Source organism: Spirosoma terrae, assembly GCF_010435915.1.
GTDB lineage: Bacteria > Bacteroidota > Bacteroidia > Cytophagales > Spirosomataceae > Spirosoma > Spirosoma terrae.
Window position 1 is genome coordinate 57,672 of sequence record NZ_JAAFZH010000002.1, and the last position, 115,343, is coordinate 173,014.

Sequence of the window (115,343 nt, forward strand, 5' to 3'; positions counted from 1 at the left end):
CTGACGGGCTTTTTCGTTTTAGGGTTATTTACGGCATCAGCACCGTATCAATAACATGGATAACACCATTTGACTGAAATACGTCGGGGATGGTAACGGTAGCCATGCCACCTTTTGCGTCAGTTAGCTCTATTTTTTTGCCTTTTTGCCTGGCGGTCAACGTACCACCAGCCACTGTTGTCAGCGTTGCTTTTCCACCACCATCTTTGATGGCTTTCATCAGGTCTTCTGCGCTCATCTTGCCTGCTACAACGTGATAAGTCAGAATGCCGGTTAACGTGGCTTTGTTTTCTGGCTTAACCAAGGTTTCTACAGTGCCCTTAGGTAGCTTGTCAAATGCTTTGTTTGTTGGCGCAAATACCGTAAAAGGACCTGGACCCGAAAGCGTTTCGACAAGTCCTGCTGCTTTAACAGCCGCCACGAGCGTCGTATGATCTTTTGAATTCACCGCATTCTCGATGATATTCTTAGATGGATACATGGGGGCACCACCTACGGTAACAGTTTTTTCCTGTGCAAAGGATAGCTGGCTAATTGCCAGAAAGGTAATCAGTGAAAAGAAAGTTCTGAACGTTTTCATGTCGATAAGTTCAATTAAAAAAAATGATTAAGAAATGAATGAACTGTGCGATCGATCGACGGACAGACTTACGCAATTCGACAGGTATCTGGATTTACCGAACAGATTTTATTTTTCTGATTGGTCGCAGTAAAGGTCTTTAGTGGCTGAAAAGAAGGCCTTTGAAGGGATAGAATAAAATAAAACGCCGGGCCTAAGCCCGGCGTAACGATCCTTTAGGTGTTGTATGGATATGCGGATAAATCAGCCACACAAATTTGGGCTGTTACCAACTAAATGCATAGAGTGAATCTACTTGAATCGTTTCGGGAAATAGACGGTATTTTGTACGGGAATTCTCCCGTATTTTGCAGGGGGTATCTTCTTTTTATTTTGTAAGTTACTTATAGTGAACAACTTGTATTTGGGCGGGCATGGTGTGACTATTTGGCTATTTTAATTTTATATACCTTTTGGTTTATATTGTTGTTCATAAATCAAATGTATGTTACTATGTTAGAGTTTACATTTAGAAAGGATGAACTAGCTACATTATTAGCAAATGATCCGGGCCCCAATGATACCAACGTAGTCATTCGATTAAGCTTTGTGCCGGAGGGGGACAAAGTATTCGCGGCAACGGTGGTCGCTTTTTGTGAAGATGCTAGCGGGCAGCCTGTAACTCCTGCAAAAGTGAAAGGGTGCCCAAGACCTCCTGGCTGTGATGAGTAAGTAAACGTCTTTATTTTGTCCTCTACGAAATGTGGCTACTACTTCGACGAGCCATCGACTATCTGGATACGGTTCCTCCTTTTCTGCTGATTATTCTGGCAATTACTACGTTACGTTGGAAAAGGAGGGACTTTATTCTCTATTATTTGTGCTCTCAGTTTCTCTTCAACGGGTATGCTAATTGGCTCAATGAGTTGAAACTGGATAATTTATATGCCTATTCGCTGAATTTTTCCTGGTCGCACTATATTCTTTCGCTTTACTTTTTTGACTTGTACAAAACTGCTAGCTGGAAGAAACTAATTGTCGGGGCGGTTGCTTTGTTTCAGTTTGTATCCGTTTTTTCCATTGAACCCGCTACGGCTCAGATCACCTTTGACAGTGTATCGTTTGGGTTGATCAGTCTGTTAATAACCTTATTGAGCCTGTATTATTACGCCAGTCAGCTCTCGGGGCAGCCCAGAGAGAATATTTTAAACGTTAGCGACTTCTGGTACGTGAATGGAATCTTTACGTACTATGCGAGTAATTTCTTCATCTTCCTTACATTTAACACCCTAATTAGTAAACAGTATGCCGATCTGGCTATAATTTGGCGCGTCCATAATATAGTGTTTCTGGTAATGTGTATATACTTCTTCATTGGGTTACAATGCAGGCGATCAGCGGGGATATTCAAATCGTAATTATTGCTACAGTATTTGTGCTGTTGGTGACGCTGGCTCCCATTTTGTTTGTACTCATGCATCAGCGCCAGTATCACCGTTATTTAAGCCGTACAGAAGAAATCAGGAATGCTTACCAGCGCGAATTGCTTCAATCACAACTTGAAATTCAGAATCAAACACTGCAGCAGGTAGGGCAGGATCTTCACGATAACATAGGGCAATTGTTGACCGTAACGCTTATGCGCCTGAATACCTTAGAGGAAGAAACGGCCGGTACGGAAGCGCAGCTGTCCGTCTATCAGACGCGGGATCTGGTGAAGACAATAATTGATGATGTACGAATTCTGGGTAAAACCCTCGATCATGATACGGTTCGCCGGTTTGGCCTACTCGACAGTCTCGCCCTTGAGCTGGAACGGATCCAGCGAGTTGCCCGTATTAAAACGCAACTGGATGTTCAGGGAGAACTTTATTCGCTGGATGAAAAAGCGGAAATAGTCTTACTACGTATGGCTCAGGAAGGACTCAATAACGCACTTAAACACGCCCGTGCGAAAACCCTGACTGTTCAGGTAGAATATAAAACGGATTCGGTCATCCTCACTATTGCTGACGACGGAAAAGGGTTTGATATGCAGGAAGCTAACGATCGGAAGCTTAGTCAGAAGGCCGGTGCTGGTTTAAGTAATCTGCGTCGTCGCGCTGAATTGCTGGGCGGGCGGTTTCTGATTACCAGCCAGATCGGCAGCGGTTCACGGATGGAAATAAATGTACCACGTCGCCAGCCTGACCCCCTTTAACGATACGTTTGTAAAAGTAACCTTCTCTTATTCTGCCAATAGTACTACATCCTCTTTATGACTCACCTACCCGTAAGGGAGCAATCTGCCAGACCCGTCGAATTAAAGACTAGTAAAAAGTTACACGGACTGGATCATTTACGAGCCTTTGCCATTGGGTTCGTCTTTTTGTTTCACTACTTTATTCTGAGCAATGGACAGCCCGGCTGGTTACCAGAGATTGCAGAGTTTGGCTGGACTGGAGTCGATCTGTTTTTTGTATTGAGTGGCTTCCTTATTTCTTCGCAACTGTTTGACACCATAAAACAGGGCCATGAAATCTCGTTTAGCCATTTTTTTCTTAAACGGTTTTTCAGAATCATACCCGCTTATTTAGTCACGGTAGGGCTTTATTTTTGTTTCCCTTTCTTTCGGGAAAAAGAAGCGTTACCACCCCTCTGGAAATTTCTAACCTTTACCCAGAACTTTGGCTTAAATCTAAAGGATTATGGGACGTTTTCTCACGCCTGGTCGCTTTGCGTTGAAGAGCACTTCTATCTGGTGCTACCAGCGACTTTAGTCTTATATCAATCGATAAACAGGTTTACTAACTCTGGATGGCTTTTGTTGGCTCTGTTCGCACTAGGTTTTGGCGCCCGACTTTATAGTTTCAACATATTATATGCTCCCCATATTGGGCATGACAATAGTTGGCTTTACTGGTACAAGTATATTTACTATCCAACGTATAATCGGTTAGATGGGTTGTTAGTTGGGGTATTTCTCGCGGGAATTTATACGTTTCGTCCTACTCTGTGGCACAGGGTCTCTAAACAGGGAAACTTACTGCTGGTAGGGGGGATTGGACTGCTGATACTTGCTTATTGGCTGTGCAAGGACCAACAAACCCTGATCGCTTCCGTTTTTGGTTTTCCGCTCTTATCAGTTGGTTATGGGTTTGTGGTAGCTGGAGCCGTTAGCCCATCAAGTTTTATGTATAGGTGGGAGTCAACCCTATCTACTTCTATCGCCACATTATCATTTGCCATTTATCTGACTCATAAAGTCATCATTAAAGTAACTCACAGATTGCTGGAAGGTGTGAACTGGGACAGCAATGTGGTGCTTTTAGTGTGTGTGATAACAAGCCTTCTTGCTGCGTTCTTACTGAATCGATTGGTTGAAAAACCATTCCTGAGACTTCGCCACAGAGTCGTTCATGATTAAAAGTTACCTGACATAACGATGCCATCGGAGATGGGTCAGCTAAGTCTACAGTGTAACTCACTAGCAGCTCAAAACTCCCTGTTTAGCTGGTCAAATTGCAACTGCATCAAGTATTAACCAATTATCCTATTTCCTTCCAACCGATATGTCTCTATTTTTCGAGGATAAATCAATACCGTAGTCGCCGAACGTATGCCAACTTCTGTTGCTATTGCCGATGACCACTATCTGCTCGCTCAGGCATTAGCCGATTTCATAGGGAAGTTTGAGAACTATGAAGTGCTCTATGTTGCTGAGCATGGTCTCGATTTGCTGGATAAATTAAAGGAGGGTATGCTGCCCGATATAGCCTTACTTGATCTCCATATGCCGGAGATGGATGGTTTTGAGACGGCCATTCAGCTACAGCAATTGTATCCGAGTGTACGCGTGCTGGCACTGTCTATGAATGATCAGGACGAGTACGTCATCCGAATGTTACGTCATGGAGCGAGAGGGTATCTGCTCAAAGGGTGCAAACCAGCCGAACTTCGGCAGGCATTAGACGACATAATGTCTAAAGGATTTTATTACTCTGATTTCATTGCATCCCATCTGATCCGAAACCTGAACAGCCCCGAAACAGGAGCCTTTAATCTGAACGATAGGGAGTACGAGTTTCTTAAACTGGCCTGTAGTGAGATGACGTACAATGAAATTGCTGCCCAGATGAAAGTCAGCTCACGTACAGTCGATGGATATCGGGAGGTAGTTTTTCAAAAACTAGGGGTTAAAACCAGAGTCGGTATGGTAATGGTAGCCATACGTAACAAACTTGTCGAGCTATAGAGGGGTTACGTTGACAATCGCAAACAAGATCGTATTAGCGGTTTGCCTCGACCAATCGGACAAACCGCTAATAACCATTATATAACTTAACGGATCGATACCTGCATTAACTGACGGCCAAGCGCACGAATCGACGCTTCGAGTCGTTCGGCTTGCTCAACAGAGGGGAATGTAGAGCCAGCCATAAACCGGCTGATTGATTCAATATCTATGCCTGCATTGCCTGCAATATGATTGGCTTTTACCTGTCTGAATAAATCCCATACGGCAGTTGTATCATAAACAGGCTCGAAAATAATGGATTCAAACAAAGAGCGGTAACATGTATTTTCGTCAGATGCGCAATTGATAAGTAGCGTTCGTAACGTATCAATAACTTCGTCGATGCTGCTGCCACGCGTGGCAGCCAATAAGCCAGCTACTTCAATACGTCCCCAGATAAATTTGCCATGCTTTTCCAGAACGACACTCAGTTCGTTAAGCTGGCGGATAGAACTTGTCCAGTGATGGTTTATTCCTGTTTTACCAGCTGATCGGAGTATGGCATTGAGCGTACCAATGGGGACTTGCTCAGTGCTACTAGCCGGAATAATGAAACAGGCTACCTGGCTTTTTACCGCATGCCCTAATGAGTAATGCGACTCGTGCTGCTGAATAATTTGCCATCCTTTTTCCCGTAGTAACTTATTTAACACCGAAATTTTCATAGGGATCGAGTAAGTTTTGTATCTGACTAGATAGACACGTAAATATAAGAATCTAATTGGTATTGAAAAGTCTTTTTAGTTGATTTTTTGTTTATTAAAAACAATAAAAGACTACATAAATTGTGTGTAAATTTTTAGTATATATTTTATTTATATTTATTGTTGAAATAAGATAACTTCTAATTGAAGCCGTAAAATATATTAGTTCGCTAATGCAGTATTTTTAGTTAAGTCTGACACAAAACGGTAAAAAACGGGTCTTAACGTCTGCCAATACAAATAAGTCATAGCCTGGAATGCGACAAATAGTATAGTAGTTCACTCTGGTAATGAGTGGATTATATCTTAATTTATAAAGTCGTGTGGAGAAGTTGATCGGTAGAGATAATGGCAAATCTAAAACACTTTCTGATACCGGAAATACTAGTAACAAAAATGAATTCCTCTAATTTATAGAAACCGTCGGGGATATTGTTGTTGTAATTTTTTGGTTACCAGCTGGTTAGTGGCTTGTTCGAAAGGGTTTAGAAATTTGGCAGAATCTCCTGAAAATTATCGTAGGGGACCACTTCGAATTATAAACAGACGACCGATTGATAGTACCAGCGAACAAAACGATTGATGCCTTCTTCAATCTGAACAGAAGGGAAGTAGCCGATTTTCGTTTTTGCATACGTAAGGTCGGCGCTGGTCAGGTATACATCGCCGGGTTGGTTAGGTTGCCAGTCGATAACCGCTTTACGACCAACTGCTTTCTCGAGTAAAACGACCAGTTCGCGTAAGCTAATAGGAGCCGAACCACCAATGTTGAGTAGCTCAAAGCCATTAAGGTGCTCAATGGCACGCGTTATACCCAGCACGGTATCATATATATAGGTATAATTGCGGGACGTAGTGCCATCGCCATACAACGTAATAGGCTGATCGCCATAAAGCTTTGCCGTAAATCGGCTAATAGCCATTTCTGGACGTTGGCGAGGTCCATACACAGTGAAAAAACGCAGACACGCTACGTTAAATCCATACAGGTGATGATACGTATGGGCTAATAGCTCTGCCGATCGTTTCGACATGGCGTAGGGCGATAGAGGGCGGTTTGCATCGTCATTTTCCTGAAAGGGAACAACGCTGGAGTTACCATAAACCGAGGACGATGAGGCCATCACTAGCCGCTTAAGACCTACTTTTTTCATGGCTTCGAGTAAGGATAAAGTCCCATTTACATTTACATCAATGCATACGGCTGGTTCATGGACCGAATCCCTAACCCCAGTTCTGGCCGCCAGGTGAACCACTGTATCGCAGGCATATCTTTTTAGTATACCCGCCAGCAACGTTTGGTCGCGTATATCACCTTCAATGAGGGTGAAGTTTGTATGCTGCTTAAATAAGCGTACATTGACTTGCTTTCGGCCCGGATCATACTGATTGTCGAAGTTATCTAAGCCAATAATGGTGTGGCCTGCTGACAGCAGATATTCGGTAAGATGAGAACCAATAAAACCAGCTGCGCCTGTTAGTAAGATTGTCATAGTTGGGAGTGATTATCAAATTGAACCGCTGGAATATTCTTATTGAAAAAACGTTTTAGGTATTGAAGCGTATTGTCTTCTACCTTTGTGATCTAGATTTTACGGTAGCTTTCTATGAAAAACCATAGTAGTTTTAAGCATTCAGCAAAATCAACGAGCATGGATATAGTTATACATTAATCGATTATGGGTTTCTGGCAAACGATCCGGCAAACGATGAATTTTCGTTCGACTCCTGCCGCTGAAGACATGGTTGACCCCTGTTTCTGGCGAGTCGATATGCATTCTCATTTAGTGCCGGGCATAGATGATGGTGTTAAAGATTCAGAACAGGCTGTTACGTGTTTGAAACAACTGGCAGACTGGGGAATCCAAAAAGTTATTACTACTCCGCACGTTAGTCGCGACTGGTATCCCAATGAGTCAGCTACCCTTCGCGCTAGTCAGGCTACTTTGCAGGCATTGGCTAACGACAACAATCTGGATGTACAGATCGAGATCGCAGCCGAATATTTACTGGACGAGTTTTTTCCCGCCCTTTTATCTGCTGATGACCTGCTGACTTTTGGTTCGGCCCGTTATCTGCTTTTTGAGGTTGGTTGGGCCGCTGCTCCTCGCCAGTTAGATGACTTGCTTTTCCGTATTCAGACTCGTGGCTATACGCCTGTTCTGGCTCATCCAGAGCGCTACTCATTTTACTATGAGGATCAGGACACATTGGCGCAGCTTCACGAAAAAGGGTGCCTGTTTCAGCTAAACTGGGCATCGCTTACCGGAAAATATGGCGAGCGTGCTCAAAATCAGGGACGATTTTTGCTCAAAAAGGGCTGGGTCGATTTTATCGGAAGTGACATGCACAGGCCCAACGATATTTCGGCATTGGGAGCCTTATTTACCTCCTCCGATTACGAGTTACTTCGTAAACAACCACTCCTGAACGAGACACTTCTCCAACCAAGTGCTCCTCAATCTGCTCCGTGAGGAGTGTCAACTCGTTAATAAACAGTTCATTGGTCTTATCATATACGTTGATAGTTTATCAATTTGCCTTATTGCAATACTAGGCAAATATATACGAATATGGAATAATGACAACTTTTGATTTGTTTAAGTGATTGAAAATGGTGTAATGTAAATAAGCGCAAAGGCCATATAGGCTAGCCTCGCTCCTGTAGGCCTATGGCAGTAGAGCCCCAAGAGCGGAGATAATAGCGCCCTACGACACTGTTGTTCAGCAACTAGCTTTCTGATACGTATCAAATTGATTAACTCTACTCGTTAATGTTCTGGTTTTGTATGGGGCGGGCGTCACAAAAACGTAGTATGATCGCTCGCGTAGTAATGTTGTTGTTAAGTACTACGCTCTTTGTTGAAGCACAATCGATCAGTGATGTAAAGGCATCTTCGAAGGCGGCAAAGGTTACCCCCGATTTATTAAATAATTTGTTGAACAATGGGGCGCCTGCGCCACCCGGACTGGGTAGAGGAGAAGACCTTCGTAATGAGTATACAATTAAGGAAAATCGGATAGCCATCGAGGCTATAGCTAACGATCAGAATGGTCAGGCTTTACTTGCCCAGCTCCAGGCATTGGGCCTGACAGAAGGAAACGCGTATCGAAGCACAGTTTTCGGTTTTTTGCCTATCGAAAAACTGGCTGACTTAAAGAATGTACCTGCTCTAAACTACGCCCGCCCTTACTATAAACCACTCACCAATACGGGCCTCGTTACATCCCAGGGCGACAAGGCATTAAAAGCTGATCTGGCCAGACAAACCTATAACGTAACGGGAGTCGGTTCTAAAATAGGAATACTTTCTGACAGTTATAATGCGCTTGGCGGAGCTTCGGCGGGCGTGGCGTCGGGCGATCTCCCTGCCAATGTTAGCATACTGGATGACTTCCCGACGGGGAGCGACGAAGGACGCGCCATGGCCGAAATTGTGCATGACGTAGCACCAGGAGCTGCCATTGCATTCAATACGGCCTATCGTGGTCAGGCTGGCTTTGCCAAAGGTATTATCGATCTGGCAAATGCTGGCTGTAATCTTATCGTTGATGATATTATTTACCTGACTGAACCGTTCTTTCAGGATGGAATCATTAGTCAGGCTATCGATCAGGTTGTCCTCAATAACAACGTAGCGTATTTCTCGGCAGCTGGTAATCTGGCCCGGTCATCCTATCAGACTACGTTTAAAAATTCGGGCATTAACTTATATGGTTACGGAATCGCGCATGATTTCGGTGGGGGGGATGTGTTTCAGAAAATCACGGTACCATCGGGCGGTACGCTCCGGCTTGTGCTTCAGTGGGATGATCCGTTTCGATCTGTGAGCGGAGGAGTCGGTGCCAGAACGGATCTGGATATTTTCTTCTTCAAAAATGGAATTCTGGTCGGCGGTAGCGCTATTGATAATATTGCGTATGGCGATCCGATTGAAGTGACTGGTACGTATGCCAATAACACATCGGCACCGGCGGATATTGACGTAGTGATCGTGAAAAATGCCGGACCCGATCCCGGCTATATCAAGTGGATCAATTTTGGTAGCTACACGATTACTACCGAATACGACACCCGTAGTGGATCATCGTTTGGCCATAGTGGCTCGGATCGGGCTATTGCCGTTGGAGCAGCTCCGTATTTTAGCACGCCCGCCTATAAACCGAGTCTATCAACCGCGATCATTGAGCCATTTTCGTCGGCGGGTGGAACGCCGATTTTCTTTGATGGGGCGGGACAGCGAATCAGTCAGGGCGGTGTTGTACGCCAGAAGCCAGACATAACTGCGGTCGATGGTGGGAACACGACGTTTTTTACAACCAACTATGAGCCCGACGGATTTCCTAATTTTTTCGGTACGTCGGCGGCTGCTCCCCATGCTGCAGCTGTAGCGGCCTTAATGCAGGAAAAAGCGAATAAAACCTTGTCGCCAATGGCTATTGCGTCGATTCTGAAGCAGACGGCCATCGATATGGACGATCCGGTAACCCCGTATTTTGACACGGGATTCGATTTTGGTACGGGCTATGGATTCATACAGGCCGATAAGGCTGTTCAGGCTGCGGGGCCGGGCGACCAATTGGCCATTACGAGTTTTACGTGCAACACCAGCAACTCTATCCTAACCAGTGTCGATTTTGTGGTCGGCTATTTGAATGGAACGTTCAGTCCGAGCGTTGCCCCGTTGTTTATCAATGGTGTAACAGGAGCGGGGCAGTTAGGCGTTAAGTACAATTATTCGTTCGATACGAATCAGAATACGCTCGCTATTCAGGATGCGGCCTCCCGGTCTACCTATTTTGTCTGGAAGTTTCGCGAAGCCTGTGCCACTACGTCGACACCTAATCGGCCGCCTGTTTTTACTGGTATTACGTCGCTGACGGGTGTGTTGGGAGTGGCCTTTCGGTATAACGTACCAGCCAATAGTTTTTCTGATCCCGAAGGATTACCCTTGACGTATGCCATTAATGGACTACCTGCTGGGCTTTCGTTTGATGCGGCCTCGAATGTAATTAGCGGCATCCCAACAGTAGCGGGCGTCAGTTCCGTAACCATTACGGCGACCGATGCTGGAGGGTTGACCGCTGTAGGTACTTTTTCAATTACCATCAATAAAACCATCGATCAGCCACAGCCTCTGGCATCGCTGACGATTACTAGTTTTAGGTGTCATACGGCAAGCGCTGGCATGTCGAGTGTGGATTTTGTGGTTGGCTATACCGACGGCAGTTTTACACCGTCGGTTCCGGCGTTGTTTATTAATGGCGTAACGGGGTCGGGGCAACTGGGCGTTCCGTATACGTATTATCATGACGCAAACCAGTATATCTTACCGATTCAGGATGCGGCTACGCGGTCTACCTATTTTGTCTGGAATTTTCGGGAGGCTTGCGGGAGTAGCCCGGTAGCCAACCGCCCACCTGTCTATAATGGAGGGCTATCCGATCAGACAGGTACAGTAGGATTGTCGTTCACATACACTATCCCTGCCACTGCATTTACCGATCCCGATGGACAAACATCGCTGATTTATACCGCTTCCAATCTACCTGCGGGACTGACGCTCGGCGCTACGTCCCGCACAATCAGTGGTACACCCATTGCCGCAGGTAGCCGGACGGTAACAATTAGGGCTACCGATGCATCCGGAGCGTTTGCTACCGCCACGTTTACCATAACTGTTGGCACCACACCGCCTGCTACGTTCGCCATCATTGGGGCAACTACGGTAGCTTGTGAGCGTATCACGTCAACAGAACGCCGGTTAACGTTTACACCACAATACAGTGGAACAAACGGTCAGACCATCACGTTTTCTGTCATTAATGAGAGTTTACCGACGAATTCGCCGGGACCGTATTCGCTACGTCTCTATACCGATAATCCGACCGTTACGTTACGGGCGGAGCAGGCTGGAATGGCCGGGGCCGTAACGTATCAGTACAACTGGCTGGCTGCCTGTAACGCCAATGCCCGACGGAGCGCAGAAGACCATCAAACCGATTTGGACGTTACGGTTCTGTCGAATCCGGTTCTCGATTCGCGTGTAGAGGTAGAGGTACGGGGTGTTTCCGGCGAATCGTTAACCTTGCAGGTTGCTGATGAACAAGGTCGAATTGTAAGCCGACACGTGGTTAGTCAGGCCGCCGATGTGGAGCGGCAATCACTCGCGCTGAACTACGCCCGAGGCATTTTTCTGTTAACCGTCAGTACACCTACTCAGATCAAGACGCTACGTATCGTTACGGGGCAATAGTGTTTTCGGAGATAACCACCGATTCGCAGATATAGGTAGGAATAATACCGGTACTACGAATTCTGATTTCGGCATCCTGGGCCTGGGTATTGCCGCTCAGGACCAGCACCGTGTCCAGCCCAAATTTGTTACCGCCCAGAATGTCGGTACGTAACGTATCGCCTACCATCAGAATGTCGCGTTTACTGATATGACCATCCTGCGGTGTCTCCAGACCCCGTGGCACTACGTTGTCGAGCCGTTCGTAGGCAAACATGAACAGTTGAGCGTCGGGTTTGCCAAATCGAATAAATTGTTTGCCGACAATGGTTTCGATCATTTCAGCTACGGCCCCGATGGCAATGGCAATTCGGGTTTTGGAAACAGGATAGGTTTCGTCGGTATTGGCGACAATGACCGGGATGTTCCGTTTCCGAAGCAAATTCACCGTTTTGTTCAGATCCGTATTCCAGTCAAAGCCTTCGTCGTCGAGCAGCACCAGGGCGTTGATGTCGGCTACGTCGGCAAGGTCTAACTGGCTAATGGGTAGGGTTTTCAGGCCGGTCGTTTCGAGGTAGTGGGCTGAACTTTCCGTGCCGAGATAAGCAACCGTTCCGTGATTGACTTTCAGGTCGAGGTATTCGCGGGCGAGCATACCCGAGGAAATAATACGGTCGGGTGTAATGTCGTAGAAACCTTGCCGATAATATGACTCGGCTAACTCCTGAGGGCTACGGGAGGCATCGTTGGTCAGTACGTAAAACTCCTTATTATTTTCTTTAAGCCAGCCAAATGTATTCTCGATTCCGGGAAGCAGACCTTCATAATTTTTTAGAACACCAAACGCATCGAAGAAAATGACTTTGTACTGAGAAGCTACGTCTTTGAAATCGGCAAGTTGCATAGAACGTACTGCGTAAAGTAGATGGTAAGAGCGAATAGCATAAAGCTGCTGAAATGCAGAAGAATATTTGTTTTTATCCTATTGCTGCGCGCAAAAATACGGTCTTAGCGAGAGTAAATAATTTTTTCCTGAAAAAAAGGTCAGTTTATCAGAAGCCATGATGCCACAAGCATCAGATAGTCAGCAAGTAAGCTCTGTGCTAATGGGTTAAATCTGAACGACCGCTTTGCCGATTACCTGCCGATCCACCAGAGCACGGAGGGCGGTAGCCGTTTCATCGAGCGAGTAAATCCGATGAATGTGCTGTTTTAATTGACCGCTTTCCACCCACGTTAAAATTTGCCGGAGATTGGCTTCACTGGCTTTTGGTTCGCGCTGGGCGAAAGCACCCCAAAATACGCCGACAATGGATGCGCCTTTCAGCAAAGCCAGATTGAGCGGAATGCTGGGAATTGATCCGGCGGCAAACCCGACAACCAGATACCGACCTCGCCAGGCTAGTGAGCGAATCCCCGGTTCGGCATAGCGGTCGCCCACGGGATCATAGACGACATCGGCACCGTTGCCATTGGTCAGTTCTTTAACTTGTTGCCGGAGGTCATCACGGGTGTAGTTGATGGTTTCATTAGCGCCTAGTTCTCGGCAAACCGCTAGCTTTTCATCGGTGGAGGCAGCGGCAATTACCCGGGCTCCCAGCAAACGGCCCAACTGAACAGCAGCCAGTCCGACCCCACCCGCTGCACCCAGCACAAGCAGGGTTTCGCCCGGTTTCAGGTTGGCACGATCGTTCAGCGCATGGTAAGACGTACCGTAGGTGTACATGGTTGAGGCTGCCGTTACGAAATCCATATCGGGGAGCATGGGCAGTGTGGATGAGGCCTTGCCAATTACTTCTTCAGCGAAACCGCCATGACCCGTCAGCGAAAAAACTCGATCGCCTGCCTTGAGATGCGTTACGTTGTCGCCTACAGCCGTCACGATCCCTGCCACTTCGCCACCCGGCGAGAAAGGGAAAGGCGGTTTAAACTGGTACTTTCCCTGAATCATCAGCGTATCAGGAAAGTTAACTCCGCAGGCTTTTACCTGGATAAGAACGTCATCTTTTCCGGGCAACGGCGCTGCTACGTCCTCAAAGGTAAGTGATTCAGGTAGCCCAAACTGGTTGCACAAAACGGCTTTCATAGAAGCAGAAAGGAGTGTTTGGACGAAAGTTACACTATTTACGTACTGAAGCAGAAATTGTTTAGCGTATATCAAGCTGGCGTTTCTGTCAGCATGACCAAATACAGCCCAATCTCTTTTCGATAACCTATTTCTCCAGGAAGCTTTCAGGGTTGTTCTTGTTGTGGGTAAAAGAGCTTGCGCCATTTTACCCACAACAAGAACAACCCTGAAAGCAAATCGCGCGAGTTGCGGATAGCTTATCGTGCCCGATTTTGTTCGTCTTCGACGCTGGATTGCCGTTGGCGTGCTGTTTTGAGGTTTCGATTTCCGAAATTGTAGGTAAAAGTCAGCCGGGCTACGCGGGTTTCCCAGCGATTAACAAACGTCAGGTCAGTAGACCCAAATTGAACCGTACCTCTATTGCGGGTAATGTCCAGGATGTCGCTAATGTTGAGACGTAACACGGCCGCTTTGTCCAGCATTGATTTCTGGAGGCCAATGTTAACCTGTCCCTGCCCGCCGAATCGAGCCTGCCCGTAAATCGAAGCCGTATTATACCAGCCTGAGATTTCAGCTGAAAAGCCTTTGGCAAGCGTTAAGCGATGGTTCATCGTGAAATTGGCCGACACACGACGATAGTCCAGTCGTTCTCCCAGATATTCTGCGTCGTATGCGTTGAAAAATACGTCGACTGTCTGACGTACCGACCACCAGGGCATTAACTTAATCGGAGTGCCGATACTCAAAATAACGTTGTTGAGGGCGGCCAGATTGACAGTTGTTGTTTTTAGAACCTGGTTCTGTTGCTCATTCACCCCGGTGATTACATCAGTTGTGTGATTGTATCCCAGGCTAATATTGGTTTCATTTTTGTAGATATACCCTATTTGAAAGGCATTGGTATATTGTGGACGAAGAAAGGGGTTCCCCTGCGCATAGGTATATGGGTCCATAACATAGATGAATGGATTTAAATCCTGGTAGCTGGGCCGATCGATCCGACGGCTGTATGAGCTTTGCCATTGATGATTATCGCTGGCTTTGTAGCTCAAAAAAACGCTTGGAAATGCATTCAGATAGCTTCGGTCTACTACTTTCTGGAGTGTTATCGAATTCCCGATTGAACGAGTATACTCGAAGCGTAAACCCGCCTGAACTGCCCATTTCGCCCAATTTTGGCTGCCATTCACATAGCCAGCCGCAATCGTTTCTTTATACAGAAAATGATTCGTTCGCTGTTGATCGGGGAGGTATCCTGATTCAGTCAATGTCCCAAATCGTATGTCGTTGTCCGACGTAACGTAACTGATTTTACCCCCTGTTTCCAGCTTAAGCCCATTGGCAAACGGATATACGTAATCGGCTTTTGCGGCTCGAATCAGAATCGTTGACGGGGTTTCATTGCGCTGGATTAAGGCAGGCTCGATTTCTTCCCGCTGGGCGTTCAGGTAATGTGTACGCATATTGTCGAGACCGCTGACGTGAACTTGTGCATAATCCAGATCGACGGTGAGTTCTCGTCCTGATGAATCGAAGGTATGTTTCAGATTAGCATTGGCCGCCAAACGCTGCATTGGCCGGGTCGACGTATTGATCATCGTAACCGTACGCTGAAGCTGGTTCTGCGCGTCGTAAATAAGGTTTCTATTATCAATTTCTGCGTTATTCTGGTTCAGTAATCCGTTGATCATAAGGCCAACCGTTGTCCTTTGGGTGAGTGTATAATCGGCCCCTGCTTTAAAGGTATGGGCATGATCGGTGCTTATCCGTGTCCCCAGGTTATTAACCGTGCTCGACGTATCGCCAGAGCCAAATCGACGCAGGGCATCAACTGAGCTGTAGCGTTGCCGGTAATCGTAATTGTAATTACCAAACAGATTCCAGTTACCTGACTTATGATTGAGGGATACGCCGACTGCGGCCTTGGGATAACGGCCATAGCCAGCCCCCAGCGTTGCGCTTCCGGCCGTACCGCCTGCCAGATTTCGACTTCCTCGTTTAAGCCGTATGTTGATAATACCGGCATTGCCTGCCGCGTCGTATTTCGAAGAGGGGTTGGTGATTAACTCAATCGTCTGGACACTGTTGCTGGGCGTATTACGTAACAAATTGACAACTTCCTGCATCGACAAATAAGTTGGTTTCCCATCAATCATGACCAGAACCCCGTCGCGGCCTTTAAAGCTGATCTTGTCGTTTTGATTGTCGATAACAACGCCCGGCGATTTTTCGAGCACATCCAGTGCTGTACCTCCTGCTGAAACAAGGCTATTCTCAACATTAATAATCGTTTTGTCGGGTAGTTGCTCAATAAAGGGTTTTTGGCCTGTTACGGTTACTTCACGTAATGTTTTTGTTGTTTGAGCAAGCTGCAGTGCCGGTACGACGACTTGAACCGTGTCGGAGGTTATGGTTAATGGACCAGAGGTTGTTTTCTGAAAACCGATGATCTGGGCCGATATCCGATACGTTCCGGGGAGGACCTTGTCAAAAATGTATCGACCGTCTCCGTCGCTAATCGCACCTTTTACCAGCGATGAATCGGTGTCTCTCAGGAGCATGAGTGTGGCAAATTCGAGCGGTTTCCCTGATGCGTCCAGCGTAACGCCCCTAAGGGTTGCCCGGCCTGGTACCTGACCAAAAGCTACTGATCCGAGCAGGGATAAGAGCAAACCAATAGATAGGATGAACCAGTAACAGGCGTATTGACTGGGAAGAAGTAGTGGTTGGCGTTTCATGGTAGCATTGTTGTTTAACGCTACAAAGGTGGCTGATTCGGCCACGCTCATCAATCGCACAAAGATGTGAAAAACGGGGTCGCCGGTGGGCTAAACCAGCCCTTCACGCATGGCTTTCAGAACGGCTTCTGTTTTGGAATTAACCTGTAGTTTGTCGTAAATGCTACGAATGTGGGACCGAACCGTATCGATACTGATACACAGATCGTCGGCAATAAGTTTATAACTGTAGCCAGCGACAAGTCCTTTTACAATATCCAGTTCGCGGGACGATAGTCGATAATCGTCGCTGGGGACAGCTTTCGGTTGCTGAAAATGCTGCAATACTTTACGGGCAATACTGGCTGTCATGGGAGAACCGCCCCGGTACAGATCAAAGATGGCCGCTACCAGCTCTGCCGGCGACGTGTGTTTTAGTAAGTAGCCGCTGGCTCCGTTCCGAATAGCCCGAAAGATTTTATCTTCATCGTCGAAAACAGTCAGCATCAATACCTGCGTCGTGGCCGAAATAGCTTTTACCATCGGAACGGCATCAATACCGCTGATACCGGGCAGATCAATGTCCATAAGCACGACTTCTGGACGTAACGAGCGGATTTCGTCGGGCAGATACTGGCAATTGCCAAATGCGCCCAGTAACGACAGGCCAGGTGTTGCCTGAATTAAAAATGAAATCCCTTCGCGCAATTCGCGATTGTCTTCATAATAAACAATTCCAATATCAGTCATAATCGTTTTACAAGATAGTAGCAGTCAGCTTTATGGTTGTGCCCACACCAGGCGAGGAGCTTATCTGAATTGTGCCCCCAATATCCTGTGCCCGCGTTTTTAGATTGGTCAGACCATTGCCCGACCGAATAAGCGTGGGCTCGAATCCTCGACCATTGTCGTCAATCTGAATAGATAATTGACGGCCTATAATGCTCAGGCTTACGGTCAATTCAGAGCAATCGGCGTACTTGACCGCGTTGTTAACGCTTTCTTTGAAAATCAGATACAAGTTGCGTCGTTGTTCGATGTTGAGCTTCATTGCCGGAAACGGTTCTGTTACGTTCATGCTGAAGCGGATACCTTTGGCTTCGGTCAGTCGCAGGCCAAACTCGCGCATTCGGCTCACTACGTCGCTAAGACCATCATGCTGTGCTTTTATTGTCCAGATAATATCCTGCATCGACTCGGCCAACGTGGCGGCATTGGTACTGATCCGTTGTAAGAGAGGGACCGCTTCTGGCTTCGTGTCGGCGATCTGAGTTTGTAAAACATCGCTGAAAATGCGGATACTGCTCAGCGTAGAACCCATATCGTCGTGGAGATCTTTCGCAATTCGATCACGAATTCGGGCCAGCTTTTGCTGTTGTAATTGTCGGTATCGATAGACACTCCAGAAGAGCCCTAAACCTATGGCCAGCATCAGGAATTTAAACCATATGGTTTGATGAAAAGCGGGGACAACATTGATCTGTACTGTGGTTCCGGTCAGGTTCCAGAGGCCGTCGTTGTTTGCGCCACGGATCCGTAGCTGATACTCACCAGGGGCTAGATTCGTATAGGTTACGGTACGGGCATTCGTCACAATCCAATCCTTGTCGAACCCAACCAGCCGATAAGCGTACGTATTCTTTTGCGACTGGCTATAATTGAGCGCAGCAAAAGAAACCGTTAAGGTAGTTTCGCCGGGCACCAACTGAATTGTCTGCCCTGGACCTGCTCTTCTTACTACGTTGTTGACCCGTATTTCTGTGATGGCAACTGGTGGTGGACGACGGTTCTGACGGAGTTGTTCTGGTTGAAAATAAGAAAACCCACCTTCGGTACCAATCAGCAATTCGCCTTGCCGATTCTCGGTAATTGGTTCGAAAAACGTATTCGTTAGAAGGCCACTCGCTTTACTGTAATAGTGAAAGTGTCCATTTCTAGGGTCTAGCTCATGCAATTGTTCATCGGTAGATAGCCAGATATGCCCACGTTGATCTTCCGCGATACCAAAAATATGGTCGGCCAGCAACCCGTTCGCCAGCGTGTAGGTTTGTTGAACTCGACCATTGGTGTCGGCCCGGACCAGAAAATCGATGCCTGATAGCCATAACTCGTCTTTTCGGCTGATCATAAACGTACTCTGCAATTGATCAGACGGCTGTACGGCAGGATTGGCTTTATGGATAGAAACGCGGCTACGTCGGCTACGATCGGCGCTAATACGTATCAGACCTTTCGTTGTGAGTACCCAGAGACGCCCCTGACTATCTTCCTGAATTCGGCTGATACCAGCAGGGAGCGGAATAAAGGGGGTAAGGGGCCAGGGGCGAAAGCGATCGGCTGCTGGATCGTACCAGAATAAGCCTTGCTTGCCAGCACCCACCCAGATACGGCCAGTATGATCCTCATATAGACTGCGAATACTAAGCCGATCGACTGTTGTCATTGGCCCCTTATTAGTAACCGATCGATTTAAGGTTTGTGAGCTATACTCCTGATACATCCGCCAGTGTTTTCTGGCAGGGTCATAAACACCAACTCCGTCCTGTAAACCAATCCAGATGTAGCCACGCTTATTCTGAATAAATGAGTGGGCCAAACGACCCTCCATAGCACCAGGAGTTGGAACAGGACGTAGTAATCGTGCCGCTTGATTCCACCGGAATAAGGTGCCCTGACCAGTTAGGCCCCAATAGAGCGAATCGGCTTTATAGTCCTGAGCTACCACCTGAACATTATCCGTCAATTGTCCATTCGTATTGGCATAGACCCGTTGGCTACCAAATTTTGTTCCTACCGGATCGATAGCGGCTAAGCCTCGTACTGTTCCTACCCAGATAATACCCGATAATGAGTCGGCCAGCAACTGAACGGTCATTCCACCGGGATAACTGCTGCCATCGTCTACGATTCGTTTAAAATGTGTATATCGATGCTGGGTTGGTTCGTAGCGGGTAAGTTGATCCGTTCCACCCAGCCAGAAGCTTGACTGTCCATCGGAATCGTTGCTTTCGGCTAGGGCTGTGATCAATTGAGGTTGGGAGAGGGAAGGCGTAAATCGTTTTCTTTCTCGATCGTAGCGTAATAGACCCTGTTGACTGGTCATGGCATATAGTTCGCCCGCTGCGGTCTCGTACAGACCACCGATATCAACTTGTGCGTTGGCATGTTGCTGGTCGCGTCCTAACAAATAGGTGTAGCGCTGGGTATTGGCATCGAACTGATACAGAGCGTCTTGTGCGTGAAGCCATAATTGGCCATTCCGATCTGCGAAAGGTTCGTCATACGTTCCTGCAACTGGGAATGGTAATGAAAAAGTTGTTAGTTCCAGCGTAATAGGATCTATTCGATACAAGTGTTCGATAGAGGAAAACCAACCCTTGCCCTCACGATCAAAATGCACTGGCGAGATGAAGTCATTGTCAGCCTGCTGGTCGTTTAATAAGGGCAGTGAAATGGTCTGGCCTTGTTCGCGAACGGGATCGAACCGGTATAGGCCACGGTTTGTCGAAATCCAGAGAAAACCGTTACGGTCAGGCTTTATGCCCCCATTAACAATGTAATTGCCGGGCAAATCGGCTGGTTTGCCCGTTCGCTTATAAATTTTAAACTCAATGCCATCAAATCGATTCAGGCCATTGAGCGTGCCAATCCAGATAAAACCTCGCTGATCGCGGGCAATTGCTGTAATGCCATCATTCGATAAGCCCTGATCTGTTGTATAACGCACAAAAGCTACGTCGGTTGATTGGGCATGAAGTTGGCTGGCCAACAGCCCCATCAGTAGCCAGCTGGCCCAACCTACTATGTATGCTCTGCCGTTCAAGAATATGTTGTTTTAGCCGTCGGCAAAGGTTTACAAGATCAGCCATAATGACAAATTCGGCGTATAGCATAAGCATGTTAATTATGGGCGGTTATTCCTTTACAGATTAATTTACGCATCAATAGGAAGAAAGAAAATAGTGATTAGTAAAGGGCGATACTCATTACAGCGTATAACTTTATAGGGCACAACGATACAAACAACCTGAAAGCTTATGCGCCCAATTTTTTTACTGACCCCTTTACTGGCGGCTACTCTGACTTTTGGCCAGTCGCCTATTGTGGCTCCCAGCGCTTCAACGCAACAGAAAACCTATCAGCCTCCTGTGTTTACGGATGCCGGACGGTTAGCCCGCATCCAGGCGCTACTGCCTGCCATCGACAAAATGTATCAGGAGTATGCTGCCAAAAATCACTATCCGGGTATTGCCTACGGATTAGTGGTGGATGGAAAGCTGGTTCATTCGGGCGGATTTGGCTATACCGACGTAGCACGGAAGGTTGCAGCAACGCCCAAATCGGTATTTCGGATTGCCTCGATGACCAAAAGTGTTACGTCGATGGCCGTCGTGAAACTCCGCGACGAAGGTAAACTCCAGCTCGATGACCCCGTCTCGAAATACATTCCCGAAGTTGCCCGACTAACTTACCTGACGGCCGATGCACCTGTGATAACGGTCCGTAATCTGATGACCCATTCCGCGGGTTTTCCCGAAGATAATCCGTGGGGCGACCGTCAACTGGCCGATACCGATGAGGAACTGCTTTCGCTGATCAGGAATGGTATATCTTTCTCGAACGTACCGGGCACTACGTATGAATATAGCAACCTGGCTTTTGCTATGCTGGGACGTATCATCACAACCGTATCCGGAAAACCGTATCAGCAGTATATCACCGAAACGATTCTGAAACCGCTGGGCATGACACATACGGAGTGGGAATACACGAAAGTACCGGCCGATCAGCTGGCGCATGGCTACCGTTGGTTGAACGAACAGTGGGTCGAAGAAGCGTTGTTGCATGATGGTAGCCACGGTGCGATGGGCGGCTTAATCACTTCGATCGATGATTTCAGTCGCTACGTAGCGTTTCACCTGTCGGCCTGGCCTGCCCGGAACGATGCTGAAGCAGGGCCGGTGAAGCGTAGTTCGGTTCGGGAAATGCACATGCCCCGGACCTTCCGCGACTTAAATCCGGCTTTTCGGTTTCCGAGTGGCCGAACCACGCCCATGATCAATCATTATGCCTACGGATTGACTTGGAGCCGGGATGGAGACGGGATTGAGTCGGTAGCGCATAGTGGCGGATTGCCCGGTTTTGGGAGCCAGTGGCGGATGCTGCCCGAATACGGAATCGGAATTATCGCCTATGGTAACCTGACCTATGCCAATCTGGGAACGATTAACTGGGCGGTGCTCGATACGTTGGTGTCAGCGGCCAAATTAAAACCTCGGCAGTTACCCGTATCGCCTATTTTAAGTCTGCGGAAAGCCGAATTAGTCCGTTTGCTGCCCGATTGGAAAGGGGCGGAGACGAGCGGGATTTTTGCTGAAAACTTCTTCCCTGATCACTCGCTGGAAAATCGGCGGAAAGCCACGCAGGCACTATTTTCGAAAATAGGTAAGGTTGTTCGGGTGAGTGACCTGATTCCGGAGAACCAGCTACGTGGTCATTTTCTGATAGAAGGCGAACAGGGGAACGTAGACGTATTCTTTACCCTGACGCCCGAAAGTCCAGCGCTGATTCAGCAACTGGATCTGCGGGAGGTAAGGAAGTAAACATCATTGATTGCTGGCTGGCGGTATAGTTGGTATGCCATATCTTGGAGATATGGCATACCAACTATACCGCCTTTCTTAATCTACAGCGCCTTCATGAACGCTACCAGAGCCTGCTTTTCGGTAGGTGTCAGATTGAGCTTGTCGGGCGGGAGCGTCTGATTCTCTAGTTTGATTCCCAGGCCGACACCTCCGCCTTTGTTATAAAACTCCACAACCTGATCCAGATTCTTGTAGACACCGTTATGCATGTAGGGGGCCGTTAGCGCTACTTTTCGAACCGTTGGCGTTTTGAAGGCTTTTTGGTGAATATTGATTTTTGTGGTTCGGTATCGCCCTTCATCGCTATCCAGTTGCCGCTCAGCCAACGTAGCAGGCGTGCCTAAGACTTCACTTTCGGTTTTGACATAAGCCGGTGGAATAGTGCCGTTAAACAGCGGGAAAAAATGGCAGGTCGCGCATTTTCCTTTCCCCATAAATACGTTAAATCCTGCTTTTTCCTGGGCCGTCAGCGTAACGGATTCGCCACGCAGATAACGATCCGGCCTGGCATTCAGACTGACCAGCGAACGAACGTAAGCGGTTAGCGCATTCTTCAGATTTAACTCCGTCAGGCCGTCAGCGTATGCATTCGTAAATTGACGCTGGTACGTCGAGTCACGTTTCAGGGTTTCCACCGCTTTGGCGATTGAGCCGCCCATTTCGTCTGAATTGTGAATAACATCAATGAGCTGATCTTCCAGCGAAAACGATCGGGAGTCCATAAACTGAAACGACTGAAATGCTACGTTAAAAAGCGTCGGGGTATTTCGGCCAATTCGTTTTTTAGACCGTAGTGCCATTGGCGACGATTCGCCATCCGTAAAGGCCCGATCAGGCTGGTGGCAACTGGCACAGGTACGTTGCCCATTCTCGGAAAGAACCGGATTGAAAAATAGTATTTTGCCCAGTTCGATACGGCCCGGAGTCGATTGCGGAAGGCCATAGGGCTGGAAAAAGGCGGGGTCAAAAGCGTTGGTGTCGGATAGCGTTCTGGCTGACTGACGTAGCATACGCTTGTCGGTCGCCAGCGGATAGCCGAGTAATTGCTGCGCATCCAGTAGCATCCGGCTGATCGGATACGCATGCTGCCGGATAAATGTGAGTCGATCAAACTGATTAAAGCGTTTGCCGCGTAACGCCTGAATCGCCCGGGCTAACGATTGATGAAGATTTTGAGCCAGTGCGGCATCTTTGGCCGCAATGGGATAGACCTGAATCGTTCGGTCGAGACTTTCGAGCGCAGCTATGGCTTCTGGAAGGGAGTGCAGTGCAACCGGCGAATCGAAACCCGTAATGCTTAACGTAATCAACCGAAATAACTCCAGACGCATGGCATCGAATACCTGACCATCCGTCATTTCATTATAGCCAGCTACGCGCTGGAGCTGACTGATCGTCGATTTAATGCCCCGAACGTAGTTGAGCCGTGCAGTACGTTGGGAAACATCCAGCGGAAAGATCATCTCTTCAATCACCTGAAAACCAGTCGGCTCAAGAACGATGCCAACGCCATCGTCAACTTCTCCTTCTGGCAGGGCTGGGCCGTTCAGGGCTTTGGCCGAGCCAGAAAAATAAAACTCCGTCAGAAATTCGACCCGTTTGTAGGCTAGCCGGGAACGTCGAAAAGCAGCCTGAATAAGAGGGGCAGATTGTTGTTTTTGAATAGCGTTTTGTAACAACGTAACGGATGAGTCAAGTCGGGCCAGATCGGCCAGATAATTGGCTTTGATTAGCTGGCGTGGCGATTCACTGCTAAATGGATGGATGAAACTGGTCACGAGAATGAGCAAGCCGATCGGTAAGAAAAAAAAAGAGCAGTGCTTCAATGTGACCATGAGCGATGTGGACCTATGCTGGTATTCAGACAAAATTAATCGAAATGACACAGTTAGCCAGATTGTTAATTTGTGAATAATGTATGTCGTTTGCCATCAGAGAGTTAAATAGTTAGCGATTGGTAATAGTACTTATGAAGTTATAAGTAGATTTGTTGTTGCCCGTTGATTGGGGTGCGATTCTTATGGAGAAATATTTACGGTTCTTTTTGTTGATAAACTTAATGGTAGGTTTTGCTTTGGCTAATGGTCAAGCACAAGTTAATTCTACTGTAGAAAGGATAAATACCAGTACTGGTCAGGCCAGAACGAACGAAGTCCTGGTTCGTGGCCCTTACCTACAAAAAGCAACACCAACCAGTATGACCTTCCGGTGGCGTACTGATCCAGCTTCGGTTGGCGTAGTTCGGTTTGGGGCATCGACCGATAAGCTAACGGGCATGGTTTCTGAGGCTGGTCCGGTAACTGATCATGAAGTGACCGTAACCGGTTTAAACCCCAATACCCAATATTTTTATTCTGTTGGTACGGCCGCTGGTACACTTCAGGGCGATGCGAACAACTATTTCATTACGTTCCCAGCCGAAGGAACCCCAAAAAAGACCCGCATCTGGTCGTTAGGTGATTTTGGTTACTATAATTCGGCCCGTCAGGCAAACGTAAAAAAGGCATTCAAAGACTACATGCGGAGCATTGGCGATCCTCATCTTGATCTGTGGCTCTGGCTGGGTGATAATGCATATAATGGCGGTCAGGATTCTGAATATCAGGCGCATGTGTTCAGTTCTGATGTTGGTTACGGTGGTGATCGCTATATGAAACAAACACCTTTTTTCGCTACGCCAGGTAACCATGATTATGCTGGTAATGGTGATCTGCGAATGAATCTGAATATACCGTACTACGGAGTCGTATCTCACCCAACCAAGGCCGAAGCGGGGGGCGTTCCGTCGGGCACTGAATCGTATTACTCATTCAATTACGGTAACATTCACTTTGTTAGCCTCGATTCGGATCGGTACGAAGACGTTTCGGACCTGGCATCCAATACGCGATTTCTGGATTCGAGACCACAAATCAATTGGTTGAAACAGGATCTGGCTGCGGCTCAGGCAAATCCAAATATCAAATGGATCATTGCGTACTGGCATCATCCGCCTTATACGAAAGGAACACATGACTCAGATACCGACAAACAGCTTCGCGATGTTCGGATGAATCTGTTGCCCGTTCTGGAACAATACAAAGTCGATCTGGTCATGTGCGGTCATAGCCACGTGTATGAACGCAGCCGGCTCATTAAAGGCCATTATGGTGATGCCCCAACCTTTGATCCGAACGTACATAACGTGGCGGAGGGAAGTAATGCCAGGAGCAATGGCCGCTTCGATGGATCGCCCAATTCGTGCTATTATTTTAAGAGTCGGTCGTCGGCAACCAACGAGGGCACCATCTACGTAGTGAATGGAACGGGTGGGGCGCCCGGCTGGCATATTACGTCAGGCACGGCGCAGTGGCCCCATAACGCTATGGAGGTTTCCTACGACAACGCAAATCTGGGTGGGTCGATGTACATTGAAATCGAGGGTGGAAAGCTCACGTCGAAGATGATTGCGGGCGATGGCTCGATTCAGGACCAGTTTACGATTATTAAAGATGCTGATAGCTTTGCTGTTCCGGCTACCGACGGCACCACCCGGAGTGCTACGTGCGAATGTACGGATGGAGCCGATGGCCGAACGTACTACACCGATGGCGGACTGAACAAGCTGCTATCGATTAAGAAAAACGGACAGGATATTGGGCGCGTTGGCGACGGTACGTTTGCTCTTCAGCTGAAGGGTAATGCGGGGGCTTCGTTAATTCCCAAAAATGGTCCGGCTGGTTATGTCAATGCGCCCTCGGGATGGTACGCGGCCAATCGCTATTTTACCCTCAAGACCACAAAAGACGCTACGAGTCCGCTGGCTCTTTCGTTTTTTTATACGCAGGCCGATCTGGAGGCTATCAATAAGGGCATAGGGCAGTCGCTTACGCCACAGCAGCTAAAAGTTTTTACGATCGGCGATGGCGCTACGTCTTTCAATCCTGATCCGGCGACCGGACACATCGGCATTCCCAAAGCGTCATCGCCGGGAGGGGGTGGGGCTACCATTCTGAATTATGGTGCCGAAACACCGTCAGCTACCACCTGGACCAACACAACGTTGAGTAATGGTACGTATCGGGCCGATTTTCTGGTAACTCGTACAGCCAGTGGCGGAATCGGTGGAGCAATGAATGGGGCTGACCCGACCGTAATCCCGTTATCGGTGACGCTGACGGCTTCTCCCACGCAGAGCCCCGGCCAAACCAGCCTCCTGGCTACAGCCATCGGTACGGCTCCATTAAGTTATTCTTTTAGTGGTCCCGGCTCCATTACGTCAACCTCTAATACGGCTAACGTAACGAGTTTGACCGTGGCTGGCCCTCAATTGTTTAGCGTTGTGGTGGCGGATGCGGCCGGTCAGAAAGCTACGGCGACTGTATCGGTTACGGTAACGAGTTCGGCTACGGTGTGCGAGAATTTTTATGTCGGCCCCGGAGCTGGTTTCTCCACGACTACAGGCTGCGAGAACGTAGCGTTAGGACCGAATGCTGCGTATGTGAATACAACGGGAACTCAGTCAACATTTGTGGGCAGCTGGGCAGGGTTTTATAGCAATGGTCAGGGTAATACGTTCCTGGGCTACCGGACAGGTCAGGCCCTGACAACCGGAAGCTTTAATACGTTTCTGGGTTATCAGGCCGATGCGGAATCACCCGGTTTGCAAAATGCTACGGCAATAGGTACCAATGCGAAAGTAGGCATCAGTAATGCAATCGTTTTGGGTAACAATGCGAACGTAGGAATCGGTACCAATGCCCCCCGGACCAAGCTGGAAGTGAATACGGGAGCAAGCGGCCAGTCGGGGGTTCGATTAACGCAACTGACATCGGCTCTATCGACAACGGCTACGGCGAGTAAATTTCTGACTGTTAACGAACAGGGCGATGTGTATCTGGCAAACTATGCCAGCGGAGCCCGTCAGTCGGCGGAGACTTCCGTAGAAGCCTTGTGGCAACGTAAAGGACAGTTTCTGCAAAGTGCCAAAGGAGAAGCCGTAATCATTGGCGAAGGCATCACAAAAACATCGGGCGATTATAATCTCTTTGTATCGAAAGGCATTCTGACCGAAAAGCTTAAAGTGTCGATCAAAAACACAGCCGACTGGAGCGATCATGTTTTTTCGAAAACGTATCAGCTGGCTCCCTTAGCCGACGTAGAACAATTTATTCGCAAGCATCAGCATTTGCCCGGCGTACCGTCGGCCAGCGAACTGACTAAAGAAGGGATGGACGTAGCAGCCATGAATGCGAAACTGCTGGAAAAAATAGAGGAGCTAACGCTATACGTTATCGACCTGAAAAAAGAAGTTGAAACGCTTCGAAAAGCAGCGAAGCCTGCGCCTAAGAAGCGTAAATAACACGTAGCGGGACTGGCTAAATCGTACAAAAGCCGGGCCCGTACTACGTATCAGCCGGGAATAAGTTCCTCGTATAGACCGCCAATACCCACATAGACGACGCGTTTGTTGACTCCCGTTAGTATGGCGCAGTAGAAGCGTACACCAGCCGTAGCCATGTCTTCCATAAACTGAGGGTAGTCGGTTTTTCCTTGCTGATTGTCCCGAATGGCTTTGATGGTCAGCTCCTGATCAAATGCCTCAGCGATAACTCTTGGCGAAATCGACTGGCTGTGAAGTTCGGTTTCTCCTTCAGCAAGCTGGTACAGGATAATGCTGGACGACACATCGACCGTATAGGACTGTACGCCCGCCTGAGCGAGTTTTTGGGCTAAATCGGGGTAATTTTGGGCCGTGGCATAGGCTTGCTGAATCGTGGCGGCTACGTTCATTTTTGTCGCTGTTTTGATTTATACTGACGCAAAAATGGATCAATTCGAAGTCCTATTCTTGTAAAAAATCGTTTTTGTGCTGATTGGCGAATTCGAGCGGAGTTGCACCTGTAAAGGCTTTGAATTCCTTGCTGAAATGAGCCTGATCGAAATAGCCCGTGTCGAGTCCGGTTTCAACGAGTGAGTGGGAGGAACGTAGCAGATGGATGGCGTGCTGAAGGCGGACAATGGAGGAGAACTTTTTGGGAGATGCGCCCACAACCTGTCTAAATCGCTTTTCCAGTGGACTCTGGCTGATGCACAACCGATTGGTCAGTTCGTTGATACGTAGTGTGCCTTTCGTTTGGTGGATATGGAAGAGAGCCGTATCGACCAACCGATCGGGTGTACGTTGCTGCCATTGAGATAACAAAAAATCTTCGATCAATTCGATTTTGGCCCGATCCGCTAACGTATCGGCCAGCCGCTCCTGAAGCCGGGATATAGCCGACGAGCGTATGAACGTATCGAGGGCGAGACTTTCCCGGAATAGCTCGTGAAGTGGCTCCCGAAAAAAAGTACTGGCCCCTGTTTCCGTAAAGACGACGAGAACCGAACCAATTCTATTGGAATTTCTGAAGATGCGGAACGTATCGGTGAGTCCGGTAATGCCTGCCGCCGATAGCGCAACCGACGTATCGTTTTGACGATAGGCTAACTGACCACTGTATTGAAACCCCATCACCAGCGACGTATCGGGCAGAATTTTATAATCCTGTTCGTTAGCCGTTTCGGAGATAACGAAATGCTTTACGTAGGGCATTAGCTGAGGGCGTGGCAAATAAACCTGGAATGTCATGCCGCTTTTTTTGCCTTTTTATCGGGCAATGTCTTTCTTCTCAACAACGAGTCGATTGTTTTGATGATTCGCTCAATTTTAACTTCGTCGCTGTAGGCCGAAAAAATCCAGTCAATATGCGCTTTCTGCTCGGTCTTCGGGCTTTTAAGAAAAGCCTTGAGCGCAGCAGGCTCATCGTCCAGACAGAGCATAAGCTCCTGCTCAACCATCTGTCGGCTGTTTTGGGTGTAAAGCACTACGTTCACCCAGTCGCCCTCCTGTTTGCCAATCTTTTTCCGGATTTCGGCCTTTACGGGCAGAAAAAGTGTGCCGTCGCCCATAGGCATTAGGTTATAATCGGTCAGCTCAAAATCATCAATAGAACCAGTCACTTTCGACCAGCCGGGCGGCATTAATTTTTCGTTTGAGTTGGGCGGGATGGCTACGTACGTCCAGCCGCCTTTGCCACTAAACTTCTGAAGCAGACAGGCCTGGTTGACGAATGGTTTTTCTGGATCGTTCATGTTGTTTACGGATAAAAATCTGATACTACGAAGATAAGGCAACCGTTTCGCCCACGCCAGTTCGAATAACCAAACGGTACGTTTCTTTCTGTTTTTCGTAATTGGTCAGTCGATTTTCGCACTTTGTCATCGACTAGGCGGGGCCTTTCCGAGACCTTTGTTCCATACTTTTTGATACCCAAAGTCATGGCAACTCCCACAAATACAACCGTTCCAAACACACTCGTTTTAGGCGCCACTGGTAGCATTGGTTACGCCGTAACAGTCAATTTACTGGCTCGCCAACTTCCCGTTACGATTCTTGTTCGTAGCCGGGCCAAGGCAGAAGCTCTTTTCCCGAATCAGTCAACGCTGACAATCGTGGAAGGCGACGCACAGGACGTAACGCTGCTCAATCAACTGGCGGCTGATAAAGACTTTATTTTCCACGGAATCAATTATCCGTACAACAAATGGTTCGGGAACATGGACGTAGTGACCCGGAAGATAATCAACGCAGCTGCTCAGCGCCGGTCGACCATTATTCTGCCGGGGAACGTCTATAATCTCGGTAATATGCACGAACCAATTCGGGAGGATAGTCGCCCCAATCCCTGCACGCGGAAGGGGCAGCTACGGGTGGAAATTGAAGCCATGCTGGAGGAGGCCGCTAACGCTGGCAACTGCCGGGTTATTAACGTTCGGCTGCCGGATTTCTGGGGGCCGAACGTAGTGAATGAAGGCGTAGCGCCCATTTTCGACAATGCGTTGGTCGGAAAAGCTATTCCCTGGGTTCTGAACGCCAATATTCCGCATCAGGCAGTTTTTACGAAAGATGCCGCCGAGATCACGGTCCGTCTGATGCTACGTTCGTGGCAAACGCGCACCGAATCCACTACGTATCAGGTCTGGAATTATGGTGGAACAACCGTGCCGTCGATGCGGGAATGGTTTCACCAAATTACGGCACTGACCGGCCAGCCGTTGAAGGTCCAGATCTACAGCCGATGGTTTATTTCGGTTATGGGGCTGTTTATGCCGGTATTACGGGAGCTGAAAGAAATGCTTTATCTCTACGAAAACACCGTTGTGCTCGATGACCGAAAAGTCTTGGCTTTGTTCCCTGATTTCCAGCCGACGCCCATGAGCCAGGCTTTAACAGAAACACTGACGTGGTTTGCTGAAACCCGGTTAAAACGACCATTTGTTCCGGTTTCTGGCAACGTTGCTACCATGTCTTCTATTTAATAAGATCCAGTTGAGCTCATTTTTCTAAACAATCAATCCAATGAAAACGCTACTAAAATCCGAAGAATTAAGTCAGTTTGTGGGGGCTATTTTTTTGTTCTCTCGCTTGAATTTTGCCTGGTGGTGGTTCCCGGCTTTATTACTAGTACCCGATCTGAGTATGGTTGGTTATCTGATCAATCCAGCCGTTGGCGCGGTTATCTATAACTTTTTTCACCACAAAGGTCTGGGTGTTGCGGTTGGCTTGCTGGGCCTAGTGTTGGCCAATCAGACCTTAATGCTGGCAGGAGTTATTTTGTTTGCCCACTCATCAATGGACCGGATGTTCGGCTATGGCCTGAAATACTTCGACAGCTTTAAGCATACCAGCCTTGGATCGCTGTAAGGTTAGCGAACCTTCCTTCGTGCTTGTGTTGCGAAGGGACGTTGGCGTCAAGCGCGCTGAGCTAGCTTGGTTTCGGTTAGATGGAAAAACTATAGCAGTAACCTGTATTGATAAGTAGTCTGCAAACTAAACGTTCTTAGTTTAGGCATGATTTGAAAGCTACAATCAGCTGGTAATCTCTGGCTTTGCTGGAAAGGGATACTGTTACGGATATGGACGAAAATCGAAAAATTCCACTACTTATTATTTGTTACACACTAGCGATTCTAATCGTAGTGTTTAACGATCAACTTTTGTCATTTCTCTCCAACGCCATATCTCCAAGAGTAAACGAGCATAGGTTACTGGTTACCTGGCTTTTAGTGTGGTTCAGTTTCTTGCCACTGGTACTGATTCGCTACATTACCAGGAAACTATGGTTCAGCTTTATTGCCTTCCCGATCTTTGAGTATATTTTTAATGTAAATGGCTGGTAATGAACAAAACAGGTCGTCAGCGTTAAGCGGCTTGCCCCAGTCGATACGCTCCCGGTGTTACGCCTGTCCATTTTTTGAACGAGCGGAAAAAAACGCTGGGTTCAGCAAAACCTAGCAGATAAGCAATGTCGGTTGTACTCAGATTCGGTTCACGAAGGTGCTGAATGGCTAACTCTTTGCGAATATCGTCCAGTAATTGCTGATACGTAGTGCCTTCTTCTTTGAGGTGAAGCTGTAAGGTGCGAACGCCCATCGCCAGCCGGTCGGCAACGGTGGCTAGTGCCGGCTCTTCGCCTTTCATCAGAAAAATAATTTCGGCTTTAACGCGGCTGCTGAGCGACGGTGTCCGTAACTGATTCAGTAAACTTGTCGCATGCTGGTCAAACATGGCCGACAGGCTCGGATTCGCGTTTAAAATCGGCGTGTTGAGCAGATCCGCATCGACATGCATGGCCGTTATGTTCGCTCCGAACGACAGTCTGGCCGGGCCGAAGACGCGTTCATGCTCACGGATGTCTGCCGGACGGGGATAAGCGAAATGGATTTCCCGAACCGTAATACGTTCGCCCGTTAAGGCGCGCATGGCCGACAGATAGACCGATAACTCCGAGTTGAGTGTATGATCGGGATAGATAATATCGGGGCTGATAATATGCAGGGTCAGCGCAAACGAATCGGTTGGATAGCCCGATTGGTTAGCAGGAATAAGGTGTCCTTTCGTGACAATCCCTTCACAGACAATATCCTGATACTGGCATAGTTTTTCGAAGGCTTTACCCAGTGTAGGGCTGTGCATCATCACGTAGGCCAGCACACCAATCGCCACCGGGTTAACCATCTCGCCCAGTTTCAGGGCAATCGTAGAGTCGCCGGTTGCCGCTGTTGTTTCGCGCCAGAGGGCCTGCACCTGCCGGATTTCCACCCGCCCATCGGGGTCGCGTAATTGCTCCGGGTCAATACCGACGGCCTTGATCAGTTGCTCAGGGTTGGCTCCCAACTGACGAGCCGCAAACAGAATCAGGTTGATAGAGGCAATCGAGAGCGTATGGCTGGCAGTGGGCATAACGAGGAGATTAGTGAAAGAGCCGTTCGATTTCGCTACGCAATTTCCTAAAATAGTCCGGCGCTAGCAACAATCGGCTGCCATACCACGAAAATACTTCTCCGTCTACCAGTACGACTTTTGCCGAAGGGCAGATAGCCTGAAATTCCTCGATGTGCTTTTGGGAAAAGGGGTAGGGCTCCGACGAGAGAAAGATCAGGTCGGGTTGGGCACGTTTTAACGTATCAAGCGTAATTTCCGGATAGCGAGTTTCCTGAGCAAAAGCATTTTGAAACCCTGCCTGGGTCAGCATGGAATGGATGAATGTATCATTCGCGGCAACCATATATGGGTTTCGCCAGATGAAGTAAGCGACCGACTGACTGCTGAAACCAGGCATCGATAGAAACGACGTAGTGATACGTTGAATCAGGTCGTTTGCTTCTGGCTGTTTTCCTGTCAGATTACCCAGATTACGGATCATGGCTAATGCATCGGCAATGGTTACCATGTCCGTTACGTGAACCGGATAATGCTGCTGCAAGTACTCAATTTCTGCTCGTGTATTCTCCTCCTTGTTGGCAATGATTAGATCGGGACGTAGCGCATGAATCCGCTCCATAGTCAGGGTTTTGGTTCCTCCCACAATTGACTTTCCTTTAACCCGGTCGGCGGGGTAGACGCAGAACTTGGTGATGCCCACAATTTCGTCGTGTAAACCTAGTTCGAACAGGAGTTCAGTTTGCGATGGAACCAGTGAAATAATGCGTTTTGGAGGCATAGAGCGGCCATTCAGTAGTCAAAAATACAGGTTTAACACCATTTTAGCGGCTTTTAGCAAATCTGTTTACGCCGATACAAATTAGTGTGCAACTTTTACAGTGGACTTACCCTCATTAGTTGTATGAAAACACGAACATTCTCTTTGCTTCTTGCTGGAGTTTTAGCCGCTATACAGACGTTAGCCCAATCAACAACTGCTGGTTCGGGTAAAATTACGTACGAAGGCATGCGCCGGATCGACCGATCGCAGATGCGGATGTCTATCAATGGACAGGACGTTCGACCGGGTGGTGGCGATGCGCCCGAAGGTATGCCCGACGTGATATCATTTACGCAGAAACTGGTTTTTTCGGGAACGATGGCCAAAGAAGAACGCGACCGTCCGCAGAATATGATGCGTCGGCGAATGGATGGCGATGGGACTACTGGCGGCAATGCCGGTGGTGGCCGTTCACGCGATTTTCGGATGAATGCGCCCTTTGACCAGCAAACATTCCTCGACCTGGCTAATCGGAAGCGCGTTGATGTAATGACCATTACAAAGGACTCTGTTCGTCAGGTTTATCGCTCAGAGCGGCCATTGCCCGAAGCCAGTGATTGGAAAGACAGCGATAAAACGAAAAAAATTGCGGGCTATACGTGTCATAAAGCAACGGCCACGCATCGCAAGGAAACCTATACAATTTGGTACACGACCGACCTGCCTTTTACCTACTCGCCCGTTGCCGATCTGACACCACCTAAAGGAGTTGTGCTACAAATCGAGTCGGATAACGAGTCGTATAAAGCATCGGCCATAGCGATGGAGAACGTAGCGGCAAACACGGTTGAACCGCCTGCCGATGCGAAAGTCATTACGTCGGACGAAATGGAACAGATACGTCGGAAATCGATGGCCGATTTTCGCCAGCGTATGATGTCCAATATGCCGGCCATGCCACGTAATTAATCTGCCATTCTCCCACTGATTCTGCACGCCAGCCATGAACTCTTTTTTCACGCGCTATAGTCCTTTCGTTGCTCTTACACTGTTCATCTGCTGTCTGAGCCTGACCAGTGCTTTGGGACAAACCAAACCCGGAACAATCAAAGGATCCGTTGTTGATTCAACAACGCGGAAGCCACTGATGGAGGCCTCGGTATCGCTGATGCTGGCCCGTGATTCGTCGTTGGTTTCGTTTGAGATCACGGATGGTGACGGCAAATTTTCGTTCAGTAACCTGGCCGAAGGGCAGTATCGCGTGTTTGTTACGTATGTGGGCTATCGGGCTGCGGTTAAACGTATTTCAATAACGGCGGCTGAGCCGGTGGGCGATGTGGGCGCGGTGGAACTACTGGCTCAATCGCAAACGCTTGCCGAAATATCCGTTAAGGGGGAGCAGGCGCCAATGGCTGTCAAAGGCGATACGTTAGAGTTTAATGCCGGTTCTTTTAAAACGCAGCCAAACGCGCAGGTAGAGGATTTGCTAAAAAAGATTCCGGGTGTGCAGGTCGACCGCGATGGAACCATCACAGCGCAGGGACAGTCGGTTACGAAAGTGCTGGTTGATGGAAAGCCGTTCTTTGGTAATGACCCCAAAATGGCTACCCGGAACTTGCCAGCCGATATTATCGACAAGGTGCAGGTGTTCGATCAGCTATCAGAACAGGCCGCTTTTAATGGCGTCGACGATGGCGACCGTTCTAAAACGATCAACATCACCACTAAAAAAGATAAGCGCAAAGGTACGTTTGGACAGCAGTCGGTAGCTGTTGGGCCAAAACCCGGTGACGATCCGCGCTATGCCGTAAAAGGTACGCTGAACCGATTCAATAACGGCGAACAGATATCGTTGCTGGGGATGGCGAACAACATAAACCAGCAGGGATTTACGGCCCAGGATCTGGGTCTTGGTAATAACTTTGGCGGCAGTGGTCGGGGTTCCGGCGGGGGCGGTGGAGGAGGAGGCAGCTTTGTCCGGTCTGGCGGGGGCGGTGGAGGAAGCGGCAATGGGCAGGTCGGTAATAATGCCATTACGCAATCGTGGGCTGGCGGTATAAACTACAAAAATAGCTTTGGTAAAAAGATTGATCTGGCAGGAAGCTATAACGTATCGAATACAAACACGTTGACCGAACAGAGCAGCCGTCGGGAAAATATATTGCCCAACTTCAATACGTCGGGAGGAACCACGACTCGGACGGATTCAACCTTTATTCGTAATCAGGTGAATGGATCTGACAATACAAATACTAACCATCGCGTCAACCTCCGACTCGATTATCGCATTGATTCATTAACGACGCTTCGGGTAATTCCGAACCTGTCATGGCTCAATTCGAACTACTCAAATACGAGTAATTCGCGGACGGTCAATTCCGAGGGAGCTACTACCAATACGGGCCTAACTAATTATAATTCGACGGGCGACGGATTCAATGGTAATAATTCATTGCTGTTGCTACGTAAGTTCCGAAAGGTAGGCCGTACGTTTTCGGTGAACTGGAACGTAGCGATGAACAATCAGGATAATTCGGGCATCAACCAGTCGCAAACACGATCCAGTACGCCCTTATCGACCACCCTCGGAACGCCAGGAAGTCAGACGGCCAGTGATGGTATGTATGAACAAATCATCAACCAACGTAACGATCAGCTGAACCGCTCATTCACCAACAGCATCAATGTATCGTATACCGAACCCTTGTCGATGCGGCAAACGCTTGAATTTCACTATGCTTTGTCGAATAACCGGAACGAGTCGAACCGGGCCGTGAACGATTTCAATGAAGCAACGGGTGAGTATGATCGGCCGAATGCGTATCTGAGCAATAACTTTCTCAATACGTTCCTGACCAATCGGGGGGGCGTAACGTGGCAGACCAAACGGCTAAAATACACCTATGCATTGGGCCTTGATGGCCAGCAGGCTAACCTGAACTCCAATAGTCTTACAAGTGACATGGCTCTAAATCGGTCGTTTGCCAACCTGCTGCCCAACGCCCTCTTTACGTATAATTTCGCCAAAAACACGACGTTACGATTCAATTATCGGACACGGATGAATGCGCCATCGGTGAACCAGTTGCAACCGGTGACTAATAACACCAATCCGCTGAACGTTCAGTTAGGTAATCTGGATCTGCAACCTGAATATAGCCATAACGTATCGCTGAATTTCAATCGCTTCAACCCCAGTACGTTCCGCAATATGTTTGTGTCGATCAATGCTAGTCGGACCGATAACAAAATTGTGAATTCAACTACGTTTTCACCTTCCGGTGCTCAAACAACCAAACCAAGGAATACGGATGGATATTATACGGTGAATGGGTCTCTGGTGCTTGGGCGCCCTGTTAAAATAAGCGACAATCGGATCAATATTAATCTGAATACGAACGTAACGTATAATCAGGGGACCAGCTTTATTAATGAGAAATCAAACCTGTCGCGAAACTGGCTGGTGACGCAGGGGCTGGGCCTGAATACGAACATTAACGAGAAGCTGGACGTAAATTTGTCCGGAAATATCAGCCTGCAATCGGCTAACTATTCGCTGCAGCCCCAGCAGAATACGACCTATCTGAACCAGACAGGGATGCTCGATCTGTTTTATCAGCTGCCCCTGCGTTTCACGTTCACCACAAACGTTACGTATAATAATTACGGAGGAGCTTCGGGGAGTTACAACCAGTCCTTTACGTTGCTAAACATGGCTTTGTCGCGCCAGTTGTTTAAACAGAATCAGGGCGAGTTGCGCTTTCAGGTCTTCGATTTGCTGAATCAGAACCGGAGCATTGTTCGGAACGTAACAGATACCTACGTAGAGGAAGTGCAAAGCCGGGTGCTGAACCGGTATTTTACGGTGAGTTTTGTTTATAACCTACGCAACTTTGGCGCGGGTTTCACACCGCCCTCAAACAACCGATCCAATCGTCAGGGAATGGGTAGCGGGCAGGGAGGTCGTGGCTTCCGCCGAAACGAGTAGACTCACACATGCATGTTTGAATGAATTCCCGAGGGCTTAGTGCCTTCGTGAATTTTTATAATAAGCGGTATAGCGTGTTGTTTCTATTGCTGGTTGCCGCGAATAATAGGTACAGGGTGTATGATCGTAACATTAAATTTTACACATAACATAGGACTTGTTATAGAGTTATGGTCTTGATTTTCAGTTAGGTAAAATAATTGGCATCAAAATAATTCATTGAGAGTGTGGAAATTAATCCTCAATTATTTGGCAATAATTCCACAATGCCATACATTTATGATACCTAACTTGGTTTTAGCCTATACCTATGACGAAGAAAATGCTCCTGACAGCACTAGCTGCTGTCTCGTTTGGCATCGTTCACGCCCAGACCGTATCGACCGTAACGCAAAGCGTACCCGCCGTAACTGATTCTAAGACCACCGTACGTCACGAAGATCCCACCGTAACTACTACTTCGAAGTCATTTTACGAACAGATCCCACTCGTTAGTAATCTGCTTGATTTTGCCAAAGAGCACCTCTCCATTCGCTACCGCTCGGGTGGCACCACCAAAAAAGGATTTGATTGTTCTGGGTTTACACGCTTCTGCTTTAGCCAGTTTGGCATTTCATTACCGCATTCAAGTGCTGCTCAGGGAAACGTAGGCGAGTCGATCAACAAATCAGATGCCAAGCCCGGCGATTTAATTTTGTTCAAAGGGCATAGCTCACGCGGTAGCCGCATCGGTCATGTAGGTTTAATTACCGAAGTGGTTGGCGACCAGATCAAGTTTATCCATTCGGCCTGGAACGGGGGCGTTCGCTATGATTATCTGCATGCTTCCTATTACCAGCACCGCTTTGTAGGCGTCCGTCGCGTCATTGATATGATTGCTGAGAAATAGTATCTCAGTAGTGTAATTATATAAAAAGGGAAATCGATGACCTCGATTTCCCTTTTACGTTTTGCAACTATTGATAGAATTACTTTGTCAACGTAGTGCCGGCTCCCTGCTGAACGGCTGATGCAACTTCATCGGCGTGGCAGATAATTACTTTGGCTACGCCGTTATCGAGTGCTTTGAAGGCATTGTCGAGTTTGGGGATCATGCCTTTATTGATGGAACCAGCGGCTTTGTGCTCAGCATACAGAGCCGGATTTAACTCGGTTATGACGCTATCGTCGTCGTCTGGATTAGCCAGAACACCTTTCTTTTCGAAGCAATAAACAAGCGTTACGTTGTTATGGTGCGCCATATCGACGGCAATGGCAGAGGCCATTGTATCGGCATTGGTGTTCAGTAGCTCACCGGCGGTACTATACGTAATTGGTGCAAAAACGGGTGTGAGGTCCTGACGTAGAAAGAACTGGATCTGGCCCGAATCGACTTCCTGTATATCGCCGACCATACCATAATCGATGTCTTTTACAGGACGTTTTATGGCCAGCACCGTACCCGCGTCGGCTCCTGTTAATCCAATGGCATTAACATCCAGCGCCTGAAGCTGTGCTACAATCTGTTTATTGACTAAGCCGCCGTAGACCATGGTTACGACATCGAGCATGGGCTGGTCGGTAATCCGACGACCGTCTACCATGGTGGTTTTGATTCCTAGTTTTTCAGCAACCTGTGTCGCTATTTTTCCGCCACCATGAATAAGGATTTTAGCACCCGGAATGCTGGAAAAAGAAGTCAAAAATCGTGTTAATGCGGCCGGGTTATCAATAACATTGCCACCTATTTTAATAACTGTAAGGGTATCCATAACTAGTTGAAGGCTCAAGCGACGCCTACATGCCTTGTAAAATTTCTTTCAGAACGGCCTGGGCCGACCATTCGCGGTTGGCGGCCTGTTCGATAACCAGCGAGTGGGGGCTATCCAGCACTTCATCCGCCACTTTCAGGTTACGGCGAACCGGCAGGCAGTGCATGAATTTTCCGTTGTTGCTACGTCGGATATCGTCCATCGTGACCGCCCAGGAAGGGTCCTGGGTGAGCACCTGCCCATACTGCGTGTAGGACGACCAGTTTTTGCCATAAATGAAATCGGCTCCTTCAAAGGCTTCATCCTGATTGTAAATGACTTTCGCATTGCCCACAAACTCAGGAGCAAGTTCGTACCCTTCCGGGTGCGTAATGACGAAATCAACATCGCCGGAGTTGGCGCGGGCGTTCATCCATTCGCTGAAGGAATTGGCTACGGCCTGTGGTAGTGGTTTGAAATGGGGTAGCCACGTTAAGACTACTTTGGGGCGTTTGATACCTGATTGAGCTTTCGCTTCTTCGATGGTAATACAATCGGCGAGCGATTGAAGCGGATGGCGCGTTGCCGATTCCAGATTAACAATCGGTACGTTTGCGTATTTGGCAAACTGGTGCATCACCTGCTCTTTGTAATCCTTTTCGCGATCTTTAAGCTCGGCAAAAGCACGGATACCAATGATGTCACAATAACGACCAATAACGGCGGCTGCTTCCCGAACGTGTTCGGCTTTGTCGCCATTCATAAACACGCCCTCTTCCATTTCCAGCCCCCAGCTATCCTGGCCGACGTTCATGGTCATTACGTTCAACCCCAGGTTTTGGGCCGCCTTTTGAGTGCTAAGGCGGGTACGTAAGCTGGAGTTGAAGAAAATCAGGCCAATGGTTTTATTTTTTCCGAGGTGCTGATTGGCAAAGGGACTAGCCTTGGCGTCGCGGCCAGATTGTATAAGCGCATCGAGGTCAGAGACATCGGCGAGGGAGAGAAAATTAGTCATGTAGTATGGTAAAAGTACTTACTATTGTTATCAGTGGCGTCAGAGCACATACCTAACTATTTAATACGTCGTTGACGTATTTTGTCATTTTCGACAACTGTATGCATACGCTCAAGCTGATAATTTGCTTTTAGTAAATTCATAATGATGTAGGCAGGGTCTTCGGCTTTGATATTTGTTAAACGGAAGTAGATAACTCCTGGAGGCTGATAGCCAAATTTGAAAATTAATGTTCCGTAATCACTGTCGAACGTAAGAATAATTCGACCTTCTTCAATGGAAAAATGCGTTACGTCGATATCCGTTATACTGGGCATGTCATAAGCAATATGCTTAATATCAAATCCTGACTCAGCTAGTAATCGGAAGGCTGCAATGGGAAAGTTTTCATCCGCCAGAAATTTCATGATGCCTGGCGAAAATTCGAAGCAGGGAAAAAGACCATATTATCCTTCATTGCTATATGAACGTAAGCGAAAACCGCCTGTAACGCTTCTTTTGTTAAACGAGGATAATTGTCGAGTAAGTCTTGTTCCGTCCATCCGTCAGCCAAACGTTCTAAAAGAAACTCAACAGATAAGCGCGTACCTTTTATAACAGGTTTTCCCTGTAGCACTTTTTCGTCAGATTGAATATATTCCTGCCAGTTCATAGCTGATTTTTAACGTCAAGGAGTTAGTTGGCTCTTTGCACAGAGAGCCAACTAACTCAATCAGATTTATTGAAGGATGCTTACTTCTTTTTGCAGGGCTTCGAGGAACATATCAGCTTCGTCGACGCCAATAGCCAGGGAAGGCAGCAGACGAATGGTATTCTTGCCGGCTACGCCCGTAAATTGCTTATGATCGAATAGAAGCGTCTTACGTAGCGTTTCGACAGGGAAATCGTATTCAATACCGATCATCAGACCACGGCCACGCAATTCTTTGTAGCCACCAATCTGTTGAATCCCGTTCATGAAGTAGTTCCCTACGTTGACGGCATTCTCGATGAGGCCTTCTTCTTTCATAATGTCTAATACCGCTACGGCAGCGGTGCAGGCCAGATGGTTTCCCCCGAACGTAGTACCTAACAAGCCATAACTGGCTTTGAATTTAGGTGAGATCAGAATGCCACCAATCGGAAAACCGTTGCCCATGCCTTTCGCCATCGAAATAATATCGGCCTGAATGCCGCTATACTGATGGGAAAAGAACTTGCCTGATCGACCATACCCACACTGAACGCCGTCCAGAATCAGTACGGCTCCCGTTTCGTCGCAACGCTGACGTAGTGTTTGCAGAAACTCATCACTGGCTACGTGGATACCACCAACACCCTGTATGCCTTCGACGATAACCGCGCAGGTTTCGGTCGTAATGGCCTCACGGGCTGCTTCGGCATCGTTGTACGGTAAGAACTTTACGTGCTGATTATAATTGATGGGCGCAACGATGGCTGGGTTATCGGTAGCCGCTACAGCACCGGCCGTACGCCCATGAAATCCTTTTTTAAACGCAATAACCTGTGTCCGACCGTTATGGAACGAGGCTAATTTCAGTGCATTCTCGTTAGCTTCAGCGCCGGAATTACAAAGAAACAGGGCATAGTCTGGATGGTCTGAAAGATTGGCCAGTTTCTCAACGAGTTCCTCCTGCTGCGGTATCCGAACTGAATTCGAATAAAAAGAAATTTTATGGAGCTGATCTGTCAAAGCCTGCACATACCGTGGATGAGTATGACCGACCGAAATTACGGCATGACCACCGTATAGATCGAGATAGCGAGTGCCATTGACATCCCACAGATAGCTTCCCTGCGCCTTAACGGGCTCGATGTCGTAGAGAGGGTAAACGTTAAAAAGTTCAGCCATTGCCAGTCCGGATAACTAACGTATCCAGCATTTACGATGATAACCTATGACCTGGTTCGTGAAAACCGAGCGCGAATTTACGGAGAATCAAGGGAAAACGATGGTAAAACAAAAAAAGGAAGCCAGCAGACTTCCTTTTTTCAAACGTCCTGCCAATCGTTACAACTGGCTGATAAATTTGTTGAGCGTAGCAACCGATGATTCGGGCTGTTCAATCATGCTCAGATGCCCGGCCTGATCGATCAGGGCAACGTCGATTTTATCCGATAACGTAGCCAGCTCCTGGGTTTTATCGACCGGAATCAGTTGGTCGTCCTTGCCGAGAACCAGCAATACGGGAAACGTAGCATTACGTAATACGGATGTGCGGTCGGGGCGCCCGGCAATGGCTTCCATTCCGGCACTAAGAGCGTCGGATGGTAAATCGCGAAACCGATCGACCAGAACCTGCTTTTTCTCATCCGGATAAGCTGATGAAACCATCTTGGGGATCTGTTTTTCAATAAACTGGGCTCCGCCTTCGGCTCGCATGGTCGCAATGAGTTGCTGCCGTTGCGCTTTACGTTCGTCATTGTCGGCATAAGCGGTAGAATGGTACAACACCAGTCCACTGACCCGATCCGGATAACGTTCGGCAAAAGCCAGCGCTATATAACCGCCCATCGAATGCCCAACCAGAACAACATTATAGATCGAAGCTGATTGAAGCCGGGCATTCAGCTCTTCCGTATAGGCTTCAATGGTTGTGTGTGACGTAAGCCTGGAAAAATCAGGTTTAAGGACGGAATAATTGGAAGCCAGCTCATCATAGATATCATTCCAGATGGACGAATCTACGCCATGCCCATGAATCAGTACTACCGATGCTACGTTGCTCATGCGAAAAGAGGATTTACTGCAAAATGTCGAGAAGGATTAAGACCAGGCCGACTACCAGCGCGATAGCACCGATTGCCGCGCCAAAGCCGTTTCCAATCAGGAGCAGCAGCAAACCGGCTGCCGCCACGATCAGGCCGATGGTTAACATAGACTGGGCCATTGGCTGATTGGGGGAGAGCTTATTCTTTATTTTCTTGTCGATTTTTTTGGTAGCCATCCGTTCCAGCAGCGTCATTTTTTTTGCTGTTACGTTGGTGTTAGCCTTGGCCAGCGCTTGAGGAGTAACAGAATTAAGCATCGATTTCACGCGCTCCATCCGTTTCGTTAGCTTTTTGTTCGACGCCAGTTTGTTGTCGTTACGAACATACGCGTCGAGTTGCTCAACGGCTTGTTTGGCCTGTGCAACCTGTTCTTCCGAAGATGGCGATGCCGGAGCACTTACCGGCGTTGAGGCCACAACTTCTGAAGGAGTTTCTGCTGACGTAGCAGCAGGTGTTACGGTCGCTTGTTTTGCGTGGTAGTTTTCGCGGGCGCTTGGCTGGAAATACGCTACCGGGCGGCTGCAGGACGACAGTACAGAAATGCCAAAAAGAGCAATGTAGATGTGTTTGGTCAATGTTTTCATAGAGTTATCGTATAAAGAAGAAGCCTACAGGCAGGCTATTACCCCAACAACTGCTGAAGGACAGCTTTGTTGCCTGAAGCTGGGTAAAAAATAGAAATTAATCAGATTTAGGCGACAAGTGTCGATTCTTTATACGCAAAGAGCCGACACTATCTATAGCGCCGGCTCTTTGCGTATTGATTGTTATAAATTATTCTAATACACCCAGTAGGATCAGAACGATACCAACGATCAGCAGGATCAGACCAAGTACGCCGATAACACCACCGAAAAGCAGCGATAAAATCAGACCGATAGCGCCAATGATGATACCGTTTCTCGCGTTACGGTTCAGTGCTTTTGCTTCATCGGGTGCTACGTGGTTTTTGATTTTCTTGTCCAGCTTTTTCAGCATAGCTTTTTCAACCAGCGACATTTTTTTCGTTGACGCTACGTTGGTTGACACGGCTGTCTTTTCGCTGGTAACCAGTAATTCATTTACTTTCTCCATCCGCTTAGCCAGTTTTTTGTTCGACGCCAGTTTGTTGTCGTTACGAACATAGGCTTCCAGTTGGCCAACCATTTGTTTAGCCTGAGCAACCTGCTCGGCCTGAGTTGGTGCTGGCGCAGCCTCTACAGCAGGAGCAGCTACGGCTACCGCTTCTTCGGGAGCTGACTGGACTGGAGCGGTTTCAGCTACTGGAGCCGGAGCTGGTTTCACCGAAGTGAAATGCTCACGCTGAGTCGGTTGGAAATAAGCCACTGGGCGGCTGCAAGATGAAAGAATAGAGGCTCCAATTAGAGCTACAAGGAGATGTTTGGAAATAGTGCTCATTGAGAACTTTTTTAGTGGGACTATAAAATTGTCAACCTGAACAACTGCAACATTATAGGTTTGTTGCGAAATCATTAACTATATCCTAAAAAAAAGGCAGAAAACCGAGCGAACGAACCAATACGATAGGATGCAGAAGGAGTTGTTTAATGCGTTTCCAACCCATACCGGTTGTGTATATACTTACAACAAGCCAATCAGCAGCACAACAGCTCCGGCCAGTAACGCAATCAGGCCGACGGTTGCACCAGTGCCTGTGGTTAGGAGTAAGAGCAGTAAACCGACAATAACCAGCACCGCGCCTGTTGCCAGCGTACCGCTGCTAATCATGGCTTTGTTCGGATTGTTGGGAGCCAGTTGTTTGCTAATTTTTTTGTTCATTTTCTTCAACATCATCCGCTCCATCAGGCCAGCTTTTTTGGTCGAGTTAGAAACTTCGACTGTAGACGAAGGCGTAGCAACCGAGGCCAGTGTGCGGATACGATTCAGGCGTTTCTGAACGGCTTTGTTATCTGCCAACTTGCTGTCGTTACGTACCAGCGCATCCATTTGGTCCAGCGCTTCGTTCATAGTGGTAGCCGGAGTGATAGGAGCAACTGGTGTTTCAACAGGTGTACTGACGGCTTCTGCTGACACGACTGGAGCGATTACCGGAGCTGTTGTTTTAGCTGCGAAATTCTCCCGCTGAGTTGGTTGGAAGTAGGCCACCGGGCGGCTACAGGCAGTGAATAATGTGGCCATCAATAAACCGGCCATTACTTGTTGAGTACCAATTTTCATAGTAAGAAGGTATTAGCTTACGTGTAAAAAATACATTATCAACTGGTAAACTGGCAACGTATCTATTTGTTGATGGGTAACCAGAATTTTCGATTAACTGGAAAAAAAATACCCGGTTCTGCTAAGAAACCGGGTATTTTTTTGAAAAAGCGGAGAAATTAAGCTACCGATCGTAGTTGATACGTACTGGATTTGCCGAATTTTTCCTGTGCGTAATCCAGGCTAACCGTTAGTTCTTTTACGTTCGGTTGGGAAGGAAGTTCGAACATGGCATCGGTAATAATCGACTCACAGATGGAGCGCAATCCCCGTGCGCCAAGGCCGTACTGAAGCGCCTGATCAACAATGTAGTTCAATGCACTTTCGTCCCACTGTAGTTCGATGCCTTCCATCTGGAAGAGTTTGTTGTATTGTTTGGTGATCGCATTTTTAGGCTCGGTCAGAATTTTCATCAAAGCCTCCCGATCGAGTGGTTCCAGGTGCGTCAAAACGGGTAGCCGACCGAGTAATTCAGGAATCAGGCCAAACGATTTCAGGTCGAGCGCCGAAATGTAGCGCATTAGATGGCCCTTTTCGAAGGTGTCGTTCAGTCGCCGATCGCCCGAAAAACCAATCGGACGCGTATTGATTCGTTTGGCAATGTGGCGTTCTATGCCATCGAAAGCGCCACCGCATATAAACAGAATATTTTCGGTATTCAGGGCAATCATGCGCTGGTCGGGATGTTTGCGTCCGCCCTGTGGAGGAACATTAACAACGGAACCTTCCAGTAATTTCAGTAATGCCTGCTGAACACCTTCTCCGCTCACATCGCGTGTAATGCTCGGATTGTCGGATTTGCGGGCAATTTTGTCGATTTCGTCAATATAAACGATGCCACGTTCGGCCGCTTCTACGTTATAATCGGCAGCCTGTAGCAAACGGGTCAGAATCGTTTCAACATCTTCACCAACGTAGCCTGCTTCGGTGATGACCGTAGCGTCGGCAATGCAGAAAGGAACTTCCAGAATTTTAGCAATTGAGCGGGCCAGATACGTTTTACCCGTACCCGTTTCACCGACCATCAGAATATTCGATTTCTCAATCGTTACGTCGTCGGTTTTGGCCTGCATCAGCCGTTTGTAGTGATTGTAGACAGCAACCGTAATGGCTTTCTTCGCTTCATCCTGACCAATAACGTATTGATCGAGATGGCGTTTCATCTCAACCGGTTTGATCAGATTGATCTTGATCTCGGCTGGTTCACTTTTCTGCGGCCGCATTTCATCCAGAACTACCTGATGGCCCTGCTCAATACAGTAGTTGCAGATATGGGCGTCAATGCCCGATAAGAGGATCAATACCTCGTTTTTGCGCCGTCCGCAGAACGAGCAACTGATTTGTGCCATTTACGTTGCAGTGTATAAGTATGTATAAAATTGGTACTGCTTGGTAACAGCACACGTGACTTCGTTAAATAGCCTCTGAGGGAAGGCAGTGTTAAGCGAACTTCGCTAAAAATGATAATCGGATAACGATTAAGTTATCCGATAGTAACAAAGTTATTCACCGGCTGGGAGATGGCCAAATCATAACGTTATCAGAATACGGGCTATGTTCATAAAAAAAGCGCAGACCAACCTACGTGATCTGCGCTTTTTACAACTGAAACAAAACTTATTTTTCCCGACGTAGTACTTCGTCGATGAGGCCGTATTCTTTGGCTTCATCGGCACGCATCCATTTGTCGCGGTCCGAATCTTTCTCGATCTGCTCAACGCTTTTGCCAGAGTGGTCGGCCAGAATCTGGTATAGTTCTTCGCGAAGTTTTACAATTTCGCGGGCTGTGATTTCGATATCAACCGATTGACCCTGCGCACCGCCCGATGGCTGGTGAATCATGATGCGGGCATGAGGAAGGGCCGAACGCTTACCGGCAGCACCACCCGCCAGCAATACGGCCCCCATCGAAGCGGCCAGGCTGGTACAGACGGTTGCTACGTCTGGACGAACGTATTGCATGGTATCATAAATACCCAGTCCAGCGTAAACAGAACCGCCGGGGCTATTCAGATACATAAGGATATCTTTTTTAGGATCGGCTGATTCCAGGAACAGCAACTGAGCGACAATGATGTTGGCGATATTATCATCGACCGGTAGGCCCATGAAAATGATACGGTCAGCCATCAACCGAGAGAACACGTCTACTTCACGGAAGTTCATCGGGCGTTCTTCGATGACCGAACGGGTCATGTTTTCTACAGTGTGGTTTACATAGCCATCAACGGTCAGGCCATTAAGCCCCATGTGATGTACAGCGAATTTGCGGAATTCTTTTTCGTAATTCATAATTGGGTTTACTCCTTTGTGTTGAAAACGAATAACAACTGGTGGAAGTTTCGATTTATAAACCTATCAGCGCTGAGCGGCTTAAAATAGATTTAGTTGCACCTAACATTGCAAAATTGCGTTATCCTTCCGAAAATCAGTGTCAGTTTAAGTGTAGAAATTATCGTAGTTACTTGATATGAAAGCATCCATTGAAGAAAAAATACGTCTGCACCGGCTTCAGAAGGGGCTGTCGCAGGAAAATATGGCCGATTTGCTCAACTTATCGACAACGGCTTATGGCGATATCGAACGTGGAAAAACTGACCTGACACTTTCTCGGTTGAATCAAATAGCAAAGGTGCTGGACGTAGCACCGTTAACTTTACTGACCGATGAGCCCATTCAGGCGCAGGTCATCGAGAGTAAAACCGATGACGCTACGTCCTATGAACTGGAACGTTTACAGTTGATGGTCGAAAAGCAGCAGGTCGAATTGGATAAGCTCCGGCTGGAAGCCGATTACTGGAAGCGTAAATACGACGATCGTATTGCGATGGAGTTAGTTCGGGCACTGGGCGGAGTGCAACAGCCTCGGGAACGTATCGGGTTTTAAATCGTAAAGAATTGTATATAAAGTCGGTCGGCTCTTCTGACCAATTGCAGAGGAGCCGACCGGTTGTTAGCTGATAGGCGAAAATTTACGACGGTAGAAAGCGTAGAAGATCAGCGGAAAAATGAAGAGGGTCAGAATCGTAGCCGTAATGAGCCCCCCGATAACGACAATTGCCAGTGGCTTGGCCGTTTCGGAACCGATACCGTGTGAGATAGCTGCTGGAATCAGGCCAATCCCGGCCATCATGGCTGTCATAACAACCGGGCGAATACGGGAAACAACACCCTGATGAATGGAGTCGTTCAGCGACATTCGATTATGCAGGTTTTTCTTGAAAACGGAGATAAGAATAACGCCATTCTGAATACAAATCCCGAACAGGGCGATAAAGCCAATCCCGGCCGAAATACTGAAATTAACGTGCGTAATGAGCAAGGCCGCAATGCCGCCAATAATGGCAAACGGTACGTTGAACAGGACAAGACCAGCATCTTTTACGTTGCCAAACAGCACGAACAGAATAAAGAAAATACCCAGCAAGCTAATCGGTACAACCTGCTCCAGACGTAACGTAGCGCGCTGCTGATTTTCAAAATCTCCGGCCCACTTGATGGTGTAGCCAACAGGCAATTTTACGTGGGCAGCTACTTTCTGTTGCGCTTCGGCAACGGCGCCACCCATGTCGCGGCCACGTACTGAAAATTTCACCGCACCGTAGCGTTGACTGGCTTCCCGGAAAATCAGAACCGGTCCGGTTTGCGTATACACACGGGCAATCTCCTTGATGGGAATCATGGAGCCATTTTCGGTCGGAACCATCAGGTGGGCAATCTGTTGCTCATTCGAGCGGAAGGGGAGATCGTAGCGGATTCTCAGATCGAACTTACGTTCGCCTTCATAAATCTGCGTAGCGGCTTTGCCACCAATCGCCATTTCGATAACGGCTTCAGCATCGGATTTATTGACGCCATAGAGGGCAAGCTTCCGCTCGTCGAGTTCGACGCGCATTTCGGGCTGGCCAGTTGTGCGAATAACCCCCAAATCGTCAATGCCTTTGACGGTGGCCAGCTGCTTTTGAATTTCTATCCCTTTTTCTTCCAGAATGGTTTGATCCGGGCCAAAGATTTTTACGACAATGGAGCCTTTTACGCCGGAAACTGCTTCTTCTACGTTATCCATGATGGGTTGCGAGAAGTTGAAGTTTACGCCCGGAAATACGCTCAGGCGCGCTTGCATTTTGTCGATAAGCTGCTCTTTGGATAAGCCGCTTTTCCACTGATCCTGTGGATAAATATCGACCAGAAACTCAATGTTGTAGAAGCCCGTAGGATCGGTGCCGTCGTTGGGGCGACCCGTTTGGGAGATAACGCCTTTCACTTCCGGGAACTCTTCGAAGATATGGCGCATCTGTATGGTCTGTTTCACTGATTCGGGTAATGAAATGCTCATGGGCATGGTAGCCCGAACATAAATGGACCCTTCGTTCAGCTCGGGCAGAAATTCGGTCCCCAGCAGCGTGAAACCAGATAAACCAATCAGCACGACGGCAAACGTGACCAGCAAGCTGAGCCTTTTGTGGGCAAACGTAAAGCCAAATGCTTTGGTCGCGTATTTGGTCACTACGTTCACGAACGGATTGTGTTTTTCCCGTACGTTCTTTTTCAGCAGTAAACTAGCCAGAACGGGCACCAGCGTCAACGTAAAGATCAGCGCGCCCAGCAAGGCAAAACCCAGCGTCCAGGCAAGCGGAGAAAACATCTTGCCTTCCACTTTCTGAAACGAGAAGATCGGAATCAGACAGGTGATGATGATCAGTTTGGAAAAGAAAATAGCTTTTCCCATTTCCGTACCTGTCTTACGTAGCACACCTAATTTGGCGAGCTTGTTGAAGCGGTCCATTCCGCGTTCATGCGCCAGTTCGTCGAGCGTAACGAAAATACCTTCTACCATCACTACGGCTCCATCGACAATAATTCCGAAATCGATTGCTCCCATCGATAACAGATTGGCCGACATGCCTTTCAGCCGCAGACAGATAAAGGCAAACAACAACGCCAGTGGGATCACGATAGAAACGGTAACGGTTGTCCGCCAGTCGGCCATAAACAAGAAGACAATGACCGTAACGAATACGATACCTTCAATGAGATTATGGGTTACGGTGTGCGTAGCAAAATGAATAAGTGTTTCCCGATTATAGAACGTATTGATCTGTACGTCGGAGGGCAGAATGCTCGTATTGAGTTCGTTGATTTTGTCTTTTACCCGCTCAATAACTTCGCTGGGATTTTCGCCTTTCCGCATCACCACAATACACTCCACTACGTCGTCCTGTTTGTCGCGGCCAGCCTGCCCCAGTCGAGGTAGCGCCGATTCGGAAACCTGCGCTACGTTACGTACCATAATGGGCGTACCGTTGATATTTTTGATGATGATATTCTGAATATCCTGCTGGTTCTTTAGCAGACCGATGCCGCGCACGACATAGGCTTCCGAGTTTTTTTCGATGACGTCACCACCCACGTTTACGTTGGAGTTGGCGACGGCCTGATACAACTGCAACGGCGTAATGTTGTAATCGATCAGTCGACGTGGATCGACGGAAATTTCGTAGGTTTTAACCTCCCCGCCAAAACTCACTACGTCGGCTACGCCCGGTACACTCTTCAACTGGCGCTCAATGACCCAATCCTGCATGGTTTTTAGTTCGCGGGAGGTTCGGGTTGGGGATTGAAGCGTATACCGGAAAATTTCGCCGGTCGGGCCGTAGGGCGGCTGCACATCGGGTCTGATGCCTTCCGGGAGTTCAACGCCATTCAGGAGGTTGTTAACCTGCTGCCGGGCAAACGCATCGTCGACTCCATCTTCGAACAGAATTTTAACTACCGACAAGCCAAACAGCGATGTCGAACGAATATCGGTACGTTTCTGCACCGAGTTCAGCCCAATTTCGATAGGAATGGTTACGAATTTCTCGACTTCTTCGGCCGATCGGCCAGGCCACTGAGTAATCAGGGTTATCTGAGTATTTGTTACGTCGGGGAATGCCTCGATGGGTGTATTCTGATAGCTAATTATTCCGGCTACAATGGCTAAGGCTGTTAGGAAAAAGATAAAAAACTTGTTCTTTAGAGAGAACGAAAGGATACCCTTTATGAACTTATTCATGGTTGGCGGGGCGTTGTACGGCTAACCCCGGCACAAAAGTGTTTATAGGGCCTTAAATCGAGCTTAAGTAATGGTTAAAAGAGAGTTAAATCATTTGTCAAGGAATTGTAGGGGGAAATTGTGAATATCCGCTTTTTTAATGACTATATTTAATATGTATCATACGTTAATGAATCCGCTACTGGCGTCTGTATGGACTACAACCTATCGATAAACGTAAAAAAGAGCTACATTGCTTTACTAGAGTATGACGCAGATTCAGGAAATAGTTAACAATTCGGCTGCCATTACCCACCTGACCGGGGCAAGTAATTATACTTGGGTTCATTTTTTGTCGGAACCCCAGGTATTACTCTCAAAACCACTGACTTATTTTGAAAGTCAGCTGCCATCTTACGTCAGGATTCATAAAACATCGCTGATTAACCCGGCCTATATTCAGCGTATACAACCCCCTAAACGGGCCAAATCGCCGGGTACAATTGTGCTTAAAAGTGGAGAGCAGCTACCTATTAGTCGCCGGAGATGGTTGGAACTGGCTGATTTGCTGACGGTAGCGCAGCAAAACGAAAAGCCTGAAGACGTATTGGCTACTAAAGTCCCTGAGTTAGAAAATGGCCAGTTGGAAGAAGAGCTGATACAATCGGAGCAGGCCATGCCCCTCTCGAAGCAGTGGTTGTTTGCGTTTTGCCAGGATGAAAAGCGTAGGACGAAGATAAGTCAGGGAATACACGAAAAATGGCCCCACTACGCAATCCGTTTTTTTGATAACGGTACGTCCTTGATTGAAAAAATGATTGGAACGGCAACTAATGACTTGCCTACACTTGTCTTACTGGATGTTCGTAAGGTAGGCTGGGCCGCCATGAATACCCTGGAAAGCATTAAAAGCAATAAGCTCTTCTGCCGAATTCCTACCGTTATCTTTATTCGTGAATTAGCAGGCAGCGATGTAGAGGCATGCTATGCGGCTGGAGCAAATTCAGTGGTCAGGCAAAGTTCAGATGAAACGTTCGACGACGTTGTGGATCGTATCTATCGGTATTGGCTGAACTTTGCCGCACTGCCTGCTAACTTACGTAGTAACGGCACTGGAACGCTTATTAAATAACGAGTCGGTCGTTGGGCAACGTAACGGTTTCCCACCAGTAAATACGTAGCTTCTGAATATAGCTTTCCCAGTCGTTTACATTAGTAGGCTTGGTTATATACGACGTGCTGCCATAAAAATAAGAATCGGCTATATCTTCCTGATCGTTTGAATAGCTCAGGATAACAACAGGCACATGCTTATAGGATGAGGTGCTGTGTTTGAGTTGCTGCAACAATTCCCAGCCATCTTCGCGAGTGGGTAAGTAGAGATCCAGTAAAATAAGTTTCGGCAAATCAATGCCTTGCAGAAAACAGCTTTTGAGGTACTCTATTGCCTGATTGGGCGTTGCAACACGGGTTGCTTTTACTTCGGGTAATGACCGGCTCAGCGCGAGCTGAATTAGTTGCCAATGATCGTTATTGTCTTCAATAATCAATAGCGTAGCATACTTGAAATTTTCCTTGCTGATTGATTGGCTGTCATAGTACACGTTCATCGGATGAATAAAGAAAAGAAAACGGTTAAAAAGGCAAGATAATGGCTGAAAACAAGAAAAAATAATTAGTTGAACACAGACATTTGATTTGACATATAGCCGGGCCGTTACCTCATTTTCTGGTTCAAATTAGAACCTGGTAGGTTGAGCTGAGTTAACGAGTTTGATCAGAAAATCCATCATTCCATTCCGATTACGATCCTTCTTGGGCTATGACAAAAGATTCGTTGGCTTCGGCGCAATCGCCACCCGCTATAGCTGATTTTCTGTTTGCCCGCCGAGAATCTATTCTTAATAGCTGGCGGACAACGTGTGAGCTGGATAAAACCATACAAACCGTATCTAATCTTTCGCGCGAAGAGTTTAATGATATGGTGCCTACGATTCTGAATATTCTTGGGCAACGCCTACATAATCAGAAAGAAGAAAGTTCAGCTATACTAGTTGCCAGCGAGCATGGGCTGCATCGTTGGCACAAAGGGTATACGCTTAGGGAGTTGCTGAAAGAAATTGGACATCTGTTTGAGGAGATATCCAATGAATTAAAAACGTATCAGGAGCTATATCCTGCATCCGATCCTAAGCTCTTCGTAGAGGTTTATCCAAAAATGTTAACGCTTTACGAAGAAACTGTAGAAGGCAGTGCTGCCCGCTACGATGAGCTGGAACGAACGGCTGCTGCCAGCCGGGCTGATACACTCCAGTCGGCACTCGATCAGTTGAACGACCTGACACGCCAGCGGAACGATCTGTTACGTACGTCCAGTCATGATTTACGAAGTAGTGTTGGTATTGCTCAGGGAGCCGCCTTCATGCTTGATTTTGACAATCAGAGCCCCGAAGAACGCGCCAAACTGATTGATATGCTGAATCGAAATCTGGCTAGCATAGAATCCATGCTGCAAAGCCTGATGAGTTTAGCCCGGCTGGAAGCAGGACAGGAAACAGTAGAAGTTGGTCAGTTCGACGTAGGTAAGCTGTTACATGAACTGGCAGAACGTATGCAGCCATTTGCTCAGCAGCAACGGTTACCGTTTCTGGTTAATGGACCCGAAAAAATAGCGATCGAAAGCGACGCGGAGAAAATTAGCCGGATCGTTCAAAACCTGTTGATGAATGCGCTTACGTATACAACAACAGGTGTTGTGTCTTTGTCGTGGGTGAAAGAAAACGACCGACGTTTTACGGTCAGCGTGCAGGATACGGGACCAGGCTTATCGGATACTATGGTTTCGTCGTTAGTAGGGGCGCTCAAGCCCACGCAGGATAGCGCATTGGTGTTTGATAGTCAGGTTTTACCGATACCACCACTCGATGATTCGCCGGGAGCGCCACGAACGAAATCCCGTGCTACGTCCAAAGGAGAAGGGGTTGGGCTACACATAGTGAAGCGGCTTTGTGAAATGTTGGAAGCGAACCTGGATGTTGAGACGGCACCAGGAAAAGGGACTCTGATTCGGGTTCGGTTTCCCACCCATTATCGAAAAGTGCAAACGTAAACTGCTGATTGGTAGTTGTTTGTTTGTGATTTTAATGGTGGCTGCTTTGGATGGGTGAGCTGATAAATAGGTTAGTTTTGAACATATTAAGAGCAGAAAAGTTTTCTTGCCGGATACTGTTCGTATAGTCTATTTTTTGCTGATTAATGATACATTAGGCGCCGGTATCTGGTTCTACGAAAACCGTTTTACATTTGCTCCATGTCGATTGTCTCTACTGACCTGAAAGCGGACTGGCAACTGAATCATGCCCTCTATACCGATGCTTACCAATCGGGTCGTTCGTCTTTTATTACCAGCCTGTTGCCGCCGAGCGCCTTATCGTTTTCTGTGTATCAGACGCTTGACTTATTACACAAGCGTTTGGGAAATGAAACACTACGTCGGGCGCTCGACCATACCGGAACTATTCCTAGTCCGGTTAGTGGCCATCCTGACGGTGAGTGGATCAAACGGAGCAATATGGTGGGCATTAACGTTCGAACAATTGGCTCGTTCTGGCAGGTAATCAACTACGTACTGACCCTTCCGGCCTGCCACGATAGCATTCATCTGTTGCCAATCTGGGAGCCTGGTGTGGTAGGGAGCTTGTATGGCATGGTAAGCTGGCAGATTAATCCTGAGTTTTTCGACGTTGAACTGGCGCGCTACGTTCCCGTGCTGGACACAGTAGAAAAGCAGTTGAAGGTTGTTGTTAATCTGCTTCACGCTATGGGCCGTACGGTTGGTATGGATGTTATTCCGCATACGGACCGCTTCTCAGAAATGGTTTTGGCCTGTCCGTCCTTGTTCGAATGGGTTCGCCGTGACGGCGATGTGATTGCCGACCATTCGAGCATGGTTTATAAATACGCAGAGGAAGCTATATGGCAACACCTGAAATACACGGGTGCTGCCGATGGTACGCCTTTAACGTTTGCCAAGGATGTATTTTTCTCCACTGATCTGTCGCTGCTGACCAACGATAAGCGGTTGAGCATTCTGTTCGGACAGCCCAATGATTATGGCGGGCGGCTCCAGCGCCGGATTAATTTGATTCGACACTTAACCAAGCAAGGTCTGGAAACGGTGCCTATGACGATGGGACCACCGTATCGGGGGCTTCATATCGACCCCACTGATTTTGTTGTTGATGAATACGGCCAAACCTGGTATCAGTATGCTTTTGACGAACCGCAGGCTATGTCGCGGGTTTTTGGGCCACTGGCCCGATATCGGTTCTACGAATCAAAGGACAATAATCAGAACTGGGAAATCGATTTTGATCGGCCTAACTATCATGCCTGGGCGTACCTGAATCAGAAAGTTCACGAGTGCCAGCAGGCCTATAATTTCGACTTTATGCGGGGCGATATGGCTCACGTACAAATGCGGCCCGGTGGTGTTCCGGATATGGTTGGGCATTATTACGATCCGTTGCGGGCTATCAAACGATACGTACGTAGCAATGGGGTAGCTCACTTTGCGTTTTTTGCCGAGACGTTTCTGGCTCCGCCCGACGTAATGGGCTATGGCGACGAGCTGGACCATCTGGAAGCTATCGAAGCCGAATCGACGCTTGGGGATTTACAGTCCGTTCCCGTTAATTCCAGTGAGTTCAGAGAGCGATTCGCCGAGTATTATACGTATCTGCAAACGCGCCGATTTGCGCCAAGCTTCACAATCATAACCGCCGATAAAGACGATCCTCGGTTCGATGAATTTTATCGGACGGGTAATCTGTTCCGATACTTCGTATCGCTTTTCCTGACCGATATGCCCAGTTACGTTAGTCTGGGATTCGAGCTGCGAAATCAGCACGATGAGCGTGGAGAAAACGAAGAATATTCGAAACTGTACGTATTTCAGATCGGCGATGACCGGCAGCCCGATAAAGTAACACATGGACCTTATGTGTGGGGAACCAACACGGAGCAGTTTGTGAGTATACTACGTATGCGGTTATTTTCAGAGAAAATCTGGTCTGTCATCGCCGGTAAAGAAACTCGCTGGCTGGTGGCGCCGGATGATCCAAAAGGAGCGGACTATATTGCCTGGACGCATGTGGAGCCAACCGGTTATGTGTTTGCTGCTTCACTTTCTGGCGTAGTACCGGAGTCTATTCCGGGAGCAGTCGGTATTAACAGCGATAATTTGATTTTTGATGAAGCCGGCTGTCGGGTCTGGCAGGTATTAGGCTAAATGCAGGCCGTATCGGTTCACTACGTATCGCGAATGGTATTTCCGTATACCTTTACTTCATGAATCGCAACCTGCTCGACGGACTTAATTTTGCTTCTAAACTGACACCTAAGCGCGTATCGAACGCGTTGAAAGTGCTATATAGTTACTACAACTCCCGACAAACGGGGAAATCCGCGCATCGTGGTCTGCCGATGTCGCTCTCGTTTGAACCAACTACGTCCTGTAATCTTCGCTGCCCTGAGTGTCCGAGTGGATTACGATCGTTTACCCGGCCTACGGGTATGCTTGGCGAAGAACTTTACAAACGAACGATTGATGAACTTCATGAAACGTTACTGTATCTGATTTTTTATTTTCAGGGCGAGCCGTATCTACATCCACAATTTCTGGAGTTGGTTCGTTACGCAACGGAACGTAATATTTATACCGCGACTAGTACCAATGCGCATTATCTGACGGATGCCAACGCCCGCAAAACGGTGGAGTCGGGACTGGATCGGTTAATTATTTCCATTGATGGCACTACGCAGGAAGTGTATCAGCAGTATCGGGTAGGCGGGAAGCTGGAAAAGGTGCTGGAAGGGACAAAAAATATTATTCGCTGGAAGAAAGAGCTAAAATCCCGGACTCCTCACGTTGTTTTTCAATTTCTGGTGGTCAAACCCAATGAACACCAGATTGCCGAGGTAAAGAAACTGGCTCGCGAACTCGGTGTGGATGAAGTTGGTCTGAAAACAGCCCAGATTTACGATTATGAGCATGGGTCGGACCTTATTCCTGATCAGGACAAATACAGTCGCTATACACGTCAGGTGGATGGTACGTATCAGATTAAAAATGGTTTCGGCGATCATTGCTGGAAAATGTGGAACTCCTGCGTCATTACGTGGGATGGACTGGTTGTTCCCTGTTGCTTCGATAAAGACGCTCACCACCGCCTGGGCGATCTTCAGAAACAGTCATTTACCGATCTATGGCATGGTACCGCCTACGATACGTTCCGGCAAACGTTACTACGTTCCCGTTCCGAGATAGAAATGTGCCGCAATTGCACGGAAGGTACAAAGGTTTGGGCCTGATTTTTTTAGTGAACGTATTCACCGTAAGGCATCATGGTGGCAGGTAGTAGTGCTGTTGTTCTTCTGACTCACCTGTTATTGCTCTGTTTTCTAATTAGCCCTATGTTATACTTGTATTGAGCGACGAGGTTGTCCCCGGCAGCATCCTGCTGTCGAGGCCGTAGGCTAAGTTGTAAATACATAATAAGCCACTGGCGTGGCTTCGACAGCAGGATGCTGTCGGGGACAATCTAAGCATTCAGTTCACCTGTCTGCTAGTGGTTTCAAGCTTCCTAAATTACTTTTCGGAATACGTTGGTTAACGAGCAAATAAGTAGATGCGAATTTTTTTTGCCTATGGTATGGGTGATCCATGCAACGTTTTTACCTGCAAAGCCAGTCTATACTCCCAATAGTGATACACTGTAAATGTTTAATTTTCATGAAGTGGCTTTTGGTGGTTCTGGTCAGCGTAGTAAGCTTCTCCTGTAACAGCATTAATGATATACAACCCCCTGACGCTGACTCTGTTTTAATTAAGGCTACTCAGGCAATCAAAAACAGGTATCCTCAGGCAACCGACATACAGTTTGCTACACTCGTCACTGATCAGTTATGGCAAGCTACCTTTAAACAGCAGTCAACGGCCTATCAAACCCAGGTTAATGCTACGGGAATAGTAACGGTCGTCCTGAAAAAGCTGGATAATAATTTTACTCCTTATCAAAGCCTTACCGACCAACTCTCAATTCGAGGGGGAAGCTATTCGGATTTATGGGCAGTGGATGCCGATACCAGCTCAACGAAAATCATGACCTATTTCCTGCGAGGGATAACGTACCGGTTAACCTACCGGGAAGATAAAGCCAAAGAACCAGTCATCTCACTGAATCCGTTACCGCTGTATAGCGTCACTAGTTTGTCTGAGTTACCTCAGCGGATACGTACTTTTTTCTCAACACAAAGTAATGCAGTACGATTTCAGTCAGGACAGGTTATCCGGCTGGCAGGGGATAAACTTACGTACTGGCTGACTGCCAGTTATCCATCAACGTCGTCAACGACAACCATTTCCTTGATTTTTGATGAGGTAGGAAATCTGAATTGGGTCGGTTATAACGCCAGTAATGCCCCCATCGTTTATAAGCCAAACAGTGAGGTAGGTGATGCCTCGCTATTAGCCACGATTAGCGCCAATTATCCGCAATTTGATCAGTCATCCAATCAGGCCTTTGAAACTTATAATGATGGGTTGGTCAGTGTACGCTACGTTTTTCAGCGAGCCGCAACGACAACTATTACTGAAAACTGGGAGGTGGGCGCTCAGTGGCCAACCGGGCAGGTAGCTTATGCTATCTATCGGGCCAATTAGCCATTCCAATCCCTAACTCTTACCTTTTTAAGGCATCTCTTCACCGGATGCTTACCTGATGAAATTATTTCGTTCAAAACAGGCCAATTCACTAACGGAGCTCGTCAAGGCCTGTCAAAAGCAGGATCATCAGGCGCAGGTTCAATTGTATGAACGATACAAGGGTAGACTCATGGGCATTTGCCTGCGTTACGCCCGCACGGAGGCCGAAGCCGAAGATATTTTCCAGGAAGGGATTCTGAAAATCTTTGACCGGATTGGCGATTTGAAAAAGCCGGAGTCTGTGGATAGCTGGGTTAAAACGGTCATGATCCGTTATGCCATTGATTATTACAATCAAGTTACGAAAGGGCAGAAGCAACTCATCTCTACGGATTATATTGAGACGGAGTGGGAGTCGGACGATTATCAGAATCTATTCAGTAAGCTCCATACAGAAGTATTGCTGGAGACCATCAATGAATTGCCAGAGGGCTACCGAATGGTGATTAATCTCTATTTTGTGGATGGCTATTCCCATGCCGAAATTGCGCAGCTGCTTGGTATTTCGGAAGGAACATCTCGTTCTCAGCTCTTACGCGGACGTAATTTATTGATCAAAAAGTTGGACCTTAAAGGCGTTAAACAACATGAAAAATTCTAACCATGAGCTAAATAAGGCGCTGAGAAAGTTCCTACAGCATTCGTTAGGGAATCATGCTGTAGCGCCAAAACCTGCCGTTGATGCTGCTATCCTTAAAGCGCTGCAGCAGAAACAACTGGACCAGGAACGTTCGAAGCAGCGCCGAAAACGAATAGGTACAGCTGGGCTGGCTTTATTACTCGTACTGTTTATTTTGCCGCTTACATGGACCGTCATGCAGCGGTCAACCCCGTTCCTTAATCAAGAAAACACAATTACGCGAAAGGTAATAGAGCGCTCGCCTGTTCGGCCAGAGGCCATGCCGAATAGCTCCCGATCTCTTTCTGAACAAAACGTTTCCAGCTCGTCAAACGACAACACGTTAACGGCATCCCGTTCCGCTCGTCACGCTAAAAGGTCAGTAGCGCAGACTTTGGAGAAGCTGCCTGAAATCGTAACGGCCAAGGTGTCGGCTAAACCGTACTCAATAGCCGTTCCAGCCGGGAAATCCGGGCAAAATGAACGTAGCGCGCCTGAGCGATTTGCTTCTTCCCATAATCAGCCTCAGAAGATCAGAGTTATCAATAACCGTAGTACCTACCAAACTGCTACGTTGGTAACCAATAAACAATCGACACCGCCAGTTGCTCCGCCTGTAGTAATTAACCAGGGCTCATCACTCCCGGTAGCTTACGTATCGTCCGCAGAGGAAACCTTGGTAGGGACAACCGATTCGTTGTTATCAGATCCGGTAGAAGAACTTACGTTGTTGAACCCCATTGTATTACCTACGTTGACTCATCTGCAGATAGCATCAACTTTCAGAACTATTCAGCCCCTAAGTCGTCCCTATCAGGCTAAATCGAGACGGCAACGGACCGTGATTGAGGAAACGAACGGATTGCATTGGTTGCTTAACGTAGTGCCCCTAACCACCAGACAGCGCGTAATACTATTGCCTAATTCAGAAGCCAGAGTACAGGATGTTCGGTTTTCCAGCCAATTGAACCAATCGGCTGGCTACAAACTAACCGTGGGCGCCGAAAAGAAAGGGTTTCAGGTGATGCTCAGTTATACGCAACTTCAAATGCGTTCGACGTATGCTTATAGTACGGATCGGTATGTCGTGGAAGAAAACAAAAATCAGTATAGTATAAAACGGCTTGGAACCCCCGCCACGACAGCGCTCTCCATTCAATTGGCGGGAGTAGTTGTCAGGAAACAACTGGTTATTAACAATCCGGTCCTGGGACGTCTTTTTGCCAATGTGGGCCTGGAGTACGCTCGCTCGCTGGAATCAGCTCCTCAGCAGTTTCTGTTTGCCAGTGCATCGGTTGGTAAACTAATCGAGTTGGCTCAGGGTACTACTCTCTGCATTGGACCATACGTTGACTATAGCTTCAATAAGCTTCAGCCCGTTGAGCAACTACAGATTCGACCCTATCAGGCAGGGTTGTCCTTTTCTATTCGGCTGAAGCAGCCCACCCACTAAAAAAATGACCACGGGAATAGCCCGTGGTCAACATGCAGTCTGTGCTGTGGTCTCTTAGAGGTTTTTGTACCGAGCCGTAAATGGATTGAGTTTGAAGGGAGTCATGTCATAGAAATTGGTTTGTGTACCTTCGGTTCCTATCAGATTCCCATTTTCATCGTATGAGTAGGTGTACTCACTGGAGAAGATCGTACCGCGCTGTTCCGGTTTCAACTGGTCACTAACATAAGCGTTTATAAATTCTTCTTTACTCGCCTTATTCCATTTGTTGAGATACCATTTGGTTACCTTAATCGCGGAAAGCTCCTCCTTGGGAATCTGCGTAAAGTCGAAACCTGGTTGATCGATACCGGTTTTCAATTTCCACAAGAAATAGTCTGTTTTTGTGATCAAGGTCTCCTGACCCGTATAGGTGTAGGTGAGGACCTGTGGCATCTCCTGTGTCCATTGGCCGGTAAACTGGAAAAACATGAAATTCATATTATCTCGCTCCTCATGCCGGTCAAAACTATAATCAATCAATCGCCCCATATCATAGCTAGGTTTGAAAGGAGTCATTACGGTCATATTCGTGACCCGACGTGTAATTCGCCCTTGACTGTCATACGTATTGTTCTCAAACAAAACAGAGTTTTTGACTCGTCGGCTTAAAATACGATGATTTGTATCGTATACATAGTCCCAATCACGGGTAACTACTGGTGCTCCATCTGCAGAATATAGGATTTCGGTTAACGGATTACCATACGTATCATACTTGGCTTCATATAAGGTTTTAGTACCTAATTTTTCCTGGGTGAGCAGACCGTTTTCCGTGAAGGTCCGAAACCGTTCGGAAACGACCGATTTTTCGCCTTTTTTGGCGTTAACTGTATAAGCAATTTCGTGGGTAATATTATTCGTATTGCCTTGGTACTCATATTCGTTGATTAGTTGCCGGTCGGGGTCAACAAAAGGCGGACTTCCCGGACAGCAGGATTGGAGACCCAGTTCGTTAAAAGTCTGAGTGGTTTTCTTAACACGTAACAAAGCGTCGTATTCCGGCTTGACTGAACTGGTGTACGTACCGGTAGGCACAACGCCAAACGGATAAAAGACAGATACTTTTGCCAGGGACGGTAAACCATTCGCATCATATTCGGTGACCTCATAGGTGCCCGGGAAATTGGTCGTATACGTCAATACACTTCGGTTGGACGTAGTGGCTGTTGGCGGTCCCGCAGGATCAGGTTCGTTTTTTTGACAGCTAATCGCACCAATCAGGACGCAGAACAGGATGAAAGCTTTTTTCATAGTCATGTAATAGGAAAATAGGGAAATAGCACAATGCTTAATCGTCTGTATAGACCGAAAGCAGACGCCTAAACGTTGCATCTAAAAAAGGCTGATTAGGCTAATCAATTGCTTTTGGCCTATGATGCAACATCTCCTATAGGCCATCAACATTAACTTTGTGTGAAATTGCGCCCAGTAGCCCGATCAAATTACTCTCTCCCTAATCAATAGCTTTATAAGGAATAAATGAGTTACGCTACAAGCTTTCATTAGCCAATAGCCATTGCAGGGCAACCGCAGCTGGTAATTTAAAGGGGTTTCGTTCTATTGGGAATTCTAGCCTGCTTCTGTTCCTGGCGCCCTTTCCTTATTTCATTCGATATATTTTGTGAAACATTCCGTGGAACATCCTTGGATTCGTGGAAACTATCCGGCATATTTGGGACTGCAACGCACAGACCGATGGGTAAAGTCATTGCTATCGCCAACCAAAAGGGGGGCGTCGGTAAAACTACAACAACAATCAATTTGGCCGCCAGCTTGGCCGCCCTCGAATTTCAAACGCTTATTGTAGATGCAGATCCGCAGGCGAATTCAACCTCTGGACTGGGATACAATCCTAAAGAAATCGAGAACAGTATTTACGAGTGTATGGTCGAAGGGGTTCGTCCACAGGATGCGATTATCCAGACGGATTTTCCAAACCTGAACCTATTGCCTTCTCATATCGATCTCGTTGGTGCTGAAATAGAGATGATCAATCTTCAGAATCGGGAAGATAAGATGAAAGAAGCGCTCGACAGCATTCGCGACGAGTACGATTTCATTATTATCGACTGTTCGCCGTCGCTGGGGCTGATCACGATCAATAGCTTAACGGCTGCCGATTCAGTTATTATTCCGGTTCAGTGCGAATATTTTGCACTCGAAGGCCTGGGTAAACTGCTGAATACGATCAAAATCATTCAGTCGCGGTTGAATACGCACCTCTCTATTGAAGGTATCCTGCTGACGATGTATGATCTACGTGTTCGGTTGTCGAATCAGGTGGTAGGTGAAGTAACCAGCCATTTCCAGCAAATGGTATTTAATACCATTATTCCCCGGAATATTCGATTAAGCGAATCGCCCAGCTTTGGTGTTCCGGCGCTTGCACAAGATGCCGATAGTAAGGGAGCCGTCAGCTACTTAAATCTTGCCCGTGAAATTCTGGCAAAAAATGGCATGATGCCGCAGGAAGTTTAAACTATGTATGATGTCTGATACAGCATGTATGGCTACCTATACGGAGTATACATACTAAGTCATACATCCTATATCATACATCTTTTACGCATGGACAACGCGAACACCAAAGCACCGAATAAGAAGATGATTGGATTGGGCCGTGGCTTAGGTGCCTTGTTGCACGACAGCGAAGCGGTTAACCGGCAGTCGAAAACATCGCCGTTTGAGTCCATTAGTACCATGACCGAAATCAGCTTATTGCTGATTGAGACCAACCCTTTTCAGCCTCGTAGCCGTTTTGATGAAGAAGCTCTCCATGAACTGGCCGAATCAATTCGGGTTCAGGGCATTATTCAGCCCATTACGGTTCGTCAGTTAGGAAAAGATCGATACCAGTTAATTTCCGGTGAACGTCGGCTTCAGGCATCTAAGCTGATCGGGATGACGCACATCCCGGCTTATGTTCGGACAGCGAATGACCAGCAAATGCTGGAAATGGCGCTGATCGAGAACATTCAGCGCGAAAATCTTAACTCTATTGAAATTGCCCTTAGCTACCAGCGGCTTATCACCGAATGTAGCCTGAAGCAGGAAGAATTGGGTGAACGCGTTGGTAAAAACCGTACTACGGTCAATAACTACATCCGGCTCCTGAAGCTGCCGCCGGTTATTCAGGCGGCCCTGCGCGATAATAAAATTTCGATGGGCCATGCCAGGGCTATTATCAACATCGAAAACCCGGACTCACAAATTCGTCTGTTCAATAGAACCATCGACGAAGAATGGTCAGTTCGGAAAGTAGAAGAGGCTGTTCGGAATCTGTCCGAAGAAACGCTGGAACCCGTTGCGTCGCGCCGTGTAACCCTGCCTAAACAGGAAATGCGGAGCCTTCAATTTAAGTTGTCGTCGATGTTTGGTACAAAAGTTTCCATCAAGGCCGACGAAAAGCATAAGGGAGAAATCAAAATTCCATTTACTTCTCAGGAAGAGCTGGCTAAAATTCTGGAAGTCCTCAATTCGCAAACGTGACCGTGTTAAATTACCTTAAAAGGGTGAACAGGTGGTCAGAAGAAGTGTGGATGGAGCGTTTCTCCTGTATGAAACAAGGCTCTCTCCTTACTGTCCTCTTGTTCGCCTTGTCGGTCAGTTCTTTATTTGCACAGAATCCTGCTATTACGCCAGCACCGACACCAGCCCCCGTCGATTCGACCCGGCAGCTACGTTCGGCGTCCGATTCCATTCCGCAGTCGGTAGAACGTAATGGAATCAAGGTCGGCAATTCAATACTGCAACCAGACAACGATTCTACGTCGCTAGCGACTGATACCGTTCGACTGACGGCGAAGCAGGAAGCCGAAATTCGTAGAATTGTTCCCCGCAAAGCCACGATACGGTCGCTTATGCTGCCCGGTTTGGGGCAAGCCTACAACCGCCAATATTATAAGATCCCATTCATCTACGCGGGTTTTGGCGTGATGGGGTACCTGTTTGTCAAGTATCGCGATTTAGCCAATCAGGCGGAGAACGGGTATCGGGAGTTGTTGTATGGGCGTGAGGTTTCTAAAGGGGTATTTGAGCCAGTCACTCAGGTTATTATTGGCGAGCAAATCGTAAAAACGACAACGGTTGCAAAGGCATACTATGATTTGTATCGTCGTTATCGGGATATGAACATCTTGCTGTCGGTGGCGCTATGGGGAATCAATATCGTGGAAGCCAACGTAGCAGCCCATCTGAAAACATTTGATCTGTCGGACGATATTTCAATGCGCGTTCAGCCGAACGTATTACCTATTCCTGGTGCCGGACTAGTGCCGGGCGTGCGAGTTGCCTTTACCTTTAAATGACCCTCATCGTTTATACCTACTTTTGTCAGCGATGAATCCGAATAAACTATGAATATACTTCTTCTTGGCTACGGTAAAATGGGAAAAGCCATTGAGCAATTAGCGCTCGACCGGGGCCACCAAATAGCTGCGCGTATTGATGCTAATAATGTTGATGAGCTGGAAACTACTTCATCCGATGCGGTTGACGTTGTGATTGAGTTTAGCTCACCAGAATCGGCATTCGAAAATATTAAATATTGCCTGGAACGTGGCTGGCCGGTCGTTTGTGGAACGACTGGATGGTTAAGCCATCGGGCTGAAATTGAACAGCTTTGCCGGGATAAAAAAGGGGCTTTTTTCTACGCGTCGAACTATAGCATTGGCGTGAATCTGTTCTTTCGGTTAAATAAGACGCTGGCAAAGTTCATGCGCCAGTACCCTTCTTACCAGGTGTCGATGACCGAAGTTCACCATACCGAAAAGAAAGATGCTCCCAGCGGTACGGCCATTACCCTGGCAGAAGGTATTCTGGAGCAGTTACCCACAAAAAAACGGTGGGTAAATCGGGAAGGCGATCAGCCGCAGTCGCTGATCGATTCGACGGATGCGGTCGAAATAGAATCACTACGGGAAGGGACTGTTCCCGGTACTCACGTTATTCGTTATGATTCTGAGGTTGACCAGATCGAGATTAAGCACACCGCTCACAGCCGACAAGGATTTGCACTGGGTGCCGTTGTGGCGGCCGAATGGCTCAATGGCCGGGAAGGGATTTTCGGAATGGACGATCTGCTGGGAAGCGATGAATGATAATTATGAATGGTGCACACACATAAAACCGGTGCATCTTCGTAATTTCGTTATTCAGTTCGTTGATTATGAACGAACATCGCTCGGTACTACTAATTTATCATTCATAATTCATCATTATTGAACGTGTCTGTCACTAAAACGAAGGCCGATACTCCACCGGCCAAGCCTAAAAAATCTGCCATCCGCGAGTGGTTCGATTCTGTTCTGTTCGCTGTTGTAGCGGCTACGCTTATTCGATGGTTGTTTATGGAAGCCTTTACGATTCCGACACCCTCGATGGAAAATAGCCTGATGGTTGGCGATTTTTTGTTTGTTAGTAAACTGCATTATGGTACCCGTACGCCACGAACCCCATTGCAGGTTCCGTTGACACACCAGAAAATCTGGGGGACAGATATTCCATCCTACAGCACAGCGATACAATTGCCATCGTATCGATTGCCAGGTTTTACGCATGTCAAAAACGGGGACGTAGTGGTTTTTAACGTACCACCAAAGTATCTGAATGATAATATAGATTACCCGGTTGACCTGAAAACAAACTATATCAAACGTTGTATCGGTATTCCGGGCGACGTTCTTGAAATTCGTCAGCGGGAAGTATTCATCAATGGTAAGCCTTTCCCAAAGCCTCCCCGTTCAGAGCAGAAGTATTTTGTGAAAACGACGGAGGTATTAGATGATGCTTTCTTTCGCAAATACGACATCGTAAACGATCACCGCGATCCAAGTCAGCCAACCTATAACTGGCAGCCGCTTCAGGAATATAACGATTCCACAAAAGCATCGGCTTTGGTTGGTTATATGGTCAATACAACCGAGGATGTAATTACTAAATTTAAAGGTTTCGACTGGGTGAAAGGTATCGAGCCAATGGCTGATAAACCCGGCGAGATGATGGCTGGTATTTACGGAACCCCAACATTCAAGTGGAATCACGATAATTTTGGGCCGCTAACTGTTCCTAAAAAAGGAGCCACTATTCAGATTAACGAACAGACGATTGCCGTATATGGTCCTGTGATTGAGTTGTACGAAGGCAACGAGAAGGTTGAGGTAACACCCAAAAGTATTAAAATCGGTGGGCAGCCTATTACGTCCTACACCTTCAAACAGGATTATTATTTCATGATGGGCGATAACCGCGATAACTCGCTCGACTCGCGTTTCTGGGGTTTTGTTCCTGAAGACCACATTGTGGGAAAAGCCGTATTTGTCTGGATGTCACTCGATCCGAACCCAGCTAATGTCTGGAATAAAATCCGCTGGAATCGCCTGTTCAGAACAATCGATTAATTCAGAAATACAGTAAATTTCTCTCAGGGCCCTAAGCTGCTATTTGTTGTTCTTTATCAAACAACGATAGCCGCCTAGGGCCTTTGGCTAAATGAATGCTGCTTTAAGCGGGTAATTGTAGGTCAACTCATTGAAAAATAGCGTTATTTTGTTTTTAGACAACAAATAACGCCAGTGCGTAAACCAAATAACCACCTACTTCTGCGCTTTCTATTCATATCTTTTTTGCTCTCATGGCTCTGCGTTTGGGGAGTAGACTATCCACTGTTTGCTAAAGAAAAGAAAAGTTCTTCTGTTCGAAGTAATCCCGGTAAAAACCAATCGGTTCGGAAGACCGCTAAACGTACTACGGTTAAAAAGGTAGCGAAAAGCCGTACCGTAACGCGGACAAAAGCAGCTACTAAGGCTACAATATCGTCGGCTTCTTTATCGACTATTTCGTTGATGGGCGCAGGGGGCAGTAACGTAGCGGTGAAAAGCCGACAGTTAAATGGCGCCGTTTATTACCTCGCGTCAGGACATGGTGGCCCAGACCCCGGCGCCATTGGTCATTTTGGAAAGGCAGCTCTGGCCGAAGATGAATACGCGTATGACGTAACGCTTCGCCTTGCCCGTTCCCTGATTGAACGCGGTGCTACGGTCTATATGATTATTCGCGACCCAAACGATGGCATACGGGATGAGAAAATCCTGAAAATTGACCATGATGAGGTTACGTATCCCAACCAGAAAATTCCGCTGAATCAAACGGCGCGTTTGCGGCAGTGCACGGAAGCCGTCAATAAATTATACCATAAACATAAAGGGGCTTATCAACGAATGATAACGATTCACGTTGACAGCCGTAGTGTTGGTGAAAAGATCGATGTGTTTTTCTACCACCACGACCAAAGCACGACAGGTGAAAAACTGGCAAAGCGTATTCACCGAACATTTAACGCACGCTATAAGCAGTCGCAGCCGGGACGTAGTTACCTGGGTACGGTGTCGGATCGTAGCTCTCTGTACGTCGTGAAAAATTGCCTGCCGCCAACTGTGTTTATTGAACTGGGAAATATCCGTAACGACAAGGACCAACGGCGATTTCTGATTGCGGGAAACCGGCAGGCGCTCGCCAACTGGATATGTGAAGGAATGAGTGCTGACTACGGAAAGAAGTAAGGTTTCGATTGACATGCCATATCTCCAAGATATGGCATGTCAATCGAAAATAGTAAAGCTACCAATCAATTGGGGTCAGCCCCTGTTTTTCTAAGTATTCATTAGCCTGGCTGAAATGCTTAGTGCCAAACCAGCCACCATAGTTGGCCGCCATTGGAGACGGGTGCTTTGCTTTTAAAATCAAATGCTTGTTGCCATCAATAACGGCGCCCTTTTTTTGCGCATAGGCTCCCCAAAGCATAAAAACGATATGCTCTTTCTGGTCAGAAATGAGCCTGATAACCGCGTCGGTGAATGTCTCCCAGCCTTTGCCCTGGTGAGAGCCTGCCTGGCCCGCCCGAACCGTCAACGTAGCATTCAGGAGCATAACACCCTGGTGAGCCCATCGTTCGAGATTGCCTGATTTAGGAATCGGCTTGCCAAGATCGTCCTGAATTTCTTTGAAAATATTAATCAGCGATGGCGGTTTCGTAATACCGTCGGTTACAGAAAAGGCCAGACCATTCGCCTGTCCTTCGCCATGATAAGGGTCCTGACCAAGAATAACAACGCGGGTATCATCGAAGCTGCACGCATTAAAGGCGTTGAACATCAGCCGACCGGGCGGATAAATACGTTGCGTGCTGTATTCAACCCGCAGAAATTCTGCCAGTTCGTTAAAATAAGGTTTATCAAATTCGGGTTGCAAGCGTGTTTTCCACGATTCTGCAATAGATACGTTCATGTAGGGAACTGATAAAGGTGATTCGGCATTATAGGCCTACAAACGCGGGAAGCTGCAAGTCAAAAATTTTTTGGCAGCGCTTCTTGCGTAACAAAACTAATCAACTTAATTTTCGTTCTAAGGTTGCAAAGGAGACTAAATTTATGGTATCGGCTGTCACAGAAGGCGTAAGGGTAAGTGTAAAAACCGAGTATCAGTCGGATTACTCTAGTCCATTGCAGGCGCACTTCGTCTTTACCTACCGGATAACTATTGAGAACGCTAGTGAATACACTATTCAGCTTCTGCGTCGGCATTGGATCATTTATGATTCCAATGGCACGGTTCGGGAAGTAGAAGGTGAGGGCGTTGTGGGCTTGCAGCCAGTGCTGGAACCCGGCGAAGTTCATCAGTATGTATCTGGTTGTAATTTGCGCTCCAGTATGGGTAAGATGGCCGGAACGTATCTGGTTGAGCGTATTATTGACGGTAAACAGGTTCGGGTGGCTATTCCTGAGTTCACCATGATTGTACCGTATAAACTTAATTAGATGAATGATAGGTAATATGGGAGCACTCTCCTCCTAGCCTTCATATATGCTTCAGCTTACTTCCTATCTATTTTGATTTCCGCTTATTTCCGTTATCTGGCTCGTGCTCGTGATGAGCATTCGCTACATTCTCCCTTTCTTTTTGCCTTATATACACAGGTTATCCGGGTCGACAATCGTAGAGAAGTAGTATTTGATCCGCTTAAACGGTTGACCAAAAAGCTTCGGCAGAGTCAGCAGCAAATAGCGATTACCGATTTTGGCGCAGGCTCTAAAGTGAATGCATCACAGCAGCGAGCTATTGGCGATATTGCCCGGCATTCGATAAAACCTGCCCGCTTTGGTCGGCTTTTATTTCGGCTTATCCGACGGTTTCGGGCTAAAACAATCATCGATCTGGGAACCTCGCTGGGTATAACCACGGCCTATATAGCGGAAGCTGCCAGGGTATATGACGGACACGTATCGACGTTTGAAGGATGCCCGCAAACGGCAGCCGTAGCAGCCGGTAACTTCAGCCAACTGGCAATTGATAACGTAGATATTGTGGTCGGGAATATTGACGATACGTTGCCTGAAAAAGTCGCTACGTCGAAACCTATCGATCTGGTTTTTTTCGATGCCAATCATCGGTACGAGCCTACTGTTCGTTATTTCGAAACCTGCCTGACTAATATTCACAACGATACTCTATTCGTTTTTGATGACATTCACTGGTCAGCGGAGATGGAACAGGCGTGGGACTACATAAAAGCGCATCCAGCTGTTACGGTAACCGTCGATTTATTCTGGGTAGGCTTAGTTTTCTTTCGCAAAGAACAACCCCGTCAGGACTTTATTTTACGTTTTTAAACGTTTTTTTGCGATAAGTTGATCGTCGCTGACGTCGTGATAATCAATGAGGTAAGAATCGTTCTTGGCTTTAATTGCGTATATTTCTCCGATTATTTCCTACTATGAAATCGATTATCCGCACTATACCTTTTTGGGCCGTTACGTTCTTTTCTGTGGCTATTGTTCTGGTCTCCTGTCGTGATGCGGGTGTAGGTACCGATACGCCTGTCGCAGCTGGCTCTTTTGAGCTGATTCAGCAGAAAATACTTACGCCTTCCTGTGCCATTTCGGGTTGCCATGCTTCTGAGAGTGATGCGAGTTTTGCGCAGCATGGTTTAGTGTTGGCTGCCGGAGTCGCGTATGCCAATTTGGTTGGTGTTGACCCGAAGAACAGCGAAGCAAAAGCCGATGGACTCAAGCGAGTGAAAGCGTATGCGTCGATGGAAAGTCTGCTTTACCATAAATTAAACGTAGCCGCTAGTCACCACGGCGGAAAGCAGTATGGAAATCCTATGCCATTGGGTAAACAGCTATTACCTGACGGGCAGATTGAATTTATTCGGCGGTGGATTGAGGCTGGTGCGCCTAAAACGGGGATTGTAGCCGACGAAACGCTGCTGGCAGATGTAACATCGCCAACTGTTGGTTATGAGCCATTGCAGGCGCCAACGGCGGGTACGGGCTTTCAACGGGTTGTTCCTTCTTTTGATATTCAGCCTAATTTTGAGCGGGAGATCTTCATACGCCGTGTTCTGGGTAATACGCAGGATATTTATGTAAATCGGTACGAAACCAAAATGCGGAGCGGTAGCCATCATTTTGTCGCTTACGATTTTGAAAATAAAGCGATTCTGCCCAATCTTAATGACATTCGTGACCTACGTAATGCGGATAACTCGCTGAATATCCTGACGGCGCTTTCCATGTCGAATCACGTATATCTGGCTGGTTCGCAGGCGCAGTATCAGGATTACGTTTTCCCGAAGGAACCGCCCTATTTATTCCAGCCGGATCGTCGTTTGATTTAAATTCCCACTTCGTCAATAAAACGACGGACGTAATGAAAGGGGAAGCACAGCTTAATCTGTATACGGTCGATAAAGCCAAAGTCAGGAACATAGTGTACACCCTGAATCTGAGTAATACCAACCTGACGATTCCAGCGGGAAAAACTGTTACGTTAACCAAGTCCTTTACGTTTGATAAACCACGAAAAGTACTGACCTTAACGTCGCATATGCACCAGCTTGGAACAAAATTCGTAATAAAAATAAAAGGGGGAAGCCGGGATGGAGAAGTGGTTTATACCTCAACCGACTGGGCTCATCCTGATATTGTTACGTTCAAAGCCCCAATTAGTTTACAGGCAGGGGAGGGACTCACCTCCGAAATTACCTACACCAACCCAACCAGCAAAACGGTCCGTTTTGGCCTGACCAGCGACGATGAAATGGGGATTATTTTTGGATACTATTTTGAATAAGTGAGTGAATACAACCCAGCCTCAGAGCGATTTGCCTGTAGATCTCACTTCGCTAAACATAGAAGCGAGCATATTCTATTTTTTGCTAGGAACTAGTGTTAAGCAGCCGTTGAGATAAAGAGTAGTAAAAGGCATGTTAAACGCTCCGTAGGGTATTAGATGTGCGTCAATTTTCTGTTTTGCCGCTTTAAGGAATAACTATAAACTAATCCACCCAATGCGGAACCGATCAGGTAAATGGGCAATGTTTGATGATCAAATCTAATTCCGGTTAACCCGATTCCGAAACCACGAGAATAGGCTTTAGGAAGCAAACCAAGTACAATAACTACGGAGAGAATAGCTAAAACAGCATTAACTAAGTAAATACTATTTTGGGGGTACTTGATAACGTTGGTGCTGATTGAAACGAGAATAGCGAAAATAATAATGATAGAAATCTTGACAATCGGTCCGATTTCATCCGCGATCTCCCACGTCGAGATAAAAAAGTTCAAGAATACATTATTACTATACGTTTTGAAAGTGATAGGATTTGTAAGCGTAAATAAAGCACTGGTGCCAAATATTATCGTTATCCATGCTGCTAAAAGCGCTTTGAGCTTTATTTGAATAGACTTGTCTGGAGATATCATGCTGAGGAAGGCGTTTGAGTGCTGCGTACCGAAAATAAGAAAGTGATAGCGAAGCCCCACGCTCAATGTGATAAGTGGGTTTCCACGCTGATAGAATAGGTTTATTACAAAAAATGGCCGCTCAGCTGAGCGGCCATTTTTTGTAAAAGAAATCGGTTGATAAATGCTTATCGGGCGAGTTCTATATTCACGCGACGTCCTTTGATGGTATTACCTTCCATCGCATCCACTACGCGGTTGGCTACGTCTTTCGGAACGTCAACATACGTAAACTTATCAAAGATGTCGATGCTACCGATGCTGTTGCCTGGAATGTTGGCTTCGCCAGCAATGGCTCCGACAATATCGCCAGGACGAACGTAGTCTTTACGGCCAATCGTAACCATCAGGCGAGTCATGTTCGCATCGCGTTCGCGGGGAGCGCGTTTGTCGTCACGGTCGAAGTAACCATTACGTCCCGGTCCGTCGTTACGACCTCCATCGCGAGAGCCAAAGCTCCGGTCATTGCGATCACGGTCGCCAAAGCGTCCGCCTTCACTACGTCCCCGACGGTCGTCGAAACGACCACCCCGGTCATTACGGTCACGGTCGCCAAAGCGTCCGCCTTCACTACGTCCCCGACGATCGTCGAAACGACCACCCCGGTCATTACGATCACGGTCGCCAAAACGTCCGCCTTCACTACGTCCCCGACGGTCGTCTTCCAGACCCAGGTTTTGGTCAGCGAATTCGTTTTTCTCCAGACCCATGCTACGTTTCACCAGAGCAGCCACGATTTGTTCGGTAGAGAACCCGGCGTGGTGTAACTGGGTCAACATATCTTCATACAGGTTGAGATCCTGGCTTTCCTGCACCGTCTGACGAATTTGCTCAATAAAACGAGCTTTACGTACGCCAACGATGTCTTCAAAGGAAGGAATTACGCCTTTTTCAACCCGTACTTTGGTGTACGACTGAATTTCGCGGAAACGATATTTTTCGTCCCGTCCAACCAGCGAGAACGCGCGGCCTGATTTGCCGGCGCGGCCCGTCCGGCCAATACGGTGAACGTAATACTCTTCGTCAAGCGGAATATCGAAGTTGATAACCGCGTCTACATCGTCTACGTCAATACCACGAGCCGCTACGTCCGTAGCAACCAGAATGCTGGTTGTACCGGCCCGGAATTTGCTCATGACATTGTTACGTTGAGCCTGACGAAGATCGCCGTGCAAGCCTTCGGCCTGATAGCCACGGATTTGCAGGTCTTCAACGATTTCATCAACCTTGCGTTTCGTATTACAGAATACCAGCAGCAGTTTCAGGTCGTACATGTCGATCAGACGGCACATAACCTCTACTTTGGCTTTTGGCTTTACTTCGAAGTACACCTGCTCAATATTGGTGTTGGTCAATTCTTTCTTAACCACTTTCACCAGCACAGGGTCCTTCTGGAATTTCTGCGTGATCTGCATGATCGGCTTCGACATCGTAGCCGAGAACAGAATCGTCTGACGCTCTTCCGGCATTTCGTCCAAAATGCTTTCGATATCTTCGCGGAAGCCCATGTCCAGCATTTCGTCGGCTTCGTCCAGAATCATCATCTTGACGTTGTCGAGTTTAAGCGTGTTACGTTCCATATGGTCCATAACACGGCCTGGTGTACCAATGACGACATGAACCCCGCTACGTAGCGAACGGATTTGGCGCTCGATAGAATCGCCACCATAGATGGCTTCAATACGAACACCGCGTTTGTATTTAGCCAGTTTACGAATCTCGTCGGCAACCTGCAAGGCAAGCTCACGGGTTGGGCAGAGAATAAGGGTTTGAACCGACCGATCCTGAACGTCAACCAATTCCAGAGCCGGAATGCCAAAGGCAGCGGTTTTACCCGTACCTGTTTGCGCCTGACCAATAACGTCGCGGCCTGCCAGAATCGGCGGAATTGCTTCGGCCTGAATTGGCGAGGGGCTAACAAAGCCCATATCCGTTACGGCCTGTAATAACTCGGCCGAAATGTCCAGGCTAGAGAAAAGAAGTTGGTTTGGATCAGCCTTGGGAGCTGCTTCCGTTGTGTCAAGTGGTGTGTCCTGAACGGTCACTACGTCGGCAACAGCATTCTGAACGTCTGTATTGGCAACAGGCGTTTCAGCGTCGTTGTCAATTGGAGCAACCTGAGTCAGCACTTCTTCCTGACTGTCTGTGTTTGTTTTTTTCGTTTTCATTAAACTTGGAAAATAATATAAGCTCCAAGCGAAGACGAGTGTGTGCCGGTGAACGGCGCGATAATGCGAGAATTGTCCCAAAGACCCAACACGGACCAAACCCCTAGCCTCTACAAAGGGGAAAAAGACAATAGACCGATTTTACGATTAGCCCACGCGCAAGTGCCCCACCCGGGAGCGTCCACACAGAAACCCATCCTGTACATCCGTACTTGGCTCTGCAGACCTAACTCAGCGTGTAAATAAGGAGAGATTCAGAGATACGACGGATGTCGCTTGTGAAATTTAGTGCAAAACTAAGAAAATATTCCTTATTAAACAAGATTAAGCTATTTTTAATTGTATTTATTTTAGAACTAGTAGCGTGTGTTTGGCTATATAGCAGAATAGCATCTATTGTTTTTGGGTAAGGGTCAACTAAGCAGATCAAATGAATCCTAGTTTTGGCAAATACATCATTTTTATTGGCCTGGCGCTGGTGCTGATTGGGGCCGTGGTCTATTTCCTGGGCGATAAGCTGAATTGGCTGGGTCGACTGCCGGGCGATATTCGGATTGAAGGGAAAAATGGCGGGGGCTTTTACTTTCCCATCGTAACCTGTATTGTTGTCAGTATCGTACTCAATCTGATTATCGTTCTGATCCGTCGTTTTTTCGGCTAGTAGCGTTAGCGGGTGGCGCTTCTGGCGTGTAAGTCAGCTTATTCAGATAGAAAACTTCGCGGGGGGCCGAATAACTTTTGGATGGCGCAATTTTCTGAAACCCATACGCCAGAAAGTGGCGGCCATACCATGCCATTAAGTTTTCGTGCGACGAGAACGTTACTTTTTCGTCGTCGGAGCTTGTCTGAAGCTTAAACTTCTCGGTTTCTTTTATGATTTTGTTGCCCTGAATAACGGCCGTATGAATTTCGCCATCGTTGGGGTAAGCCAGTACCATACGATCACCCTGATACGAAGCCTGAACCATTTCGGAAAGGTCCGGGCTGAGCAGTTCTTTGATAGGCAGGCAGTTGTCCCAAAGTAGTTTCCCCTGCAGGTCAAATCCGCACACAAACGCGTGGGTATACCGATACCCATCGTAACGATCGACGCCACGCGGATAACCTGTATAGGCCAACGTATTGCCTCGATACTGTGGATAGTAGACTTCTGCTACGAGTGTCAGGCCATCGGGGGTTGGTTGAAGATCGTGGACTAGCAGGCGGTAGTGAAATTTGTAGTCTTTGCCTTCTTCTTTCTTTTTCAGCGCACGAGCCAATAGCTTTTGCTGGCGATGTGGTTTCAGAAAATTGAAAAAATTCTGTAGCTGTGAAAACTCAATATACTGGAGATTCTTAACCGCTTCGGCCGAGGCATCGACCTGATCGTTATGCTGAATGCGTGTTACGTATATGCCCTGTGAATACGGCGTGCAGTCAGTTGAGTAGTTCCCAACGAGGAGTGACTCCTGCTTATTGATGGGCAGAATTTTACCCGAGATGATGGTGTACTTGGCATTGTCGAAATCAACAATTCGAAGCAGTTTGCTATCGTATGAATAGGTACGGATCGCAAATCGACAACGACGTTTTGTGGAATGGACCAGTACGTTTACTTCCTGCCGGATATCGTCGACCTCCAGGCTGCTGAGTTCCATGTGGTTGACATACATACCCGGCAGAACCTTGGTTGATCGATCGAAAAACGAAAATGACATCACCACCGGGCGGCTATGATGATAACCGCCTACGTAGGCCTGTCCGCCCATTACTTTAAAATGCTGAATATCGAATTGTTCGAGCAAAGTACCTTCGAAGGTTTCGATGAGGCCGTCGTCGAGATGCAGGCGAAGAAACTGATATTTGTTGGTGTCGTATTCCCGAAATAGATAATAGACGTACTGCGCGGTATTGTAGGTTTGCAGCGGCCGGTACTTAATATCCTGCGTAAATTCCCGACGCCAGATTTGTTTCAGATCGGTGTTATACCGCTGAAATCGAAAAACACTAGGGGAATTATTGTAAAATCCGCCCGATCCAATCGTCATTAGGACACCCCGTTCGGCCAGTTGTGTAACGTCGAATGTTTCATACTCATTAGGATTGGATGGAATTTCCAGACGTAACGACTGGGCAAGTTGGGCCCTTGCCGGAAGCATCGCGATTCCTAGAAAAAAGAAACTGAGTATGTAGCGGATACAGGCCATATAACCAAATTTACGAAGTATGACCGATGTTTAATGATGTAAAGCAAAAATCATACTGTATGTTTCAACGGATTACGTATTAAACCTGCCAGCGTTTCTTCAGATAGTCTTTCATGAATACGTTAATGTCCCACTGGCTGGCTATGGGCTGCTGTGTATACGGTAATGTGGGTAAATAACCTGCCGGTCCAAATTCGCAGGTAACGGTCAATGTGGCCGCGTTGGCTTTTTGTAGGCGAGCCCGGATGGCATCCCACCATTTAGCGTGATTTTCGAGCGCATCTTTCCATTCGGGGGCGCGGGGATCGTTTACCTGAGGCCCTTCGGGATGGCCAACGCGGCAGTGAATATGATCGCTGACGGCTATGGCCCGGTTTACGTTGTCGATCTGGTCGTTCAGATACGATTCTGCTACGTTGACCCAATGCGAATAGTCGGCGGTGAGCCGCATCTCCGGAATTTTCAGGAGATAATACTGGATGGCGGGAGCGCTATAGGAAAAACGACCCCGGTGGGTTTCATGTAAAATGCGGACACCTGTCTGTTTCTGTACGTCGGTTGCTAGCTGAATCAACTCGGCGTTCTGCTCAAAAGTGAAATAATCGTGACCCGTATGCGAGTTGATGAATCGTGGTTTGTAGGAAGCAATATTGAGCAGGTCGTCGTGGAATTTTTTCTTGTGCTCGGCAAAGTTACTGCCGCCCCCAAAAGCCATCAGGATTAGTTCCAGTCCATTGTCGTGCGTAATCTGAACCGCTTCGTTCCGTTTGTCGGGACTAGCGGCTATTTCCATTCCATCGTATCCGGCGGCTTTGACGCGTTTAGCCGCTTCGGTATATGATACGTTCTCCATGCCCCAGTAAGGGCAGAAAAAGAGGGTTTTCAAGGTTGTTTTCGGGTTTAGATTAATACGCCAAAATTGGCAGAAAATACGTATTTGAAAAATAAAAGTGGCTAGTTGTTACACGATCCAGAGCATCGCTTTGCCTAGTATTTTCCAGCCATTACTCCACTTGCCCAGAAATAGCAAATAACCAGCTCCCGCTTTTCCATCAGTAATTTCCGAATAATAGCAAATAGCCTTAGTTGCATCTTCTGAATAAGCAACCTTTGAGAAACGAACGATGCCGCCGAAATTATCGTAGTCGTTGCGCAACGCGTAAAATCCACGTTTCATATAGGTTTCTTTGCTAAAATAGTACTGCTCCTTTTCATCAGTCCACAAGGCTGTTTGCTGACATTGGGCATCAATAGTACGGCTGAGTGTATGCCTGCTAAATGAACTCGAATCGACTGAAGCCAGAAAGCGTTGCCAGTCCAGATCTTTATAAAAAGTGGGCTCTCTGTGGATAAGAGATTGGGGACGGAGAAAATGGGCTAGCTCCTGCTGCGCCTTTGCGAAATCGAATCGAAAACCGTACGGGCTTTTTTCTTCTGTAGTCGCATGAATAAATAGCAGCTTGTTTTGGCGATAAGCGTATGTCGTGTCACTACAGTTTGGGAACTCATTGATAATGGTTGTGTAAATAGCATAGTCTTGTTCGGGTAGGTCAGGGTAGGTTGTCTGACCATGAATGGGTTGGCTACTGAAGCACAGAATACTAGTAAAGTAGAATAGCAGGCGCATGATTTATGGAACACATCTAAGGTTAAGTAATTGTAGCAATATTTCCAGAATATCCCCAACTTTACCCGCTGAATTCGAATAGTTCCGTCGATCCTATTTTCGGCAAACTATTTCTTGGAAGAATCTAAAAATTAGCCCTGAACATGAGCGAAGTAGCCACTCGTTTTTCACCCGGTGTTGTTACCGGAGAAGGTGTTACCGAAATTTTCCGCCACGCCAACGAAAATGATTACGCCCTTCCTGCCGTCAATGTCGTCGGTACGGACTCCGTCAATGCTGTATTAGAAACAGCTAAAGCTGTTAACTCTCCGGTTATCGTTCAATTCTCAAACGGAGGAGGTATTTTCTATGCCGGAAAAAGCCTGCCTAACGATAAACAACAGGCTGCCATTGCGGGATCGATCTCGGGTGCGTTGCACGTTCATCGCGTTGCTGAGCTGTACGGTGTGCCTGTGATTCTGCATACCGACCACTGTGCTAAAAAATTGTTGCCCTGGATTGATGGTTTGCTGGACGCTGGCGAAAAGCATTTCGATCAAACAGGAAAGCCATTGTTCTCGTCGCACATGCTCGACTTGTCGGAAGAATCGCTCGAAGAGAACATCGAAATTTCGGCCAAGTATCTGGAGCGGATGGCGAAAATCGGTATGACGCTCGAAATTGAGCTGGGCGTAACGGGTGGTGAAGAAGATGGCGTTGATAATTCGGACGTTGACGATTCGAAACTCTACACGCAGCCTGCCGAAGTAGCGTATGCTTATGAAGAATTAAGCAAAATTTCGCCAAACTTCACGGTTGCTGCCGCCTTCGGTAACGTGCATGGTGTATATAAGCCTGGTAACGTGAAACTGTCGCCAATTATCCTGAAAAACTCACAGGATTACATCCAGGAGAAATATAGCACAGGTCCATTACCCGTAAACTTCGTTTTCCACGGTGGTTCGGGATCAAGCCGCGAAGAAATTCGTGAAGCCATTAAATACGGTGCCATCAAAATGAATATCGACACCGACATGCAGTGGGCTATGTGGGAAGGTATTCTGAAATACTACAAAGCGAAAGAAGGTTATCTGCAATCGCAGCTGGGTAATCCGGAAGGAGCCGATTCGCCAAACAAAAAATACTACGATCCGCGTGTTTGGTTGCGTAAAGGCGAAGAAAGTATGGTTCAGCGACTGAAGATTGCTTTCGAAGACTTGAACTGCATCAATCGTCTGGCTTAAGAGTATAAGCCAAAGAATACTAAAGTGTCGGGCAAAAACCCGACATTTTTTTTATGCGTTCAGCCTAAGCAAATATCTCACAATTTGGTGGGTAGTTTTCGGGCGGCTACTCCCTTACAGGAGCGATCAGACATACTGGAAGTGTGCCTATTTCTGCCTTGATTTATATGGGCTTATTGGAATTGTAACGTAACATATATGATTAAGTGTTTTTACTTACGTAGCACAATTGACTAGCTGTGAATATATAATTTTTCGACTACGTATTAATCAGAAATCAGCAACGCTACTGGCAGAGCTAGAATTACTATTCTGCCATAAATTCATTAACTTTCAGGAAGATATCTGCCTTGATGTAATGTATTTTGGAAAAAATTGGGTTTTACCTGATTTGTCTTTTAGCTAGTCGGTAGGCTTACGGGAAACCTACTGAATAAGACTAACCGAATTAAGATTTTACTAGGAAGTTAAACAGAATATGGATTTAATCAGAGCCGCATTACGCAAGCCAATTACTATTCTGGTTGTAGTAGCAAGCTTGTTCTTTTTCGGAATCAAAGCCGTTAATAACATCAAGATTGATATTTTCCCAAACCTGAACTTACCCGTCATTTACATTTCGCAGCCTTTTGGAGGGTACACACCCACCCAAATGGAGGCTTTCTTTGGTAAACAGTACGTAAACCTGCTGCTGTACGTATCGGGTGTAAAAAGTATTGAAACCAAAAATATCCAGGGCTTAACGCTGATTAAGCTATCGTTCTACGAAGGGACCAATATGGCGCAGGCTGCGGCTGAGGTATCGGCCTATTCCAACCGAGCCCAGGCCATCTTTCCGCCCGGATCGCAGCCGCCGTTTATTCTACGGTTCGATGCTTCTACGTTGCCGGTTGGGCAGTTAGTATTAAGTAGTCCAAAACGAACGAACAACGAACTTCAGGATTTAGCGAACGTGTACATTCGCTCGGGCTTTAGTTCGATTCCGGGACTGGTGGCACCCGCTCCGTTCGGTGGGAATTCGCGGACGGTGGTTATTAAGGTTGACCCTGGGCTGCTACGTTCCCATAATCTTACGCCCGACCAATTAGTGGCCGCGCTACGTATCAATAATGCCGCTACGCCAGCCGGGAACGTACGTATAGGCGATCTCAACTACTTTACGCCTGCCAACACCACAATTAAAGAAATTGGTGATTTCGGCAATATTCCACTCTACACAGGAACCGTTCAGAACCTGTATCTGAAAGACGTAGCCAGCATTGAAGATGGAGCCGACATTACGCAGGGCTACGTACTGGTGAATGGCAAGCGTTCGGTCTACCTGCCGATCACCAAATCGGCCGATGCGTCGACCTGGGAAGTTGTTCAAAATCTGAAGGCAGCGTTGCCCCGTTTCCAGGCCCTACTACCGGAAGACGTAAAGTTGACCTACACGTTTGACCAGTCGGTATACGTAATTAACTCCGTAGAAAGCTTAATAACGGAAGGGGCAATTGGCGCTATCCTGACCGGGTTGATGGTATTATTATTTCTCGGGGATGTACGCGGTGCGCTGATCGTTATTCTGACCATTCCTACCTGTATTATTTCAGGCGTATTGTTTTTGTCCTTGTTTGGGCAAACCATCAATATCATGACCTTGAGTGGGTTGTCGCTGGCCATTGGTATTCTGGTGGATGAATCCACGGTAACGATAGAAAATATTCACCAGCATCTGGATATGGGTAAACCCAAGGCGCTCGCCATTTGGGATGCCTGTAAAGAAATTGCCTTCTCGAAACTGCTGATTCTGTTCTGTATTCTGGCGGTATTTGCTCCGGCCTTTACCATGACTGGTATTCCGGGGGCACTGTTCCTACCGCTGGCGCTGGCCATAGCATTTTCGATGATTACGTCATACCTGATGGCGCAGACGCTGGTGCCCGTTCTGGCTAACTGGATGATGAAAGAACATGCTCATGCCAAAAACGGTAAAGCGCATAAGGAAGTACAGGGCAACCTGATTTCACCTAACGGTGTCAACGGCAAACATAAGAGCAATGGCCATGCGCATACGGAAAAGGACGATCTGCTCGACGCCAAAGAAGAGCTGGCGAATCGGATCGATCTCGATAATGATGGTAAGATTGGCTTGTTTGAACGGATACGGGTACGCTTTGTGCAGTTCATTAATCGGACAATACCCTATCGCAAGCCCATCGTCTTGGTATACGTTGCTGGTGCGTTAGGCATTGCCTTTTTACTTATTACGTCCATTGGTCGCGATGTTCTTCCAAAAGTAGAAGGGGGGCAGTTTCAGGTTCGCCTTCGGGCTCCGGACGGGACGCGGTTAGAAAAGACCGAAAAAATCATGTTACAGGCTATCGACGTATTGAATGGTCTGGTTGGTAAAGAAAACGTAGAGATTACGTCGGCGATGGTTGGTATGCATGGTACGCAGTTTTCAACGAGCCCCATCTATCTGTTTATGGCGGGGCCGCAGGAAGGCGTTCTGCAAGTATCGCTGAAACACGATTACGATGTAGAAATCGATCAATTGAAAGACCGGTTTAGGGCAGGGATAAAAAAAGCGCTACCCGGTGTGAAAATGTCGTTTGAGCCGATTGAACTGACCGACAAAATTCTAAGCCAGGGGTCGCCAACGCCCATTGAGGTTAAACTTATAGGCAAGAATAAACAGCAGAACGAAGAATATGCGAACAAGGTCATTGCCAAGCTGAACAAGATTCCATATCTGCGCGATGTTCAGATTGGTCAGTCGACAAAATATCCAACGATCGATATTACGATTGATCGGACACGGGCAGCACAGCTTGGTACGGATATATCGTCTATTTCGCGTTCGCTGATTGCGTCTACCTCATCATCGCGCTATACCGACAAAAGCGTCTGGATCGATCCAAAGTCGAATCAGAGCTATAGCGTACAGGTTCAGGTGCCGGAGAGCCAGATGAGCAGCGTTAATGACGTGGGCGAAATTCCTGTGCTACCTAATACAAACCGGCCGGTGCTGAGCGATGTAGCCACGATTCAGGAAGGTACTACGTATGGCGAAAACGATAACTCTGGGGCAATTCCGGTGTTATCGGTAACGGCTAACTTATTTGATAAAGATCTAGGAACGGCAGCCCGGGATGTGCAGAAAGCCATCGACTCGCTGGGCGATCCGCCACGTGGTTTAACGATAAAAATGCAGGGACTGACGCAGGTTCTGATTGATACGTTAGAGAGCCTTCAGACGGGTCTTATAACTGCCATTATCGTAATCTTCCTGATGCTGGCCGCTAACTTCCAATCCTTTAAAGTGTCGCTGGTTGTGTTGTGTACAGTACCGGCGGTGTTGGTCGGTTCATTAGCATTGCTGATGCTGACCGGGTCGACGCTGAACCTTCAGTCGTATATGGGAATGATTATGTCGGTAGGGGTTTCAATCTCTAATGCGGTCTTGCTGGTTACCAATGCCGAGGAATTGCGTTTGCGGCATGGCAACGCATTACTGGCGGCCAAGGAAGCGGCATCGGTACGTCTACGGCCAATTCTTATGACTAGTGTGGCGATGGTAGTGGGTATGATTCCGATGGCATCCGGCTTAGGAGAAGGCGGTTCGCAGGCAGCTCCGCTGGGCCGGGCCGTTATTGGCGGGCTGATTGCCTCAACATTTGCGGCTCTGTTTATTCTTCCCTTAGTATTTGCCTGGGTGCAGGAAAAAACCTCAACAGATTCGGTATCGCTCGATCCTGAAGACAAAGACAGTAAGTTCTATATTCCATCTACTTCGTATGAATCGGTTAATTAACAAACCATACCGTAACCTGTTTGCTGTTCTAAGTAGCTTGCTTTTATTCACTTCCCTGACCAGTTGCCATTCGTCGGAAGGTAAAGAAGAAACTGAAGAAGCGCCTGAAGCACCGGCTGCAATGGAAGTGTTTACGCTAAAAAAAGGAAAACTTTCCTCGTCGTTGCAGTTACCGGGCGAACTGGTTGCCTATCGCGATGTGGATATTTACGCCAAGGTGAGCGGTTTTATTAAGACCCTGAATGCCGACGTCGGCTCTGAAGTACGCCAGGGACAACTGTTGGCCCTGGCCGAAGCGCCCGAACTGAGTGCCCAACTGGCATCAGCCGAGTCGAAGCTGAAAGCCCAGGAAGCACTTTCCATTGCCAGCAAGGCGAACTACGAGCGTATTCTGGAAGCCAGTAAGTTTTCGGGTGCTGTGTCAAAAAACGATGTCGATCAGGCATTGGCGAAACGTAACGCCGATCTGGCGCAGCTGGAAGCCGCTAAATCATCGTATCGGGAAGTGGCTGACCTGAAAAAATACCTGGAAATCCGGGCACCGTTCGACGGAATCATTAGCGCTCGTAACGCCAGCACAGGCGCCTACATCGGGCCCTCTGGTAAAGGGTCAGAGTTTCCATTATTTGTATTGACCGAGCAAAAACGGCTTCGTCTGGTTATTTCGGTTCCTGAAGCTTATACGGGCTATGTCGATCAGAACGATGAAGTAAGCTTCAGCGTGAAAGCATTCCCCGATAAAAAATTTACGGGACAGGTGAAACGTCAGGCTGGTGCTCTGGATAAACGCTTACGTTCGGAGCGGGTAGAAGTGGATGTTATCAATAGCGACAAGAAACTGCTACCAGGTATGGTGGCTGAAGTGAACGTACCGTTGCCCATCAAAAACAGTACGCTCATTGTGCCTAAGTCAGCGATTATTAACTCAACAACGGGTGTATTCGTCGTAAAAGTAAACGACGGAAAAGCTGAGTGGATTCCAGTAAAGAAAGGCCTTGAGGAGAAGGATAAAGTGGAAGTATTCGGCGATATAAAAGAAGGTGATACCATCATAGCCGAAGCCAATGAAGAAATTCGGGATGGTGTACCCGTGTCTGTGAAAACCAAGTAATTTGATGATCGTACAATAAAAAGAAACGCCCCGCTACGGGGCGTTTCTTTTTATTGTAAACAGGCTCTATTTAACGTACCCAAGCTTTCGGGGAATGGTATAGATTTCTGTTTGGCGACCGTCGATGTAGCGGAACGCTTTACCGTCGAAAAAGCCATCTTCTTCGAGCATGATACGTACTGTTTTTTTCCACTCTGGAATGTCGACGGCGGCATTTAGCTCGATGGAATAAGCCGTATTAGCCTCCATCGGATAATCGCCTGTGCCGGGAACTCCCTTTTGCTGATCCCACATCCCAATCGCTGGTCCGGCGGCATGGCCATGTGCGCCAATGGGGTGGGAGTAGATCGTTCCTTTAATCCCTTCCTTGCTGGCCAGTTCCAACGCTGCTGATAAGATCTGATTACCCGTTTTGCCAATCTTGAATTGTTCGGTTACTAAGTCCTGTAAACGATTCCCCTGTGCAAATGCCGTTTTAATAGACGCCGGAACGTCTGTTTCGCCCGGACGTAGCACATAAGCATGTTGTTGCTGGTCGGTATTCAGTCGTAGATACGTAATGCCAAAGTCAACATGTAGTAAATCGCCGGGCATAATGACCTGTTTGTCGGGTCGTTTCGAGAATGTACGCAAATGCTCAAAATCCTGTGAATCGTTACGTTGGATATCCACCGTTGGGTGAAACCAGGTATCTAAGCCCAGGTCCGTGATCCGTTGCCGGAACCACCACACTACGTCGTCGGTAGTGGTAACGCCCGGCTGAATAACCTGTTCTGAAAAGCCTTCCTGAATAATCTGATGCGAGAGCCGACAGATAAGTGGATAAATGGCCATTTCCTTCTCCGTACGCGTTTCGAGCCAGCCGACGGACAACCTTTCGGCCGATACAATCCGTGATTTGTAGGCAGTAGGCAGCTTTTGCAGAAATTCTTCGTGTTCCGTAAAACTTAGCCCGTCTGCATGGGCATAGGTTGACGAGAAGTTCAGACCGATCTTCCTGGGTTTACGTTCTTCAATGATTTTCGAGAGAGCATCCCACTGATTTGGCCGAACGTCAATATCCCAGGCTCCTTTCAGCAGTTTGCCTACATCGTAGCGGGCAATGGCCAGCTTTTCTACCGGGTCTTTCCCATTATCAAAGAAGACCATGATGGTACGTCGGCGGGCCGATAGCCACGTACTGGGCAGCATCGTTTTCAGAACAGGATCTTCGTTGTATTCGCGAGAAATAATAATCCACATGTCGATTCCTTCCCGACGCATCAATTGGGGAAGTAGATTGGCGAAACGATCTTCCAGAATATCATCGACGATACGGGCCCGTTCGCGTTCGGGCAGGATAGTGGAAGGGGGGAGCGGCTGAGCGATTGCCGCAGAGGAAAGAACTATAAATGTGAATAATTTGATGAGGGAATGTACTGATTTTGGCATAGAATACAGAGTGTGAGCAGTTTGTAGCAAGATACACAAAGGGATTATAGTTTTTTAACATTTGCTGGGCAACGTTTCTATTCGTTAACGCATCTACTGAAAGACAAGCCGGAAGGCAAAATATTTGTTGTAAGCATAGATTCCTTCCCTACGTTCGTTAGCTTGCTATATCTTGATTGTTGATACAACCTGTTCGTGCATGAAGTCTATATTACTGATTACGTTTATTATTAGCTTGCCTTTACTGGCCAATGCGCAGAGTGGCCTGCGGGGAGTGGTTCGTAATAAACAGGGCGAAGCCTTGCCATATGCAGCCATTGTCGTGAAAGGAACGTCGGCCGGAACGATTACCAACGCAGAAGGCCGCTATGAAATCGCACTGGCGCCGGGGCAGTACACGATTGTCTTTCAGTATCTTGGTTTTCAAACAATTCAGAAGCCAATTGAGATTAATACCGGTTACGCTACGTTGGATGCTACGTTGGAAGAACAGGCGTACCGACTGGAAGAAGTGCAGGCTAAAGCGGGCAATGAAGATCCCGCTTATACAATCATGCGCCGAGCTATTGCCAAGAGCCGGTTTCATCAGCTTCAGGTGCAACGTTTCAAAGCCCGAGTTTACACGAAATCGTCGATTACGGTTACCGATCTGCCTAACCTGGCTGAAATGGCCTTTCGGAAACAGTTAAAAGAAGCGGAAAAGGAAGCCAATTTCAAAGTTGGTGTGCCGATGCTGAACGAAACGGTGTCAGAGGTTTCGTTTAGCCAGCCCAATACGTATCGGCAGAAGATTATTGCGAATCGAAATTCGCAGGGAGATTTCCTGAGCCCCAGTCAGTTCTATAATGCGAGTTTCTATAATCCGACTATTGCTAATACGGTTTCGCCGTTGTCGCCCAAGGCCTTTGCGTACTATAAATTTGAATACAAAGGGACATTTCGAGAGCCTGGGCCTGATGGAAAAGAGGTAGAAATCAGTAAGATTCAGGTTATTCCAAGGCAGTATGGGGAGGGAGTTTTTCGAGGAACAATCTTTATTCTGGAAAATACCTGGGCGATCCATAGTTTGCAACTGGAAACGGTCAACAATATTGGTGTTACGTTCTCCGTCCGCCATGTGTGTAGCCCCATAAAAGGGGTCTGGATGCCAACGAACCAGCGCTACAACGGCAAAGGCTCGTATTTAGGAGTCAAAGCCGAAGGTTACTACATTCGCAATCTGACCTTCAGTGAGTTTGTGGTTAATCCGGCGTTTGTAGAAGATATTGAGGTGGTTGATGAGAAAAAAGCACCACCCACAACTACACTCTCAAGGGGAGACATTAAAGGCAAGCAGTTTGATGACCTGGTTAAGAAGCAGAAAGAGTTTTCAACCAAAAACCTGAAACAGCTTGTCAAGGAATATGAAAAGCAGGAAAAACAGGCTCGTAAAAATCGGAAAGAGGACGTAACGGTTGTGCGCGACGATTCACTCGTGGTAGATACGCTGGCGCGCAGACGTTCCAATACGTTTTGGGATTCGTTACGTTCCGTGCCTTTGACGAGCGCCGAAATTAAAAGCTATCGCAAGGCTGATAGTCTGGGTTTGACCCGTGAAATAAAAGCGCCGGGAACTGATACTACCCGAAAGGATACTACAAAAAAGAAAGCACCAAAGACGTTTACTCTAGGTCATTTGATCGGAGGTAACACATGGCGATTAAGCAAACGCAGCTCCCTGATTTATACGAGCCCAATTACTCGGTTGGAGTATAACACGGTAGAAGGGTATACGGCTGAAGGGGCATTGAATCTTCGTTACCGAGCTAAAGTCGATTCGGTAAGCCGGTATCGACAGATTCCGCTGGGCGAGTGGAATATTGGCGGAACGGGGCGTTATCAGTTTGGCCGTGAAAAATTTGTGGGGTATGGTGAAGCAAGCTATCTCCATAAAAACACCCGGATTGGCGTATCGGGCGGGCGCTATGTGTATCAGTTCAATCCAGATAATCCGATCAGCCCTTTTCTAAATTCGCTGACAACCTTGCTGTTTGAGCAGAATTTTGCCAAGCTATATCAGAAAGATTTTCTAAATATGACCGTCACGGCAACGCCATTCAAGGAACGAGTGCGGTTGACTGGGAGTCTGGAATATGCGCAGCGTTCGGAACTGGCTAATTATAGAGAAGACCTGAAACCATGGATTAATTGGCGAAACCGAACGTTTACGCCGAACCGCCCCGACAACGCTGAATTAGCAAGCACTGGCTTCCAGACCCATAATGCGCTGCTACTTAATTTGACCGCTTCGGCCCGGCTTGGTGCCACTGAATACACGATTCGGAATGGACGACGCGTTGCCCGGCGCGATAACGAAAGCCCGTTGTTAACGGTCAATTACCGGAAAGGCATTGCCGATCTGGCCGGATCGGACGTGGATTATGATTTTCTTCAGGCAAGTATTAGTCATTCGTTTGAGACCGGCATACGTAGCCGATTAAGCTATCAGCTCAGTGCAGGCGCTTTTCTGAATGACCGACAAGTATACTTCCCCGATTTTAAACATTTTGCGGGTAATCAATTTTTTCTGCAACAGGGCGACGTAGTATCGAGCTATCGGTTGCTGCCTTATTATCAGTACAGTACGGGTAAACGGTTTGCGGAAGGACACGTACTGGCTGAGTTTCGGAAACTCTTCATCACGCAGCTTACACTGGTACGGCTGATTGGTCTGAAAGAGAATCTATTTGTCCATTATCTTGCTACGCCAGCCTCAAAGAACTATACCGAAATAGGCTATGGTTTGGACGGTATCATTCCGCAGGTTTTCCCATTCTTTAGAGTCGAAGTTATTTCGCAATGGCAGGACGCTACGTATCAGGGACTAGGCTTCCGGATCGGTACTACGTTGAAGTTTGGCCGGTAGAATTCTACAGCTTGGATAATTAATAGTAAGAAATGAAAGCCTATTAGCGATAAGAATGGTTAGATGAATGAACTTGATCCACTCTTATGCAGCGTCGACAATTTCTACAGGCATCACTTCTCGCATCGACTGGTCTGCATCTGACAGACGCAGAATTACTAAAAACGGCCGTTCTACCCGATCCTAAACCGGATAAGCTACCTCGTTGGCGGGGTTTTAATCTGCTCGAAAAGTTTGTGGCTGGTACGACTGGCCCGGAGCCATCGGGCCCTTATGAGGAGCGTGATTTTGAGTGGATTGCTAACTGGGGTTTCAATTTTGTTCGACTACCGATGTCGTATCATTGCTGGTCTACACCCAATCCGGCGCAGTGGACTCAGATCAACGAGCGGGTGATGAAAGAGGTTGATGAGGCTGTGGATTTCGGGAAGAAATATGGCATTCATGTAAACCTGAATTTACACCGAATTCCAGGGTATTGTGTTAATCCTCCTGCGGAACCACTGAATCTCTGGACTGACGAACGGGCGTTGGAGGCAGCGGTATTTCACTGGAAATACCTGGCAGAACGCTACAAAGGACGCCCTAATCGGGAAGTCTCTTTTGATCTGATCAACGAGCCCAACACCGATGAAGCCAATTACGTACGGGTTATTACGGCCCTCGTTGAAGGAATCCGCTCTGTCGATCCTGATCGATTAATTATTGCAGATGGGCTACAGTACGGCAATCAACCCGTTTTTAAGCTGGCAAATCTTAAGATCGGACAGAGTACTCGCGGTTATTTACCGATGAACGTAAGTCATTACAAAGCGGAATGGGTACCCATGTTGAAAGATGCTCCCGAGCCGACCTGGCCTGCCAATTGGATGAAGATGACCTGGGATCGCAGTACGTTGCAGAAAAATACGATTGAGCCCTGGAAAAAACTCCAACGGCAAGGCGTTGGGATCCACGTTGGCGAGTGGGGTTGTTATAATAAAACGCCCCACGACGTAGCCTTGCGGTATATGGAAGACCATCTGAAACTCTGGAAATCGGCTGGGTGGGGCTGGGCACTCTGGAATTTTCGAGGGGCGTTTGGGATTCTCAACAGCGAACGTACTGATGTTACGTATAAAGACTTTCAGGGCATGCAGCTCGATGAGAAAATGCTGAATCTGCTACGTAGATATTGATTTTGTGTAAACAAACGACTGAAAAACTGGTGGTTAGCTAACAGAAAGATAAAGGGCGTTTAACCTGTAGTTCATACCAGAAGCCGTACTTTGCGCAAACCAATATAACGCATGAATCGTCGCGACGTTGTTAGGCGAATGGGTGCGGGCCTTGCGGCTCTTTCTGCAACAAATCTGGCGGCTGCTCCCCTAGCCGCACCATCAAAACAGCGGGTACTACGTATTGCCCACTTGACCGATACGCACATGCAACCGCTGGTTGGAGCCGCCAAAGGTTTTGAAAAATGCCTTCACCACGTACAGGGATTGTCCGAAAAGCCAGATCTGATCATAAATGGTGGCGATGCCGTTATGGAAGCACATGGCCGGGGACAGGACAGTGTCAGGCGGCAATGGGGATTATATAATGACGTAATACGTAGTGAAAACGCATTGCCGATTCTGAACTGTATTGGCAATCACGATATCTGGTGTAGGAAAGAAACGAAAGTATATTTCGATGATGGCCGAAAATGGGCTATGGACGAATTACAGATGTCGGACCGATATTATAGTCTTGACCGGAATGGCTGGCATATCGTAGTACTGGATAGTGTTCAGCCTAAAGCCGACGGAAGTTGGTACACGGCCCATCTGGACGACGAGCAATATCACTGGCTTGAGTCCGACTTAAAAGTAACGCCCGTTGAGACACCTATTCTGATTGTTTCTCACGTACCAATTCTGGCAGCCTGCGTATTTTTTGATGGACAGCGGTTTTCTGGTGAAAACTGGAGCGTACCGTCGCGTTGGATGCATAGCGACACGATTCGACTAACGAGTCTGTTTCATCGGTATCCGAATGTGAAGTCGGCCTTAAGCGGGCACATTCACCTGGTTGACCGGGTCGATTATGGGGGTGTTTCGTATTTCTGTAACGGAGCTGTCAGTGGGGCCTGGTGGTTTGGAAAATACCATCACACGGCCGCAGGTTATGCTGTTGTTGATTTATTCAACGATGGATCGGTGGAGAATACGTATGTGAATTATTAGCTAGTTAAACAGGATTTACAACAAGAATAAGATTAAGATAAATAATCCTGTTCTTCTTGTAAATCCTGTCAGGAAATTCTAAATCCTATCTACAAATACTGCCTGATTTTTTCCGCTGTGGCTGCCAGTTCGTCTTGGGTTGGCTTCATTTTATTATTAAAATTCATGTCAGCCATAGAGTTAAGCGGAATCAGATGGACATGGGCATGGGGTACTTCCAGACCAACAACAGCTACGCCGATGCGCTTGCAGGGGATGGCTTTTTCAATAGCAGGAGCAATTTTTTTGGCGAAGGCCATTAAGCCAGTATACAGTTCGTCGTCCAGATCGAAAATATAATCGACTTCTTGTTTAGGGATAACCAGCGTATGGCCGGTTGTGGTGGGCATTACGTCCAGAAATGCCAGATAATCGTCGGTTTCGGCAATTTTATGAGCGGGGATTTCGCCGGCAACGATACGAGAGAAGATAGAAGGCATACGTTCGTTTTTGTTTTCAGTTTACAGTTTTCAGAGAGGAATCACAGTAGCGAAAAACCGGAAAACTATAAACTGAAAACTGTAAACGGCTGCTTATCGGGAGATTTCAACAACTTCAAATTCCACTAAGCCTGCTGGTACTTTAATTTCAGCAACATCGCCGACGCGCTTGCCCAGAAGACCTTTACCAATAGGGGAGCTTACTGATATACGCCCTGATTTCAGGTCTGCTTCTTCTTCAGAAACCAGCGTATAATTCATAACGGCTCCGTTTTTCTTATTCTTGATTTTTACATTGGACAGAACCGAAATCTGCGATGCATCGATGGTCGATTCATCCAGAATACGAGCGTTGGCAACTACTTCTTCCAGTTTTGATATTTTCAATTCATGAAGCCCCTGAGCATCTTTAGCCGCATCATATTCAGCATTTTCGCTAAGGTCGCCTTTATCGCGGGCTTCGGCAATCTGACGGGCAATTTCGGCCCGACCTTTTGTTTTCAGATCGTTCAGCTCAGTTTTGAGCCGGTTGAGTCCTTCTTCTGTATAATATGAAATTTTTCCCATAATACGTACGTACTTACTCGTTAATTCACATTGGGTTTGGGTTGCTCGTTAAAAACAAAAAGAACGGTACACTGACCGTTCTGCAACCAAATTGGTTTTCTTTGCAGCCACGTCAGGATCGTCGTCGGATCTCCCGAGCGATCGGTTTATGAATATGGTAATTTGTTCGTCGCATAGGCAAGGCCAATACCATCAAATTGTTCTGACTCGATACGGTTAAACCAACGTATCGTTGATACAAAAATAGAAATACTTCCCGGCTATATCAACAGTTGATTCATTTGCCGGTACAAAAACTGAGCTACCGATTCATGGATAAATCGCTTCGCATCGTCTTCATGGGCACTCCCGATTTCGCCGTCGCCAGTCTGCAACGACTGCTGGGAGGAGGGTGTACTGTTGTTGCTGTTGTTACGGCTCCTGACCGACCTTCAGGCCGAGGATTACAGCTAACTCCTTCCGCTGTTAAAAAAGCAGCATTGGCCGCTAACCTACCTGTTTTGCAGCCCGAAAAGCTGCGTGATCCGGCTTTTCTGGACGACTTGGCCAGCTACAAGGCTGATCTTCAGGTTGTCGTAGCGTTTCGCATGCTGCCAGAGGTGGTATGGGCTATGCCGACGATTGGTACGTTTAATTTACACGGTTCCCTACTGCCGCAGTATCGGGGAGCGGCTCCGATCAACTGGGCCATCATTAATGGCGAAACGGAGACTGGTGTAACCACTTTCTTTATCGAAAAGGAAATCGATACAGGACAGATGATTTTCCAGGATACGGAGCCTATTTACCCGGATGATACGGCCGGAACGGTTCATGATCGATTGATGGAGCGGGGTGCTGATCTGGTTCTGAAAACGGTACGAGCCATTGAAGCGGGCGAGTATCCTCGGACTCCTCAGCCCATGTCGGGCGAGCTAAAACCAGCGCCCAAACTCAGCCGGGAGACAACAGAAATTAACTGGAATCAACCAGCCATAACGGTTCGGAATTTTGTGCGGGGGCTGTCACCTTACCCAGCGGCCTGGACTACCGTAAACGGCAAATTTTTTAAAGTGTATAACGTATCCATCGCCAACGAGTCGCCCTTTGCGGCTGAAGTGGGAGAAGCCTATACCGATAATAAGACGACCATTTTGATACGTGCCGCCGACGGCTGGCTAAGCCTGGACTTGTTGCAGGCCGAAGGCAAACGCCGGATGACAGCTGAGGAGTTTTTGCGGGGGAATCGTCTTTAGGTAATGATCATACGTAGCGTCAGGCTTACCCGTATGATTCCTGGTTTTTGCTCCTTAACGTACTTCTCCCTACTTATGAAATTACTCGTAACGACGCTTGCTACGTGCTTACTCGGCTACTACGGTGCGAAAGCGCAGACACCGACTTATGCCGAAAAGTTAGGCTTCCCGAAAGGGAAAAAGGTGGTGATTTTTCATGTCGATGATGCGGGCATGAGTTACGAATCAAATATCGGAACCATCAACGCATTCGATAAAGGCATTGCCAGCTCGGCTAGCGTAATGATGCCCTGCGGCTGGGTGCCCCATTTTTTCGACTATCTGAAAAAGAAACCCAATCTGGACGTGGGCGTTCACCTGACCCTAACGTCGGAATGGAAAAACTATCGCTGGCATCCACTCGTTGGGCGTGAGAAAGCCCCCGGCCTGTACGACGAACAGGGTAATTTCTGGCCCTCCGTTGAGCAAACCGTAGCCCACGCGTCGGCCGATGAAGTAGAAGCCGAAATTCGGGCTCAGTTGGCACAATATCGGGCGTTTGGCCTGCAGCCGACCCACATGGATTCACACATGGGTACGTTGTTTGAACCCAAATTTGTAGGACGTTACGTTAAGGTGGCTATCGAGGAAAAAGTGCCGATTTTATTTCCCGGCGGCCATGCTACGTTGATTGCGAAAGCTCGATTAGTGCCGGCGCCTATGCAGGACATGATACGGCAATTGGGTAAACAGCTATGGGATGCCGGGCTGCCCGTTATGGACGATCTGGACGGAAGTATTACCAGCCTGAATTTGCCTGCCGGTGCCTCAGATAGCGCGTTACAGACGTTCAAAACGGAAAAGTTTATTGAGCTATTGCAATCGGTTAAGCCCGGTTTGACCTACATTATCATGCACTGCACCGATCCTACGCCCACTTTTGATCTGATCAGTAGTTCGGGGCAAAGTCGTAAAGGGGATATGCTGGGCATGATGGACCCGGCACTGAAAGCTTTTATTGAAAAAGAAGGAATCATTGTCACGACATGGCGTGAGCTGATGGAGAGACGTAAAAAGTTGTGAAAGAATGAGCGAGAAAGTTAGACAATAGTATGTGTTGGCTTGTTCTCTCTATCAGTCATTTGATCACTCAAGGGTTATGAAAATTAGCTTAATAGCGGCCGTTGCCGCAAATGGTGTTATTGGCCGGGATAATGATATGCCCTGGCACTTGCCAGACGATTTCGCTTTTTTTAAGCGTAAAACTAGCCATCATCCCATCATTATGGGGCGGAAGTCGCTGGAAGCATTGGGTAAACCATTACCTAATCGGACAAATATTGTGATCACCCGCAACGCCGACTTTTCGGCTGACGGCGTCATTGTGGTACATTCGCTGGATGATGCTATAGCTGAAGCCACAAACGATATTGAGCAGAAAAGAGAACAGTCTACTGACGAAATATTTGTGATTGGCGGAGCAGAAATTTATAAGATGGCACTGCCTGTAGCAAACAGACTTTACATCACTGAAATCCACAGCGATTTTGATGGTGATGCGTATTTCCCATCATTTAGCAAGAACGAATGGCAGGAGGTTAGCCGACAGCCTCATGCGGCCGATGACCGGCATAAGGTGCCTTTTGATTTCGTTACGTATGAGCGAAAAGAGTAGTTCGCTGAAATGCGAACGAAACGTTCCGAAAAACTAAATATTCCTGTTTAGTTTTTCGGAACGTTTCGTTTTACTACATCAGAATATTGTCGACCGGCTGAACTCGTTGCGGGAGTTCGGTTTCTCCCAGCATTTCGCGCAGATCAATTTCGATATTTCGGCAAATAGCCGTCATGGGAATATCGTTAATGCTGTTTTCAAAGGGGTTTTCGCTGGTATCGCCTACTACCTCCATGGTGTAGAAAACCCAGGCAATAACCGTATAAAAAGGAACCGTCAGCCAGAGGTGCGTGATACCGACTTTACTCATTTCGGTCAGTAAACCGAAGGGCAGAATAGCGATAAATAGCTTCACAAACAGCGAGCTAAAAAAAGCGTATTGGCGCGGAAAAGGAAACGATTTAATACGTTCGCAGGCACCTTGCTGGTTATAAAATTCGTTCAGCAGTCGTTCCATTTCGACATGGTAGTATTCCGATATCAGACCGGCCGTGCGGAGTTCACGCAATTGTTTTGACTGGCATTTGATAATCTGAGTGGCCGGATTCTGTCGCTCAACAAAGTATTCGACTTCATCATCATGAAGAAACAAACTGAGTTCTTTGTCCAACTGCCCGTGATTGAACGCGTGTTGTTTCTCCACTATATGAGCACCAATATCGGTATCTTCCTGCCAGATCGGGCGGCTACGGAGTTGGATACGTAACGCATTCAGATAAGCAATGTGACGATAAATAAGGATCTGCTGGACTCGATACAAATCGGCGGGCGAGTAACAAACCTGCGCGTTCATCATGCTGATGAAGTCCATAACCGCCAGCCCCCACGAGCGACTGGCATTAACCAGGCTACCCCAGATACGTCGAGCTTCCCACAGCCGTTCATACGACGAATTGCTCTTAAAGCCGATGTAAAAAGCGACCGCAGTTCCGATGGTGGCAATCGGAACGAATGGTACTGCTAAGAACGTCCACCCGGCCCACAAGTACAAGGCACAGATAACGGATGAGTAAACCACAAAAAAGAGAACAGCCCGCCAGGCAAAGGGCGCTATAATGCGAAAAGGAATCCGTTTAGCAGTGTACATGATCAGGGCACAAGTTAAAAAAGAGGTGAAGTGTCTTAGCCAGCGTAGTGCAGCGTAAGGGCTGTAATGTCGTCAAATTGCGCATTGTCGCCGATGAATGCCTGAATCTGACTCAGTACTTCGTCGTTGATGTCTTTGGGTGTTGCCGAAACCGTTTTTTGGATCAGCAAATCTTTGACGCGCTGGATGCCAAATCGTTCGCCGGATCGGTTATTACAATCGGTTACACCGTCGGTGTACGTAAAGAGCGTATCGCCTGGCTCCAGCGTAAACGTGTTGGAGACATACGGGAAGTCGCCATCAATGCAGAGGGCAATGCCGCCTTTCTTTTTGAGAACTTCAATTTCATTGTTCTTGCGCAGAATCAACGGCGGTTCGTGACCCGCATCAATGTATTCGATTTCGCCGGTTTTTAGGTTCAGAATGCCAACAAATGCCGTAACGAACATCATCGATTGATTGTCGGCGCTCAGGAAGTCGTTGATTCGACGTACTTCTTCGCTAATAGTATCGCGATTTTTGTTGGCAAAATGGCTTTTGAAAATCGCTTTCGTAATAGCCATAAACAACGATGCCGGAATGCCTTTATCGGATACGTCGCCGATCAGGAAAAAGAGGTGATCATTATCCATCAGGAAATAATCGAACAGATCGCCACCCACCAGTTTGGCTGCTTTCAGAAACGCATGCAGGTCAAAATCGTTACGTTCCGGAAAAGGAGGAAACGTTTTGGGAAGCATGGCCTGCTGAATCTCCTGCGCAATGTTGATGTCGTTTTGAATCGCTACCAGCTGATCATGCTCTTTCTGAGAGTTTACCATCATTTCGATATGGCTGATGGTTTTGTTGATCGTGATTTCCAGATCGTCGAAATTGATTGGTTTGGTCACGAAATCAAAGGCCCCCCGGTTCATGGCAGTACGTATGTTGTCCATATCGTTGAAAGCCGAAACCATGACCGCCTTGAGATAGGGGAGCTTTTTGTCGTTCAGTTTCGACAGAAAAGTCAGGCCATCCATCTCGGGCATATTAATATCGGAAAGGACCAGAACGATATCCTGGTTTTGTTCTATTTTCTCAAGCGCTTCGGCGCCATTAGAGGCAAAAATAAACTCGAAATTCTTGTCGCGGATTTGCCGTCTGAATCGCTGACTGATCAGCATTTCCATATCCGCTTCGTCGTCCACACTAAGTATTTTAATGGCCATTGTATTGGTTAGTAAAGAGTTATTGGTTTTGCTGCTCCTGATTCAGGGGCAGACTAATCGTAAATTCGGTATAAATTCCGGCTTCGGAATTAACGCTTAGCGATCCTTTGTGCATACCGTTGATAATGTCGCGGCTAAGTGATAGGCCTAGTCCCGTGCCTTTCCCGACCGGTTTGGTTGTGAAAAAGGGCGTAAAGAGCTTGGCTTTAACCTCGTCGGGGATACCGTCGCCGTTGTCGCGAATCTTTATATCGATACGATCGTCCAATCGTTGCGACGTAACGGTAATGGTTGGTTTGTAATCGCCAACCTGTTTTTTGCGACGTTCGTTGACAGCGTAGCAGGCGTTCAGAACCAGGTTCAGGACCACCCGGTTGAATTCGTAGGGTGCCAGCGGTATTTTTCCAATGGCTGGATCTAGCTGGAAGAGTAAGGAAACGACAAACTCTTTATCGCCGGAACGCATGCCCTGATAAGCCAGTTTCGTATATTCTTCCAGCAACGTATTCACGTCGGTTGGCTCGAACGAAGCAGAATCTGAGTGCGTTTGAGCCAGCATACCCAGTATGATGCGCTCGGCTCGTGATCCGTTTTCGCCAATACGTAGTACGTTGCCTTTCAGCATGCCTAATACGTCCAGCAGATCCTCATAGTCTGGATGCCCCTCGAACTTTATCGTAATGCCTTCTATTTCGTCGATCAGATCAACCGACAAATGGGCATAGTTGGTAATGAAGTTGAGCGGATTTTTGATCTCGTGTAAAATGCCAGCCGTTAGCTGACCAATCGAAGCCAGTCGATCCAGTTGAACCACACGCTCCTGCAGCATGGCCAATTCGGTGTTTGAGGCTGGAGGTGGATTCGTTAGCTGGCCAGGGTCTGCTATTTTTTTTGGCGCTTCCATACTGCAAAAGTTAAGTGGTTGTGAATAGGTAAATTAGAACGTTGCAGACAGGGAAGGTAGCATCATCAGAATTTCTGTGAACGCACCTTCCTGGGAGTTGATTTCTATTTTCCCTTTATGAAGTTCAATGATGTCTTTAACCATAAATAAACCGAGGCCGGTGCCTTCCGATGTGGGTTTTGTTGTGAAAAATGGACTAAACAATTTCTCTATCTCTCGTTGAGGTATGCCTTTTCCGTTGTCTCGGAATCGGATAAAAACCTGATCCTGTACGGCCTTGGTCGTAATTCTGATTTCGGGCGTAAAACTCTTGTCGGACTTACTTTTTTCGTGGAGTGCGTAGTAGGCGTTGCTAACGATGTTTTGGATAACCTGACCAAATTCGTAGGGGAGCAGACTAACTTTTATTGGCTTGTTCTCCAGATTCAGAGTCAGGCTGACCGAATAGTCTTTGTAATGCGTTTTGATTTCCTGTACAGCGCTCCGGGCTTTGTTATCAATAAAATTGTTGAGGTCGGTTTCCAGAAAGTCGCGCGATTTCTCTTTTAGTAGCCGCTGCATATCCTTCAGAATACGGGTTGTGCTGTTGCTGTGTTCCTGAATTTTCACCAGATTGGTTTTTAGTACGCCAACTTCGTCGAGCATATCATCGAGCGAATCTGCTGGTACGTTCGCTCGTTGTTTTTCCAGTGTCTCGACTAAATCTTCGATTAGCCCTTCGGATAACTGCGAGAAGTTATTGACGTAGTTCAGTGGGTTCAGAATACGGTCGACAATGCCTTTGGTCAACTGGCCCACCGAGGCTAGTTTTTCCTGTCGAATGAGTTCGTCCTGCGTGTTTTTGAGGTCACTGAGCGTGTTCTCCAGATCTTCGAGGAGCTTGGTTTTAATGAATGCCGCAATCAAATGTTCTTTCAGATTACGGATCATGTTAATATCCCGCTGATCGAAGGCATAAGCGCGGGAAATGTTTTCGAGTAAAATAAAGGCTTCAATCTTGCCTTCATTTTTGATGACAATCGTAAGCAGCGATTTCGGTGCGTTTAGATTATCGATCAGGTTATTTAATGGCGAAAAACGAACATCATTTTTATAATATATATCCTCATAGACCTCGTCGGCATAGGATAAATAACGGTCTTTGGCCTGATCGAGCGTTAGCTCCAGTGACTCAAATGCGCTTAGGTCCTGTATGCCACGTAGCGCCTTGAACCGGAACGTATCGGATGCTTTGTCGTAGACCAGGAACGTACCATTGTCCATGTTCCGGATCACACTGAACTTTGAGAGTATGGTTTGGAACAGATTGGAGAAATCTACTTCAGCATTGATCGATTGAACGATCAGGTCAATTTTTTCTAATTGATCATTTTGAATGACGAGTTCCTCCGACTGACGCTCTAGCTCCTGTTTTTGATCAACAATTTCTTCGGTACGTTCCTTGATTAAGTTTTCCAACTGTATTCGTTCCCGCTCGAGCTTGCTCAACCGCATTCTAAAAAGAGCGGCCAAGACCGTTCCACCCAGCACTACGTATAAGACGATAGCCCACCAGCGTCTGTACACCGGCGTGCCTATGGTGAATGAAAAGGTTGATTCTGTGCTTTCTACACCATAGGCATTTTTGGCCTTGACGTGGAAAACGTAGCTGCCTGGGGCAAGATTCGTATATTCCTTTGTTGTTTGGTCTGACCACAGTGACCATGTTTTATCAAACCCATCCAGATAATATTGAAATAATAACTTATCGCTTGAAGCATAGGTAGCCGCCGAAAACTCAAATTTTAGCGCATTAGTCTGAGCGTTGAATCGTATGTTGCCAAGGGGATCTAAGGTTTTGTCAACGGCGCTCCCCGCCTTGCTGTAGCCATTAAACACGGTGCTATCGCCATTCGAAATTCTACGGATATAGGATTGAAATGGGATGGCATTTTTATGACTAAATCGGTCGTCGAATCGAATCAATCCTTTCGATGTCCCGAACCAGGTTATGTTGTCTTTGTCTGGATAAATAGCGCGGATAGCTATATCGGAAATTGGCAAAAACTGCGTAGTGTCTTTCTGGAAAATGCCACCGTTGTTTTGATAAAATGCCAGTTTTTTGTCGTCCCCTTCGGTGGCCCAGTAGTTATTGGTACGATCTTTTACGAGGAGGCCATACCAATTTTTATTACCTACACTGCTGTTTTTCGTCTCTGTGTTCAGAAACGATGATGACGAGAATGAGTCAACCGGTTTATTGTATTTAAATACGCCTTTCGTATTATACAGAATAACCCCATTATCTGAATTGATGATACGATTGCCAACGCGCGTTAACTCGCCCGAGGGAGTTGTATATCGGTAATTGACGGTAGAATTGGTCGAAGGCGTATAACGAAAGACTCCCTTAGATATACTCTCCATCCATATATCGCCGTAATTGTCAGAGAATACATTAATTATATTGTCGCCATAATTTTGAATTTGCTGGTAGGTACTTGTACTCTTTCCCAGACTAATCCTGGCTAGTCCTTCTCGGTTGCCAACAAACACACGGTCGGCATTGGCTTTATCCTGAGTGAGGCTGAAGCTATATTCTTTGTTAATTCGTTGTACGCTGGCCGATAGTGAGGGTAATAAATAGGTGCCATTACTACTGGCAATTAAAAGACCTTCCTTAACAGTGAGCAGGCTCCAGCACCCGGCGGTAATGCCACTTACTGGGATAAATGTTCTATCGTTCAGGTAGTATAAGCCTTTAGTAGTGCCCAGAAATAGTTTATTAGAATGTCTTAGTACACTGTTGATGGCGCCAAGGTCATAAATTGAGTTTGAGAATATAGAAAGTGGGGAATTAATGACTAGCTGTGCTATTCCATTATCGAGAGCGAGCCATAAATTTGAATCTTTGTCTTTGAAAATAGCGCTACAATTTCCATAATTTATTTTCTCCTTTTTATTGCCTTTTTTCAATACGTCTCCTGCTTTGTTTATCAGTGATAAACCGGTTTCATTCGACCAGATGGCTATAGTGTCTTTGGTAAAAGAAATGACATTTGTTATGGGGGTAGTTAAAAATAGATCCCTGGCTGCTGATTTGAACTCCCTGATCGTGTTATTGGATAAGGTGTAAATACTGCTTTGTTGCGTAAACACCAGGCTGTGCTTCGTATCGATTGGTAGTATATTGACAATGTTTTTAAGCCCAATAGCTATAGTAGTTTCAGGGTTAAGCGTAGTCGGATTTCTGATTTCTACAGATAAATCTTTATAATGTACTAATAACTTATTATTGTAATTGAAAATAGACTGAATAGGTTTTGTTACAGTTGTTGTTGTTATTTTTTTGTTTTTTAATTTGTATATTTTATTGGTTGATACAAAATAGATGTCTTTGTCTATTTCAATTATTTTACTGATCTCACCAGATAAATCACTTGTGTTTGTGTTTAAGGATTTGAACGTAACGGTTCCAGAATTGTCGGTGTATAGATAACCAAACTCATCTCTAGCCCCTACGTACAAAATACTGTCTGTGCTGTAATATAGAGAAGATATTTTTGTTTGTAGTGTTGTGCGTATTGTACGCCAGTTGATTCCATCATACTCCAGCAAACCACCAAAATTGCCAAAATACATGATTCCTCTTTTATCCTGAGCTATGGCAAAGTTTTCATTGTGATTCTTGTATTGGTCAGGCGTATACAGATATGAAAAAGGTGCACCAACTTCGAGAGAATGTGTAGACTGTGCATTTACTTTATTGATAATAACAAACAATAGTATATGTACACCTATTACGAGGTATTTATTCTTAAAGGATACTATGTTTAGAATTGAATGCATGTAACTAGTTTTGGTAACAACTCTATACAGCTTGCAATGGATTCGTTTTCAAGGAATAGGTAGGCAATGCCTCATAGACTATATAAATCCATGAGTCAGATAACGCTTTAATCGATTTTACTATTTTAGGATTATGCTCAAACGCATAGTTTTCAATGATTTTTACCGTATCATCTTTGTAGGTAACCTGAATGGAGCCAACTCCCACGACAAAACTTGTAGCTGCTAATAGTGAATTGTCTTCATCAAGATAAATTTCTTTATCAGCTTTATAATAGATAGGACGTATTGAGTTTGCCAGAGTTAGTAAAGTGTCTGGATTCCAGTCAGGTATCAATTTTGATGCTAATACAGCTTCAATAGCACTAATTTGTAATTCATTACTGTCATTGAGTTTGATTACATCATCTGACGCAGTAATAAGGTTAGATAGCTTTTTATCTACAAAGTAATTTCTAAGCTCATTGAACCGATCTGGGTGTTCTCCTTTTAAGAAAAAAAGACTTATTTCTGATAAAATAGGTTCTTTAGCTGTTACGTAGCCAGCTATAATAGTACTTGTTTGCGCTGATTTATACTGCATTAGATATTTCAACGCCAGCGCTTTTGTTAAAATACTTAAATGATTTTTGTGGACTATTGCAATTAACCGTTCTTTTGGGTTTAAACTCTCTTGCGGGTATTGCATCCGATACTTAAACAGAGTTTCGATATGGCTAATATTCTCAAAAAGAATGGACACTTTTGCCAGAATCTCTTTCTGTTTTATCAAAATAGTAATTAGATCGGATAGGTAACTTTTTGTTTTGCTATTCTGGTTATAAATTAACTTCTCCAGCTTTAATATACGTTTGTCGCCTGTTACATACGAAAGCGTTGTTAATAATTTGAGCATTATTTTCTGCTGCTCAATCCGTAATAAATTAATTAGGTTTTCATGGTTGTCTACTGTTTGTAAATCGATTTCTGCCGACAACGTCCATAAAAACATATTAACTTTCGAATCAATAATATTCATCAGGAATAACTCTTCGCTCGTATTCGGCTTATAGCCAAGGTTATTCAGGGCGTCAATAATATGATCAATGATTTCGATGGAAGGATGTACTATTTTGGAACGTAACAGGCGAATGGAGTTTGGGCTTCCAATCGCTTCTAAGGCATCAATGAAAATGGTTAAAATTTCTGTTTGCTTAGCATAGCTTCCCATATATGTGTCTATATATGGAATTACAGGGTCGCCTATTGTACAAATCGCCTGTTTAGCAGCTTCTCTGGTTTCAGGTATCAGAAGATTGTTTAATAGAGCAGGGATAGTTTCTGGTTTTCCTAGCTTTGTAGCCGATCCTAATGCCGCTATTCTGACATCTACTTCGTTGTCTTCCAGTAGTTTATTGATGTATTTGTAAGCCAGCAAACGGCCAGTGCGCCCAAGTTCTATAGCAGCTTTAATTCTATCTTCCTTTTTATTCGATAGCGATAAATTAGCGAGTTCGTCTAATGGAGAAGGTGAGCTGAGTCTGTTCGAGTCATTAGTGTCTAGAACCTCAGTGGATTTGTTGCTTTCATACAATTTTATTTTTATAGAAGATAATATAGTCAATAAAGCAAGCCTATATTCTTTTTGCATGATAAACACCAAAATGCTCCATATAAGTAGAAACAGAAATAGTGATGAATAAATGAACAGCGTACTACCTAAGTTGAATTTTATTAAAATCAATAATGATAAGCCTGCCAGTACGTATCCGCCTGGTTTAGCATAAGTTTCAACCTGATTTTGTAGCTGAATACTATCCTTATTATTTAATGGTTGGTATAGTAGCTGATATGAAGTATCACTAAATGATCTACGGACTGATGTTATCAAAAAGCGACTAATCAGAATCAGGAAAAACGTATTAATATCAAATCCAAGCATTAAGAATAATAAAAGACTTACTATACTTAGTGCCAATGGCATTATAATTAAGCCAGAGATAATACCATATGTCCTTGTGACAAACTGAAAGAGAACGCCTTTTACCAATAATTCAATTATTGAGCATATGAAAAGAAACTGCCCTAGAAAAATGGCTAACTGTTCTTTATCAGGAAAATATAGTTTGCTGGTTATTGAGAAGGAGTATTCTATAATATAAAGACAGGCTATTGGAATAGTGCCCAATGAGTACATGAGTAGCGAATAGTTTCTGCTTACCCTAACGGATTCTGTACTGGTTGTTTCTACACTTGCCTTTTTTAAACCAAGTTTTTCACCATAGCGCCTGGTTATTAGTACCATAAAATATAGTGAGAGGGCAATAAAAGCCAATGCTATATACAATAGCCCATCAACACTAATTACTTTTGAACTTATTAGGGTTTTAACCAGGAAGTTAGCTGTAATCGAGGCCATGACTTCTCCAGTCCCGATTAAACTATATAGGCGTTTGGCTTGGTTTAAATCAAATAATTTTGACGCCGATACCCAAAATGTAAATGTAAAGACAAACAGATTGGCTCTAATCCATAAATAAATACAGAAAATAACCCATTTGCTGTCGAATAATGTATGACATAGTAGTAATACAGACAGACTTACAATAAGCGTAATGATAAGTATTATTGATAAAGGAGAAAATTTAACATATTGCTGTATATACTTATTGACTCTCCCTATTAAATGCACAAATACTCCTCCAACTATATAAGCAATTGGCAGCATGGCGCTGTCAAATCTGGATAAGAATATTGTGGTGGCTGTTGTATAGTATATGTATATCCCTACGCCAATAGAAGAAGAGTAAGCTAATAAATATAGAACTACCTTACGTTCTTCCTCACGAACATCTAACAGATTCCATAGTCTGCTAATCTGTACGATATTCCTGATTGGTATGTAAAGATTTTGAAACATTCAATGATTGATTAATTCGTAAATTTATTGGTTGGTATTATAAATACATCTACAAGGATTATTGTAATTAAAATTAATATTAATTTTGATAGACAAGCTAGTCTTCTCTTTTTTAATCATAAAACCATGAATTTTTTAAATCTTGATTTTAGTTATACCGAAGGTGATTTGTTTCTTCAGGATGACGGTTTGCGAAAATCAATTAGTCAATTGGCTGGTCAGAGTTATTATGACATCAATCCGTTGCTCGACAGGATTTATGCAGTTAATGATATTGCTTTCGTTGCTAAAGAGGGAAAAACTGTAGTTGGTGTTCTGGTGTTTTCATTTAAAAATAGAATTAAGATTGATATCGGCGGTCACTCTTACACGGCTATTTATAATGGTTTTGCAGTTACTAGTTTGCATTTTCGAAATCAGAAAATTATGCAGCAATTGATTGTTTATGCTACTAAGGAATTTAATTTAAGAATTAATTCAGTTAGTAATGAGCTGCTGTTTTACGCTATAACATCTAACCCATATGCTTTACGTGCTTACCGAAAAATTTCTTCTTACATGGAGCCATTTATTGATGGCTCTTTTTCTGAAAAAGGTAGTTACCTTGTTTCTTTGCTAAAAGGACAGTTGGGGTTGACGGTTCAGGAAGATATTCATCCTTTCAAATTCACGTCTTCTTTACCTCAACGGTATAGTAGCTTCGAGAAAAATAATTTGACTAATGCGCCGGTTCATGAGAAAACATTGTTAGAGAATTTAAATGTTGTTGAAGCTTTCGGTGATCGAGTTATTTTATTTTGGATTCCGGACGGTACGTTCTGACTTATAGGGAAATGAAAAAACGTATCATACCATTTATACCTTTTTGTGGTGTTCGGTAGCCCTGGCTGATTCCATTGGCCGATCGTGCTCCCGGATCTGAATATTCTTTGTTAAGCAGGTTGTTCCCTACCAGTTGCGCAGTCACTACCCGATTAACCTGATAACTGATAGCCCCATTCAATAGCATATAGGCTGGGAATTCTCCATTTGGTTGCATAGTGTTGGTGGCAACCGATGTGCCTGGCCCCACTGGTTTGGCACCTACGTAATTGAACCGTAGGTTTGCGTTTAGCCGTTTGTTTAAAAAATTACCATTGATTCCCGCATTAACATGGTGGCGAGCAATGTCTCCCACAACCAGATTCGTCCGCTTTGTCTCGTTTTTCTTCAAGGTATCCTCCCGAGTGGCGTCTGTAAACGTGTAGTTTGCATACACCTGAAACTGCTCCGAAAGCACAAACGTAGCGTTTGCCTGTACGCCCATGATGTTGGCCACGCCCGTGTTTTTTTTCTGCTGTGTGGTGGTGTTACCATAGGGAACCGATGTCTCTTCTACGATGTCCGAAAATTTTGAATAGTAGGCTGTAATACCTAATTGCGTTCTATTATGAAGCGAATAGTTGACCGAAAGCTCCATATTGGCAACATGGTCTGGCCGTAGGTAAGGATTGGCCAGCCGGCGGGTTGAGCTTAAGGCATACCGATCTTTACTGGATGCATCCTGAAAAGCCGTCGCATAGATGGCTTTAAACGCCAGTCGACCTGGTGTATAAACCAGCGCAATACGTGGGTTGAATTCTGATCCATATCCGCCTGTTTCCCGTATGCGCGAATAATCATAACGACCACCAACGGTTAGTGAAATCAAGCTGTTGACTGCGTACGTCCCCTGCAGAAATGTTCCTAAATTAAATACTTCAAACAGGTTGCCGCCCGGTGTATTATCCAGCGAACTTTTACCGTAATCTTTCGCACTGGTATCAATTGGTGTTGCTAAGGTTCGGCTGATCAGTATGTTCTTGTAGTCGCCCTGGAGACTGCTGCTGCGGAATTCAAAACCACCAATTACGTCTAGTTTGGGAATTGGAGAGGCCATGAGCCGTAACTCATTTCTAAACTGGTTTGAGTGTTGATAGTAATACATGGTTTCCCAGTACGCCTTCTTTTGGTTGACCAGATTAGAAGCAAGACGTACCGCACTGGGAGCCGATAGGGTATCGCCGGTAACGAGTATCTGGCCCTGATTACTATAGTTTTTGAGGACGGCAGTACTTGACTGATCGATGATTTCCGTAACTCTGTACTGGCTTGTGTTAATCAACGTAAGCTTGTCTTTGATCAACTCATTCGTATACACAGCGTAGAAAACGCTTTGCAACGGCCGCCAGACGTTGCCGTTGCGGGCCCCTGCCCTCGAGTTATCGTTCGCAGAGTTAACAGTTCCCTGACTCAGATTCCAGGTTTCGAAACTGATCAGGAGGTTATCCAGCGACATTTTCGCTTTGAGGTAGTACGTTTTTAATTCGTTCGTATATCCAATTGAGCGACCGTTTAGTGTCTGGGTTAGCGCTTGTTTGTCGAGATTACGGGCCGCTTCAATGCCCGCAGCCGTAACCAGAACAGAATCTCCAACGGCCGTGAAGTAAGGCGTTGTAGTTGAGCTGTTCAGAATCTTGTATCTTTCTGCGGCACTTTTCCCTTTGAAATTGAGCGCTTTACTATAGTTGAAGGAATCATAATCGGCCGGATTGTAATCATACTCGCGGTACTTTGATAGATCGTTGAGGTCGGAAAAGTAAGCCCGTCCTGTTACACTCAACGTAACGCCACCTGCTTTGGCGGCTGCGGTTACATCCATGTAGCGAGTGTTATACGTACCATAGCCGATATCGGCGCTTAAAGTCGCTTTTTTCCGGCCCAGTATTTCCTTGGGTGTTTTTGTGATCACATTAACCACCCCCAAAAAGGCATTGGCTCCGTAGATTGTAGAAGCAGGACCGTACACAATTTCAATACGTTTTACATTCGTGATCGGTATCTGAGTGGCCCAGTAAACGATATTGCTCCACAAGTCATTTTCTTCGATACCATCCACCATAAATAAGGTCCGTTCGGTGTTGTCTGAACGGTAGCCGCGCTGAAATACGTTGGAATACGTAATGGCATAGGTTCGGGACACGTCAAAACCGGGCAAGTCATTAAACAGTATTTCGAGATCGGTGTAGCCGCGCTGCCGAATGTCTTCTTCCGTTAGCACCATTACCGTTGCGGGGGCTTTATAGAGATCTTCGGGCTTTTTAGAAACCGAAGTAACCTGCATCGATTGGGTACGCGATTCTTTCACTACGTTCACCAGATTCACAAACCGATAAGGCAGCAATAAATCAGATTCAGGTTCGTAACTCGGATTGTAATTGAGCATCTGAACAATGGCCGAATTGGCCTGCTGTGTCGAATCAATTGCCAGATAGGTTAGGGCCAGTAGTTTATAGGCCAGTATTTTTTGCTTATCATCGAAACCGTTCTCCAGGCAAGGCATCAACGAGCTGAACACACCGTTGAAGTTGGCCCGGTCGTAGCTTTCCTGAGCGTCTTTGATTTTGTAATCGCCACATCCCTGCTGAGCAATAGCTTCTGTATTGATAGCCAGAATGCCGAGCAAAGTCGCCAGTAATGCGATATAGACAGCTGGTTTCATACGAGTTATTGACATCGTTTAATTGGTATCGAGCAAAATTCCTGGTTGAGCCATATAGCCCGCCAGTAGCTTTTGCCATTCTTCGTTCGAATAGTTCCCTTTAGCAATCTTCAATGCCCGATCATACAGTAGCTGGGTATTGATTGTCATAGACCGAATCGTCTTATCGGCTCCGCCATAAAACAGCGTATTTCCGTCTGTCGATAACGCGAGGCTCATGACCCAGTTATGATAGTCTGAAATAACGATAGGGGCTTGCTGCGGATCGGCTCGCGACCATATCCGTACTGATCCATCAAGACTACCCGTTATGATTAATCGATTGTCGGGCGAAAATAAGGCGCCTGTTACAGTGGCAGCATGGCTACTGGGCAGAAAGTTTACCAGCCCATTTAGCCGGTTATTGCCTAAATTCCAGAGTAATACGTTGCCCGACGACGACCCCGTGACGAGCGATTTACCATCGGGGCTCAGGGCCAGAGCCGATACATGACTACCTTTAAATTCAGGGCGGCTGATCACAATCGGTGCTTTACTAAGATCAGCGGTATCGATGAATAAAATACGACCGTTGTCTGATCCGCAAATCAGCTGAGTTTGATTCGGAGCGAACTGGGCCGAGAATAATTTATGCCCTGTTCGTAGGTAGCCTACTGAATCAATGCCTGTAGACGTAAATTTCCATCGAATCACAACCCCCTCAGCACTAACGGATACAAACTGATCGTCGCTCTTGTATTCGAGCAGGTCGATAATTGGCGAGTGGCGGGTAGCCAAGAGGACTGACTTTTTAGGTTCCGTGAGGTTCCACATATAGAGTTGCCCTTCCGTATTACCTGCCACCAGCCGATTCTTACTATCCGAAATGAAAGCTGACCGAAATCCGCCAATGGATCGTCGGGCAGCCGTGAACGTACTGACCGGCCTGTTGGTGGTCAGATTCCACAAACGAACAGAGCCATCATCACTAGCCGACAATAAGCTGTTTTTGCCGGGCCGAACGGCCAGCATTCGTACATTATCGCGGTGGCCTTCCAAAATAGATTTCTTGTTACTTACCCTGGATAAAGCCGAAAATACTGCGGGGGCATTGGAGGGGCCGTCGTTTTTGAGGGTGAGCTGGTAGGCCAATACCGACAAAAGTGCAGGCAGTGAATCTTTTACGTTGTCGGGCATTTGCGATGCTTTGATCGCTATCGATTGAGCAACGGCCAACATACCCAGGCGGCTGGCTTCTTTCGCATTTAGCTTTTCCCGTTCAGAGGTTCTCTCGGCAAGAACCTTCAGACTATCCGATGTTTTACTGGCTGATTTCGCCCTTTTTTCAGCAGCAGAAGCAATGCCTGTGGCAATATTGGCCAGATTTTTTTGCTGAATGGCAATGCTACGTTCCTGGTCAGCTCTGTTTTTCTGACTGGTAGCCAGTTGCTGTTGCTCCTGCGCGTACTGACGCTGCGATTCAGCAATTCTCCGCTGTTCTTCGGTTAAAAGCCGTTGTTGTTCGGCAATTTCCTGAAGTTGTTGAGCAATTTTGCTTTGAGAAACGGCTTCTTTGGTCTGATCTTGAGCGTTTTGTTGCTCTCTTCGGGCATTCTGTGCATTTATTTCCGCTTCTTTACGTGCCTGGCTGGCATCGTTCATCAGCAGATTGAAGTAGATCGACGCAATAATGGCGATTACGGCCAGGGTGATGCCTATAACGGCCAGTACACGATTTCGCTGGAGGTCTTGCTGCTGCCGTTTTTCCCGACTCTTAAACTCAAATTCGTACTGATCTTTGCTGTAGTCCAGGTACGATATGGCACGTTCAAAGAACATATCGTAGCGCTGAGCCCAGGCTAAAGTCGGCTTATTCTCTTTCTGCCATTTAAGAGCAATCTGAAGCTCAGGGGGCACTAATAAGCCAGTTCGGCCCGACTGATAGTCGGCCGACGATTTGGCAATTTCTTTGTAAAGCTTGGCCGATTCGATCTCTTCCTGTGCCCATGTCCGTAAGCGTTCCCACAGTTGAACAATTCGACCTCTCGAAATACTGACCGCTGTATCCTGACCCACCGACGTACCGGCAAATGGTGTCAGAAACGATGCTTCGCGACCTCTAAAGCGATCAACAATATCAAAAATCAAGTATTCAGGCAGGCCTGTTATTGCTTTGATTTCGTTGATGGTGAGTGCGTTGATCGTGCCCGTTCCGTGAAGGCTTAGCGTAATCAGCGATTTGAAAATCTTTTCGGTCGCCTGTTGACTTTTTTCGGGTAAGCTGGTGTATAGTTCTTCGGCGTGAATCGAAATTGCCTGGGCCATTGTTCCAACCGCTTCGTAGTTTGGAATATCAATGGCCTGCTCGGGCGCTGCTGAGGCCTTCCAGTGCTGCCAGGTGCGCATAAGCGCGTGCTGAAGAACGGGAAGCTGATTGGCGTTTTGACCCGTATCGGTCAGAAGCCTTTCGGTTAAACCCGGCGTAATTTGAGCCCCTAATGCTTCAACGGGTCTGACGATTACTTCTCTGATCTCGCTGGCATTCATCTTAGGAAGCAGGTAAGACCCTTTATTGATCGCTTCCGTAAGACCTTCGTAGAGCGTGCAGTAATCCAGAAAATCGGAGCGCATCGTCAGCACGATAAAAATGTGATTATCGGGCTTTTGACTGGCCGTAAGTAAGAGCTTAATAAAGTCGGCAATCGTTTCCTGTTCAGTCGGTTGGTCCGAATCATCCAGACTGTGCCGAAAGATTTCTTCAAACTGGTCAATAAAGAGCAAAATAGTTTGCTCTTCCTGCGCAGATAGAAGATTGGTTAGACTATCAGCGTTCTGGCGTAGTAAATGGTCGATATCCAGATTGCTGACGTCAGTTTTTTGGTCGGTAAAGTATTGTTGAAGGGCAACCGTTAAGCTCTGAAACGGATCTCGCCCCAGCGTAAGCGCAATAACCGACCAGTCTTTACGCTCTCGTTGTAGGGTAGGGATTAAGCCTGCTTTGATCAGCGATGATTTTCCACTTCCTGAGTTTCCGACAATGGCCAGTAAGCGAGCCATGTGCAGAATATCTTTGAGCTCGCGGATAGGCTGGTCGCGGCCAAAGAACAGGTTAGAGTCTTCGTAGTCGAAACTCCTTAACCCAGGGAATGGATTTGCATAGTCAACCTGATGGTAAAACTCTATCATCGCTGGCCTCCAAAATCAGTTGGTTATGCCCGCTTAGGCATCGCTCGTTTTTACAATGAAAATGTTTCGGTTTCGGTTGTTGGTGAATTCATATTTAAACTCATCTACCGCATTGATCGTGAGATGAATACCCATGCCGCCAATAGGTCTTTCTTCTAGTGGCCTGGCAAAAAACTCTTCATTGGGTAACTCACGCTGCAAAGGATCGAATGGAGCCGCATCGTCTTCCAGGATAACCGTAAGCTGGCTATCGGAATGATCAACCAGTACATCAACGACCCCCTCTGTTCCAGTCTCCTCGTAGCCATGCACGATAATATTGGTGGCAATTTCGTCGAGCGCCAGCATGAGGTTGTAGGCGGCTTTCTTCGATAGGCCAGCCCGCTGAGCCTCTTCTTTTACCACCTCCCGAATACCTGCGAGCGAATCGAGCGTACCCGGAAACGTTTTCCGTTCCATCAGAGTGGGATTGAAATGGTTTACAGTTCTTTTATAGTTTATAGTTTTCAGTTTATGGTTTATAGTGTTCACGGGGTCGCCCGAGCGGTAGTCCGATGGTACGCGAAGCGGTCTTGTGCCAGCTATAGAAAACTATAAACTGAAAACTACAAACTGAAAACTACAGATACTGATCAACTACGTTGACGCTGTGAAGGAGGCCGGTTTTCTCCAGTGTTTCGAGAACCGATTCCTGTGGCTTGACAATGTAGATCGCCAGTCCTGTACCCATTTTCTGTTTGGCAAAAATTAGAACGCGCAGGCCGGCCGAAGAGATAAAGCTCAGGTTTTCAACAAACAGGATAAGCTCGTCAGGGGATTCGGCCGCCAGTTTTTCAATTTCCTTCTGGAACTCCCGGGCCGATAGTGAATCGACTTCTCCAACCAGTGTGATTTTGGCAATTTTTTTTGCTTCTGCCACTATTTGAAAACTCATGATAATGTCTTGTTTTTAAAGTGAAAAAGATGTGAGTAGGGATATATGATGTAGGATGCTTCAAGCCGAAAAATGGGTTCTGCTGGGCAATTGTCTGGGGCATATCGTATGCCTTACTCTCCTTTTGCCCTACAGCACACCTTAGCGCCTACAGAACTGTTATTTCCCGATCAGAACCACTACGCTACGAGCGCCAACCAAAAATTCGTGCTGATTGTCGAGCAGTGATTCTTTTCCATTTTCGCAAATGTCGGCGGGCGATGGCATATCAGTGTTCGCAAACAAATACCACTTCTTTTCGGGTGGTAGCGCCGGAAGTTCAAAATGAAGACCGTTCCAGTACATATTCATGGCTACGTATACCATGCTGTCTTTGACAATACCCTGTTTGGCATGATCGCCACAGAGCAGAAACGCAAAGGATCGGCTCGATGGTGAACGATCGCAATTCCAGGCTTTGGTGCCGTGGAAACTGATGTCTGGATAACCGCTACCTACGGAGTCCCAATACTGAAAATGAGTTGGGCTACGTAGCACCGGATGTTGCCGCCGGAAATTGATCATGTTCCGGGCGAAGTTGTATAGGTCGGCGTTCGTGTCGAGTTGCGACCAGTCGAACCAGTTCAGCTCATTATCCTGGCAATACGTATTGTTATTGCCTTTTTGGGTCCGGCCTACCTCATCGCCCATCAGCACCATCGGAATGCCCTGGCTAACCATCAGGATGGCTAAGGCGTTCTTGATTTGTTTGTGGCGCAGGAAGTTGATTTTCGGGTCGTCGGTTTCGCCTTCCCAGCCACAGTTCCAGGAGTTGTTGTCGTTAGCTCCGTCGTTGTTATTTTCCCCGTTGGCCTCGTTGTGTTTTTCGTTATAAGCAAACAGGTCGTAGAGCGAAAAACCGTCGTGACACGTAATGAAATTGATACTGGCCGTTGGTCCGCGCTGGTGGTACAGGTCGGGTGAACCCATAATCCGCTGGATCATGCCACCTACTTCGCCTGGATCACTTTTAAGGAATTTTCGGACATTATCGCGGTATTTGCCGTTCCATTCGGCCCAACGCCCGTAAGCAGGGAAAGAACCCACCTGGTAAAGGCCGCCTGCGTCCCAGGCCTCCGCTACCAGTTTACATTTAGCCAGGATTGGATCGTAGGCCAGCGATTCGAGGAGGGGTGGATTACTGAGCGGACTACCATCCTGGGCGCGTCCCAGAATAGCCGCCAAGTCGAAGCGGAAGCCGTCGATATGGTATTCAGAAGCCCAGTAGCGCAGACAGTCAAGCACCATGTTACGTACTACCGGATTGTTGCAGTTCAACGTATTACCCGTTCCGGAGAAATTAAAATAATAACCCTCCGGGGTTAGCATGTAATACGTTTTGTTGTCGATACCCCGGAACGAAATGGTTGGGCCGCGATGATCGCCCTCGGCGGTGTGGTTAAACACTACGTCGAGCATGACCTCAATACCATTCTTATGCAGCTCTTTAATGAGGGTTTTCAGCTCATCGACCTGCATACCGAATTTGCCGGTTGCGGCATAGCCTGCTTTAGGGGAAAAGAAATTGACTGTGCTGTATCCCCAATAATTCACCAGCGTTTCGCCGGTAGTTGGGCTTTGGCGGCTGTTTTCCCACTCATCAAATTCATAAATCGGAAGCAGCTCAATACAGTTAATACCCAGTTCTTTCAAATACGGAATTTTGGCCCGTATAGCGCTGAATGTTCCGGGGTTTTTAACCTTTGATGAAGGATGCTGGGTAAAGCCACGAACGTGCATCTCGTAGATCACCAGGTCTTCAACGGGCGTTTCGAGCGGGTGGTCGTGTTCCCAGTCGAAATCTTCGAAAGCCAGCCGTGAACGATACGGGTAGACGTTATCCCAATTGGGTTTGGCTAACCAGGTGTCCCGTCCGCTGATTACTTTGGCATACGGATCGCTTAGAATAACCGATGAGTTAAACCGATGACCCGCTGCCGGATTGAACGGGCCGTCCATACGGTAGCCGTATTCAAGCCGTTCGTAATCAAGTTCGAACACGATCATGCTATACACGTTGCCGATCCGAAATTCATCGGGGAATGGGATTTCGGCAAAGGGTTGATCGGCGCCCCGGTCGAAAAGCACGAGCGTACAGCTGGTTGCGGAACTGGAGTAAACACTGAAGTTAACCCCGTTCGCTACCATAGTAGCCCCAAAAGGCAACGTGTGGCCGCGCCGAAATTTAATGCCCTCGTGCTCGTGAGTTGGGTAATAATCTATCCGATTATCGATCATATCTACGCAGCTTTAAGGGTGTTAATGCCTTCTTCCAGCGTTTCGGCCGTAATGAAAAACGATAAAAAGCCGGTATTGGCCATGATATCCAGAATTTCCTCGGATGTTCCGACCAGCACAACCTTTCCGTTTTGCGCTTTTATCTGTCGATAGATCATCAGTAGAACCCGCAATCCGGCGCTGGACAGAAAATCTACGTTCGACAAATTGATGATAGCCGCGCTTTTTCCCTGGATGGCAGCGATGGCGTTACGTTCAAATTCAGAGGCTGTTTTGCTG

At 46.9% G+C, this 115,343-nt stretch carries 90 protein-coding genes (1 of these 90 only partly in view); 42 read left to right on the plus strand and 48 right to left on the minus strand.

The features are described from left to right. Nucleotides 1-28: 28 nt before the first annotated feature. Nucleotides 29-580 carry a fasciclin domain-containing protein gene (locus tag GK108_RS05310; RefSeq protein ID WP_163944012.1) on the minus strand — a complete coding sequence of 184 codons (552 nt, stop codon included), beginning with the start codon at nucleotides 578-580 and terminating at the stop codon, nucleotides 29-31. Nucleotides 581-1,320: 740 nt separating this feature from the next. On the opposite strand from GK108_RS05310, the gene GK108_RS05315 reads away from it, so the two are divergent. From GK108_RS05315 to GK108_RS05330, 4 genes are all read left to right on the plus strand, one after another. Then, nucleotides 1,321-1,977, plus strand: coding sequence for a hypothetical protein (locus GK108_RS05315; protein WP_163944015.1), 657 nt, complete (start codon nucleotides 1,321-1,323; stop codon nucleotides 1,975-1,977). Further along, a complete protein-coding gene (locus GK108_RS05320) occupies nucleotides 1,944-2,759 on the plus strand; it encodes a sensor histidine kinase (RefSeq protein ID WP_163944018.1) in 816 nt (271 codons plus the stop codon). Before GK108_RS05315 ends, GK108_RS05320 begins: the two co-directional genes overlap by 34 nt. Nucleotides 2,760-2,816: 57 nt before the next feature. Continuing rightward, nucleotides 2,817-3,965 (plus strand): acyltransferase family protein, encoded by a 1,149-nt coding sequence (locus GK108_RS05325; RefSeq protein WP_163944021.1) that lies wholly within the window; start codon nucleotides 2,817-2,819, stop codon nucleotides 3,963-3,965. Nucleotides 3,966-4,157: 192 nt separating this feature from the next. After that, on the plus strand, nucleotides 4,158-4,793 hold the full coding sequence (locus tag GK108_RS05330; protein ID WP_163944024.1) for a response regulator transcription factor: 636 nt from the start codon (nucleotides 4,158-4,160) through the stop codon (nucleotides 4,791-4,793). Nucleotides 4,794-4,879: 86 nt separating this feature from the next. Here the strand turns inward: GK108_RS05330 and GK108_RS05335 are convergent, their stop codons facing one another. Next, on the minus strand, nucleotides 4,880-5,500 hold the full coding sequence (locus GK108_RS05335) for a type II toxin-antitoxin system HicA family toxin (protein ID WP_163944027.1): 621 nt from the start codon (nucleotides 5,498-5,500) through the stop codon (nucleotides 4,880-4,882). 575 nt (nucleotides 5,501-6,075) lie between these two features. After that, nucleotides 6,076-7,032, minus strand: a complete 957-nt coding sequence (locus GK108_RS05340; RefSeq protein WP_163944031.1) for a GDP-mannose 4,6-dehydratase — start codon at nucleotides 7,030-7,032, stop codon at nucleotides 6,076-6,078. Between the two features lie 216 nt (nucleotides 7,033-7,248). Here GK108_RS05340 and GK108_RS05345 point away from each other — a divergent pair, with 216 nt between their 5' ends. Together GK108_RS05345 and GK108_RS05350 are read left to right on the plus strand one after the other, a co-directional pair. Continuing rightward, on the plus strand, nucleotides 7,249-8,013 hold the full coding sequence (locus GK108_RS05345) for a tyrosine-protein phosphatase (protein WP_170305381.1): 765 nt from the start codon (nucleotides 7,249-7,251) through the stop codon (nucleotides 8,011-8,013). 342 nt (nucleotides 8,014-8,355) lie between these two features. Then, nucleotides 8,356-11,796, plus strand: coding sequence for a putative Ig domain-containing protein (locus GK108_RS05350; protein ID WP_163944038.1), 3,441 nt, complete (start codon nucleotides 8,356-8,358; stop codon nucleotides 11,794-11,796). Here the strand turns inward: GK108_RS05350 and GK108_RS05355 are convergent. The 5 genes from GK108_RS05355 to GK108_RS05375 all read right to left on the minus strand — a co-directional run bounded on the left by GK108_RS05355 (nucleotide 11,783) and on the right by GK108_RS05375 (nucleotide 20,383). Further along, entirely contained in the window at nucleotides 11,783-12,679 is an 897-nt protein-coding gene (locus tag GK108_RS05355; RefSeq protein WP_163944042.1) for an HAD-IIA family hydrolase, read from the minus strand. The two genes, GK108_RS05350 and GK108_RS05355, sit on opposite strands and share 14 nt — an antisense overlap. Before the next feature lie 207 nt (nucleotides 12,680-12,886). Next, complete coding sequence (locus GK108_RS05360) at nucleotides 12,887-13,861, minus strand: NADPH:quinone oxidoreductase family protein (protein ID WP_163944045.1); 975 nt, start codon at nucleotides 13,859-13,861, stop codon at nucleotides 12,887-12,889. Nucleotides 13,862-14,100: 239 nt separating this feature from the next. Beyond that, nucleotides 14,101-16,581 carry a TonB-dependent receptor domain-containing protein gene (locus GK108_RS05365; RefSeq protein WP_163944048.1) on the minus strand — a complete coding sequence of 827 codons (2,481 nt, stop codon included), beginning with the start codon at nucleotides 16,579-16,581 and terminating at the stop codon, nucleotides 14,101-14,103. 90 nt (nucleotides 16,582-16,671) lie between these two features. Beyond that, nucleotides 16,672-17,310 (minus strand): response regulator, encoded by a 639-nt coding sequence (locus tag GK108_RS05370; protein WP_212592740.1) that lies wholly within the window; start codon nucleotides 17,308-17,310, stop codon nucleotides 16,672-16,674. A gap of 7 nt (nucleotides 17,311-17,317) precedes the next feature. Continuing rightward, nucleotides 17,318-20,383: a sensor histidine kinase gene (locus GK108_RS05375; RefSeq protein WP_163944051.1), complete on the minus strand. Its 3,066-nt coding sequence runs from the start codon at nucleotides 20,381-20,383 to the stop codon at nucleotides 17,318-17,320. A 214-nt stretch (nucleotides 20,384-20,597) separates the two neighbouring features. Between GK108_RS05375 and GK108_RS05380 the strand changes: the two genes are divergently transcribed. After that, entirely contained in the window at nucleotides 20,598-22,163 is a 1,566-nt protein-coding gene (locus GK108_RS05380; RefSeq protein WP_163944055.1) for a serine hydrolase domain-containing protein, read from the plus strand. Between the two features lie 83 nt (nucleotides 22,164-22,246). On the opposite strand, the gene GK108_RS05385 is transcribed toward GK108_RS05380, so the two are convergent. Continuing rightward, nucleotides 22,247-23,983: a cytochrome c peroxidase gene (locus tag GK108_RS05385; protein WP_317166486.1), complete on the minus strand. Its 1,737-nt coding sequence runs from the start codon at nucleotides 23,981-23,983 to the stop codon at nucleotides 22,247-22,249. Between the two features lie 281 nt (nucleotides 23,984-24,264). Between GK108_RS05385 and GK108_RS05390 the strand changes: the two genes are divergently transcribed. Beyond that, complete coding sequence (locus GK108_RS05390) at nucleotides 24,265-27,546, plus strand: metallophosphoesterase (protein WP_262887390.1); 3,282 nt, start codon at nucleotides 24,265-24,267, stop codon at nucleotides 27,544-27,546. A 50-nt stretch (nucleotides 27,547-27,596) separates the two neighbouring features. On the opposite strand, the gene GK108_RS05395 is transcribed toward GK108_RS05390, so the two are convergent. Genes GK108_RS05395 through GK108_RS05405 form a run of 3 tightly spaced genes read right to left on the minus strand, consistent with a single transcriptional unit; the run spans nucleotide 27,597 to nucleotide 29,318 of the window. After that, a complete protein-coding gene (locus tag GK108_RS05395) occupies nucleotides 27,597-27,977 on the minus strand; it encodes a DUF1398 family protein (protein ID WP_163944064.1) in 381 nt (126 codons plus the stop codon). 52 nt (nucleotides 27,978-28,029) lie between these two features. Further along, the gene (locus tag GK108_RS05400; RefSeq protein ID WP_163944067.1) at nucleotides 28,030-28,815 is read right to left on the minus strand and encodes a helix-turn-helix domain-containing protein; all 786 of its coding nucleotides are present in this window, start codon (nucleotides 28,813-28,815) and stop codon (nucleotides 28,030-28,032) included. Further along, nucleotides 28,812-29,318 (minus strand): YdeI/OmpD-associated family protein, encoded by a 507-nt coding sequence (locus GK108_RS05405; protein WP_163944070.1) that lies wholly within the window; start codon nucleotides 29,316-29,318, stop codon nucleotides 28,812-28,814. The genes GK108_RS05400 and GK108_RS05405 overlap by 4 nt, the downstream gene beginning before the upstream one ends. Nucleotides 29,319-29,504: 186 nt before the next feature. Between GK108_RS05405 and GK108_RS05410 the strand changes: the two genes are divergently transcribed. Then, nucleotides 29,505-30,545, plus strand: coding sequence for an NAD(P)H-binding protein (locus GK108_RS05410; protein WP_163944073.1), 1,041 nt, complete (start codon nucleotides 29,505-29,507; stop codon nucleotides 30,543-30,545). Between the two features lie 40 nt (nucleotides 30,546-30,585). Continuing rightward, nucleotides 30,586-30,930, plus strand: a complete 345-nt coding sequence (locus tag GK108_RS05415) for a DUF4260 domain-containing protein (protein ID WP_163944075.1) — start codon at nucleotides 30,586-30,588, stop codon at nucleotides 30,928-30,930. A gap of 498 nt (nucleotides 30,931-31,428) precedes the next feature. Here the strand turns inward: GK108_RS05415 and GK108_RS05420 are convergent, their stop codons facing one another. Together GK108_RS05420 and GK108_RS05425 are read right to left on the minus strand one after the other, a co-directional pair. Next, the gene (locus GK108_RS05420) at nucleotides 31,429-32,469 is read right to left on the minus strand and encodes an AraC family transcriptional regulator (protein WP_163944078.1); all 1,041 of its coding nucleotides are present in this window, start codon (nucleotides 32,467-32,469) and stop codon (nucleotides 31,429-31,431) included. A 10-nt stretch (nucleotides 32,470-32,479) separates the two neighbouring features. Next, nucleotides 32,480-33,229 carry an ABC transporter substrate-binding protein gene (locus tag GK108_RS05425; RefSeq protein ID WP_163944081.1) on the minus strand — a complete coding sequence of 250 codons (750 nt, stop codon included), beginning with the start codon at nucleotides 33,227-33,229 and terminating at the stop codon, nucleotides 32,480-32,482. 123 nt (nucleotides 33,230-33,352) lie between these two features. Here GK108_RS05425 and GK108_RS05430 point away from each other — a divergent pair, with 123 nt between their 5' ends. From GK108_RS05430 to GK108_RS05440, 3 genes are all read left to right on the plus strand, one after another. Next, on the plus strand, nucleotides 33,353-34,180 hold the full coding sequence (locus GK108_RS05430; RefSeq protein ID WP_163944083.1) for a GLPGLI family protein: 828 nt from the start codon (nucleotides 33,353-33,355) through the stop codon (nucleotides 34,178-34,180). Between the two features lie 34 nt (nucleotides 34,181-34,214). Further along, the gene (locus GK108_RS05435; protein ID WP_163944085.1) at nucleotides 34,215-37,199 is read left to right on the plus strand and encodes an outer membrane beta-barrel protein; all 2,985 of its coding nucleotides are present in this window, start codon (nucleotides 34,215-34,217) and stop codon (nucleotides 37,197-37,199) included. Between the two features lie 310 nt (nucleotides 37,200-37,509). Continuing rightward, complete coding sequence (locus GK108_RS05440) at nucleotides 37,510-38,088, plus strand: C40 family peptidase (protein ID WP_163944091.1); 579 nt, start codon at nucleotides 37,510-37,512, stop codon at nucleotides 38,086-38,088. 79 nt (nucleotides 38,089-38,167) lie between these two features. On the opposite strand, the gene argB is transcribed toward GK108_RS05440, so the two are convergent. The 11 genes from argB to GK108_RS05495 all read right to left on the minus strand — a co-directional run bounded on the left by argB (nucleotide 38,168) and on the right by GK108_RS05495 (nucleotide 47,225). Further along, a complete protein-coding gene (argB, locus tag GK108_RS05445; protein WP_163944093.1) occupies nucleotides 38,168-38,950 on the minus strand; it encodes an acetylglutamate kinase in 783 nt (260 codons plus the stop codon). A gap of 25 nt (nucleotides 38,951-38,975) precedes the next feature. After that, entirely contained in the window at nucleotides 38,976-39,944 is a 969-nt protein-coding gene (locus GK108_RS05450; protein WP_163944096.1) for an N-acetylornithine carbamoyltransferase, read from the minus strand. A 56-nt stretch (nucleotides 39,945-40,000) separates the two neighbouring features. After that, nucleotides 40,001-40,351 carry a DUF5615 family PIN-like protein gene (locus tag GK108_RS05455; protein ID WP_163944099.1) on the minus strand — a complete coding sequence of 117 codons (351 nt, stop codon included), beginning with the start codon at nucleotides 40,349-40,351 and terminating at the stop codon, nucleotides 40,001-40,003. Beyond that, a complete protein-coding gene (locus tag GK108_RS05460) occupies nucleotides 40,348-40,596 on the minus strand; it encodes a DUF433 domain-containing protein (RefSeq protein ID WP_163944104.1) in 249 nt (82 codons plus the stop codon). The genes GK108_RS05455 and GK108_RS05460 overlap by 4 nt, the downstream gene beginning before the upstream one ends. A gap of 66 nt (nucleotides 40,597-40,662) precedes the next feature. After that, nucleotides 40,663-41,796, minus strand: a complete 1,134-nt coding sequence (locus GK108_RS05465) for an aspartate aminotransferase family protein (RefSeq protein ID WP_163944107.1) — start codon at nucleotides 41,794-41,796, stop codon at nucleotides 40,663-40,665. Nucleotides 41,797-41,955: 159 nt separating this feature from the next. Continuing rightward, nucleotides 41,956-42,675, minus strand: a complete 720-nt coding sequence (locus tag GK108_RS05470; protein WP_163944110.1) for an alpha/beta fold hydrolase — start codon at nucleotides 42,673-42,675, stop codon at nucleotides 41,956-41,958. Between the two features lie 13 nt (nucleotides 42,676-42,688). Then, nucleotides 42,689-43,300 carry a hypothetical protein gene (locus GK108_RS05475; protein WP_163944113.1) on the minus strand — a complete coding sequence of 204 codons (612 nt, stop codon included), beginning with the start codon at nucleotides 43,298-43,300 and terminating at the stop codon, nucleotides 42,689-42,691. A gap of 190 nt (nucleotides 43,301-43,490) precedes the next feature. After that, entirely contained in the window at nucleotides 43,491-44,114 is a 624-nt protein-coding gene (locus GK108_RS05480; RefSeq protein ID WP_163944116.1) for a hypothetical protein, read from the minus strand. 183 nt (nucleotides 44,115-44,297) lie between these two features. Next, a complete protein-coding gene (locus GK108_RS05485; protein WP_246224717.1) occupies nucleotides 44,298-44,894 on the minus strand; it encodes a hypothetical protein in 597 nt (198 codons plus the stop codon). Between the two features lie 158 nt (nucleotides 44,895-45,052). Next, nucleotides 45,053-46,282, minus strand: a complete 1,230-nt coding sequence (gene clpX / locus GK108_RS05490) for an ATP-dependent Clp protease ATP-binding subunit ClpX (RefSeq protein WP_163944119.1) — start codon at nucleotides 46,280-46,282, stop codon at nucleotides 45,053-45,055. Nucleotides 46,283-46,550: 268 nt separating this feature from the next. Beyond that, nucleotides 46,551-47,225: a ClpP family protease gene (locus GK108_RS05495; RefSeq protein WP_163944122.1), complete on the minus strand. Its 675-nt coding sequence runs from the start codon at nucleotides 47,223-47,225 to the stop codon at nucleotides 46,551-46,553. 178 nt (nucleotides 47,226-47,403) lie between these two features. Here GK108_RS05495 and GK108_RS05500 point away from each other — a divergent pair, with 178 nt between their 5' ends. Next, entirely contained in the window at nucleotides 47,404-47,820 is a 417-nt protein-coding gene (locus GK108_RS05500) for a helix-turn-helix transcriptional regulator (protein WP_163944125.1), read from the plus strand. Nucleotides 47,821-47,886: 66 nt separating this feature from the next. Here the strand turns inward: GK108_RS05500 and GK108_RS05505 are convergent, their stop codons facing one another. Next, nucleotides 47,887-50,988 (minus strand): efflux RND transporter permease subunit, encoded by a 3,102-nt coding sequence (locus GK108_RS05505; protein ID WP_163944128.1) that lies wholly within the window; start codon nucleotides 50,986-50,988, stop codon nucleotides 47,887-47,889. A 247-nt stretch (nucleotides 50,989-51,235) separates the two neighbouring features. Here GK108_RS05505 and GK108_RS05510 point away from each other — a divergent pair, with 247 nt between their 5' ends. Next, entirely contained in the window at nucleotides 51,236-52,099 is an 864-nt protein-coding gene (locus GK108_RS05510) for a response regulator transcription factor (protein WP_163944131.1), read from the plus strand. Here GK108_RS05510 and GK108_RS05515 read toward each other — a convergent pair. Beyond that, nucleotides 52,092-52,577 carry a response regulator gene (locus tag GK108_RS05515; RefSeq protein ID WP_163944134.1) on the minus strand — a complete coding sequence of 162 codons (486 nt, stop codon included), beginning with the start codon at nucleotides 52,575-52,577 and terminating at the stop codon, nucleotides 52,092-52,094. The two genes, GK108_RS05510 and GK108_RS05515, sit on opposite strands and share 8 nt — an antisense overlap. A gap of 212 nt (nucleotides 52,578-52,789) precedes the next feature. Between GK108_RS05515 and GK108_RS05520 the strand changes: the two genes are divergently transcribed. The 6 genes from GK108_RS05520 (at nucleotide 52,790) to GK108_RS05545 (ending at nucleotide 60,804) form a co-directional block, all read left to right on the plus strand. Beyond that, nucleotides 52,790-54,076 (plus strand): sensor histidine kinase, encoded by a 1,287-nt coding sequence (locus GK108_RS05520; RefSeq protein WP_163944137.1) that lies wholly within the window; start codon nucleotides 52,790-52,792, stop codon nucleotides 54,074-54,076. A 201-nt stretch (nucleotides 54,077-54,277) separates the two neighbouring features. Continuing rightward, on the plus strand, nucleotides 54,278-56,257 hold the full coding sequence (locus GK108_RS05525; protein ID WP_163944139.1) for an alpha-amylase family protein: 1,980 nt from the start codon (nucleotides 54,278-54,280) through the stop codon (nucleotides 56,255-56,257). 59 nt (nucleotides 56,258-56,316) lie between these two features. Further along, nucleotides 56,317-57,339, plus strand: coding sequence for an SPASM domain-containing protein (locus GK108_RS05530; protein ID WP_163944142.1), 1,023 nt, complete (start codon nucleotides 56,317-56,319; stop codon nucleotides 57,337-57,339). Nucleotides 57,340-57,760: 421 nt separating this feature from the next. Next, nucleotides 57,761-58,690: a hypothetical protein gene (locus GK108_RS05535; RefSeq protein WP_163944145.1), complete on the plus strand. Its 930-nt coding sequence runs from the start codon at nucleotides 57,761-57,763 to the stop codon at nucleotides 58,688-58,690. A gap of 58 nt (nucleotides 58,691-58,748) precedes the next feature. Further along, nucleotides 58,749-59,333, plus strand: a complete 585-nt coding sequence (locus tag GK108_RS05540; RefSeq protein ID WP_163944148.1) for an RNA polymerase sigma factor — start codon at nucleotides 58,749-58,751, stop codon at nucleotides 59,331-59,333. Further along, a complete protein-coding gene (locus GK108_RS05545; protein ID WP_163944151.1) occupies nucleotides 59,320-60,804 on the plus strand; it encodes a hypothetical protein in 1,485 nt (494 codons plus the stop codon). Before GK108_RS05540 ends, GK108_RS05545 begins: the two co-directional genes overlap by 14 nt. Before the next feature lie 54 nt (nucleotides 60,805-60,858). Here GK108_RS05545 and GK108_RS05550 read toward each other — a convergent pair whose 3' ends face one another. Next, nucleotides 60,859-62,097, minus strand: coding sequence for a hypothetical protein (locus tag GK108_RS05550; protein ID WP_163944154.1), 1,239 nt, complete (start codon nucleotides 62,095-62,097; stop codon nucleotides 60,859-60,861). Between the two features lie 444 nt (nucleotides 62,098-62,541). Here GK108_RS05550 and GK108_RS05555 point away from each other — a divergent pair, with 444 nt between their 5' ends. The 6 genes from GK108_RS05555 to GK108_RS05580 all read left to right on the plus strand — a co-directional run bounded on the left by GK108_RS05555 (nucleotide 62,542) and on the right by GK108_RS05580 (nucleotide 68,405). Next, on the plus strand, nucleotides 62,542-63,324 hold the full coding sequence (locus tag GK108_RS05555) for a ParA family protein (RefSeq protein ID WP_163944158.1): 783 nt from the start codon (nucleotides 62,542-62,544) through the stop codon (nucleotides 63,322-63,324). Nucleotides 63,325-63,414: 90 nt separating this feature from the next. Further along, on the plus strand, nucleotides 63,415-64,335 hold the full coding sequence (locus GK108_RS05560) for a ParB/RepB/Spo0J family partition protein (RefSeq protein ID WP_163944161.1): 921 nt from the start codon (nucleotides 63,415-63,417) through the stop codon (nucleotides 64,333-64,335). A 23-nt stretch (nucleotides 64,336-64,358) separates the two neighbouring features. Further along, nucleotides 64,359-65,153, plus strand: a complete 795-nt coding sequence (locus GK108_RS05565; protein ID WP_317166487.1) for a DUF5683 domain-containing protein — start codon at nucleotides 64,359-64,361, stop codon at nucleotides 65,151-65,153. A gap of 48 nt (nucleotides 65,154-65,201) precedes the next feature. After that, nucleotides 65,202-65,945 (plus strand): 4-hydroxy-tetrahydrodipicolinate reductase, encoded by a 744-nt coding sequence (gene dapB / locus GK108_RS05570; RefSeq protein WP_163944164.1) that lies wholly within the window; start codon nucleotides 65,202-65,204, stop codon nucleotides 65,943-65,945. 126 nt (nucleotides 65,946-66,071) lie between these two features. Continuing rightward, entirely contained in the window at nucleotides 66,072-67,244 is a 1,173-nt protein-coding gene (gene lepB, locus GK108_RS05575; RefSeq protein WP_163944168.1) for a signal peptidase I, read from the plus strand. Between the two features lie 225 nt (nucleotides 67,245-67,469). Further along, nucleotides 67,470-68,405 carry an N-acetylmuramoyl-L-alanine amidase family protein gene (locus GK108_RS05580; RefSeq protein WP_246224718.1) on the plus strand — a complete coding sequence of 312 codons (936 nt, stop codon included), beginning with the start codon at nucleotides 67,470-67,472 and terminating at the stop codon, nucleotides 68,403-68,405. A gap of 58 nt (nucleotides 68,406-68,463) precedes the next feature. Here the strand turns inward: GK108_RS05580 and ung are convergent, their stop codons facing one another. Beyond that, the gene (gene ung, locus GK108_RS05585; protein WP_163944171.1) at nucleotides 68,464-69,129 is read right to left on the minus strand and encodes a uracil-DNA glycosylase; all 666 of its coding nucleotides are present in this window, start codon (nucleotides 69,127-69,129) and stop codon (nucleotides 68,464-68,466) included. Nucleotides 69,130-69,272: 143 nt separating this feature from the next. Between ung and apaG the strand changes: the two genes are divergently transcribed. The 4 genes from apaG (at nucleotide 69,273) to GK108_RS31590 (ending at nucleotide 71,976) form a co-directional block, all read left to right on the plus strand. Then, entirely contained in the window at nucleotides 69,273-69,659 is a 387-nt protein-coding gene (gene apaG, locus GK108_RS05590; RefSeq protein ID WP_163944174.1) for a Co2+/Mg2+ efflux protein ApaG, read from the plus strand. 72 nt (nucleotides 69,660-69,731) lie between these two features. Further along, complete coding sequence (locus GK108_RS05595; RefSeq protein ID WP_163944178.1) at nucleotides 69,732-70,511, plus strand: O-methyltransferase; 780 nt, start codon at nucleotides 69,732-69,734, stop codon at nucleotides 70,509-70,511. Nucleotides 70,512-70,615: 104 nt separating this feature from the next. Further along, nucleotides 70,616-71,521: a hypothetical protein gene (locus GK108_RS05600; protein WP_317166488.1), complete on the plus strand. Its 906-nt coding sequence runs from the start codon at nucleotides 70,616-70,618 to the stop codon at nucleotides 71,519-71,521. Nucleotides 71,522-71,553: 32 nt separating this feature from the next. After that, a complete protein-coding gene (locus tag GK108_RS31590) occupies nucleotides 71,554-71,976 on the plus strand; it encodes a monooxygenase (protein WP_317166489.1) in 423 nt (140 codons plus the stop codon). 155 nt (nucleotides 71,977-72,131) lie between these two features. On the opposite strand, the gene GK108_RS05605 is transcribed toward GK108_RS31590, so the two are convergent. Together GK108_RS05605 and GK108_RS05610 are read right to left on the minus strand one after the other, a co-directional pair. Beyond that, nucleotides 72,132-72,677: a hypothetical protein gene (locus GK108_RS05605; RefSeq protein WP_163944180.1), complete on the minus strand. Its 546-nt coding sequence runs from the start codon at nucleotides 72,675-72,677 to the stop codon at nucleotides 72,132-72,134. A 101-nt stretch (nucleotides 72,678-72,778) separates the two neighbouring features. Then, a complete protein-coding gene (locus tag GK108_RS05610; RefSeq protein WP_246224719.1) occupies nucleotides 72,779-74,818 on the minus strand; it encodes a DEAD/DEAH box helicase in 2,040 nt (679 codons plus the stop codon). A 430-nt stretch (nucleotides 74,819-75,248) separates the two neighbouring features. On the opposite strand from GK108_RS05610, the gene GK108_RS05615 reads away from it, so the two are divergent. Further along, nucleotides 75,249-75,479: a DUF2905 domain-containing protein gene (locus GK108_RS05615; RefSeq protein WP_163944183.1), complete on the plus strand. Its 231-nt coding sequence runs from the start codon at nucleotides 75,249-75,251 to the stop codon at nucleotides 75,477-75,479. Here GK108_RS05615 and GK108_RS05620 read toward each other — a convergent pair. From GK108_RS05620 to GK108_RS05630, 3 genes are all read right to left on the minus strand, one after another. Continuing rightward, a complete protein-coding gene (locus tag GK108_RS05620; RefSeq protein WP_163944185.1) occupies nucleotides 75,448-76,956 on the minus strand; it encodes a hypothetical protein in 1,509 nt (502 codons plus the stop codon). The two genes, GK108_RS05615 and GK108_RS05620, sit on opposite strands and share 32 nt — an antisense overlap. Nucleotides 76,957-77,083: 127 nt before the next feature. Continuing rightward, on the minus strand, nucleotides 77,084-77,890 hold the full coding sequence (locus GK108_RS05625; protein ID WP_246224720.1) for a TIM barrel protein: 807 nt from the start codon (nucleotides 77,888-77,890) through the stop codon (nucleotides 77,084-77,086). A gap of 75 nt (nucleotides 77,891-77,965) precedes the next feature. Next, on the minus strand, nucleotides 77,966-78,631 hold the full coding sequence (locus GK108_RS05630) for a hypothetical protein (protein ID WP_163944188.1): 666 nt from the start codon (nucleotides 78,629-78,631) through the stop codon (nucleotides 77,966-77,968). Between the two features lie 143 nt (nucleotides 78,632-78,774). On the opposite strand from GK108_RS05630, the gene fbaA reads away from it, so the two are divergent. The 3 genes from fbaA (at nucleotide 78,775) to GK108_RS05645 (ending at nucleotide 84,761) form a co-directional block, all read left to right on the plus strand. Continuing rightward, nucleotides 78,775-79,854 (plus strand): class II fructose-bisphosphate aldolase, encoded by a 1,080-nt coding sequence (gene fbaA, locus GK108_RS05635; protein ID WP_163944191.1) that lies wholly within the window; start codon nucleotides 78,775-78,777, stop codon nucleotides 79,852-79,854. A gap of 478 nt (nucleotides 79,855-80,332) precedes the next feature. Beyond that, nucleotides 80,333-83,650 (plus strand): efflux RND transporter permease subunit, encoded by a 3,318-nt coding sequence (locus GK108_RS05640; protein ID WP_163944194.1) that lies wholly within the window; start codon nucleotides 80,333-80,335, stop codon nucleotides 83,648-83,650. Beyond that, nucleotides 83,634-84,761, plus strand: a complete 1,128-nt coding sequence (locus GK108_RS05645) for an efflux RND transporter periplasmic adaptor subunit (RefSeq protein WP_163944196.1) — start codon at nucleotides 83,634-83,636, stop codon at nucleotides 84,759-84,761. The genes GK108_RS05640 and GK108_RS05645 overlap by 17 nt, the downstream gene beginning before the upstream one ends. Before the next feature lie 66 nt (nucleotides 84,762-84,827). Here the strand turns inward: GK108_RS05645 and GK108_RS05650 are convergent, their stop codons facing one another. After that, a complete protein-coding gene (locus GK108_RS05650; RefSeq protein ID WP_163944199.1) occupies nucleotides 84,828-86,192 on the minus strand; it encodes a M24 family metallopeptidase in 1,365 nt (454 codons plus the stop codon). 199 nt (nucleotides 86,193-86,391) lie between these two features. On the opposite strand from GK108_RS05650, the gene GK108_RS05655 reads away from it, so the two are divergent. The 3 genes from GK108_RS05655 (at nucleotide 86,392) to GK108_RS05665 (ending at nucleotide 91,307) form a co-directional block, all read left to right on the plus strand. Next, complete coding sequence (locus GK108_RS05655; protein ID WP_163944202.1) at nucleotides 86,392-89,097, plus strand: DUF5686 and carboxypeptidase regulatory-like domain-containing protein; 2,706 nt, start codon at nucleotides 86,392-86,394, stop codon at nucleotides 89,095-89,097. A gap of 86 nt (nucleotides 89,098-89,183) precedes the next feature. Continuing rightward, complete coding sequence (locus tag GK108_RS05660; RefSeq protein ID WP_163944205.1) at nucleotides 89,184-90,275, plus strand: glycoside hydrolase family 5 protein; 1,092 nt, start codon at nucleotides 89,184-89,186, stop codon at nucleotides 90,273-90,275. Nucleotides 90,276-90,386: 111 nt separating this feature from the next. After that, nucleotides 90,387-91,307 carry a metallophosphoesterase family protein gene (locus tag GK108_RS05665; protein ID WP_170305382.1) on the plus strand — a complete coding sequence of 307 codons (921 nt, stop codon included), beginning with the start codon at nucleotides 90,387-90,389 and terminating at the stop codon, nucleotides 91,305-91,307. An 89-nt stretch (nucleotides 91,308-91,396) separates the two neighbouring features. On the opposite strand, the gene GK108_RS05670 is transcribed toward GK108_RS05665, so the two are convergent. Both GK108_RS05670 and greA read right to left on the minus strand, forming a co-directional pair. Then, the gene (locus GK108_RS05670; protein WP_163944208.1) at nucleotides 91,397-91,786 is read right to left on the minus strand and encodes an HIT family protein; all 390 of its coding nucleotides are present in this window, start codon (nucleotides 91,784-91,786) and stop codon (nucleotides 91,397-91,399) included. A 93-nt stretch (nucleotides 91,787-91,879) separates the two neighbouring features. Further along, a complete protein-coding gene (gene greA, locus GK108_RS05675) occupies nucleotides 91,880-92,353 on the minus strand; it encodes a transcription elongation factor GreA (protein WP_163944211.1) in 474 nt (157 codons plus the stop codon). A 311-nt stretch (nucleotides 92,354-92,664) separates the two neighbouring features. Between greA and fmt the strand changes: the two genes are divergently transcribed. From fmt to GK108_RS05690, 3 genes are all read left to right on the plus strand, one after another. Further along, nucleotides 92,665-93,588, plus strand: a complete 924-nt coding sequence (gene fmt, locus GK108_RS05680; RefSeq protein WP_246224721.1) for a methionyl-tRNA formyltransferase — start codon at nucleotides 92,665-92,667, stop codon at nucleotides 93,586-93,588. Between the two features lie 75 nt (nucleotides 93,589-93,663). Beyond that, on the plus strand, nucleotides 93,664-94,650 hold the full coding sequence (locus GK108_RS05685; protein ID WP_163944214.1) for a polysaccharide deacetylase family protein: 987 nt from the start codon (nucleotides 93,664-93,666) through the stop codon (nucleotides 94,648-94,650). A gap of 76 nt (nucleotides 94,651-94,726) precedes the next feature. Beyond that, nucleotides 94,727-95,242 (plus strand): dihydrofolate reductase, encoded by a 516-nt coding sequence (locus tag GK108_RS05690; protein ID WP_163944216.1) that lies wholly within the window; start codon nucleotides 94,727-94,729, stop codon nucleotides 95,240-95,242. 73 nt (nucleotides 95,243-95,315) lie between these two features. On the opposite strand, the gene GK108_RS05695 is transcribed toward GK108_RS05690, so the two are convergent. From GK108_RS05695 to GK108_RS05715, 5 genes are read right to left on the minus strand one after another with little or no spacing between them, the layout of a single operon-like run. After that, a complete protein-coding gene (locus GK108_RS05695) occupies nucleotides 95,316-96,329 on the minus strand; it encodes a bestrophin family protein (RefSeq protein ID WP_163944218.1) in 1,014 nt (337 codons plus the stop codon). Between the two features lie 35 nt (nucleotides 96,330-96,364). After that, nucleotides 96,365-97,537: a SpoIIE family protein phosphatase gene (locus GK108_RS05700; RefSeq protein ID WP_163944221.1), complete on the minus strand. Its 1,173-nt coding sequence runs from the start codon at nucleotides 97,535-97,537 to the stop codon at nucleotides 96,365-96,367. Nucleotides 97,538-97,556: 19 nt separating this feature from the next. Beyond that, a complete protein-coding gene (locus GK108_RS05705; protein WP_163944224.1) occupies nucleotides 97,557-98,441 on the minus strand; it encodes a sensor histidine kinase in 885 nt (294 codons plus the stop codon). A gap of 33 nt (nucleotides 98,442-98,474) precedes the next feature. Continuing rightward, a complete protein-coding gene (locus tag GK108_RS05710) occupies nucleotides 98,475-102,269 on the minus strand; it encodes an ATP-binding protein (RefSeq protein ID WP_163944228.1) in 3,795 nt (1,264 codons plus the stop codon). Nucleotides 102,270-102,291: 22 nt separating this feature from the next. Next, complete coding sequence (locus GK108_RS05715; protein WP_163944232.1) at nucleotides 102,292-105,168, minus strand: HEAT repeat domain-containing protein; 2,877 nt, start codon at nucleotides 105,166-105,168, stop codon at nucleotides 102,292-102,294. A 126-nt stretch (nucleotides 105,169-105,294) separates the two neighbouring features. Here GK108_RS05715 and GK108_RS05720 point away from each other — a divergent pair, with 126 nt between their 5' ends. Beyond that, nucleotides 105,295-105,990: a hypothetical protein gene (locus GK108_RS05720; RefSeq protein ID WP_163944234.1), complete on the plus strand. Its 696-nt coding sequence runs from the start codon at nucleotides 105,295-105,297 to the stop codon at nucleotides 105,988-105,990. 1 nt (nucleotide 105,991) lies between these two features. Here the strand turns inward: GK108_RS05720 and GK108_RS05725 are convergent, their stop codons facing one another. From GK108_RS05725 to GK108_RS05750, 6 genes are all read right to left on the minus strand, one after another. Continuing rightward, nucleotides 105,992-108,688, minus strand: coding sequence for a TonB-dependent receptor plug domain-containing protein (locus GK108_RS05725; protein WP_163944237.1), 2,697 nt, complete (start codon nucleotides 108,686-108,688; stop codon nucleotides 105,992-105,994). An 18-nt stretch (nucleotides 108,689-108,706) separates the two neighbouring features. Further along, a complete protein-coding gene (locus GK108_RS05730) occupies nucleotides 108,707-111,853 on the minus strand; it encodes an nSTAND1 domain-containing NTPase (RefSeq protein WP_163944240.1) in 3,147 nt (1,048 codons plus the stop codon). Nucleotides 111,854-111,886: 33 nt separating this feature from the next. Continuing rightward, on the minus strand, nucleotides 111,887-112,312 hold the full coding sequence (locus GK108_RS05735; protein ID WP_163944244.1) for an ATP-binding protein: 426 nt from the start codon (nucleotides 112,310-112,312) through the stop codon (nucleotides 111,887-111,889). Between the two features lie 160 nt (nucleotides 112,313-112,472). Beyond that, nucleotides 112,473-112,787 (minus strand): STAS domain-containing protein, encoded by a 315-nt coding sequence (locus tag GK108_RS05740; RefSeq protein WP_163944247.1) that lies wholly within the window; start codon nucleotides 112,785-112,787, stop codon nucleotides 112,473-112,475. Between the two features lie 159 nt (nucleotides 112,788-112,946). Continuing rightward, a complete protein-coding gene (glgX, locus tag GK108_RS05745) occupies nucleotides 112,947-115,064 on the minus strand; it encodes a glycogen debranching protein GlgX (protein WP_163944249.1) in 2,118 nt (705 codons plus the stop codon). Between the two features lie 2 nt (nucleotides 115,065-115,066). Further along, nucleotides 115,067-115,343, minus strand: partial view of an STAS domain-containing protein gene (locus GK108_RS05750; RefSeq protein ID WP_163944251.1) — the 3' portion only. It continues 62 nt past the right edge of the window; 277 of the gene's 339 nt are visible here — the last part of the coding sequence; the start codon falls outside the window, past its right edge; it ends in the stop codon at nucleotides 115,067-115,069.

What these genes read in the sequence shown, in the direction of transcription:
- GK108_RS05615 (WP_163944183.1), top strand. Translation starts at nt 75,249, where the DNA reads ATGAATCCTAGTTTTGGCAAATACATCATTTTTATTGGCCTGGCGCTG.
- GK108_RS05670 (WP_163944208.1), bottom strand. Translation starts at nt 91,786, where the DNA reads ATGCCTTCTATCTTCTCTCGTATCGTTGCCGGCGAAATCCCCGCTCAT.
- GK108_RS05395 (WP_163944064.1), bottom strand. Translation starts at nt 27,977, where the DNA reads ATGAACGTAGCCGCCACGATTCAGCAAGCCTATGCCACGGCCCAAAAT.
- GK108_RS05735 (WP_163944244.1), bottom strand. Translation starts at nt 112,312, where the DNA reads ATGGAACGGAAAACGTTTCCGGGTACGCTCGATTCGCTCGCAGGTATT.
- GK108_RS05420 (WP_163944078.1), bottom strand. Translation starts at nt 32,469, where the DNA reads ATGCCCACTGCCAGCCATACGCTCTCGATTGCCTCTATCAACCTGATT.
- GK108_RS05510 (WP_163944131.1), top strand. Translation starts at nt 51,236, where the DNA reads ATGACGCAGATTCAGGAAATAGTTAACAATTCGGCTGCCATTACCCAC.
- GK108_RS05470 (WP_163944110.1), bottom strand. Translation starts at nt 42,675, where the DNA reads ATGAGCAACGTAGCATCGGTAGTACTGATTCATGGGCATGGCGTAGAT.
- GK108_RS05720 (WP_163944234.1), top strand. Translation starts at nt 105,295, where the DNA reads ATGAATTTTTTAAATCTTGATTTTAGTTATACCGAAGGTGATTTGTTT.
- GK108_RS05730 (WP_163944240.1), bottom strand. Translation starts at nt 111,853, where the DNA reads ATGATAGAGTTTTACCATCAGGTTGACTATGCAAATCCATTCCCTGGG.
- GK108_RS05725 (WP_163944237.1), bottom strand. Translation starts at nt 108,688, where the DNA reads ATGAAACCAGCTGTCTATATCGCATTACTGGCGACTTTGCTCGGCATT.
- GK108_RS05505 (WP_163944128.1), bottom strand. Translation starts at nt 50,988, where the DNA reads ATGAATAAGTTCATAAAGGGTATCCTTTCGTTCTCTCTAAAGAACAAG.
- GK108_RS05500 (WP_163944125.1), top strand. Translation starts at nt 47,404, where the DNA reads ATGAAAGCATCCATTGAAGAAAAAATACGTCTGCACCGGCTTCAGAAG.
- GK108_RS05410 (WP_163944073.1), top strand. Translation starts at nt 29,505, where the DNA reads ATGGCAACTCCCACAAATACAACCGTTCCAAACACACTCGTTTTAGGC.
- GK108_RS05325 (WP_163944021.1), top strand. Translation starts at nt 2,817, where the DNA reads ATGACTCACCTACCCGTAAGGGAGCAATCTGCCAGACCCGTCGAATTA.
- GK108_RS31590 (WP_317166489.1), top strand. Translation starts at nt 71,554, where the DNA reads ATGAAAGGGGAAGCACAGCTTAATCTGTATACGGTCGATAAAGCCAAA.
- GK108_RS05550 (WP_163944154.1), bottom strand. Translation starts at nt 62,097, where the DNA reads ATGAAAAAAGCTTTCATCCTGTTCTGCGTCCTGATTGGTGCGATTAGC.
- GK108_RS05425 (WP_163944081.1), bottom strand. Translation starts at nt 33,229, where the DNA reads ATGCCTCCAAAACGCATTATTTCACTGGTTCCATCGCAAACTGAACTC.
- GK108_RS05700 (WP_163944221.1), bottom strand. Translation starts at nt 97,537, where the DNA reads ATGGCCATTAAAATACTTAGTGTGGACGACGAAGCGGATATGGAAATG.
- GK108_RS05465 (WP_163944107.1), bottom strand. Translation starts at nt 41,796, where the DNA reads ATGGCTGAACTTTTTAACGTTTACCCTCTCTACGACATCGAGCCCGTT.
- GK108_RS05535 (WP_163944145.1), top strand. Translation starts at nt 57,761, where the DNA reads ATGAAGTGGCTTTTGGTGGTTCTGGTCAGCGTAGTAAGCTTCTCCTGT.
- GK108_RS05340 (WP_163944031.1), bottom strand. Translation starts at nt 7,032, where the DNA reads ATGACAATCTTACTAACAGGCGCAGCTGGTTTTATTGGTTCTCATCTT.
- GK108_RS05690 (WP_163944216.1), top strand. Translation starts at nt 94,727, where the DNA reads ATGAAAATTAGCTTAATAGCGGCCGTTGCCGCAAATGGTGTTATTGGC.
- GK108_RS05360 (WP_163944045.1), bottom strand. Translation starts at nt 13,861, where the DNA reads ATGAAAGCCGTTTTGTGCAACCAGTTTGGGCTACCTGAATCACTTACC.
- GK108_RS05525 (WP_163944139.1), top strand. Translation starts at nt 54,278, where the DNA reads ATGTCGATTGTCTCTACTGACCTGAAAGCGGACTGGCAACTGAATCAT.
- GK108_RS05740 (WP_163944247.1), bottom strand. Translation starts at nt 112,787, where the DNA reads ATGAGTTTTCAAATAGTGGCAGAAGCAAAAAAAATTGCCAAAATCACA.
- glgX (WP_163944249.1), bottom strand. Translation starts at nt 115,064, where the DNA reads ATGATCGATAATCGGATAGATTATTACCCAACTCACGAGCACGAGGGC.
- dapB (WP_163944164.1), top strand. Translation starts at nt 65,202, where the DNA reads ATGAATATACTTCTTCTTGGCTACGGTAAAATGGGAAAAGCCATTGAG.
- GK108_RS05665 (WP_170305382.1), top strand. Translation starts at nt 90,387, where the DNA reads ATGAATCGTCGCGACGTTGTTAGGCGAATGGGTGCGGGCCTTGCGGCT.
- argB (WP_163944093.1), bottom strand. Translation starts at nt 38,950, where the DNA reads ATGGATACCCTTACAGTTATTAAAATAGGTGGCAATGTTATTGATAAC.
- GK108_RS05715 (WP_163944232.1), bottom strand. Translation starts at nt 105,168, where the DNA reads ATGTTTCAAAATCTTTACATACCAATCAGGAATATCGTACAGATTAGC.
- GK108_RS05640 (WP_163944194.1), top strand. Translation starts at nt 80,333, where the DNA reads ATGGATTTAATCAGAGCCGCATTACGCAAGCCAATTACTATTCTGGTT.
- GK108_RS05495 (WP_163944122.1), bottom strand. Translation starts at nt 47,225, where the DNA reads ATGAATTACGAAAAAGAATTCCGCAAATTCGCTGTACATCACATGGGG.
- GK108_RS05530 (WP_163944142.1), top strand. Translation starts at nt 56,317, where the DNA reads ATGAATCGCAACCTGCTCGACGGACTTAATTTTGCTTCTAAACTGACA.
- GK108_RS05705 (WP_163944224.1), bottom strand. Translation starts at nt 98,441, where the DNA reads ATGGAAGCGCCAAAAAAAATAGCAGACCCTGGCCAGCTAACGAATCCA.
- fbaA (WP_163944191.1), top strand. Translation starts at nt 78,775, where the DNA reads ATGAGCGAAGTAGCCACTCGTTTTTCACCCGGTGTTGTTACCGGAGAA.
- GK108_RS05335 (WP_163944027.1), bottom strand. Translation starts at nt 5,500, where the DNA reads ATGAAAATTTCGGTGTTAAATAAGTTACTACGGGAAAAAGGATGGCAA.
- GK108_RS05660 (WP_163944205.1), top strand. Translation starts at nt 89,184, where the DNA reads ATGCAGCGTCGACAATTTCTACAGGCATCACTTCTCGCATCGACTGGT.
- GK108_RS05485 (WP_246224717.1), bottom strand. Translation starts at nt 44,894, where the DNA reads ATGAAAATTGGTACTCAACAAGTAATGGCCGGTTTATTGATGGCCACA.
- GK108_RS05480 (WP_163944116.1), bottom strand. Translation starts at nt 44,114, where the DNA reads ATGAGCACTATTTCCAAACATCTCCTTGTAGCTCTAATTGGAGCCTCT.
- GK108_RS05350 (WP_163944038.1), top strand. Translation starts at nt 8,356, where the DNA reads ATGATCGCTCGCGTAGTAATGTTGTTGTTAAGTACTACGCTCTTTGTT.
- GK108_RS05555 (WP_163944158.1), top strand. Translation starts at nt 62,542, where the DNA reads ATGGGTAAAGTCATTGCTATCGCCAACCAAAAGGGGGGCGTCGGTAAA.
- GK108_RS05320 (WP_163944018.1), top strand. Translation starts at nt 1,944, where the DNA reads ATGCAGGCGATCAGCGGGGATATTCAAATCGTAATTATTGCTACAGTA.
- GK108_RS05685 (WP_163944214.1), top strand. Translation starts at nt 93,664, where the DNA reads ATGAAATTACTCGTAACGACGCTTGCTACGTGCTTACTCGGCTACTAC.
- GK108_RS05315 (WP_163944015.1), top strand. Translation starts at nt 1,321, where the DNA reads ATGTGGCTACTACTTCGACGAGCCATCGACTATCTGGATACGGTTCCT.
- GK108_RS05645 (WP_163944196.1), top strand. Translation starts at nt 83,634, where the DNA reads ATGAATCGGTTAATTAACAAACCATACCGTAACCTGTTTGCTGTTCTA.
- GK108_RS05440 (WP_163944091.1), top strand. Translation starts at nt 37,510, where the DNA reads ATGACGAAGAAAATGCTCCTGACAGCACTAGCTGCTGTCTCGTTTGGC.
- ung (WP_163944171.1), bottom strand. Translation starts at nt 69,129, where the DNA reads ATGAACGTATCTATTGCAGAATCGTGGAAAACACGCTTGCAACCCGAA.
- GK108_RS05330 (WP_163944024.1), top strand. Translation starts at nt 4,158, where the DNA reads ATGCCAACTTCTGTTGCTATTGCCGATGACCACTATCTGCTCGCTCAG.
- GK108_RS05515 (WP_163944134.1), bottom strand. Translation starts at nt 52,577, where the DNA reads ATGAACGTGTACTATGACAGCCAATCAATCAGCAAGGAAAATTTCAAG.
- GK108_RS05355 (WP_163944042.1), bottom strand. Translation starts at nt 12,679, where the DNA reads ATGCAACTTGCCGATTTCAAAGACGTAGCTTCTCAGTACAAAGTCATT.
- greA (WP_163944211.1), bottom strand. Translation starts at nt 92,353, where the DNA reads ATGGGAAAAATTTCATATTATACAGAAGAAGGACTCAACCGGCTCAAA.
- GK108_RS05430 (WP_163944083.1), top strand. Translation starts at nt 33,353, where the DNA reads ATGAAAACACGAACATTCTCTTTGCTTCTTGCTGGAGTTTTAGCCGCT.
- GK108_RS05630 (WP_163944188.1), bottom strand. Translation starts at nt 78,631, where the DNA reads ATGCGCCTGCTATTCTACTTTACTAGTATTCTGTGCTTCAGTAGCCAA.
- GK108_RS05620 (WP_163944185.1), bottom strand. Translation starts at nt 76,956, where the DNA reads ATGCTTCCGGCAAGGGCCCAACTTGCCCAGTCGTTACGTCTGGAAATT.
- GK108_RS05390 (WP_262887390.1), top strand. Translation starts at nt 24,265, where the DNA reads ATGGTAGGTTTTGCTTTGGCTAATGGTCAAGCACAAGTTAATTCTACT.
- GK108_RS05610 (WP_246224719.1), bottom strand. Translation starts at nt 74,818, where the DNA reads ATGAAAACGAAAAAAACAAACACAGACAGTCAGGAAGAAGTGCTGACT.
- GK108_RS05435 (WP_163944085.1), top strand. Translation starts at nt 34,215, where the DNA reads ATGAACTCTTTTTTCACGCGCTATAGTCCTTTCGTTGCTCTTACACTG.
- GK108_RS05400 (WP_163944067.1), bottom strand. Translation starts at nt 28,815, where the DNA reads ATGACATTCCAGGTTTATTTGCCACGCCCTCAGCTAATGCCCTACGTA.
- GK108_RS05455 (WP_163944099.1), bottom strand. Translation starts at nt 40,351, where the DNA reads ATGAAATTTCTGGCGGATGAAAACTTTCCCATTGCAGCCTTCCGATTA.
- GK108_RS05475 (WP_163944113.1), bottom strand. Translation starts at nt 43,300, where the DNA reads ATGAAAACATTGACCAAACACATCTACATTGCTCTTTTTGGCATTTCT.
- GK108_RS05540 (WP_163944148.1), top strand. Translation starts at nt 58,749, where the DNA reads ATGAAATTATTTCGTTCAAAACAGGCCAATTCACTAACGGAGCTCGTC.
- GK108_RS05370 (WP_212592740.1), bottom strand. Translation starts at nt 17,310, where the DNA reads ATGACTGATATTGGAATTGTTTATTATGAAGACAATCGCGAATTGCGC.
- GK108_RS05415 (WP_163944075.1), top strand. Translation starts at nt 30,586, where the DNA reads ATGAAAACGCTACTAAAATCCGAAGAATTAAGTCAGTTTGTGGGGGCT.
- GK108_RS05545 (WP_163944151.1), top strand. Translation starts at nt 59,320, where the DNA reads ATGAAAAATTCTAACCATGAGCTAAATAAGGCGCTGAGAAAGTTCCTA.
- GK108_RS05345 (WP_170305381.1), top strand. Translation starts at nt 7,249, where the DNA reads ATGAATTTTCGTTCGACTCCTGCCGCTGAAGACATGGTTGACCCCTGT.
- GK108_RS05405 (WP_163944070.1), bottom strand. Translation starts at nt 29,318, where the DNA reads ATGAACGATCCAGAAAAACCATTCGTCAACCAGGCCTGTCTGCTTCAG.
- GK108_RS05380 (WP_163944055.1), top strand. Translation starts at nt 20,598, where the DNA reads ATGCGCCCAATTTTTTTACTGACCCCTTTACTGGCGGCTACTCTGACT.
- GK108_RS05695 (WP_163944218.1), bottom strand. Translation starts at nt 96,329, where the DNA reads ATGTACACTGCTAAACGGATTCCTTTTCGCATTATAGCGCCCTTTGCC.
- GK108_RS05655 (WP_163944202.1), top strand. Translation starts at nt 86,392, where the DNA reads ATGAAGTCTATATTACTGATTACGTTTATTATTAGCTTGCCTTTACTG.
- GK108_RS05365 (WP_163944048.1), bottom strand. Translation starts at nt 16,581, where the DNA reads ATGAAACGCCAACCACTACTTCTTCCCAGTCAATACGCCTGTTACTGG.
- apaG (WP_163944174.1), top strand. Translation starts at nt 69,273, where the DNA reads ATGGTATCGGCTGTCACAGAAGGCGTAAGGGTAAGTGTAAAAACCGAG.
- GK108_RS05560 (WP_163944161.1), top strand. Translation starts at nt 63,415, where the DNA reads ATGGACAACGCGAACACCAAAGCACCGAATAAGAAGATGATTGGATTG.
- fmt (WP_246224721.1), top strand. Translation starts at nt 92,665, where the DNA reads ATGGATAAATCGCTTCGCATCGTCTTCATGGGCACTCCCGATTTCGCC.
- GK108_RS05650 (WP_163944199.1), bottom strand. Translation starts at nt 86,192, where the DNA reads ATGCCAAAATCAGTACATTCCCTCATCAAATTATTCACATTTATAGTT.
- GK108_RS05460 (WP_163944104.1), bottom strand. Translation starts at nt 40,596, where the DNA reads ATGAACTGGCAGGAATATATTCAATCTGACGAAAAAGTGCTACAGGGA.
- GK108_RS05710 (WP_163944228.1), bottom strand. Translation starts at nt 102,269, where the DNA reads ATGCATTCAATTCTAAACATAGTATCCTTTAAGAATAAATACCTCGTA.
- GK108_RS05600 (WP_317166488.1), top strand. Translation starts at nt 70,616, where the DNA reads ATGAAATCGATTATCCGCACTATACCTTTTTGGGCCGTTACGTTCTTT.
- GK108_RS05310 (WP_163944012.1), bottom strand. Translation starts at nt 580, where the DNA reads ATGAAAACGTTCAGAACTTTCTTTTCACTGATTACCTTTCTGGCAATT.
- GK108_RS05520 (WP_163944137.1), top strand. Translation starts at nt 52,790, where the DNA reads ATGACAAAAGATTCGTTGGCTTCGGCGCAATCGCCACCCGCTATAGCT.
- GK108_RS05450 (WP_163944096.1), bottom strand. Translation starts at nt 39,944, where the DNA reads ATGACTAATTTTCTCTCCCTCGCCGATGTCTCTGACCTCGATGCGCTT.
- clpX (WP_163944119.1), bottom strand. Translation starts at nt 46,282, where the DNA reads ATGGCACAAATCAGTTGCTCGTTCTGCGGACGGCGCAAAAACGAGGTA.